The following is a 115,343-nucleotide window of genomic DNA, read 5'->3' on the forward strand; positions in this document are numbered from 1 at the left end:
CGTCGGGAGAACGGATTATGATCTGTTTACTCCCGAACTCGCCCAGTTTTTTCGGGACAAGGATAAAGAGGCCATGCAAGCCGGCCGTATTCTCATCAATGAGGAACGGATCACCGATCACGAGGATGATCGATCAGTGCTTTTGGAAACTCGTAAGGTTCCGGTATTCGCGGGGGGAAAGCTGACCGGGATTCTCGGCGTGGCCCGCGATATCACCGAACTGGACACGTCCCGTAAGAAAATCCGTCAGATGGCATTCTATGATTCTCTGACCGGCCTCCCTAACCGGACACTTTTCAATGAGCAGTTACGCGAGATGATCAGGGACGCGGCTTCGGCGGGCCAGCGAGCCGGGGTGATGCTGATCGACATGGACCATTTCAAAGCGATCAATGACACTATGGGACATCCCGTCGGTGACGATTTGCTGCGGCAGGTGGCGACACGCATGAAAGAAGGCGTCCGTGCCAGCGACACAGTCGCGAGACTCGGTGGCGATGAATTTGCAGTTTTGCTGCCGAATGTTCAGGACAATGACGATTTGGCTCAAATTGCCAGCAGAATGCTCGCCGCATTCGGCGAACGCTTCATGCTTTCCGACAGGGAGATCTTTGTATCCTGCAGCATCGGGATATCGGTATTTCCAAATGACGGCGACGCTCCCGACGATTTGGTGAAATATGCAGATTCTGCGATGTATTTAGCGAAGCGTTCGGGGCGTAGCAACTTCCGATTCTACTCAAGGGATCTCACGATTGGGGCTGAAAAGCGCCTGGCGCTAGAATCAGACCTACGCCTAGCTATGAAACATGGGCAACTTGAACTCCATTATCAGCCAAAGGTCCTATTGGACAACGGAAAGGTGATTGGTTCAGAAGCACTGCTTCGATGGCATCATCCGAAGATGGGAATGATCCCTCCGGGAGAATTCATAGGTGTCGCCGAGGAAACCGGACTGATCATCGATCTCGGACGATGGGTGCTGCATGAGGCGTGTCGCACGGCTGCCATCATGAATGCAGATGGACTGCCCCCGCACAAGATCGCAATAAATTTGTCTCCTAAGCAGTTTCAATGCCCTCATTTGTCGCAAACGGTCGCGGACGTATTGCAGGAAACCGGTTGTCTTGCGGAGTGGATCGAGGTCGAAATAACTGAGAGTCTCCTGCTCCACAACTGCGAGGGCGTTTCGACGACACTCTCTCAATTGCATGCGAGCGGAATTTCCATAGCGATCGATGATTTCGGCACCGGCTACTCATCTCTGAGCTATTTGGCTAACTTTCCCATTGATACCCTGAAGATTGATCGGTCATTCATCAATCGATCAGACAAGCGAAGTAGAGAACTGGTGAAGGCAATTCTCTCGATCGCGCGCTGCCTAGGGCAAAATGTGGTCGCTGAGGGCGTGGAGACGGTCGATCAAGAAAAATTCTTGGTTGAAAGCGGCTGCGCTGTGGCACAAGGGTTCTACTATAGTAAGCCCGTCCCGAAGTCCGAACTTCTCGTCGCAAACGCACGCCCCGAGGCATCGAAACGTTAACGGACCTTGGGATTCGCTGTGCGATGATTGAGCATGACAGACCGGGACCACCTTATCGCCGCCACCGCTTTCCTGCTGAATTGTTGCCCACGCAGTGTGGCTTTATCTCCGTTTCCCTTTTGAGCCTAGGGATGGTCGAGGACATGCCGGCCGCTCGTGGAATCATTGTCTCGCACCAGACGATCCGCCTGCGGGCAGGTAAATTTGGTCGTACCTTCGCCAACGACATTCGCCGCCGCAGTTCCGGTCGGCTCGGCCACAAGTGGCATCTGGATGAGGCCGTTTCCGTGACAAGAAGCACTGGCTCTGGCGAACCCTAAATCAGGACGGATCTGTTCTGGATGTGCTCATACAAAGCCACCGCTATACCAGGCGGCCATGCGGGCCGCGCATCAGCCTGCTGCTGATGCTTGTTTCCATTCCAATCGTGATTGTTGCCGTGGCGCTGCTGATTGTGCGCGTGAAGTATGCGCTCGAGGCCGAAGCATAAACGTCACGGAATTTGATGTTCCGATGTGAGGGACGAGGGCGGACCGTCATTTTCACGCCAATGGGGGCGCAGGAAAGTGACCTTTATACAATGATTCTAGAGGCTTAGCGAAAATCAGGTAATCAATATTATGGAACAGGATCAGTAACAGCCCAGTAGAATATGCCCAGCATCCGGGGCGAGAGTGCCCAGGCCTTTCTTCGGAACCGGATTGTTTCTATAATTCCTGCTGACGCGACCAGCGGCATCCACCATGTCGTCAACCCCGCCCCAGGCCGGGCGGGGTAGCGTTTCGCAGCCTATACAGCGTGCAAGATCAGTTTGTTGGCCGCCAAGAAAGCGGATCTGCTGGATTGTCGAAATATTTAGCGGCAGCGTCAGCAGTCCACCAAGCTGCATCCTTCGGTTCGAGCCAGTCTTCAGTATTGGGATCGCAATCGGCTGGCAAATCCGCTTTTACATCATCGATCGTGTAAGGAATTGCCGGTCGCAGAATGGACTGTATCTTCGGACCTTGGCCCTCCAGAGTGCGCATCATCACGTCCCATACGAAACGAGCCTCGGAGCGCGGCGGCCAGAAGTGAAAGCTCCTGCTTACAAATTCAGGATTCTTACGCCAGAAGCATGATGCCGAAGCCTCTCCGCCAAGCACGATCGGCACTATCTCGCGCCCGGACTGGCGGACGGCGTTGATCACACCAGACTCAGCTCCCGACTGAACAATAATACCGTCAATTCGGCCAGGGTTAGCGGCGAGAAATTTCTGCAATTCTGATTGTGCGACGCTGTCTGTCCATTTCCCGTCAACCTGTCCGACGACGTTGATCTCGGGATAGTACTCCAAGGCTTTCGTGGCGCCGACTTGGAAGCTGTCTGAGGAGGCGAAGCCAGTGATTCCGGACACAAGCAACACATTGCCGCTGCCTTCGATCTCTTCAGCCAACCACTTTGACGCCTCAAAACCGCCTTGCATGTTATTCTCTGTCGCATTGATTGCGAACGGCGACGTCACATAACCGGAGTATGAGATAACAGGCACGCCTTTCGAATAGGCGTACTCTATTGTCGGGTTGAGCGCTGTAAGGTTGGAGCAGCATATGATTATGGCGTCGACACCATCATCTACCATCTGCCGCATTTGGCTGATCTGGGCGTTATCATCGAGATTGGACTGTGTAACGACGAGCTCGGATACCAGCCCAGCTTTCTTAAAAGTCGGCAGAAGCTCATTTGTAAACTCATCAAGGACGTTCGCACGCCATGTGTTGTCAGCGTAGCTCGAGGCGTAACCAATTTTCCACGGTGGCGCTCGCTTTGCTCTGAAATTCCGAAATACAGATTCTCCCGTGGGCAACCGCGGGTCCAATAACTCGTAGGTCTTCCGCTCTTCCCGTGGCAGTTCACTAAGCCCACCAGCCTTCACCGTCAGCGGCATGGCCAGCGTTGCGGCGAGAAAAAATCCAATAATCAACTCACGTACGCACACGGATAGACACCTTTCAAAGTCTGAGCACTGGAAGATAGTTTCTTTGTCTTTAGGTTGACCCGGCTGTGCTGAATCCTGCGGGACGGAGAGCGACAAAGAGCTACCAGGAGAGAGACCGGCGCATCGAAGCAAAATCGTGCGCTCGGTTATGTGACCTTCATTCGATTGGATGGCCGCATGGCGCGCCATCGGAATGCTTCGAATCTAACTACGGCTCCCTTATGCAGCGAGACTTACCCGATGAGCCGGCCTATCATCTGTCAACTTGAACCCAGCAAGCCGTTCGCTGAGTTCGATAGTCTGATCAGAAAGCGTCTTCGTTGCAGCGTTTGTCTGCTCAGCCATGGCTGCATTCTGTTGCGTCCCCTGATCAAGAACATTGACGTTGTTATTGATCTCAGCCAGCGAACTCGCTTGTTCGCGGCTGGAACTCACAATCTGGTCGATGCGATCAGAAATCTGCACGATTGATGCCGCTATACTGTGCAGAGCCTCCCCGGTCCTGCCGACGTAATCCGAACCGACGGCCACCTCTGACGAAGATTCTGAAATCAACTGCCGGATCTCGAGCGCTGCGGCTGACGATCTTTGGGCAAGCTCGCGTACTTCTTGTGCAACGACCGCGAAGCCTTTTCCAGCATCGCCGGCACGAGCTGCTTCAACGCCGGCATTCAGCGCAAGCAAGTTCGTCTGGAATGCAATCGTATCGATCAATCCTATGATCTGACCGATCTTGTAAGATGCATCCTGAATTCGTGCCATGGCGCTTATAGCATCAGTTACAATGATGGCCGCGCCCTCTGCATGTTCCTTGACTGCAGAAACAAACGCTTGTGTCTCGCAGGCATTCTCCGAGGAGTTCCTCACCGTCGCAGTCACCTGCTCAACGGCTGCTGCGGTTTCTTCGAGGGAAGCAGCTTGTCGTTCAGTCCGGCGTGACAAATCATCAGAGGCTTTGAAAAGTTCGTCGGTTCCCCATTTGATTTGTTGGGTGTTTTCGTCGATATGGGACACGGTATCCCTGAGGACGCACAGTGAGTGGTTGAAGTCACGCCGCAGTTGCTCGAGATTGGGATGGAAGTGGCGGTCGATGGTCTGCGAGATGTCTCCTCGCGCCAATCTAGAGAGTGCCTCCCCGAGTGTTTGTACAGCGCTGGACACTTCTTTCTCAAGCTGAGCACGTTCAAACTCACGATCCGTCCGCTCCTGATCAGCCGTTTTACGGTCGTCTTGCGCGCGGGCTTCAACCTCGAGCTTCGAGACCGCATTTCCGCGAAAAACTTCAAGCGCGCGAGCCATATCGCCAATTTCGTCTTTCCGCTGGCAGCCAACGATGTCTGATTGAAGATCACCGGTTGCTAGCCCCTGCATGCGCCTTGCGATCCGTTCGATTGGAGCGCGCAATGTCACCATGAGGCCGGCTCCGGCCAAGAGGGCGACCAAAACACCGGAGACGGTAGCAGCTGCGGACAATAGTCGGGCGAAATCACTTTCCCGGTGAGCGTCATGTTCCTGAGTCGACGCGAACGACACGAGATTTTTCCATATCGACTGGACGGTTTTATCCGCCTCTGCGTATTGCGCCTGCCGCCCTTCCGCGATCTTGACCAACTTCTCGGTATTCTGTTCGATGGCATTCCCCTGTAAGTAGAGGACCTCCTCCATTTTGGGGAAGTCTGGCAATGAACCGGCTACGCCTCCAACCGCTACGGTGTCACGAGTCAGTTTCGTAAGCTGCTCAATGAGTCGCTCCTGGTTTTCAATGCTGGCCGCCCGCAACAGGTTGTTTATCTCAATCTCTATCGAATCGGCATCCTGGCCTACCGATGCCACTGCCGCAATGAGCGTCTCCGATTCCGCCAATGGCTTATCCAAGGCTCGAACTGCGTGGGTTCCCTCGATCATATGCTGTATGGCGTGATCTCGCAGTCGCGGGGCAAACGCACTAAGGTCGATCCCTAGGCTGTGACGGAAAGCGCTATCCAGCCCGGAATTGGCGACGACGCTGGAGATTGCCTGTTCCAAGTTTGCGACTGCTTGTCCACCATCGCCCGTTGCAACGACGCGCTTGACGGTTTTCATCGCCTTTTTGATCATGAGCGCCTGTTGCTGTGCCTCGGGGGTTTGCATCGCGCTGGCCGGCAGATTCACCAAATTTTCCGACAACCGCTGCATAATTGCCGCCGTGTCGATTGAGCGGGTAGCCTCTCTGAGCATCGTTTTGCCAGAGTTTTCCTGGTTGCGGACCTGCGCACGGACTTTAACCGCGGCCAGCTTCAGGTCGGCCGCGACCTGCTTGATCTCGGTCAAGCTTGCGGCAACGTCACGACGAATGGACAGCTCATCGTTGTGCAGGGACCACATGCGGTCCATGCTGTCAGAAATCGCGGACATCGCGGACTCACTGCTTTCAAGAGCACGAGTGTCACTACCAACGTCAGTGGCGACTTCCTGAAGCGACAGCATCGTGGCGCCCTGCCCCCTTAGACTTGCCAGGGCCTCATCACGGTTCTCCGTAGAACTCTGCGCCAAAAACCGGTTCATGCTCTCAGAGACGTCCCGAAATCCGCTCAAAGTCTCGAGAACTTCGCTCGATAGCCGAAGGCGAGATTGCAGCAATCCGGTCGCCTGTAGGCTCACGACACCGACGGCCGCCAGGATCATGACCAGCGGCACCAGTACTAATAAGACTTTCGCTCTGATGCTGAAAGCGGATAGCAAGCGATCGACGAACATAAAACCTCCAGATGACTAAAGCGGGCACTGCCACCCATTTCTGGAGTTTTAGTTATTCGACCTAAACGAAGAGGAAGAAAGTTCGAATGCGGAAATGCAAAGTGCTTTACATCTTGTTAGGATTTCCACGTCGAATTGACGCTCAAACTATCAACTTTAACGACAAGTTAATGTCTTCTCGAGTTATCTTCGGAAGGGACTATCGTCAGGTTTCAGGTCGATGTGCAGGACGTTCCCCGTGAGCTTTCCAGACAGTTCTGGATTTGCGAGGAATTGGACAGCTTGAACAAGTGTCCTAAGCGTCTCACTTTGAACGTAAGATGTAGAACGCGCATTTCTGGTATGAACAGCGTTTATCCTAAGCCCCGAGTCGAAATACTTCTTCGCCATCGCACTCGTCGTAGTTCGTAAGGCCGCTTGGAGCACAGCTTCGCGGTCGGCCTCTAGCAGCGACTTCTCGTCAAACCAGGCGATATTCACAACAGCGAGTTCCTCTCCCTGGAGGCGGGAGCCGAAAGCACTTGTCACCCTTATCAGGTTGGAGACGGCATCAAGCCCAAGATCCGTAGCGGAAAGCGGTTCGGCGCATTCACGGCGACGGAAGGCTATGTTCACCAGAATATCGACCCGGCTCCAGCGTAGGTAGACCTGATCGACCATTGAATTGACATACACGTCCCTATTCAAATTGACCTTAACCGGAAACAAATTCGTCCCCGAGACTGCGGTTAATGAACTGAAGTCTGAAGGGTCGAGGTCACCTACGGCGACACGGTAGCCAGTTTCGAGGAAAGACTGCGCAAGACAGAAACCGACTGGGTTTGACGCGCCCACCAACACGCATACTTTGCCTGCATGAGAGCCGGCATCGGTTTGTCCTCCTTGGATAAACCCTTCCGTCGGCGGCGTCCGGCAAGCGTTGTGAGCCTTAGATCCTGGTTTCACGCGGAAAACGGTCCATGTGTGAAACCGTGAGATCCAGCAACTCGTTCGTATCTCAACAGGGAAACCACCACACACTTATCTCCAAATCACGTTGTCTCCCGCCTCTCCGACCCCAAGCCATGAGGACATGGAAGATGATCGACGGACAATCCAGCGATCCGGTTTCACGAGGTCTTTGGCCCGCGCCGGTTTGGTCTCGCCGTGCCACAGTTGGACCTTCCATGGAACAGCCCGTGGATGTCTCTGGGGAACGGCATCTTTCCGGAAAGTCCTACGCTTTCACACGCGGCTCTCTGACGCGTATGCATTCGTTTGGCCCTCAACGCTTGCACGCGCAGCATCGTCGAGCGCGTCAACGTCTATTGCAGACTGGCCTTCAGATAGGCACTCGCATTCTCGCGTTCCACGGTCGAGGTCGGTGGAATGATAATGCTGTCTTTCAAAAACTCGCTCATGTTTCGTTCCTTCAATAGCTGCAGGTGACAAGGTCGTTCCGCGCAATGCTCACGAAAGCGTGGCGTGCTTCCGCCACGTCACTGATAAATCCCTGCTAGACCTCGTCCTTCAGCGTCTCCTTCTGGGTAATAAGGCGGGCAGAGTGGTGTCCGGAGGTAAATGCCCAAAGCCAGCTCAGCGCGACCGCCATGCGGCTCCGTGTTCCGATCAAAAAGTAGATGTGGGCAAAGCCCCAGATCCACCAGGCGATGGAGCCCTTGAGCCGAAGCCTGCCGAAATCGATCACCGCGGAGCTTGGCCCTATGGTGGCAAGATTACCAAGATGCCTGTACTTGAAGGGAGGCGGCGCTGAGCGCTGCTTAAGGCGGGCGTTGATCACCTGGGCGACGTATTTTCCCTGCTGCTTTGCGGCAGGAGCGATACCAGGAACCGGCATTCCCTCGCCGGTCTTAACGCTCGCGGTATCGCCGACAACGAAGATCTCCGGGTGTTCTGAGATCGTGAGGTCGGGCTGCACGATAGCCCGCCCTGCTCGATCTGTCTCCGCCCCGACCCATACGGCGGCCTTGGATGCCTGCACGCCCGCCGCCCATATGACCGTACGGCTCGGGACGAACTCGTCCCCGATCGATATACCTTCCTCGGTGCAGTCGGTTACCGGCCGTCCCGTGCGAACCTCGACGCCCATCGACGCAAGGGATCGCTCGGCGTATTGCGATAACGCCTCGTGGAAAACAGGCAGAACACGCGGTCCTGCCTCTACAAGAAGAATACGCGCCAAAGTCGTATCGATGTTTCTGAATTCCTCGACAAGCGTCCTTTGAGCCAGTTCGGCGATGATCCCGGCCATCTCGACGCCTGTCGGTCCGGCGCCGATTATCGAGAAGGTCAGCATTGCGGCCCGCGCTTGGGGATCGGTTTCCAGCTCCGCCTTTTCGAACGCCAGGAGAAGACGACGGCGGATGGTGGTGGCGTCTTCCAACGCCTTCAGTCCGGGCGCAAAAGGCTCCCATTCATCCCGGCCGAAATACGCGTGACGGGCCCCTGTTGCGAGAACAAGGGTATCGTAGGGAATGGCATGACCGCCCTTGAGCGAGACGAGCCGCTTCTCGACATCGACGCCCACGACCTCGCCAAGAAGCGTTGTGACATCTTTCCTTCCACGGAAGACTGCGCGAATGGGCCAGGCAATCTCGGAGGTCGCCAGGACGGTCGTTGCGACCTGATAGAGCAGCGGCTGGAACAGGTGATGATTGCGTCTGTCGACGATCGTGATCGAAAGGTTTGGACATTTGAGATCCTTGGCCAATTGGAGACCGGCGAAACCGCCTCCCACGATGACAACTCGATGCTCCATTTCGTCCTCCCGCGAGCCTTTGAAAAAAACCCACCTCGAGCGCGTCCTTCGGTGTTGCACGATCGCAAGCTCAGTCGCTGATGCGACTGCTCACAATGATGGAAGGGGGGCTTACCAGCAACGGAAGCAACGGTTCGAGAACACGCTTGACGTTCGCAGATTCTCCGTGACGCGCGGCTGCCTCCTCGTTTGCCCAACCATCGAGAATGAAGAACGTATTCGGCTCGTCGGAGCGCTGGTAGAGATTGTAGTAGAGGCAGCCCTCTTCCTCGCGGGCAGGGCCGACAAACTCCTGGAGCAGTGTTTTGACACGGTCCCGGTTACGCGTCGATGTTTTAAACTCAACGATGAGATGCTGTTCGTCGGACTTGCTCGATGGCATGTGGGAAGCTCCTAATTGAAGACGATGACGGGCTTGATCACGCGGCCAGCTTCGGCATCGGCGATGGCCTCGTTGATTTTCTCGAACGGATACTTTGTGATCAGCTTCTGGAACGGGAACAGGCCGGCCTGGTTTAGTTCGACCAGTTGGGGGATGAAGAGCTGCGGGATCTGATCCCCGAGGATGGCACCCTGAATTTTCCGGTTGAAGACCATGAGGTCCAGCGGGATTGGAATATCCTTGCCGAGCGCGTCGAGCCCGAGGAGGACGACATGACCCCCTGCCCGCGTGCATTTGATCGTGTTCAGGATGACGGGAATGATACCCACGGCGTCGATGGCAAAATCGGCACCGCCGCCCGTCAAGGCGTGGATCTGCTCCACGACGTCTGGGTCCCTGCCGTTGATAGCGTGGGTCGCGCCCAACGTCTCAGCCATGGCCAAACGCTGCTCGTTCAGGTCGATGATGATGATCTTGCTGCACCGCCGGACCTTGGCGGCCATCACCGCAGCCATGCCGACCGCTCCCGCGCCGAACACGGCAATGGTTTGACCGATCTCCGGCTTCATGGCGTTGATGACGGTACCTGCTCCCGTTGCCATGCCGCAACCGAGCGGGGCCGCATTCGTCAGGTCGAAATCCTTGGGAAGCTGCGCGGCGTTGTTTTCAGTCGCCAGGATGTGGGTCGCGAAGGATGACTGGCCGACAAAGTTGCTGCCGATGCCGACTTCATCACACAGCAAGGCCTTCTTGCCGTTCGGACGAAGCCCCGTCAGATTGTACTGGGTGTAGTTCTGGCAGTTCATCGGGTGAGAGCGCCGGCAATCGCCGCAGAAGCCACATGAACTCTGGCTGAGCGCAACGTGGTCGCCCACCCTTAAATCTTGGACGTCCGCCCCGATGGCCTCGACGATACCAACACCTTCATGTCCTGGTATGACCGGGGCGGGAGGTCCAAATATCCCATCACGGAGCAACAGGTCGGTATGGCAGATGCCCGTGGCGACCGTCCGCACGAGAATTTCATTGCCTTCTGGATCCGCCAGCTCAAGTTCACGAAACTCAAGCGGAGCTTTCGGTTTTGCGGCCACGGCCGCCGTTATCTTCACCATTCTTATCTCCTGCATTCTCCCGCGTTGACACCGGGAATGACCTGTTTGGCAGATCCTTGCGGCTAGACGCGACCGACGCGTGCTCCGTAAATGATCGCAGCAAGCGCGATGATCCCGCCCTGGACGATCAGCTTGCCGGGCTCCTGGATGCCGAACACCGTCAACATCGCGAAGAGGAAACTGAAGGCGACGACCGCCACGAAAGGCCCCGCGACGCCACCGCGGTCGACGCCGAACGTCACCCCACCGAGAATCGTCGCGGCGAGAGCGTTCATGAAGGTGTCGAAGCCGGGCTTGATCGTGCCAACGGCCAGAGCCGACACCTGAACCAGGGCGGCGATGCCTGTCAGCGTGCCCGCAAGCGTATGGGAGACAAAAATCGTGCGGGCCAGAGGTATGCCTGTTATCTCCGCCGCCCTTGGATTGTCGCCGACAGCGCGGAAGTAGCGCCCGAGGATCAAGAAGCGGAACGCTAATGCGACGAGAACGGAAATCCCGATCCAGACGATCACGGAGTAAGACAGGCCGTAGATGTTCCCGCTCGTCAGGACGCGAAGCCAGCTTGGTGTCGAACCCGGTGCACGGCCCGAACTCATGAATTGGATGATCCCGATGAGGATCGCCGATACGCTCAGCGTCGCGATGACCGCGGAGGCGCGGACATAGGCCACGAGGGCGCCGTTGATCAGACCGACGGCAAGGCCGATGACGATCGGCATCAGGACCGTGACGAAGGGCGGGTAACTGTTGAGGAGCCCGGAGCTGGCGAGATAGATCGAAAAAGCAAAAACGCCACTGACCGAGAGATCAATAGAACGCACCCGCATGACAAGAGATTGCGCCAGCACCGCGATCCCAAGCGGTGCTGACTGTTTCAGGATCACGAACCAATAGTTTGGATTGATCAGCGTCGCGCTTACAGCGGGGGCCACAGCGATCAGGATTGCGAGCACGTAATATGCCGGGGGCAAACCGAGCACCCAGGAAAGTATGCGCCTGGCGGTGAGAGTGCGCGATGGCGTCACAATTTTCGCATCCGTTGTGGTCATCGAGAGGTCCATCTCTTTCAAAGTCCGATCGTTTTGCGACGCTGTGAGACGACGAGTGCTAGCAGCAGAAGGCCCTTCACGACCGACTGGAGGAATGCCGAGACGTTGGCGAGGTTCATCACGTTGTTGACGATGCCGAGGATAGCCGCGCCGGCCACAGTGCCGAGGATGCTGCCGATACCGCCAGCTAGGTGAACACCCCCCAGCGCTGCTGCGGTAACGGATTCAATTCCGAATGTGGCGCCCCCCTTGGGATCGCCCGAGGCAAGGCGACCTGCGAGGAACATCCCGGCAGCGCAAGCAAATAGCGCCGACAGGATGTAGGCCTTGATGACTGTGCGCTCGACCGGGACGCCATTCATGCGGGCATTGAAGTCGTTACCACCTGAAGCGAACAGGTAAAGGCCAAACGGCCTGCGATAAAGCAACCAGGCAGCAACGAACGTGGCGACGATCAGCCAGAGCAGCGAGTTTGGCACGGGCCCAACGGAACCCGCGACTGACGCCGAAAGCCATTCGGGCACCTTCCCGCCGGGGATAGGAAGAATGATGAGCGCCAATCCCTGGCCGATACCCATGGTTGCCAGGGTCATGATGATCGGATGGACTTTGAGCCTGGCTACGCCGTAGCCATTCGAGAATCCGAATGCGATCGCAACCGCAATGCAAAGCATGACACGGACAACCTCGGGCATGTCGAGTGTCATGATCGTAGTCGTCACGCTGATGATCGAACCAACGGAAACGTCTAGGCCGCCCGTCAGGATCACAAAGGTCTGGCCGAGCGCAGAAATGACAAGAACAGTGGATTGGGCCAGCAGGTTCGACAGATTCTCCGGCGCCAGAAATTGTGGAAGCAGGATAACCGAGGCGACCACCAGCACGAATAGCGTCCCGATCGACAGCCGGATCGCACCCGCCCTATAGGGTGCCTTCAGGAACTTTGCGACGGTATTCATGTATCCTCCTCAATGAACAGCGGCGCGCGGATCGTGCGCGGAGTTCGAACCGAGTGCGGTTCCCAGGATGGTTTCCTCTGTGGCATCAAGCGCGGGCATCTGTCCGACGATCTTTTTGTCGTGAACGACCAGGATGTTGTCACAGAGCCCGATCAGTTCGGGGTGCTCGCGTGACGAGACGATCACTGCACCGCCACGATCGGCAAAGTCGCGAAGCAGCTTATAGATTTCCGCTTTAGCGCCGACATCGACGCCACGTGTCGGCTCCTCGATGACAAGGATATCAACCCCCGAAAGCAGCCAGCGGCCAAGAAGGACCTTTTGCTGGTTTCCGCCCGAAAGTTTGCCGACGGGCGAGGCTGGGTCGGCAGCCGCAACACGGAGCGACTTTATGACATCGTGAACCCTGGAGATGGAACGCCATGCAACGCTCGCCATGTTCCGGTTCAACTGCTTGCCAAGTGCGATGTTATCGTAGATCGGAAGCCGAAGAAATAAGCCTTCCTGCTTGCGGTCTTCAGGAATGAAACCAATGCCGGCTGAGATCGCACTCGAAAAGCCGGAGGATACGTTCACACCGATCATGCTATCGTCGCGGCGACGCCGGACGGTCACAACTGCGGCGGTTTCGACCCCGACGACCGCACGCATGATTTCGCGCTGCCCCTGGCCTTCCAGCCCGGCCAGTCCGATGATCTCGCCCGTGCGTACGGAAAAACCGACTGGCGGGCCATGGTCATTGAGACGAAGCCCTGCCACGTCGAGCATCGGCGACCCAATGGTCTGCGCCCTCGGCGGAAAGAAATTCTGAAGCTCGCGTCCAACCATGTTTGCCACAAGCGTTTGGAGATTGAAGTCTTCTGCCCTGGCTGTCTTTACCCAAGCCCCATCCTTCATGACGGTGATGGTGTCGCACAGTTCGAACACCTCGTTCATCCGATGCGAGATGTAGACGACAGCCTTCCCTTGCGCCTTCAGATCGCGGATGACCTTGAAGAGATGAGCGACGTCCGTCGAGTTTAGTGCCGCGGTCGGTTCATCGAAAATGAAGACATCGGCATTGGATGTCAGACCTTTGGCGATTTCCACTGCCTGCTGCTGGGCAACCGTCAGCGTTTCCACAATCGCCGTGGCGTACAGTTGAGGGAAAACGTCGGCAAGCAGCTTGCGGGATCGCTCGACGACCTCGGCGGTGTCTATCGACCCATCGGCACGCCGCGGTTCGTGTCCAAGAAACATGTTTTCGGCGACCGTGAGATTGGGGATCAGGGTGAACTCCTGAAACACTGTCGACACCCCGGCGAGACGCGCTTCCTTGGGGGAACGGAAGGTCACCTCTTCTCCTCGCAGACGGATGCGTCCAGCGGTCTGTTGATAGACGCCGGCCAGAATTCGCATCAGCGTGGATTTTCCCGCCCCGTTCTCGCCCATCAATGCGTGGACGGAGCCGCGTTCAAGCGAAAATTGAACATTCGACAGGACTTTGGCCGCACCAAAGGACTTGTTGATGCCGACCATCTCGACAAGCATACTCATGAACACTTCCATCTGCGAGGGTGAAGAGGGCGCGCTTTGTCCGCGCCCTCCATGCGTCAGGCCTTGAAGTACTCGAGGAGCTTCTCATTCGGCATTTCTGTCGGAGCCCAGTAAGCGTCCGTGAGATCGGAGCGGTAAAACTGTGCAAGATTGTCGTCGACGATCGGCTTGGGCCGGTTGGTCCAGTTGCGCTGGATCGGCTTGCCTTCGAGAAGCGCGAAGGCCGCACGCAGGGCTGCCGTCGAAAGAGCCGGAGGGCAAATGGGCCCAATCGAAGAGAGCTTTTCGTCATTCCAACGACGCATCCAACCGTTGAGCGCTTCTCCCGTGATCGGTGGAATGGTGGAAGCCCCGGCTTCCTGCAGCGCGTCCAAGACCCCGAGCGACATGTTCGCGCCGTCAGTCCAGACCCCGGCGACATCTGGATCAGACAGATAGAGGCTTTCGGCTATCTTCTTTGAGTCCTCGTAGGACCAGCTGCCGTGCTGGGTTGAGGTGATTTGGAGACCGGACTTGCTGAAGACTTCCATCGCCCCGGCATAACGATCAGCATCGATCGGATGTCCGGCGACGCCACGCAGCACCCACACTTTTCCCTTGTTGCCCAGCTTATCGACCAGGAACTGCGCCATCACCCGGCCGAAGTAGAAGTCGTCGCCTTGGACCTGCACCGTGAATTCGTCGGTGTCGACGCGACCGAGATAGACGACCGTCGGAATGCCGGCAGCCTTCGCCTTCCTGATGCCTTCCACGGCCGAGCCTGTCGTAAGCGGCGCAATGATGATTGCATCTACCTTTTGTGCGATCAGATCCTCGATGTCGGCGACCTGTTTTGAGGCGTTGAGGTCGGCGCTTCGGAATTGATAGTCGCCGACACGAGCCTTGTTCCTGCTGATTTCGTATTCGGCCTCGAATGCGGTTTGATAGGTGTGCGTCGAACCGGCCAGGCCATAGTGGCTGTGACCAATCTTCCAGAGACCTGACTTGGCAAACTTACCAGCGTCGACGACGGGGTTTTCCCCTTCGGACGGCCAAGTGTCGGGTAGCAGGGTGATCGTATCCTCTGCCCGCAGGATGCCCGGTATTCCGAACGCGCCAGCTGCAATCAAGGCACTGCCCGTCTGTAGGAATGTACGTCTTTTCATCGAAATTCTCCTCCTCTTGCCACCCAACGTGGCCATTTTGTCTGCGATCTGGAGCGCCGCTATCCTCCAGACATCGCCGAATTCTCCCCACAAACGGCAGATCGCATCATTATGAATAAGCAGACAATCTGTCAATAAACTATATTGAATTTCAGCTTTTCGACGTGTCTTCTGTGTTATCATACTGATTTATTTATTCTTTTATTGGTGCTTGGTTCGATATAGCAATAAGACAAAGCAGCCACCCGTTACCTCACCCCACGAGCGCGCCAACAGGAAACAGAGGAGACCGCGCCTCGCCGGCGAGGTTCATAAAAAGGACGTTTGGAGCCATAATCGCTACCATCGCCCGGAAAACGAGACCGCGAGGCAGGAAATACGGGCACCACCGTCAGCCGGCGCGTTCGATGAACGCCACGTCAGTCAATCTGTCACGCGAATTCCAGTTTTAAGACAGCCAACAATTCGGACCAAGATCTAGATCGGCCGAATGCCCTGAGGAAGCAATTGATATTACATTGATTTGGTTCTTTACATGTCCGTGTAACGCGCTGGGATGGCCTCAGCGAGCATCTTGGCTCACTGAAGATAATTGACTGATTGTCTGCGAACGCCTACAAGTGTCACCTACCGGCCGAGCGCGCACTGAAGGAGTCATTTTATGAAAGAAGCATACGCTGCAATTTCGCGCGAAAAGGCAAAGCCTCTTGTTCTGGAGTGCATCGGTATCGATCAACCTCGCCCCGACGAAATCCTCGTCCGTATCGTGGCGAGCGGTGTCTGCCACACCGACATGGTTGTTCGCGACCAAGGATATGACGTACCGCAGCCCGTGGTTCTCGGCCATGAAGGCTCCGGCGTCGTGGAAGTGGTCGGGGCCGATGTAAAAGAGCTTTCGCCCGGCGACCACGTGGCTCTAAGCTACGCATATTGCGGGAAATGCGAGAAGTGCCGGGGAGGCACGCCTTATTATTGTGAAGACTTTTTCGGCAGAAATTTCCGTGGCACCCGGCCGGATGGCAGTTGCCCGCTACATGATTCACACGGTACCCAGATCAGCGGGTGCTTCTTCGAGCAGTCTTCTTTCGCCACCTATGCCATCGCCAGCGAGCGCAACGCGGTCAAGGTTTCCAAAGATGTTCCTCTCGAACTCATGGGACCGCTGGGCTGCGGGCTGCAAACTGGCGCCGGAGCGGTTCTCAACTGCCTCAAGCCCCAACCGGGATCTTCCATTGCAGTGTTCGGCGCGGGTGCGGTCGGCATGGCAGCCGTCATGGCGGCGAAGATCGCCGGATGCTCGACCATTATCGTGATCGACCTTAACGATGAACGTCTCTCACTGGCGATTGAACTGGGTGCAACCCACATCATAAACGCCCGCAATAGGGATAGCGTCAAGGCGATCAGGGAAATCATTCCCGAAGGCGCAGACTTCAGTCTCGAATGCACGAGCTCGCCGAAGGTGTTTCGCCAGGCGGTCGATTGCCTCGGCACCCCAGGAACCTGTGGACTGGTCGGATCGTCCGCGCTCGGAACGGAAGGGATCGTCGATATCGGCAACTTTCTGTTCGGCCGTACGCTCGTCGGTGTGGTCGAAGGCCAGAGCATTCCCTCCAAATTCATACCCGAGCTCATCGAATACTGGCAGCAGGGACGGTTCCCGTTCGACAAGCTCGTCCAGTTCTACGATCTAAACCAGATCAACGAGGCAATGGCCGATTCCGAGAGCGGCAAGGTCATCAAGCCAATCCTGCGCATGAAGCACTAAGCTCTCGTCACAAACATTGTCCAGAAGTCAGCCTCCCAAGGCAACGTCCGGCGGGGCCGTGGTCGTCACGGTCTCGCCCGGACACTCTGGAACGCAGGTGTGAGGCGCAACCCCGTTTCATCATTGCAACGCGACCAGGTCGCGGTAACGGTAGTGGGCTCTTCCAGGTCAAAATATTAGTCTGCGACGGCGCAATTTCTCGGCGATCCGTGCCCCCCTCATCAAGGCCTTGCGGCAGTTGACGACCGCACGTCATTCAACTGATGCTGCCCTTGGGCCATAAGAGCACTCGGGCCGGCAGGCCGAGCGTCCCCCGACACGTGCGCCTTGCGTCGACGTGCCACCAGCAAAATGCCAGACAATCGGCGATGATTTTGCCAGCGAGTGGCCGGTGGCGCGCTTTCTCCGTCCCGTCGAAAAATACCAACGAAACTTTCGAGATGGGTCATCAGGCGTTGGGCCAACGGAAGCCTTAAGCAGACAGACCCACGACAAAGCCGAGTCTCGCCCCTGCCTCTCTCCGCACGTTCCGACGTTCCATTGCCGTTCTGCCCTCGACGTTCGCCTGGGCAGCGTGATCGGCCGGGTCCTGCTCGCGGTCGGCCGCCTCGTTTTGAAGGCTGTCGGCGCGGTCTTGACCAAGACTCTCCCCGCCTTCTGCAGAATGTGTCATCGGGCTTCCGTGACGAGCTCAAACCTTGCTGGTGGCGAGCCTTAAGACCCACCACCAGCCGTTGGACTATGACTGTATGCCGCCCATGCAGACGTATTTCATGGAAAGGAAGTCATCCATGCCGTATTTCGAGCCCTCGCGGCCGAACCCCGACTGCTTGACGCCGCCGAACGGTGCAACCTCCGTGGAGATCAGGCCCGTGTTGACGCCGACCATCCCGTACTCCAGGGCCTCCGTAACCTTCCAGACGTTTCGAAGGTCGTTGGCGTAGAAGTAGGCGGCCAGACCGAACTCTGTGTCGTTGGCCAGTTCAATGACCTCTTCCGTCGTTTTGAACCTGAAGACAGGAGCGAGCGGCGCAAAGGTCTCCTCTCGTGCGACCTTCATTTCCTTCGTGGCTTCCGAGAGAAGCGTCGGCTGGACGAAGGTGCCACCACGCTCGTCCCTTGCGCCGCCCACAACGATCTTCGCACCCTTACCGACCGCGTCATCGATGTGACTATAGAGCTTCGCCACCGCATCCTCGTTGATCAGCGGACCGATGGTGGCTCCATCCTCGAACCCGTCAAGGACCTTGAGCGCGGAAACCCGCGCCGCGAGTTTCTCTATGAAGCGGTCGTAGACCCCGCTCTGGACGTAGAGACGGTTGGCGCAAACGCAGGTCTGGCCGGCATTGCGGAACTTGGACAGCATCGCTCCTTCCACGGCCTCGTCGAGGTCGGCATCGTCGAAGACGATGAAGGGAGCGTTGCCGCCGAGTTCGAGGCTGAGCTTCATGATCTTTTGTGCGCCCTGCGCCATCAGGATTCGGCCGACCTCGGTAGACCCTGTGAAGGTCAGCTTCTTGACAACGGGGTTCGAGCAGACTTCTTCACCGAACATCCGGGCGTTGTCTGTCGGCAGGACGCTGAACAGGCCGCCAGGTATTCCCGCGCGCTCAGCGAGTATGGCAAGAGCAAGGGCCGACAATGGGGTTTCGGCGGCCGGCTTGAAGATGATGGCGCAGCCGGATGCCAGCGCCGGGGCGATCTTGCGGCAGACCATGGCGGAAGGAAAGTTCCAGGGCGCGATGGCCGCCACCACGCCGACGGGCTGTTTGATGACTATCAGGCGCTTGTCGGCCTGATGCCCCGGAATGGTGTCGCCGTAAACGCGCTTGGCTTCTTCCCCGAACCATTCAATGTAGGAAGCGCCGTAGGCGACCTCTCCGCGTGCCTCGGCCAGAGGCTTGCCCATCTCGGACGTCAGGATGATCGCGAGGTCCTCGGTGTTGGCCGTGACGAGGTCGAAGAACTTCCGCATGACGCCGGCACGTTCCTTGCCCGATCGTGCGGCCCACTTTTTCTGGGCGAGTTTGGCGACGTCGATGGCTTCGCGGACGTCCTGGAGTCCTGCGCTCGGGAGGCTCGCAATCACGTCCCCGGTCGAGGGATTGTGGACCTGGATCGTCTTGCCGCTCGCGCCCTCTTTTCGCCACTCGCCTCCTACCAGCATTTCCTCGCGTACCAGGGAGGGGTCTTTCAGGCGATCCAGTAGAGCGGTGGAGATAGCCATTGGTATTCCTTTCGATGCAACGTTCAAATCTGATTACGGATGTGTGGTGAGCGGGCGTAGATCGCGACCATGGGGACGATCAGCAACCCTACGACGGCCTGTTGTGCCGGGAAACTGAGCCCCAGGCCGACGAGAAGCGAGGTCAGGACAGTAAGGACGAGGACGCCGAGGACCGTCGCTCCATACCCGCCGGCACCGCCTAGAAGAGACGTTCCGCCGATAACGACCGCCGCCACGGTGGTGAACAGATAGGGATCACCGACCCCGACAAAACCGCCGCCGGAGAAACCGAGGAGCAGCATTCCGGTGAGTGCCGACATCGCCCCGCTGACGCTGTGGATCACTGTCCAGATCTTGAATTCCGAGATTCCGAGGCGGGCGGCGGCCGTGCGGCTCCCGCCAACAGCATAGAGGCTCCGGCCAAACCAGGTGTTGTGCATTATCCAGCCCAGAGCGACGGCGATGAAAGCCCATATGACGATAACCGGTGGAAATGGCAGACCGAAGAACCTGCCATTGAACGCCGAAAGGTTGCGAAGCCATCCGGGGACGGGCGCAAAGACGGTACCGCCGAACTGCGATCCGAGCGAGGTGTAGATCTGGACCGCCCCGACGGCGGCAAAACCAAGACCGAGCGACATGATCAGCGCCTGACCCTGCAGCCGGAAGCTGAGGGCGCCGTTGCAAGCCCCGACCAAAATGCCAAGGAGAAGCACGACGATCATGGCGACGGGGGCGGGAAGACCCGCCACCATGAGGCTTGGAAGCAGGATATTGGCGCCACCGATGATGTATGGGATGGAAAGATCCAGCGCTCCAACGAGCGCGCAGAGCGTCTGCCCAACAGACGCCAGCCCAAGGAAGGCGGCGAGAAGGAGGATCGATCGCGCGTTCTGCGGCGACACGAAGCCCGGCACGAGCAGGGCTCCAAGAATGAGCAGACACGCAAGGAGACAGAAGCCGATCGAAATACTCTTGTGCTTGCGCAAAGGGCTGGCGCCACGGGTCGCGCCGATTTCTGTGTTCAAGACAGTGGAGATCATTTCCTTACTCCTCACGCGACAGTGCGGCGGCTGATGACGAAGACGTTCACGAGAAGTGACCCAACGAGGATCAGGCCAAAGGCCAGTTGCGTGACGAAGCCGGAAACCGTCCCGAAGTTGAAAGTGGACAGAAGATACGAGATGAGGAACATGTTGATCGCGCCGAGCGTCGAGCCGAGCGCACCGCCGCGGCCCCCGGAGAGACTAGCTCCGCCAAGGACCAGCGCCGTCACCGCTTGCAGCGTGTAGGTGCTGCCCTGGGTCGGGTCGCCGGATGAGATCAGCGCGGTGTAGCTCAATGCGGCGAGCCCAGCAAAAACGCCGCCGACCGTATGGGCGATGATGCGCACTACGTCGACCTGCACACCGCTGGTATAGGCCATCCGCTCGTCAGCGCCTGTCATCCGCAGGTTGCGGTAAAACATCGTGCCCCTCAGGACGCCCCAGATTGCGAAAGCGCCGAGCAGAAGCAACAGGACAGGCGAAAATATGCTCGTTCCCGCGCCCCAGCTTAGCATCCAGTCTGGAGCGACACCGCCGGGACGCGACATGACCATCAGGTTGACGCCCGACAGAACGAGGAAACCGGAGAGCGTGACGATGATGGGCGCGACGCGCACATAGATGATCACAAGTGCTTGCACCAGCTGGAACGCTGCTCCCAATCCCACCGCCCAGGCAATGATGGCCAACGGGTGCGTGATGCCGTTGCCGACGAGCCACGTAATGAGCGTGACGTTGACGAAGCCCATGAGCGGGCCCACGGAAAGGTCCACCGCTCCGCGGCCCGCCATGACGATCGGTGTTATCGCGAGCGTGGTCAGGATCAGCGGCGTTGCAACCAGAATGGCTCCGGCCAGACCATTGTTCGTGAACAGACCCTGGCCCCGGAAGGCGACAGCGCAAAGGAGGACGAGGAAAAGCCCGGCCGGAACGAACAACGAGCGGTCCTGCGTGACTTGACGGAAAGCGGTTACGGACATCATGCGGTCCTTTCCAGATCGAAATCAACGGAAGCGTCCCGGGCTTTCCCGAACATAGCGGCGAGGATTGGTGCCTCGGCGATTTCCTCGCCGGTCAGGGATCGAAACAACGTTCCCCCGAAGAACACGTCGACGCGATCGGCAAACCCGATGAACTCCTCGATCTCACTCGAGACGTAGATGACACTGCCGCCTTTTTCAGCGAACAGACGTAACTCCCGGTAGAGGTCACGCTTAGTGCCGAGATCGACACCGCGCGCGGGGTCATTCAGGAGGATGACTTGGGGATCGTTTGCGAAGGCGCGCCCGATAAGCACCTTCTGCTGGTTGCCGCCCGACAGTGAGGTGATCCTGTTCGACGGGCTGCCGATCTTGATGCGCAGACGATCCACTTCGCGCTTAAACATGGATTTCAGCGTGGGCTTGCGGATCACGCCCAGGGGTCCGAGCGTCTTCCTGTAGACACCGATGGCGAGGTTTTCGAAGATGCTTTGTTGCGGGAAGATACCCTCGCGCTTGCGATCCCCGGAGACGTAGGAAACACCGAGCTTCGCCGCATCGTCGAGCGATTGCAGCGCGATCATCTTGTCCGTATCAACCGAGCGGACCTTCACCTCGCCACCGAACGGCTGGATGATGCCGGCCAAGACGCGGATAAAAGCGTCCTGCCCCTGCCCATCAAGCCCGGCTACGCCGACGATGCTCCCCTTGGGAAGGTCGAAATCGAATAGGCGCGCCGACCTGTGCGCGGCGAGACCCGTCGCGGTTAGTATGAGAGGGGCCGATAGCGCCTTCTTTCGGGAGGCGTATTCTGTCGCATCGCTGGCGCGCCGATCTGCCGGCGTCATCATGGACAGCAGGTTTTCCTCGGTAATCTCATCCTTTCCGAGCGTACCGACAGTTATCCCATCACGCAGGATCGTCGCACGGTCGGCGATACGCACGAGTTCCGCGATCCGGTGGGTTACGATGAGGATCGTCGCGCCCTCGGCACGAAGGCGGTCGATTTCCGCGTGGAGCCGGAGGGTCGAGTCGAGGTCGAGCGCGGCCGAAGATTCGTCGAGGATCAGCACCTGCGGCCTGCGAAGAATAGCCCGTGCGATGACGATCCACTGTTTGATGCTGAGCGGCAGGCTGCCTGCCAGTTGATCGAGGTCTACGGATTTTCCAACGAGCCGCGCCAGGATTTCAGCTGCTTCGCTCCGCCGATCGCCGGTCGACTGCGAACGAAAAACACCGTCGCGACCGACATAGAGGTTCTCGAATACGCTAGCCTCGTCAGCAACCAGGACTTCTTGGAAGATGGTGGTCAGGCCGACCCGCTTGGCGTCGACGGGCGAGGCAACCTTTTCACCCAGGATCGTGACCTTGCCTGCGTCCGGGTGCAAAACGCCCGACATGATCTTGGCCATCGTGCTCTTGCCGCTGCCGTTTTCGCCAACGATGGCGTGCACCTCCCCGGCCCGGGCCTCGAAGTCGCACTTCTTGAGTGCCTTCGTCTCCCCGAACGCCTTGGCGACATCTACCATTCTGACTGTTATCTCGCTGCCCATCGCAGACCTCCCACCCGCAACGTCCGCCAAGGCGGCTTTTACGATCTTTCAACGGTCGCCCGGCAGTTATGCCACCGGGCGGATCCGGCTTACTTGGCTACCGGCTTCCAGGGATCGGCAGGACGCTCGAAGTACTGGTCGGCAATCGCACTTGGGAACCATCCGTCCGCCTTCGGTTCGACGAAATCCGTCGAGTTCACATCGCAATCCTCGGGGATCGAAGCGCGAACGTCATCGATGGTGAACGGCAGGACAGGGCGCAGGAAGGACTGTACCTTCGGCCCCTGCCCTTCGAGCGTGCGAAGCATGATCTCCCACATCTGCTGCATCTCGCGGCGCGGCGGCCAGATATGGAAGCCAGCATCGACCCATTCTGGATGCTGGCGCCAGTAACATGCCGCCGAAGCCTCGCCGCCCAGCGTAATGGGCACCATGTCACGACCCGACTGGAGCATGGCATTCAACACGCCGTTCTCCTGCGCGCCCTGTGTCAGAATACCGTCAATCTGAATGGGGTTCGTCGCCAGAAATTTCTGCACCTCGACCTGTGCTACCTGGTCGGTCCACTTGCCAGCCACTTCGCCGACAATCTTGATGTCGGGATACTTTGCCAGCGCTTCTTTGGCGGCCTTGTCGAAGCTGTCGGATGAGGCGAAGCCAGGGATGCCCGACACGAGAAGCACGTTGCCTTTCTTGCCGATCTTGTCTGCGAGCCAGGTCGCCATCTCGCCGCCGCCCTGCGCGTGATTGGCAGCGCCGTTGATCGCGTAAGGCGACGTCACGTATCCCGAAAACGAGAAAACAGGAACGCCTGCCTTATAGGCGTACTCGATCGTCTGGTTGAGGGCGGTGACGTTCGAGCAGCAGATGATGATGGCATCGACCCCATCATCAACCATCTGGCGCATCTGCTGAATCTGGACGGCGTCCTTGAGGTCGGACTGAGTGACCACGACTTCAGATACAAGCCCCGCTTCCTTGGAGCGCGGCAAGAGTTCATTCATGACGGCATCGAGGGCGGCTGCGCGCCACGTGTTGCCGGCATAGCTACTGGCGTAGCCGATCTTCCACGGCGGTCCTTTCTTTGGCTTGAAGTCCTTATAGGCGCTCGCTCCGAGCGGAACCTGCGGGTCGACGACCTCGTAGATTTTCTTCTCGTTGGGGGGGAGCTGGTCGACGCCGTCAGCCCAAGCAGTGGTCGTCAGGGCGCTGACCGCGATCAGCGCCCCCATGGTTCCGGTTAAACTCCGTCTCATTGGATGCTCCTCCCAAGAGATTGTTTCAGGCGACCTTCGCCCTGGTTGCGGATGCCTGCTGGATTTCCTCGAGGATCGGCAGCAGGTATTTTCTGAACTCGGTGTAGTCTTCAGTGACCGGGAAATGACCGAGCTTCTCCATCGTCCAGAACTTGCTGCCCTTGACGAGATCGGCGGCGATCTTGGTGTCGGCCGGGGAGGTATTCGGATCGTATTCGCCCGTCAGGAAGTACAGCATGCACTTCGACGTATCGATCTTGCTCGCCTCTTCGGGCGAGACATTGTGGTCGTAGTAGTAGTAATAGAGGTCACCTGCGAAGACGCCCGGACCGCCGCAGCTATATTCCCACTGGATTTCGCGGACATTGGCTTCTGGTGAGTAGGGCGAGATATTGAGCATCATCGCCGCGCCTATGGAGGTGCGGTTCACGTTTGGGTTGTCGAATTCTTTCCTAATGCCTGCCATGCCGACATCGACATATTCGGCAGCCGAGCGCAGTGCCCCTTCGACGGAGATAGTAGCGCGGAAGTTGTCGGGGTAATTCGACGCCAGATCGATAGCAAGATGTCCGCCCATCGAGCTACCCATATAAACGGGGCGGTCCAGACCAAGCGCCTTAGAGAGTTCCAGTTGGAAATCCATCATGAACTTCTTGGTCATGTTGTACTCTTTCTCCCACCAGCGAACGCCGTGTGGAGGAAGAGACTTCCCGTGATAGGGCAAGTCGAACGCGATAACGCGGAAGTTCTTGGTCACGTCTTCGTCGCAGAGCGTGTGGCGGTACTGGCGGCCGTCGGAGCCCGCCGTGTGACCGACAAGCAAGGGAATGCCCTCTCCGGCTTCCTCGTAATAGACGCGATATTCGATGCCTTCGATCGTCAGGTAGACGTAACGGCCCGTGATTGGATCATGCCTGGTCATGCTGCTACTCCTTCCGGGCAGGCTTCGCGCATCAGGTTCGTCATGCGATTGAGCGCAGGGAGATACGCGAAGGTTTCGTTATTGTTGCTAAGGAACAGACCGTGTTTGATGTTTGACGACTGCAGGCACTGATAAAACGGCCGCGGCTTCTTCTGGAGAAGCGCGTCCCACTGTTCACCCGTGCCCCGGATGACGATCTTGCACTTCTCGTCGTCGTAGGCGGCTTCTTCGACCTTCACCATCTTGCCGTCTTCGAAGTGGAGTGCGACGCTGCGGGTCGGAAAATCGCATTTGATAATGCCGTTGAGATAACGGGTTTCGCGCTTGAACTCGAAGTCCTCCAGCGCCAGTTTTTTGAACTTCTCGAGATCGATGGCCAAGTTCGGCTCCTCCCTGGTTAAAACGGCGCGGCCGATCCACGCCTTTCAAAATTTTCCGCCACGCCCAGCGGCGGCGGCTTCAGATGCCCATTTCGTTGAAGACCTCCTGGGCGTTTCGGAAGCTGTCGATGCCCGCCGGTACGCCGGCGTAGATCGCGACCTGCAGGAAAATCTCCTGGATTTCCTCCTTGGTGAGGCCGTTGTTGATCGCGCCGCGCACGTGGCCCTTGAGCTCATGCGGACGATTGAGAACAGAGATCATGCCAAGGTTCAGAATGGACCGCGCGCGCCTGTCGAGGCCTGGTCGATTCCAGATCTCGTTCCAGCAATACTCAGTGACGAGCTGCTGCATAGGCCAGGTGAAGTCGGTCGCCTTACCGAGTGCTGCGTCGACATAAGCATCGCCCATGACTTCACGACGCGTCGCCAGCCCTTGAGCGAACTGTTCCGAAGGGACAGGCCGCTCCTTGCCGTGTGTTTTCACTTTCGTTTCTTTCGTGGCGGTCATTCGACAACGCTCCTAGCTTTACTGTCTACGACAAGATCAACTGATTATCAGACAATCTGTCTGTTTCGCGCGAATTCTCGAGTTTCCGAGGCTAATTGTGATCTTCGACGTATCGGATGATGCGGGTATGGTCCTCGGATGGGCCTAGCGCCTTCTGTGCAGCATCCCAGGCGTCTGCTGTGCTGGCGAGAGCATCGAGGCGAAGACCAAGCGTCTTGGCGAGATCGGCGGCGATGCGGATATCCTTGGCCATCAGGCCAATGGCAAATCCCGACCCGAACGTCTCAGAGAGGATGAACTGCTTCATCTTCACTTCGGTGGCGTTGTTCTTTCCAGACGACGAGTTGAGAATATCGACGATCGTCGCCGGCTCCAGGCCGAAGGCACGTCCAAGAAGGACACCCTCGATCGCCGCGAGCACACCTGCACCGGATACGAAGTTGTTAATCGCTTTCATCGCGTGACCCGAGCCAACTGGCCCCGTCCGGAACACCTGTTGTCCCACTGCCTTTAGCAGCGGCTCGGCCTCCTCGATATCAGCATCCTCCCCACCGGCCATGATTGTCAAGGTGCCAGAAACGGCGCGCTTGACGCCTCCGGAGACCGGGGCGTCAACCAGCCGAAGGCCACGAGAAGCAAGTTCGAGACCGAGTTCCCTTGTGTCGTTTGGAGCAGACGAACTCATGTCTATGACGACGGCATTTTGCTTCAGGCCGCCACAGGCGTTTTCGCCCAGCAGCGCCTCGCGCACGATCTTGCCGTTCGGAAGCATGGTGATCACGAAACTGGCCCCGACCATGGCGTCAGAAATCGTTTCGGCGGCTCGCCCGCCCGCATCAGCGAGCTTTATCTTGGCGTCTTTCGAGAGGTCGAAACCGGCGACATCGAAGCCCGCCGAGATGAGATGTTGAGCCATAGGTTGGCCCATCGCGCCCAGCCCTATAAAGGCCACGCGCGTTGCGTTGAGTGTCGATGACATTTTTTCCTCCGGACGCGTGCGAGCAATGAAACCCGCCTTCCTTCAGAGAGGATTAAAAAGATTATCAGACAATCTGTCAATCGAAATTTTAAGTTTCTGGCGCTGCGTTCTTCCGGAGGTATTCAAGTGCGACCTTGGCAGCCTGGTCGATATGGAATTTGCAGGCCGCCGCCGCCAACGGCCCGTTGCGATTCTGGATTGCGTTCGCAATATCCCTAATTTCGGCAATGCTATGCGCAAGCCGTCCCGGTTGCGTCATGGTTGTCATTCGAAGGAGATTTATCCGATTATGCAGAGCTGTCAGCATTTGCCTTACGAACACGTTTTTGCTGCCGTCCATCAAACAGTTGTAAAACGCGTTTTTCGCATCTATGAGGCGCGCACCGACGCCACTTTCGGCAGCGGCTTCGAATTCGACCACCGCGGCTAGAAGTGTCGCTATGTCGGCGGCAGTGCCATGCTCAGCGAACTGCTGGCCCGCGAATCCTTCAAGAAGAGCCCGAACGGTATAGAGTTGCTGCGCTTCCTCGTAGGTGATCGTACTGACGACCGGTCCCTTATGGGGATAGCTTGTGATAATGCCTTCAGCTTCGAGCTGTCGCATTGCCTCGCGAACCGAGGTCCTGCCGACGCCCAGCATTTCGCAAAGTTCTCGCTCTACCAGTCGCTGGCCGGGCTTAAATCGCCCACTGGCTATCGCCTGACGTAGAGTCTCCTCAACTTTTACGCGCAACGTCGCACTTTGTCTGGATATCTGTAGGTCCGTCTGCATCGCCCGCCAACATCTGTAATCGGCTCACGCCGCGCTAAATCATTCTCTACATATGGAGGCATTCGCTCTTAATATCAATCCAGATTGTCTGAGAGCTGCCAGCCTCAATTGATCTCTTCGCGACAGCTTTGCCTGCTCGCCGTGTCTGACAGCCATAGACTTGCGGGCTCTTAAGTCGCGGATAGCGCCGCCAGCGCGATCTGACACGGTCCTACAGCTATGGCCTTGAAGTCGTCAGCGCATAGACTGGTGAGAGGGACAGAAGACGGCGCATATCGTGCTCGGTGGCCGCTCGCCTCGCAATCGCAAAAACTTCAAAAAATCTCGAGGCATGGCTAAGAGAAGGTTGGGCATCACGCATATTGCTGTCTCGGCGTTTTAAAGAACGCCGGACGATCTTGCTGCCCGTCAGAGGTTCGATCAGCCTCGCGCCCGCATTTCAGCCGAGGCAGTGTCTTCAAGCCATACGTTTTCCAGCCATTGCCTGAACGCGTTGACCTTTTCTGATCTGAGCCGCGAGCGGACATATGTGAGCGTGTGGCAACGAAGGTTGGGGCCTGTCATCCCGAACGGAAGGACGAGGTTACCTCTTTCCACATCCCGTTCAAGAAGCCGGTAGCTCTCCAGGCACACGCCGCGTCCTTCGACAGCGGTCGCGATCGCCATAAACGCATCGCGAAATCGAGCGCCGCGATTGACGTCAATCGCCAAGCCGTGGTCCTTCGCCCATTGTTGCCAGCTGTAAAGCGTCTGCTCCGACTTGATCAAGGTGTGGCCCACCAGATCCGATGGCTTGCGTATGGGCCGCTCGCCATTCGCCACCTCGGGAGAGCAGGCTACGACGATTGTCTCAAGGGGGAACTCCTCCGCCGCGATAGAGCCCAGTCGAGGAGCGCTGCCGTAGCAGATATCGACATCGACCGAGCCATCGGACAATTTTGCAGGATCCGATGTAGACAGAAGCCTGATTTCGATCGAGGGATACAATTCTTCGAACCGAGGCAATCTTGGCATAAGCCATAGCGAAGCCAGACTTGAAGCACAGCCGACGCTCAGGACGTCGACGCTGTTGCGCCGGCACACCTCATCGGTCGCCTGCTCAATCATCGAAAGCGCTTCTGAAAGATCACGGTGGTATCGCTCGCCAATCTCGGTGAGCGACACGTTCCTTCCAATGCGGTGAAAGAGTTTTTCCCCAAGGTCGTCTTCCATCAGCCTGATTTGGTGGCTGATCGCCGAGGGAGTAAGCTGCAGCTGGGCAGCAGCCTCGAGAAATGAACCCTTTCTGCCGGCTGCGACGAACGACTGTATTGCACGAATGGATGGAAGTGACGTCATCACGTTCTCGATCCATAGACATCTGATCTAAGAGCACAGCGGGTCATAGCAATGCTACCTTGCGCGCGGCACGGTGGCCAAACTCGGACCGAATACTCTCACCTGCAGCAATCCGCTTGATGTCTCCGAGAACTTGCGAGAAGTCTGCGAGGCTCGAGGTGCCAAAGCCCATATAGACCTGCTTGAACAGCTGATAGAGGGTCTCATAACGTCCGCGCGTGCTCGGATCAGGCTCAAACTTTCTGTAGCCCACGCACATGGCTGCCTGAGCGCTCTCGATTGATCCATGATCTTTGGATGCAAGAGCGGCGAATATTCCCGAACCGAGACCGGTCGGAATACCGTCGGGGACCAATATGGGCTTGCCTATAACATTGGCGTAGATCTGGTTGAGGATGTCGTTCCTTTGCGGGATACCTCCCCCATTAATGACGCGGTTGACTGGAACGCCGTGCTGCTCCATCCGCTCCAGGACAACCCGTGTGTGGAAAGCCGTACCTTCAATCGCGGCATACAGTTCGTCCTGCGCTGTATGGCCGAGATGCCAGCCAAGCGTCATTCCACCAAGGTCGGAGCGGACGAGAACCGTCCGGTCCCCGTTGTCCCAGGGGAGACGCATCAGACCGGTCTTTCCGCCTTCGATGCTTTCCAGGCCTTCAGCGAGCCTGGACACCGTCGTGCCGGCACGTCGTGCTATTGCGTCGAACAGGTCGCCTGTCGCAGACAGGCCTGCCTCAACTCCCACAAGGTCTGGATGTGCACTCCCTGGGACGACGCCGCAAACACCGGGGATTAGCTTCACACGTTCACTAACGGCAATGATACAGGTCGACGTACCGATCACATTGACGACGTCCCCCAGACGGCAGCCAGCGCCAATTGCATCCCAATGGGCATCAAACGCACCCGTGGGAACTGGTATCCCGGCGGTCAGGCCGAGTCGTTCGCCCCAGTATGTGCTGAGCCCACCTGCGATCGAAGCAGAGGTCTGATATGTTCCGCCAATCTTCTCGCGCACGCCGTCGAAAAGCGGATCGACGCGGGACAAGAAAGCCTGCGAGGGCAAGCCACCCCATTTCGGGTTCCACATCCACTTGTGTCCCATGGCGCAGACGCTGCGCACCATGCGAGCCGTGTCGGTCACTCCGGTGAGGACCGCGGCTGCCATGTCGCAATGTTCCACGGCGGTCCCAAAGCGCTCGCGCTGGTCGGGGTTGTGGCGCATCCAGTGGAGAAGCTTGGCAAAGCCCCACTCGTGGGAATAGGTTCCGCCGCACCATTCAATTGCTTCAATGTGCATGTCGTGCGCCATCGCCGTTATCTCTTCGGCTTCCGCTTTGGCGCGGTGGTCACACCAGAGGTAGTAGTCCCCCAAAGGCTGCATATTTTTGTCGACAGGCAACACCGAGGACCCCGTCGTGTCGACCGCAATCGCGCGGATCTCCTTGGAATCTACGCCGCATTCGTCGATCACTCGATGCATCGCCAGCACAAGCGCTTCCATATGATCTACGTGGGACTGCGTTGCCAGGTCGGGATCGGAACGACGCCGCTCGAGAGGATATTCCGCGACGCAGGTTCCAAGGGAACCCTTCTCGGAATTAGCTAGCGTTACCCGCACGCTCAAGGTTCCGAAATCAACTCCTGCTACAATCGACATGATAATCCTACTTGAAACTGTCTGGCTGGCCGTAGGTCGCCGACTGGCCGTGCTTGCGTTGATAGTGGAGGTCCAGCAAAGCGTCGGAAATTTCTGGATCGTCCTGGTTCAGTTGCCGGGCGTGGAAGGCAATCTTGGCGACAGCCTCGAGCATCTCCGCGTTATGAACGGCGTCGGCTGCGTCCTTGCCCCAGCAGAAGGGACCGTGATCGTTAACCAGGGCTGCGGGGACGGAGAGCGGCGCATTGTTTCCGAGTGCCTCGACGATGACCTTGCCCGTGTTGCGGACGTAACCGTCTATGATTTCGTCGTCGCGCAGCTTGCGAGTAACGGGGATCGTTCCGTTGAAATAGTCGGCATGGGTCGTTCCCATGGCAGGGATACCCCGGCCGGATTGGGCCCACACCGTCGCGAAGAACGAGTGCGTGTGGACCACGGCACCGATAGACTTGAAGCTTTTGTAGAGTTCCAGGTGCGTATCGAGATCAGACGAAGGTCGCAGCGTGCCCTCTCGGATATTGCCATCGAGGTCGGTTACAACGATATCTGCGATCTGCATTGCCTTATAGGAAACGCCACTCGGTTTGATGGCGACAACACGCTTCTCGCGGTCGATAGCGCTGACGTTACCGAACGTCGAGATGACAAGGCCGCTATCGTAGAGCGCGGCATTTGCATCAAGAACGGACTTGCGGAGCTCGGAATATTTCATCATCGTCTCCTCAGGCCTTTTGGCGGCGACTGAAACGATCGGCTGCCACGGCGATCAGGATGATCGTGCCGATGACGACCTGGTGCCAGAAGGTGTTCACGTTGAGCAGGTTGAGCGCGTTGCGGACGACCGCCATCAAAACGGCACCTACGGCGGTTCCAAAAAGAGTGGCGCGCCCGCCGGACAAACCCGTTCCGCCGATAACCACGGCAGCTATGACATCCAGCTCGTACCCCTGGCCGGCTTCAGGCATGGCGGCTTCAAGGCGCGAGGTGAGCAGAACGCCCGCGAAGGCCGACAGGACCCCGACCAGCACGTAAACGGCGATCTTGACCTTGTCCGTGGGGATGCCGACCAGCCGGGCAGCGTCCGGATTGCTGCCGATCGAGAGAACGAAACGGCCGAAACGCGTGTAATAGAGAAGGTAGAAGGCGATCGCGAAGACGATGGCGGTCAGAATGACCGGAACTGGAACACCGCCGGCATAGCTCTGGCCGATCATTCGGAAGGCGGGGTCGGAGGCTCCGACGATCGGAATACCCTGAGTGTAGACCATCACGATACCGCGGCTGATGACCATGATGGCCATTGTGGCGATAAAGTCCGTGATCCCGACCTTGGTGATCAGGATGCCGTTCACCAGTCCGATCACCGCACCGACCGCAATCCCGCCTGCGCATGCCAGAGGAACGGGATAGCCAAGCACAATCAGGTTTGCGGTCACAAGACCGCTCAGCGCAAGTGTCGAACCGACGGAGAGGTCGATGCCCCGCATCCCGATCACAAAGGTCGCTCCAAACGCGATCACGGCAATGGGGACCGCCTGACGAAGAACGTCAGTCAAGTTGCCGAAGGTGAAAAACCGCGGAGCGGCAAAGCCGAGCGCCACCAGAAGAACGACGAAGGCCAGATAAACGCCGGCATTGCCGCCGCTGCGTGCGAGCGTAAGGGGCGAGCGCGGGCGTGTAGCTGCAATATCAGCCATGGATACCTCCCTGAAGATGATGGCCTTGCGGCGGCCTCACCGAATGAAGAGCGAGTGTTTCTTCCTTGGAGGTCGCCGCATCGACGACCGCCGAGATCCGTCCTTCGAACATGACCGCGACCCGGTGACACAGTCCAAGAAGTTCCGCGTTGTCGGCGGACACCACGATGACAGCACAGCCGTCTTTCGCAGCAGCCTGGATGAGGGTGTAGACCTCGGCCTTGGCACGCACGTCGACGCCACGCGTTGGCTCCTCAAGCATGAGCACCTTTGGCTGGGTGAGCAGCCAGCGAGCAAGCATGACTTTTTGCTGGTTACCGCCGCTCAGCGATGTGATGTCGGCACCGGGGCCGTCGCATTTCACGCCGAGCTTGGCGATGTAGCCGGAGGCAATCTCGCGCTCCTTTTTCGGCATCAACGTGATTTTGCCGAGCGTTCGAAGGTTGGCGATAGAGAGGTTCCAGCCGACATTGTGTTGTGGAAAAATCCCCTCGGTTTTACGTTCGGCGGGCAAGAAGGCGACGTGTTGACGAATAGCGTCCGTCGGGTCCGAAATCGCCGCTTGCTTTCCGTCGATCAGAATCGAGCCGGTCTCATGCGGGATCTGCCCGAAGATTGCCCGCAGGAGCGCGCTCTTGCCTGATCCTTCGAGACCCGTGACGCCGAGGATTTCACCCTGGGCTACCGAGAAGGTGATGTCTTCGAAGACACCCCTTTTCGTCAAACCGCGAACGTCCAACGAGGGTTCGGACCTTGCCGGGACGCGGGGAGGAAACTGTTTTGCGAGAGAGCCGCCGATCATCGCACTGACGACCTTGTCTACGTCGAGCTCCGATACGGGCAGGTCTGCGACCGCGCTGCCATCGCGCAAGACCATCACGCGGCTGACGATGCCGAGGAGTTCCTGGATCCGGTGAGACACATATATGAGAGCTTTACCGGCCTGCTGAAGCTTCTTGATGATGGCGAACAGCTGTTTGCGTTCGACCTCCTCGAGCGCTTCGGTCGGCTCGTCCATGATGATGATGTCGGCGTTGCTGCTAATGGCTTTGGCGATCTCGATCATCTGCCGATGCGAGAGGCTAAGCTCTCGAACTGGCCTGTCGAGAGGTACGTCGGCGCCTAACTCGCCCTTCAGGATACGCGAGGCGGCTGCCCGCATGGCCAAATGGTCAAGCGGTGATGCACTTGCACGCCCGTGGCGCAGCTCCCTGCCCGCGAATATATTTTCGGCGGCGTCAAAGTCCGGAAACAGGCTCAGCTCCTGGTAGATGATCGCGATGCCGGCCCTGGACCCGTCTTTGGGATTGTTCAGATCGACCACCTTACCTCTGACAGCAATGGTGCCTTCGTCGCGTGCATATGCACCAGAGAGGATTTTCATGAGCGTCGACTTGCCTGCGCCGTTCTCACCGACCAGGCCGAGAACCTCGCCGGGATTGAGTACGAGCTCGATGCCATCAAGCGCCTTCGTGTTGCCGAAGCGTTTGGCAATGCCTTTCATCTCGAGCAGCGGAGCGTTTGTCATTCAGGTCGCCCTTTTTGAGTGGGCGGCCCCGCGCGAGGCGGGGCCGCGTACTGTCACATCTACTTCTGCTGGACGTAGACGTAGTCGTTCTGATCGAAGGTCTTGATGTTCTTCGCATCGTAGGTTTTGGGCGCCACGAAGATCTTCTTCGGCAGGGCGGTGCCCTTCATCACGAACTCATCCACCGCTCGAATGATGTTGCGACCTTCTTCCTTGGCCCCGGTGTCGACCGTTGCTGCAAAGTCGCCGGTGAGGATCGCGTCGTTGGCTTCCTTCATATTTTCGTAGCCGACGATTGCCACCTTGCCGTTCAGCCCCTTAGCCTTGAGAGCCTGCAGACCGCCAAGGGCCATCTCGTCGTAGAGCGCGACGAGAACTTCGATATCGGGGTTGGCGGTGAACATGTTTTCAGTCACCGACAGGCCTTGGGCACGCACCCAGCCAGCCGGCTGCTGAGCGACGATTTTGAAGTTGGGGTGCTTCGAGATGACCTCGTTGAAACCCTTCATGCGCTGGCTCGTATGCGGACCGGGCAGGCCCTCCAGGATCCCGAGCTTGACTTCCTTGTCGCCATAGGTGTCAACCAGCCATTGCGCCTGCGCACGACCACCATCACTCTGGTCGTAGCCGATATCGCTGACATAATATGGGTTGTCGGCGACGGGTGAATTGAAGAGGAAGATCGGAATGCCCGCCTCGGTGGCGCGCCGGATGGAGGGCAGCAACGCGCCTTCGTTGTATAAGGCAACCGCGATCGCATCCACACCGTCGTTGATCCAGGCTTCCATGGTCCTGATCTGGTCGTCCGTGGCAGACTGGCTGCTCGGAGCTTGCACGAGAAGCTGGATAGTGCCGTCGCCACCGCGCTTATCGATTTCTTCTTTCACGCCAGCCAGAACACGCTGATAGTAGGTGTCCATCGCCGTCGGCAGGAAGCCGACCTTGAGCGGGCGGTTATCCTTCTTAGCAGGTTTGACTTCCTGGCCTGTGGGCTTGATGTCCTTGTCCATCAAGATGCCAGGAAACACCTTCGAATAATCCAACTGCTGTGCAAGCGCTGGGCTGAAGGAAAGCGAAGCGGTGAGCCCGAGAGCAGCACCGAAGATTAACGTCCGTCTGAAAATTGTCACATGATCCTCCCTGGTCGTGACAAGACAAAGTTTTCCCAACCGCGGAACGGGTCCGCGGCGAAGCTTAGCAATCTGAGATTCAAATCTTCGGCTTACAGTCCCGGTGCGATCGTGAAGACCATCCGGATCGGGTTGGAGCCGTAGTTTAGGCACTGGTAGCTGATGCCGCCGGGCAGGAAGAAAGACTCGCCGTCACGGATGTGAAAGGTTTCGTCGGTATCCGCCAAATAGAAGGTTGCGGGGCCTTGCAGAACGTAGAAGACTGCGTCCCCTCCATGGCTGTCGGGTTCGCTCGCGCGCGGTCCAACGCCACCCACAGGGATAGTCAGCTCTCCGACGTGCATGTAATCGTTGCTGACGCAGAACTGGATGAGAATGGGATGATCGCGGCCGGAGACGATGTTCAGACGATCGCTTTTTGCGACCTTCACCAGGTCGCCCCTCTTGCGCGCCTGAGCGCCGTCTACTGGATAGGCTCCGAGTTTCTCAAGGCTCATCACGCTCTCCCTTCGTGCTTATAGAGGCGCGTCGGCCCGTCATAGCCGGTCGGAGGGCCATTCTCGTCCCAGATACGCGGTGCGATGCAAAACAGGATAACTGCAGCCTTGTCGCTGAAGTTATAGCCGCGATGCGGAGCGCCCTTGGGGATAAGCACCGCGTCACCGGGTCCGAGTTCCTCTGTCTGCCCGGTTTCGGGGTTTAGGAGATGCACAACACCTTCGAGGACATAGTACACCTCGTCACCCGCGTGAATGTCGGCCGGGTCGAAGTTGCTTCCCGGCGCGAGCTGATAGATGCCAGTGGTCTGCTGGTCCGTGCTGGCGAGCAGGTAGTTGAGGTCGCTCGAGTACGGCTTCGTCCCCGTATAGATGAACATCTTGTAGCTACCGCGCGTCAGATGGACCGGCTTCTTTTCGCTGGGCGGATGTGGAAAATTGCCGAAGTAGCTTGGCAGTTTTGGCATTTTAGTACCTTAGGTCCGGAGTTCGCGGAGCAGCGACTTGAGAAGCCGCCAGGTCGGATCGACTGTCGTGTGGTTGAGGCGCTCGCGCGTGGTGTGGACGTCGAACGCTTCCGGTCCGATCGACAGCATGTCAATGTCAGGAACCTTCTTTCGAAAAAGGCCGAGCTCGAGACTGGAGTGAGAGACTTCCACATGTGGCTGCTCGCCGAACTCGCGCTCGTAAGCGGCTTTGGCGGCGTTGAGCATTCGCGAATGAGGATTGTATGGCCATTCCGGGCAATCCGCGAATGTCTCCACGCTCGTGCCGTTGCCGATGAGTTCTGACAGCTGCCGGATTTTGTCGACGATGTTGTAGCGACGGGAGCTGACGGCGCTTGGGACCGTATTGACGATTTCGATGGCCTCTTCATCGCTTGAAAGCAATGCCACGGTGTTGGAGCTCTCGACGAGGCCCTCGACCTGAAGGCTTTTGCTCTGGACGCCGTTGGGAAGTAGGTTCAGGGTATCGACCAGCGCCCGGGCGGACTGAGCCGAGAAGACTTCAGTAATCGGCCTCCCTGACTCGCTGACTGTGACCTTGAGGTTGGGATCGCTTGCTTTGTACTCAAGCGCAATCGAAGCCGCTTCCGCTTCAATTCTCTGTCTGAGATCGACAATCCGCGAGGCATCGATCGAAATGAGCGCCTCCGCCTCACCCGGGATAACGTAACGGTTCACGCCACCCTTGACTTCGGCTACGCTGGCCCCAGCATCCCGGATGGCAATCCGGAGCAGCCGTCCGAGCTGGACGATCGCGTTAGCGCGTTCAAGATGGATGTCGAATTCGGAATGACCGCTGCTCAGGCCGGAGATCCGCAGCGAAAGGGCGGCCTGCCCCGAAACGCGCGGTTCCCACTGAACCGGAATGTTGAAGCGCACTGAAATATCGCCAGCGCAGCCTGCGAAAAGCGACTTGGGATCGTGCCAGTTCATGTCGAGAAGGCGCTTACCGCTAAGCTTTGTGCCGTCGAAGTGTTGTGCGCCGCCCTTGCCGACTTCTTCTTGAACCGTCAGGACCACTTCAAGCGGCGGATGCGGGATATCGTCGGATGCCAGCAACGACATTGCGAAAGCCACACCAACGGTGTTGTCCGCCCCAAGGGTTGTCCCCGTCCCATGGATGAAATCGCCGATAACCTGAAGTTTGATGCCTTCGTTCTCAAAGTCGTGGTCAACACCCTCGTCGCTCTCGCAGACGATGTCGGTATGCCCGTGAAGAATGACGGTCGGCGAGTTTTCGTAGCCGGGTGTGCCGGGCTTCTTGATGAGGAGATTGTAGATCTCGTCTTGGTAAACCTCTAAGCCGCGTGCCCGGGCAAAATCGGCGATGTGATCGCTGACCTGCTTCTCGTTGTAAGAACCGCGCGGGATCGCACTTAGCTCTTCGAAAAAGCCAAAGAAGATCGCCGGTTCGAGACCAGCAAGAATAGAATTGTCGCGTTTATCTACAGTTTTTCCAGCGGGGAAACTCATTCGGCCCTCCTCCTAATACGGCATCTGCGCAATACTTCTTCCCTCGCCGAACATAGTCCGGCGACCTCGTAAACCGTATTGCATCTCATCTTACGCGCTAAGGCGATCCAGGTTCAGATGCCCTCCACGCATCGAACCATCTCTGCTTTCAGCTCCTATTTCAAACGCAATATTTCATAAAATAGATGAGCTTTTTTCATCCGACTTCGTTATGGTATAAGCTAACGCATCCATTGAAGCGCAGGCCGAGACCTCCACGAGTTTCGGATACCATGTAGGCATCTGCGTAATTCGGAGCTGGCTCGCGAGATCCCTTCAATCGTCCGGAAGCGGCGCCTTAAGGTGGTCGAGAAACGTCCGGAGCGCGGACGGCACCTGTCGGTGCGAAACGTAGTATGCATGAAAACCCGGCCCAGTAGACGACCAGTCCGGCAGCACCACTTCGAGCAGACCAGCCGCCAGTTTGTCCTCGACGCGTGCGCGCAGGCAGTAAAAGAGACCGCCCCCCTCCTGCGCCATGCGGATGGACAGTTCTGAATCCCCGAGCGTGAGCAGTCCAGGGACGTCTAGGGTAACCATGCGGTCTCCGTCGCCAAGCTCCCATTTGCAGACGTGGTCTGTACCGGTTCGGATCCGGATGCACTCGTGCGTCAAGAGATCTTCCGGCCGCTCCGGCCGCCCTCGTTCGTTGAGATAGGTTGGAGAGCCGACGACGATCCATTCAAGTTCGGCAGTCAGACGCGACGCGATCATCCCCTCGGGAACTGTTCCTCCATAGCGGATGCCCGCGTCGAAACCTTCGGCGACCATATCGATAAAGCGATCCTCGACGCTGACTTCGATCTCGACATCTGGGTAGTTGCTGCGAAAACTGTGCAGTCGAGGAGCGATCAACAGCTCGGCGGCGTCACGCAGCGTGGTCACTCTCACCCTGCCCGTAGGACCGCTCCTGAAACTGTCCAGGAGATCCATCGCAGCCTGGATGCCGAGGAAACGGGGCTCTAGTTCGGCAAGCAGTACTTCGCCGGCGGCGGTGAGACTGATGCTCCTGCTTGTCCGATGAAACAGACGGACGCCGAGACGGGCCTCCAAACCCCTGATCGAGTGGCTGAGAGCGGAGCCGGAAACGCCGCGAAGCGCGGCCGCCTTTCGGAACCCCCCCGCCCTCGCGATCGCGACGAAAGTTTCAAGGTCGGCCAGATCGGCCCGCGTGGATAGCATGAGTTATGGATACTCCCACTTCGACTGAATAAGATCGTCCTGGCCGATGCCGACCTTGCTTCAGACGGCTGGCGTCTTCAATCCTTATTCAACCAACCTGGCTTTGGTATGTGATGACCACGGAAGCAGTCAAAAATTTGACATTAGTTGATCCATGTCGGATCCGGGGAGCTACGACGGGAGAGGGGCCGGGTCGCTGAATAGCACCTCCGGGATTAGATCGTCATGCAATGAAGATCATCTTGTCCACAGCCACGAGAGACGGCACCGGTTGGAACGGGATACCACCTCCGCGCGGGCGGCCTGACAGTCCCGGAGGTTCAAGTTCTGAGCTTTCGAAAACGCCGGCTACCAGTCCTGCCGGGTTGGATGGACGACAATGTCGTTGATCGTGATCTCTGGGGGCTGATCTAGGGCATAGACCACGGCTTCAGCCACCGACGACGGCGGAATACCTTGCTTGTTGAGCTCTCCGGCGATCTTTCTGCCCGACTCGTCATGAACCTTGTCGGCCCAGCCGGTATCGATCACGCCAGGGCTGATCATAGACACCTGGATCCCACTTCCCACGCCCACCTCCTTTCTGAGGCTTTCGGTGATACCGCGTATGAAGAACTTCGTGGCTCCATAAACGCCTGCCGCCTCGCCGACATGAACGCCGGCGATAGAGCCCATATTCAGGATGCGGCCGGACCGGCGCTCCAACATCGACGGCAGCACGGCGGCAATCGCATGTAGATAGCCACGCAGGTTGGTATCGATCATCTTGTTCCAATCGCCGACCGCGGCATCCTTCCAATAGGAAAAGAGCATGAGGCCCGCATTGTTGACCAATATATCGACCGGGCCGTACGTCGTCGTGGCGAACGGGACGAGGGCCTTGGTACTCTCAAAATCCGTGGCATCGGCAACCTTGTAGCTGGCAATACCTCCGGAACCGGCGATGTCTTCGACAATCTGACTGAGGCGTTCCTCATTGCGGCCGGCAAGGACGACGCGCGCACCTTTTTCCGCCAATCCTTTGGCGGTCGCTGCTCCAATGCCCGAGGAAGCTCCCGTGACGATTGCGACCTTGTCTTTCAGATGTGCCATGATGTGCTCCTTCACTGCGGTTGGGTCAGTTCGGCTTGCCGGGCGGCTTTAACAGGCTCCGGGGTTGTCCGGTTTTCCAACACCTGCCGCTTGGTATTCTGGTCTCCGCCGACGACATGGTCGATGTCGTTCATGAGGGCCTCGAAGCCCTGCTTGGCGACGAGCGTCTTGTCGTTTTTCTGCTGGCCACCGAGCTTCGTATCGCCCATCCCAGCGTTCGCGTGGAAGTCGCTGTTGGTGGCGCCCGGAAGGAGTGCCGTCACCGTGACCCCGGTCGAGCGCAACTCCTCGCGCAGAGATTCCGCGAACATGTAACCGAATGCCTTCGACGGGCCGTAGACGGTTTCGTATGGCGTGGGCAGGGTCGCCGAAACCGAGGATGTGATGAGGATCCTGCCGCGGCCGTTCTTGACCATATGTTGGACGACGCGTTTGGCCATATGGACGGTCCCAGTGACATTGATTCTAAGCAGGCGAAACTCATCCTCGAGATCGTTATCGACGAAGGCGCCGCCGATACCGATACCAACGTTCAGAGCCGCGGCTTCCAGTGGGCGCCCCAGCCCCTGCGTGAAAGTCCAGAAACCCTCAACGCCATCGTATGTCGAGGCATCCGCTTTGAACGGATACGCTTCGGCGTCAAGGCTTCGTAGCGCATCGGCGGCCTCGTTTACCTTGTCGCTTGAGCCTGAAATAGCAACGTCAAATCCATTCTTGGCGAATTGTTTGGCAAGCTCGAAGCCTATTCCAGATGAGCCGCCCGTGACCATTGCGAGTGGTTTATTACCAGTCATGATTTCACTCCTTTGGTTTTATCAGCACCACGATCGCCTCGAGGCGCTGGTGACCTAATGCCCGTGGAGCCGGTTGGTTACATGAGCAAAATCGATCGGGGCGGTGAGCAAAAATCAACCACCGATCTGGCAGATACCAGGAGTGAGGGACCTTTTGGTCGCGTTCGCAGCCAAATTGACGAGGCATTCCCGACGTCACGAAGGCACCCAAGAGTGAACACCCCTCATCGGTGCGTGCGATCCAGCTCACTTCAAGTGGTCGGCGGAGTGGCCTATGTTGTTAGGAGGATGAGCTGTCGTTCGCAGCCAGCAGATATGGTCCGACCACACAAGCGCCCGCGTAGCGCTGGTGCCTTCGGCCGAGAAAATCCACCGCGACGGCGTGTCCGGCACACCTTCCAGCGGTGACGTCCAATGACGGGAAAGACAAAGATGAGCGAGAGAATGAACAGTATCGTTGCTCCTGGCCGCGTTGCGGTCATCACGGGAGCTGCGAAGGGCATCGGCTTGGCAATCGCGAGGGCTCTCGCGGCCCGCGGCATGAAGCTCGCATTGTTGGATCTCGACACCCACGCACTTGATGATGTTACCTCGACACTCGATACGGACACTCTGGTTGTGAGCGGCGACGTCTCGGATCTATCGACACTGACGAGGTTGCAGGACGAAACGCTCTCTCGGTTTGGCGACGTGGCCATCCTTGTAAACAACGCGGGCATTACGCAAGGAGCCGGCCCCTGGGATGATCCTGTAAAGTGGCGACGCCAGATCGATGTAAACTTCGGAGGTGTTCTAGCCGCACAACACGTCTTCGTGCCCTACCTGATCAAGGCAGCCCGACCATCGGCGGTCGTCAACCTCGGCTCCAAGGAAGGAATTACAACTCCTCCAGGCAATGCCGCCTATTCGGTGGCAAAGGCAGCTGTCAAGGTGCTGACCGAACAGCTGTCGCACGAGCTTTTGAAGGAGACGGGAGGTCGTGTATCGGCTCATCTCCTCGTCCCTGGCTACACGTGGACACCCATGAACATCGCACTCAAGCCGAAGGGCGCTGCCAGGCCCGATCAGGCATGGACCGCAGAGCAGCTGGTGGAATACTTCCTGGCCCGTCTGCTCGACGAGGACTTTTACATCATTTGTCCTGATAACGCGGTCACGTCTGCGATCGATGCCAGACGGATCCGCTGGGCGGCCGACGACGTGATCCTGAACCGGCCGGCGCTTTCACGCTGGCACCCCGACTGGATGGATAAATTTGCAGCCTGGATGAAGGTAGGCCACTGACGGTGGAATGTTTGTAGAGGAGCGTAGTCCAATGCCTAGACCCTATGTAATCTGTCACATGATGTCGCCGCTGGATGGCCGATTGATCGTCAATGATTGGGCCGAGGCAACCGGCCATTCGGTCGATGAGCTCGTGAAGATCTATGACGACCTGCATGAGAAGATCGGCGCCGACGCCTGGCTTTCGGGAAGAGCGACGGGAGAAGAGTTCGCGGACGCCGTCGACCATCCCTATCAAACAACCGGCACGGCCGCGCGACCGATCCGTATCGCCAACCCGGATGCCGACGAGTTCGCTGTTATCGTTGATAAGGACGGTCGGCTACGCTGGGACAAGAACGACATTGAGGGGGCTCACCTTGTCGTCCTGACAGGATCTGACGTGGATGATGCTTACCTGGCGGGCCTCACCCAGGCTGGCGTTTCCTATATCGTATCGGAGAAAGATGGCGTCGATCTGAAAAACGCGCTCGACGTTCTCGGAACCGAGTTCGGTGTGAAGCGCTTGATGCTGGAAGGCGGGGCGCAAACTAATGGCAATTTCTTGGATGCGGGTCTTGTTGACGAGGTCAGCCTAGTCATCTTCCCTGCGATCGGAGGCAAGTCGAATACACCGGCCATATTCGAGGGCGGTGAGGATGGGCTTGCCGGCGGGGCGAGGCTTACGTTTATCAGCGCCGAAGCCGCTGGCCTCGGCTCCGTCCATCTGAGATATCGCGTTGAACGTCCATAGGAGAAGCCCACAGGAGAAGATTGTGGAAGGGCTCCCCCCATCAAGGGCCGAACTTGAGATTCGGGGACAGGTGCCGCCTTGCGCGGCATCTACCCGAAGGATCGTTGGCCATATTCACTTCCTCTCCTGCGGTGCCACTCTAAGCTGCACATTGGATCCTTCCAAAGCCGCGCGGACGTCGATTGGCGGTTCCTGGTCGGTGATGATAACTTCGAACTCGTCAATGGTGGCCAGGACATGAAGAGCAGTATGATTGAAGCGCTTATGGTTTAAGAGCAAGCAGCGACGCGCGGCGCTTGCAATCATCGCTCGCTTCGAGCGGACAACGTCATCATCCATATGGTAGACGCGCAATCCAGAAACTGCCGGCGTTGAGATAAAGGCGATGTCGGCGCTGAGACGCGACAATGCCTGTTCGGCGACGACGCCGAAAAAACCATTGAACTTCATCGAATAGCGTCCACCGACCGCAATCAGGTTGATCCCTGATTCCGTCTTGAGCCGATCGATGACCGCCGCATTGTTGGTGATCACCGTCAGCGGCCTCCTCTGAGGCAGCAATTCCCCGAGCACCGACGCCATAGATCCGTCGTTGACCATCACCGTCATGCCGGGCTCGACGAGTTCAAGGGCGGCCTCTGCCATCCGGCGCTTGGCCTCGCCCTCCTGCTGCTGGCGAAACCGGAAATCGCTTTCGAAATGGCCTCCTGCCTCGATCGTTGCCCCGCCACGGACCTTGCGAAGCATCCCTGCCTGCTCAAGATCATCCAGATCCCGGTGGATGGTCATCTTGGATACAGCGAACCGATCGGATAGGTCGTCGAGATCCACCACCCTCTGCGCGACCAACAGGTCCATAATGGCCTGCCTCCGATCATCTCTCTTCATATTCTAGTCCTCCGGCGCACTAATCCGATCCTTTAACATCAAGATCCGACGCTACAAATCACATGCAAACATCATTTTTCGTTAGTTTGTGTTGCTCTATTCGACAACGCCCGTGACGCTGCTGGCATGATGGGACACGTGAAGACGCATGATGGTGCGATTGCACCACTCCATGCATGGCCGAAGGCGCTCATTTTCTAACGAAACAAGGATGGTTTGGAGGTTCAAGCGCAAATATCATCGCCATGGAGAATGGTCCCGCGCGTCAGCCGCGCACGGAAGACGGAGGCCTTGTCCTCCAGGGTGAACATCGCGGACTACCGGGCCGTCATCAAAGCGGGCGCGAATATAGGGCTTCTTCACCGGGCAGATCACCGTAGCGGGCAAGGTGTTTGGAAAAGGCCGGAGTCACTGTGAACTGACACCCGGCCTTTTCTCTGCTTATCGCCTTGGGAGGACGATTGTGAACGATGCAGCTTGGCGTTCGCGCTGCTTCAAATCGATCAAACTCTTGATACGTCTCCGTCGGCCACACAAATCTCGACGAGCATGAGCTGGCGAGCCGTCAGACGCGAGGGATAGATTTTTGACAGCTGCTCCTCGTGCATGGGAACAATTCGTCGTTCGTCCATACCAACGATTTTGAGCATCTCCTCGGCGGACTCGATCAGACGTGTCTGGCTGCCATTGGCAAGGCCCGGCGGCACAAAGCAGGGATCGGTGGCGTCCTCACCCGTGAGGTTGCTGTAGGTGTAGATGACGTCGCCGGACAGGATAAACTTGCCGTCTCCACCGCCGGTCTCCACCACCACATATTGCGATCCTGCGGTATGGGTGTCGAATGCCGGATAGACATGAACGCCTGGCACCAGGTTTTCCCGCTCTCCCTCCACCAGCTCCAGGCGGCCTTCGATATTTGCCTGGGTCAGATAGAGGATATCCGCCGGATTCAGTCCGGCCTGCAATGAACGGAAGCGCCGACCCTTTGCCAGAATCCACATCCAGGATTCCAATTCTTTTTTCTGAATGAAAATCTTAGCATTTGGGAAGAACTTTAGGCCGCCAATGTGATCGAAGTGCGCGTGCGTGAGGATGACATGCGTGACGTCATGGGGCCTGATCCCGCATTCCCCGAGAACGATTTCCGGAGGCGTCCAACCGGTAACGCCGATTGAGTTGGCGATCTGGCCTCCGAAATCGGCGGCGTCGTGACCGGCATCGACCAGAACGACTGCATCTCCTGACTTGATGAGTATGTATGCGAACGGCAGGTTCATCGTGCCCTGATTATGGGCGCCGTAAAAAACCCCGCTGACCGGGTGCACCGGGCTTCGAGAGTATTCAAGCACCCAGATCGAATGCGTTCCCATGGTCTTCCTCCCCATGTCCAAGTAGGGACCCTCCACAGCATGCTGTCGTGTCGAAGGTCGACGTGCCTAAGATGGCGGCCGATCGTTTCAGCTCGATCGCCGCATTTGAAAGCAGCCCCAGCAGGGGTGCATCTGAAACCAGGACACCGCGCTGCAGGTGCTCCTCCGCCTCGACAAGCAGGCCATCTGCCCGTCCAAGATGGGAGAGTGCGTGGCCCTGCCCCGCGAGACCGCGCAAGCCCGCAAGCGAGGAACGGACGGATCGCTTTATCTCTGTGGCGCGATTAGCGAGTTCTCCAATCAAGAGGCGCATGCTCTTCTCCCTCAATGCCATATGCATGAAGGAGTAGATCGCGAGGAGCTCGCCATATGTCCTGACGAGCGCCTCGAGGCATGCGCGCGCCTCCGGCGATGGAACCGAACCCACGAGCGCTTCACAGCGGAAGCCGCCGAAAACGGTGCCTCCGCTGGCCATCATCGTACAACCGTCGGCAGCGGAGCGTTTGACGGAAGAAGGCTCGCCTCAGTCAAAGCGTCCCAAAATGCAGCGGGTATTGTCTCGTTGATCGCCTTCACGTTCTGCTCGACTTCCAATGCGCTCTTTGCACCCATGACCAGCGTGGCCACTGCCGGATGCGCATAGACGAATTGCATCGCCGCTGCAGGCAAGCTCACCGCATATCTTAAGCAAATGCTCTCGATGGCCTTGACCTTTTCGACGACGGCCGCCGGAACCTTGCCGTAATCGTAAGTGGCCGCGGGACCGCTTACGCCGGTCGCGAGGATCCCGGAATTGAAGATCCCGCCGGCGATCACGGAGACGTTCCGCTGGAGCAACTCGTCGAACGCGGCCTCAAGCGGGGTATGATTCAAAAGGGTGTAGCGGCCGGCGATCAACGAGCAGTCGATCGGAAATTCACGGGCGACACCCACGACAGACTCGGTCTCGTTGACACCCAGACCAATGGCCGATACGGCTCCGCTGGAGCGAAGTTCGTCCAGTGCCTTGTAACCGGAGGCCCGCAACTGGTTCCAATAGAATTCGCTCTGGTCGCCGTGCCATGCCCGACCAACGTCATGCACGAGAAGAACGTCAATATAGTCTAGGCCGAGGCGCTGTTGGCTGTCTTCGAATGCACGCATCACGCCGTCATAGGTGTAATCGTAGGTATCGAGAAACGGAAGCGGGTCGATCCACTCGATGCCGTAGACGGTCTCTAACTTCTTCGTCCTGCTTGCGGGCTTCAATACGCGTCCGACTTTGGTGCTTACCACCACGTTTTCGCGCAGCTTGTTCGCCCTGAGGGCATGGCCAAGATAATGCTCCGACTTGCCGAATCCATACATCGGCGCGCAATCGAAATAGCGGATGCCGGCCGCATACCCGGCGAGGATCGTCGCTTCGAATTCGTCGTAGGAGACATCGGCGTTGAAGCCAGAGAGCGGCACTGTGCCTAGCCCAAGCGAAGTTACCTGAACTTTGCTTTTTCCGAGCGGCCTAGTTTCAAGTTCGGTCATGTGATCATCCCTAGATGTCGATAGGAGGCGTCGAAGCGATGTAGCTTCCGCCATGCCGTCATTGTTCGGGTAAAGCCCGTGTCCCAAATGCGTGTCATGTCGCCGGCGTCTGCCGCCAACCACACCAGAAATGCTTGATGGACCTCCGTGGCCTGACTCCTCCATCGGCAAAGTGTAAGGTATAAGGTCATACCTATAGAGGCAAGCGTTTTTTGCGTGCCGCCATCCGCAATTGCTTAAAAATGCCGCCTACGCGCAACGGGGCGCGGCAGCTCGTCTCAGCCGATCGTTGATTGCCCTGCCAAGGCCAATCAGAGGCACAGGGGCGAATGCAATCACGTCACTCGCGCCGGCCAAGGCGTCGGCTTCACTCATGGCGGTGTAGAGGTTGCGGGCAGCTTCCTGAAGGTCACCGGAAGAAGACAGCGTCAATTGACAGCCCTCGCACTCCGGTCCGAAACCGACCCAGACCATATTGGCGGCAGGACGGTCGACATTCATCTGAACGGCGGCTTCCGGAGCATAATGGCTCTTTAGCTGGCCTGGTGCCGAGACTTTTTGGGGCCCAGTGTCCTCGTCAATCGGGCCGAGTAAAGCTTCCAGTGCCTCCCGCGGAACTGACCCGTGGCGTAGAATGATCGGAGATCCGACCAAAGACAGAATAGTCGATTCCAGGCCGTGATCGCATATGTCTTCTTCCACGATTCCCGAAATCCGTCCGTCCAACTGGCGGACAACTTCCACGAAGCGGGTCGAGGTGACCTTCCCGGAACGATTGGCTGAAGGCGCTGCCACCGGAAATCCGACGGCCCGGATCAGCCGTTGGGCGACACTCGACGAGGGAAATCGGATTGCGACATTTTTCATGCCCGCGGTAACTGCGGTTGCGAGCCCCGCGTCTTCCCGCTTTGGCAGGAGCAATGTCAGAGGTCCCGGCCAAAAGCTGGCAGCAGCCAACTCTGCCTCCGGATTGAAATGTGCCATCCTGCGCGCCATTTCCACGTCCGAAACGTGGATAATCAGGGGATTATGCCGCGGGCGTCCTTTGGCTTCATAGATGCGCTCGATCCCGGCGGGGCTGCTGGCGTCCGCGCCGAGCCCGTAAACCGTCTCCGTCGGAAACGCGACAACTTCGCCATTTCGCATGAGCCGGGCGGCAGCTTCAATCGCGCTGTCGCTGACGTCAAAATGACGGGTGGTGGCCATCTTTTTTCCTCGCGCTGGTTCTGGAAGGGAGCAGAGATCGATACGACCAAAGCCATTGGCTCAGGAGGCCCGGTTCGGCGTGCCTCCTGACAGCCTCAACGTCGTCCCCGCTGAGCCAAACTCAGTTCAAGCCGACTACGCTATGCGGCACGTATGGCTCCTCGAGTTCGCGGACCTCGTCGTCGCTTAGCTTCACGGCCAAGGAAGCGACGGCATCCTTCAGATGCTGTAGCTTCGTTGCGCCGATTATAGGAGCCGTCACGCCCGCCTTTGTGTTAAGCCACGCCATCGCAACGAGGGATCGCGGGACGTTCTTGTCCTCTGCAATCTTTGCGACGACGTCTACGACGCGGCGATCCGCCTCGTCCGCGTGACCGTAGAACCGAGCGGTGACATTGTCGGTCTCGGACCTCAAACTGCTTTCCTCCCAAGGCCGGCTGAGGCGCCCGCGAGCCAGCGGACTGAATGCGATGATCCCCACCCCTTCAGCTTTACAGAGCGGCAACATCTCCCGCTCTTCCTCGCGATAAAGGAGGTTCATCTGAGCTTGCATCGAAACGAAACGCGACCATCCGGCAGCGTCCGACTTGTAGAGCGCGCGCGCAAATTGCCATGCGTAACAATTGCTGGCTCCGATGTAGCGAACCTTGCCGCTTCGAACGAGATCGGTCAGCGCTTCCAGCGTCTCTTCGATCGGGGTCGAATTGTCCCAGAAATGAATTTGGTAGAGGTCGATGTAGTCGGTCGCCAGCCGCTTGAGGCTGGCCTCAGCCTCCGCGATGATTGCTTTGCGGGAAAGTCCGACCGCATTCGCTCCGTTGCGCATCTTGCCGTAGACCTTGGTGGCAATGACAACCTCATCACGCTGCACCATCTCCCTGAGCAGCTTGCCGATGATCTCCTCGCTGGTGCCGTCCGAGTAGGCATTGGCCGTGTCGAAGCAGTTTATGCCCTGTTCGAGTGCCTCTTTGATAAATGGCCTACTGTCGTCTTCGGACAAGGTCCAAGCATGGTTGCCGCGATCGGCGACGCCGAAACTCATGCAACCAAGAACCAGTTGCGAAATTTTGAGACCTGACCGGCCAAGCTGACGATATTCCATCTGTCATCTTCCTTCTGATACGGTTTTAGAGCCGAACTTGGCGAGCGACTGCGCCAGCTCTGGATGAGATTTGGCATATTCATGGAGATCGATTCCGGCGACCGCGGCATCCCAGGCCGCACGAACCGCTCTGACACCCGCCGACGGCCCGCCGGGATGGCTGACGACGCCACCACCACAAAGGTAAAGGTGGTCAAGCGTCTGCTCCGTCCTTCGATAGGTCTCAGGCGCCTGTCCACCCCATTGACCCGAACAAACGACCGGTAACGGGCGGTCGGCATCACTGAAGATCGGTTTCTGGAGATCATGGAACGACTGAACGAAAGACGCGTCCGGCTCCCAGTATTTGGCGGCAATGCCGTTGATCTGGAATTGGTCGACGCCGAGAAGTCGCCAAAGCTGTTGGTAGACCGAGAAATCGAACCCAAGACCAGGATGTCGGGTGAGAAGATCCCAGCCGTTGCGATGGGCGTGCAAGACAAGGGACGACCGCCGACGCAGGAACAGAAAAGCGCCCATGCCGATCGAATTGATGTTGATGACAGCGGCGTTTCCACCCTCGCGCACGACCAAGTCGTGCTTGCGAACCATCTCGTCGGGATCGACGTCGGAAATGCCGAAGGCATACATCACCTTCTTGCCGGTGCGCTGCTCCTGATCCCGGATGATCGGCATGATCGCTTTCACCCGCGCCTCCAACGAGGAGTACGGTGGCGACATCAGTTTCTCGTCGTCCTTGATGAAGTCGACACCGGACGCGACGAGTTCAGCAACCACCTGCGCCGTTTCGTCCGGGGTGAGGCCGAGCGCGGGCTTGATGATCGTGCCGATGATTGGCCTATTGTAGACGCCGGTCAGACGCCGGGAGCCTTCGATCCCAAATTGAGGCCCCGGGTAGACGCCTTCAAACTCTGGAGGCAGCTGCAGGCCGACGACCCTCAGCCCGGTGAATTCCTTGATCGACCAGACCCCGCCCAATGCAACCGTGGTGACTGCCGCAAGGTCAGTTCCGACGGCCTCCAGGGGATAGGCGATTGTTGTCTCCGCTCGGTTGAAGACTTCGCCCGCTGCAGGGAGCGAGGGAACCTCGACAGAGTCCAGTTTCTCGAAAGCGACCACGCGCGCGGCCGCGCGCGCCTTCAGTTGCGGCGTCTCTCCCGGCAGGTCAACAAATGTACCCGTCGACTGGTCGCTTCCGATCTTGACCGCCAAGGCCTCAACGCTCCCGGCGGTCTCAATCCGATAGGTGACCAGAATGTCCGAGGGCCTGCGCTGAGCCAGATCCATCGCTATCATGCCTCCGGAACTGGCGCGGCTTCAGGGATGAGGCCCGACGACTTCAGGTCGGCCCAGAACGCAGCCGGAACCGGCGTCGAGATCGCGGCGACGTTTGCGGCGACGTGTTCGGGCGCCAGCGCTCCCTGTACCACCGCGGTCACTGCAGGATGTGCGTAGACAAATTGTGTCGCTGCAGTCGCAAGCGAGACGCCATGGCGCTCGCAGACGGCTTCGAGCGCCTCGACCTTGCGGACGATCGCTTCAGGCGCGGGCTGGCAATCGTAGGTGCGGGTGGTTGTCATCGACTTGCTACCCTCGGCGAGGATGCCGGAGTTGTAGATGCCAGCCGCAATGATACCGATGCCGCGACGCTGCATTTCTGGATAGAAATGGTCGAGAGCGCCGTGGTTGAGCAGGGTGTAGCGCCCGGCGACCATGGAGCAGTCGAGATCAAATTCCTCTGCCACCTGCAGGACCGACGCGGTTTCATTGACGCCGAGGCCGATGGCCTTCACGGAGCCTGTGCTGCGCAGCTCGTCACACGCCTTGTAACCGCTCGATCTCAGCGCCGAAAGGTGGGTGCTATACGCCTCGCGGTGCCATTCGCCGCTCACGTCGTGGAGATAGAGGATGTCAATGTGGTCCATACCCAGGCGCTGCTGGCTATCTTCGAAAGCGCGCATGATGCCGTCATAGGAATAGTCGTAGTCATCGACGAATGGCAGCGCCTTCACCCAGTCGATGCCGTAAAGGCTCTCGGCGCGCTTTGCGCGGCTTTCCGGCTTGAGTATCCGCCCCGCCTTGGTGCTGACCACGACCTTGCCGATGAGATCGTTGTTGCGAAGGACATGGCCGAGGGAATGCTCGGACTTTCCAAGGCCGTAAAGGGGCGCGGTGTCGAAATAGCGGACACCCAAGTCGTATGCCTTGAGGACGACCGCCTCGAAAGTCTGGAAGCTCACATCGACATTGCACCCACCGAGCGGCGAGGTACCCAGCCCTAGCGAGGTCAGCGTCACATCGGTCTTTCCAACTTTTCTCTTCAACATGATGGTCGATCCTATTTCCCTGGTGTAAGGCGGACGGCCGTATGGGCCGTCCGCCGTTGTCCGATTACATGTACTTCTCGACATTGGTGGAATCGAGCACGAGCCACGGCACGACGTAGTCCTTCTCGGTGCCGCCCTTCCATTCCATCAGCGAGCCCCAGATTTCGGACTGCGGCTTGTAGCTCTCGCCCTTGATCGCCCGCAGTGCGAGGTCGACCGCGCCCTGGCCTTCGGCGCGGGCGTACTTGTAGAGGCTGACCGCCATCTCGCCCTTCTTCACGGCGCGCTTTGCGTCCGGAATGCCGTCGATCGCAAGAACGGGAACGGTCTTGAGATCGATGCCGGCGCTCTTCATGGCTTCGATCGCGCCAAGCGCCATCTCGTCGTTTTCCGCAAGGACGCCGTTGATCTCACCCGGGTGTGCGAGCAACCAGTTCTCCATGAGCGCCTGACCCTCGGCGCGGCTCCAGTTGCCTGTCTTGTCTTCGATGAGCTTGAGGTTCGGGAACTTGGCGAGACCAGCGTCGATGCCTGCGCGGCGCTCGATCTGGGCCGACTGGCCGATCGGACCCTCCATGAGGACGACGTTGCCGCCGTTCGGAAGGCGCTTGGCGAGTTCCTCAGCGATGATCCGGCCGCCTTCGGTATCGTTAACGATGATGGACGCGGTGTATTTCATCGACTTGGTCTTGAGCGCCGACACGATAAGCGGGATTTTCGCTTCGGCGGCCTTTTCGATCGGCGGCGCCGAGGCCTCGAGGTCGAACGGTGACATGATGATCGCGTTGAATTGTTGGGTGATCGCTGTGTCGATCTGGTTCGCCTGTGTCAGTGGATCATACTTGCCGTCGAAAACGGTGATCTCGACCTCGCCCGATTTGACGGCGGGATGGTTCTGGATTTCCGTCGACCAAGCCTTCATGTACTCGCCGGACTCACCGAACGAGAGAGCCGCGATCCGAATTTTGTCCTGCGCGAAGGCGAAGTTCCCGCCAGCCAACGTCGCTACGGCGATTGCCATACCCACACCCGCATTGAGCAGGTTCCTCCTAGACATCTGCATTTCATATTCTCCTCTGGTTTAAGATACGTCCGGACGCGACACGCTGGGCCGGACATTGTCGCCGGCCTTCCCCGGCGGCAATTTCGGGATTGGTCTTATTTGCGGATTTGGTCGGCAATGACCGCGACCACGATGATCGTGCCCTTGAGGACCTGCTGGTAGTATGAAGACACGCCCATGAGGTCCATGCCGTTGTTGATCGTGCCGATGATGAGCGCGCCGATCAGTGTGCCGAGCAGCGATCCGCGGCCGCCCGCAAGGCTCGTCCCGCCGATCACGACGGCGGCGATCGCGTCAAGCTCATAACCGATGCCCGCTTGCGGCAGCGCAGCGGTGGTGCGAGCCGTCAGGACAAGCCCCGCAAGACCAGCCAGGAGGCCCGAGATCAAATAGGTCGCACCGACGATCACCTTGGTGGAAATGCCGCTCGTGCGAGCCGCCTTCTCGTTGCCGCCAACTGCGTACACATAACGGCCGAAAGTCGTATAGTTTAAAACGGTCCATCCAATCAGGAAGACGACGAACAGGATGACGATCGGTACCGGGATATACATGATCTGCCCGGAGCCGATCCACTTGAAGGGATCCGACAGATTCGGGATGGGGCGTCCTTCCGAAAAAATCAAGGTGAGACCGCGGGCCACGCTCAACATGCCAAGCGTCACTACGAACGGCGGGACCTTGACCGCGGCAACAAGCACGCCGTTCACCAAGCCGAGGCCGGCTCCCGCCGCGAGGCCCGCAAAGATACCGAAAAGCACGAACTGCTCGTTGGTCTCCGTTACGAGGCTGGCGGCGATCATGCCCGCGAGCGCCATTACGGAGCCGACCGATAGGTCGATGCCCTTAGTAAGGATGACGAAGGTCACTCCGATCGCCAGAATGCCGTTGATCGACGACTGGCGAACGAGATTCAGCCAATTCAACCATGTCATGAAGTACTGGTTCGCGAACGCGAAGAACGCGACGATCAGGAAAAACACGAGAACGATGCTGAACTGCCTGATCATTTCCCCGGCGCGGAAGTTTCCGGGCTTCGCCGCAGCGATGGTATTCATTACTCAAGTCCTCCCGTGAATGGGGCTATGACCGCTCATCAGCTCGCCATGTCCAGAAGCGTCTGTTGCGTTGCTTCGGCACCGTCGATGATGCTGAGGAGCTGCCCCTGTTTGAAAATCGCGATCCTGTCGCTGAGCTGCATGATCTCCGGTCCCTCCGAGGAGACCACGAGGACGCCGTTGCCCTTTGCCGCGAAGTCTCGCAGGAACGCGTAGATCTCCTGCTTGGAACCTTCGTCGATGCCACGCGTCGGTTCGTCGCAAATGAGAAGCTTTGGATTTGTCAGAAGGCACCGGGCCAGCACGACTTTTTGTTGGTTGCCCCCTGACAGAGTTTCGACGGCAACATCTGGCGACGCCGACTTGATCCTCTGTGAGACGATCATGTCTTGAACTGCGCTGCGCTCTTTGTCCCCGCGGATGAAACCGCTGATGGCCATCAAGGCCAGCGATGAAAGCGTGATGTTGTGGGCGATCGATGCCGAGAGCACGAGACCACTGTCCTTGCGATCCTCGGTCACCATCGCCATTCCACGTTGAATTGCGTCCTTAGGACTGCCTGGCTTGACCTTACCGCCGTTGAAGACAACTTCGCCTCCCGTTGGTGAGTGCAGCCCGAATATTGTCTCGAGGAACTCGGTTCGTCCGGACCCAAGCAGCCCGTAGATTCCGACCACTTCGCCGGACGCCACGTCTAGCGAGATGTCTCGGAAATGAGGCCCGCGCGCCAAGTTCGAGACCGAAAGCAGGATTGGCGCGTCTTCGAGAGGCTTGCCCTTCTCGACCAGCTTGACTTCACGGCCGACGATCTGTGTCACAAGATGACGGCGGTCGATGTCTTTGATGTTTCCAGTCTCGATGAAACGGCCGTCGCGGAAGACTGTGTACTCATCCGCGATCTCGAAGATTTCGGTGAGTTTGTGAGACACGTAGATAATTGCGGAACCGCGCGCGGTGATCTTGCGGAGCGCGTTGAACAAGACATGGACTTCGTGTTCGCCGATAGCAGATGTCGGCTCGTCCATGATGACGATATGTGCCCGATAGCTGAGAGCCTTCGCAATTTCAACGAGCTGAATCTGGGCGAGGCTCAGCTCCCCCATCTTCTTGGCAGCGTCGACTTCAAAGCCGAGTTCATCGAGGAATGCCTCGGCGTCCCTGCGCATCTGGCTAAAATCGACGAGCACGCCAAGTCGCTTCGGCTCGCGGCCAAGGTAAAGGTTCTCGGCGACGGTCATCTCGGGGACGGGGGAAAGCTCCTGCGTGATGATCGCGATGCCGTGACGCAAGGCGTCAGCGGCGCTTTTGAAGTCGACCTGCTCGCCATCGATCTCCACTATCCCTCCATCGCGGCGGAGCAGTCCCATCGTGATGTTTAGGAATGTCGACTTGCCGGCGCCATTACCGCCGCACAAGGCATGGACGGTCCCGGCCTTTAGAGTTAGTCGGCCATCAACGAGCGCTGGGACGCCGTTGAACGACTTTTCCACGCCCTCGGCCCGCAGAAGCACGCGTGCCGAAGACGACTGCGCAGTTCCCTGAACTGTTATCTTCTCAGTTGCGTTGACCATGATATGACGTCATACCTCATAAAAATCCAAATCTATGCCTCGTGTGTTCGGATCGCCTGCCTTATTGGATCTACGCGGCGTCCAGTTCGAGGATCGCGCGTGCCTCCTGGGGTGTAGCGGGCTCACGTCCGACCTTTTGGGCAATCTCAACAGCGCGCGATATGACTTCCGCGTTCGTGGGTGTGCCGAATTCGCGATAGGGATAGTCGCCTATTCCAATAGCCATGTGGCCGCCCAGACGGCAGATCGCAGGAGCAATGTTCAACAGATTGCCCCCAAGGCAATTGACCGTCCATTCGATCGGCCGGTCGTCGGGCAGAAATGCAAGATGCGCCATGAGACCCGCCTCGGTCGGCGGATGCCCGGTAATGTATCGCCCTCCCGTTAGGTGCAGGAGAAAGTAGGCGGGCCCCCTCACAAGGCCCGCGTCCATCAGAGCGATCGCGCGGCGCGTGAACCCGACAGACCAGGAAACCAGCTTCGGCTTTACGCCCTTTTCGGCCAAGGTACGCGCGTAGTGCGCGAGACTTTCGGTCGTGTTGAGATACAAACGTTCTGGATTTTCGAACCTGCGCGTCTCGGCATCCCAAAGCTCGAGATTGGCCGAACCGGTATCGATGGGCGCAATATCGGGCTTCGTAGCAGGGTCCAATGCCAGGGTTGCGACCGTGTCGATGCGCTTCATGGCGTCGGCATCATTCGAGATAAAGCCGAGCGTGGGAAGGATGAGTAGATCGGTCGCCTGCCTGACTTCGCGGATGATTTCGGCGTTTGCCTCAACGGTGTTTGTCGCACCGCCGTCGGCTGTCCTGGCATGATAGTGCAGAATCGCCGCTCCCGCCTTGCGGGCTGCAACGGCGGCCTCAACGATCTCGTCGGCGGTGTATGGGATATTAGGGTTGGATGTGCGCGGCGCGTACTCGTTGACCCTGGCTTCGAGGATGATTTTCTTTTGCATCTTTCGCTCCTTACGCCGCCAGATAACCAGAGGTGCCCGCCTTTGCCCGCAGGAAGAAGTCATCGGCACCAATCTGCCCGCCCTTCAGCATGACTTCGAGGCCATCGACTTCGGCGTCGCCCGGCGCATCCAGGCGGCAGACATGGCAATTTTGAACTTCGTCAAAAACGGCGATCTCGAGCGCTTCGGCGCCGATTGTCCGCATCGCATAGCTCGAACTGTCACCGCCCGAAAACACGATCCGCGGCAAGGAAACCGCGCGGCGCACGGCACGCGCAACGTCACAGTAGATGGCGCCCAAGCGTTCCGCGGGAACATCGCCGCCGGGCAGACGGCCGGTTTCCCCGCGAGCCGTGTAGATGATTGTAGGTCGACCGCGCACAAGGCTCTCGATCGCCTTCAAAGCAGCCTCCCGCGCAACTGCCTCAGCATCATCATCGGACCGGATTGTCGAGACATCCAAGTGGACAAGGTTCCACCCGGAAGCTTCGGCCACCGCAATCTGGCGCCCGGTTTGCAGGGCGCAACTGCCTGATAAGACGAGTAGATTTTCGACGCCGGCAATCTCCGTCTTGACGGGCTCCGCCGACGATAGCAGGCCCAAGCGGGCCCAAAGAGCGCCGAGTTGTTGTGCCAAGCCTTGAGCTGCTAGCGCGAACATCGGACGTGTCGGATACCGCGCCCAGAGCAGATCGGCGACAGCCACAAGATCCGCATTTTCGAGCCCATCGAAAATGACCCCTGCCCCCTCTTGGAAGGCCTTGAAGACACGCTCCTCCATTGCCGAGCGGTTCCGGATTGCGGGAAGCGTGACGTTGACGAATTCCTTATCTGTCTGCCCAGCCAGATGCATGCGCAGATCCGCCTCATGCATTGGCGTCCTGGGGTGGCGCGACATGCTCGGGTGCCGGTCGAGCCGCTCAATCCTGTCGGCAAAGCGCGCGAAATGATTTCCGAAACAGGTGTAGCGCCCGAAGTCCGGGGTCGCGGCGAGGACTGGAACGTCCCTCTTGCCGAAGTGAGCCGCAGCGCGCGCCAGAACAGCACCATAGCTTCCAACGGTGGGCGATGAGTCGAACGTAGAGCAGATCTTGTATTGGATAAGCGGACTGTTGAGGGTGCGCATGATCGAAAACGCACTGTCAAGCTCCTCGTCGAGCTCGACGCCGGACAACGCCCTTGCGGTACCGGCGAAGCCAAGCACATCATAAGACAGAGAATCTGTTGACGCCGTCTGTGCTGAAGGGCGTGCGAGATAGAGTTTTCCCTTCACACCACTGCGATGGAACTGCGCCAGGTTTTCGGAAGAACCCGTGAAGTCGTCGCCGTAAAACACGGCCTTGAGCTTGCCAGCTGATGTCATCGGATCCTCCCAATATCCCGGCCGAGGATATCTTCCTCCATACATCAGCCGGGCTTCACTCTTGACAATACTCATAGAAGCAGCTCATAACTCTGTCAAGGTCATACCTTATACCTTATACCTCATATCGAGAAAATTGGAGGACGACGAGATGAGACTTTCTGGACGCACTGCCGTGGTGACGGGCGCTGGCCGGGGCATCGGACTGGCAATCGCTGAAGCCTATGTTCGCGAAGGCGCGAATGTCGTTATCGTCGACCGCGATCTGGAAGTGGCGAACGAAGCCGCCGAGCGGCTTGGGGAGCGGGCTTTGGCCGTCCGCGCCGATATTTCCGTCAACGAAGACGTTGAGACGATCGTTAAGGAAACGATTGGCCGATTCGGCACGGTCGACATACTCGTGAACAACGCGGGCGTGGGCGCAACCACTCTGTTTCTCGAAAGCTCACGGGAGGAATTCGAACGCGTCGTCCGGATCAATCTGACCGGAACATTCCTCGTGGCGCAAGCCTTTGCTCGGATCATGGCCGCCAAAGGCTATGGGCGGATCATCAATATCGCTTCGCTGTCCGGTCAGAAGGGAGGTGTCGGGCGTTCGGCCTATGGAGCCTCAAAGGCCGGCGTCGAACTCCTCACGAAGGTTATGGCGGTCGAACTCGCGGAATCGGGAATCAATGTGAATAACATCGCACCGGGCCCGATATTGACCGAGGTCTCGAAAGTCATGCACACGGTCGAAACGCGTGACGCCTATCATCGGCTCGTTCCGCAACGCCGTTATGGCGAACCATCGGAAATCGCTGATGCCGCGGTGTTCCTGGCGAGCGACGATGCTGCCTATATTACGGGGCACACCCTGAACGTCGACGGCGGCTTCCTGGCCGCTGGCCTCATGTTCCCATTCGATCCAAAAGCCTCGAAGCGGCTGGGACAAATCAGCGAATAACCTGGAGAAGTGGCCAGTTCGACGTTCGGCATTTGTCGCAAGCGGGAAAACGCGGTATGACCTCGTACCTTTTCGATTTCTGATTGGAGCGTGACCAGGAATGCTGTCTGTTGACCCAAAGAAAATCCCAAGCCGGCTGGACATAGCGCTCGACTACATTACGGGCGAAATTGCCAAAGGCAACCTCGGGCCTGGTGACAAACTTCCCAATGAAAAAGAGCTGGCCCAGCTTCTCGGGATCAGTCGCACTCCAATCAGAGAGGCGATCAAAACGCTCGCGGTCTCGGGTCTTGTCGAGACGCGTCATGGCTTTGGAAATTACATCCGTAAGGACGAAGGCCTTCCGGCGATGCCGCTCGCGATGTTTCAGCTCTATCTTCAGAGTTCGACGCCTGAGATGCTGATGGAACTGCGATACATTTTCGACCGCAACTGTTCAGAACTCGCGTCGCTGCGGCGTACGGACGAAGACCTCGCCACGATGAGAGAGTGCATCGACCGACTAAAAAGGCTGTCGGAGGATGCGAACTCCGCGATCGAAGATCTCCTCAAGGCCGATCTCGATTTCCACCGAGCAATATACAAAGCCGCCGGAAACCCGTTGATCGTCGTGATCGCCGACTTCGTGCTGACGATGGTCGCGCCTTGGGTGCAAAAGTCGCTAGAGGTCAGTGGCAAATGGCGCGCAGTCGATCTCCACGAACACATGTTTCAGATGATCCGGGACAGAAAGACAGGTGACCTCAGCCGCGAGAGCGTCGAGGAAAACATGGAACACTTCCGCACATCCCTGCTGAAATGACAGCCAGGGCATCACGTCAAGGCGTGGTGCATCTTGCATTTCCCGCAGGTCGCACTGCGATCATCACCGGCGGCATCTGAAGGCAGACGCGAAGCCCGGATACCGTATGCCGCCCGGCCTATTCGCCGGGTTCTGAAAATTGCCAGAAAACGATAATGCGCCAGGCTGATTGCGCCTCGCGCGTCCACCGCGAGCAATGCTTGCCCAGCCTTCCAACTAGCGGGCGTGGTATTTCGTATCGACCTCGTCGATGGCGGCAACATTGCTGGCCGAGCGACCGTTCTCGTCGAACCTCTGGGCGAGGAATGAGTCGACGATCGTCTTCGCAAGTTCCGATCCAATGACGCGGGCGCCCATGGTAATGATCTGGGCGTTGTTCGACAACGCCGCCCGCTCGGCGGAATAAGTATCGTGTGTGAGGGCTGCCCTAATACCCGGCACCTTGTTTGCCGAAATGCAGACGCCGATCCCGGTGCCGCACACCAGGATGGCCTTGTCATAGGTGCCGTCGAGCACGCCGTTGGCGACCCTGTCGGAGAGGTTCGCATAGAAATCGTCGAGACCGGCGTCCGTCCGGGAGACCTCGAACACCTCGAAACGGTCCTTGAGATAATCGGCGAGGACCTTGGCGAGGCCCTCGCCCGCGCTGTCGCCTGCTACTGCAATTTTCATCTTCATCACTCCTCAGATTTTGGCCGCGCACTTTTCGAGGATGTCGAGGTAGCCCTCGATCTTCCAGGCCGAGCGGCCGATGAACAGCCCATCGACATGAGGGCAGGATATGAGCTCTTCGCAGTTGTCTGCGTTGACCGAACCGCCGTAGAGGCAGGGAATGCGCCGGCCGAGCACGGCTTCCGCGAACGCGACGATCTCGGCCTGGCGGGCGTCGGCGTAGTCCGCTGTCGCGGGGATCCCATCGACGCCAATGGCCCAAACAGGCTCGTAGGCAAGCAGTATCGGTTTGTGCTTCTGGTCGGTAGAAAGGCTTCCCAACGCGCCGCGAACCTGGCGCTCGAGGACGTCGCGGGCTCGCCCGGCCTCGCGTTCGGAAAGTGTCTCCCCTATGCAGATGAGCGGGATCAAGCCGTGGCGAACCGCCGCCTCTACTTTCAGTCCTACCGTCACGTCCGTCTCACCGAAATGTTCACGCCTCTCGGAGTGACCAAGCTCGACGATGTCGAGGTTGCAGTCCTTAAGCATCAAGGGCGAAATCTCGCCCGTCCAGGCGCCGTCCTCGTCCCAGTGCATGTTCTGCGCGCCGACCTTTACCGACGTGCCCGCCAATGTGGTCTTCACTTCCCGGACAACAGTGAAAGGAGGGATGACAAAGCGCTGGATGCGCGGATGGGACGTGATGTCTGCGGCCCTGAGACCGTGCGCAAACTGCGCGGCATCGGCAAGCGTCTTGTTCATCTTCCAGCTGGTGCCAATCCAGAGGGTTTTCTTCTCGGTCATGTCCCGCTTCACCACGTTTGCGTTCGAACTGCTGTGACCGACCTAGAGCGAGCCGGCTCGATACCGCTTCGCCATTTCCGCGAGTGGCACGACGTTGATAGAGCTTGCGCGCCCTGCCGTTCCGAAAGCTTCGAATCTTTCGCGACAAAGCTTCGAAAGCGCCGTCATTGCGGGCTTCAAATATTTGCGAGGGTCGAATTCTGTCGGATCTTCGGACAGCACTCGGCGCACCTGCCCGGTCATTGCCATGCGGCAATCAGTGTCGATGTTGACCTTTCGCACACCATGCCGAATGCCGCGCAGGATTTCCTCGAGCGGCACGCCCCAGGTGGGCTTCATCCGCCCGCCGAAGCAATTGAAGATTTCCTGCAACTCCTCCGGCACGCTCGACGAACCGTGCATGACGAGATGCGTGTTCGGAAGTTTCCGGTGGATCGCCTCGATAACATCCATTGCCAGCACGACTCCGTCCGGCCGGCGTGAGAACTTGTAGGCGCCATGGCTGGTGCCCATTGCGACGGCAAGCGCATCCACCTTGGTCTCCGCGACAAATTTCGCCGCCTCCTCCGGATCGGTCAAAAGCTGATGCGGATCGAGCTTGCCTTCGACGCCGTGACCGTCTTCCGCCTCGCCCGTACCGGTCTCAAGCGAGCCCAGAACGCCAAGCTCCCCTTCCACCGAAACCCCTGCCCAATGGGCCGTGTCGCTGACGCTTCTCGTGACCTTGACGTTGTAGTCCCAATCCGCCGCGGTTTTCCCGTCAGCAAGTATCGATCCGTCCATCATGACGGACGTAAAACCATGCTGGATCGCGGTGACGCAGGTGCTCGGTTCGTTTCCGTGGTCAAGATGGACGCAAACGGGGATATGCGGAAAGATTTCCGTCACAGCCTCCATCATGTGCTTGAGCATGATGTCGTTGACGTAGGCTCGGGCCCCACGGCTCGCCTGGAGAATCACAGGCGAATCCGTTCCGTCGGCCGCTTCCATGATGGCAAGCGCCTGTTCCATGTTGTTAATGTTGAACGCCGGGACGCCGTAGCCGTGTTCGGCGGCATCATCCAGCAGCTGGCGGAGAGTAATCCTGGCCATGACGTGTTACTCGCTGGTTGGATTGGAATTGAGATAGCTTGCGATCACGTCGACCTCCGTCGCCGAACCGAAAACCAGCGGCGTGCGGCAATGGTGAGAGGTCGGGATCTTGTCCAGGATGGCGGTCGTGCCGTCGGTGGCCCGCCCCCCGGCCTGCTCCATCAGGAACGCGATCGGATTCGCTTCATACACCAGGCGAAGGCGCCCATTTTCAAAGCCGGGCCGCTTGTCGCCGGCGTAGAAGAACACACCGCCCCTGATCAGGATCCGGTGGAGCTCTCCGACTGCCGATCCGAGCCAACGCATGTTGAAATCGCGGCCGCGCGTTCCCTCCTTGCCGGTCAGACAATCCTGAAGATACAGGCTCATGGCAGGGTGAAGGTGACGGTGGTTGGAAGCGTTATATGCAAGCTCGGACGTGTCGCGAGGTATCTGAACCTGCCTTTTGACGATCAGGAACTCGCCGGTTTGGGGATGCATCGTCGCCAGCAGCACACCCTCACCGACCGAAAATCCCAAATCGACCGTGTTGCCGAATGAGACATAACCGGCCGCGGCCTGGCGCTTTCCAGGGGTTAAAAAGGGATCTTCAGCTTCGCAGAAAGGCATGATCGAGAAGATCGTGCCGACGGGAGTGCCCAGCCCGACATTGCCTGAACCGTCGATCGGATCGATTGCGACCGCAAAATGCTGGCCATTGAGCATAAGTGGCGCGTCGGCCTCCTCGGACAGGACCCTGGCAGCGCCTGCGCGTGCGAGTATTTCGATGAACAACTCGTGCGACGCGATGTCGATTGCCTTTTGCGCATCACCGTCGGTATTTGATCCGACAAGGTGGGCCAGATCGCCCTCCAGGGAACCGGCTGCGATGCGTGCGGATAAAAGACAGGCGGCATCCAACACACCGTTTATTAGAGCCGCCACCCCCTGACGGGACAAATCTTCACCAGCCCAGGTCGAGAGGTACTCATCGACAGAACCATACTGGACGCCCGCTTCGTCATTTCCGGGTGTCGCCGGCGCGCTCATTGCTTGCCCCTTATCCTTGCTAGGGCGCGCGTGACGATTGCGTCACGCGTGATCCCAAATTGCTCGTACAGCGTCTCGGCCGGCGCAGACGCTCCGAAGCCGGACATCCCGATCACGTCGTCTTCGCTGTCGACATACCTAGTCCAGCCGAACTTCGAGAGCGCTTCCACGGCAATGCGCGGCGCGTTGCCGAGGACCGAGCTGCGGTAATCCTTGGGCTGCTGTTCGAAGAGATCCCAGCCCGGCATCGAGACGACAGCGGCGGGAACGTTTCTCGCCTCAAGCTCGTCGGCAGCCTGGATCGCAAGCGCGACTTCCGTTCCAGTGGCGATGATTGTGACGGCACGTTCGCTGCTCGCTTCCCGCAGCACATAGGCTCCCCGTGCGCAGCGATTGATGCCGTCACGCTGGGCGCGCAGTTGCGGGACATTCTGCCGCGAGAGCGCCAAAACCGACGGCGTGTTCTTGCTGGTTATTGCAAGATCCCAGCATTCCAGCGTCTCGATGGTGTCGGCGGGCCGGAATACATGCAAGTTCGGCATTGCCCTGAGGCTGGCAAGATGCTCGACCGGCTGGTGCGTCGGACCGTCTTCGCCAAGACCGATCGAGTCATGCGTCATCACGAAGATAGAGCGGACGCCCATCAGAGCCGCCACACGAATGGCATTGCGGCAATAATCCGAGAAGACGAGGAACGTGCCACCATAGGGTATGACGCCGCCGTGAGCCGCCATACCATTCATCGCGGCGGCCATGGCAAACTCTCTAACGCCATAGCTGACATACCGCCCGCTTGCAGCGGCGGTGAAATCGCTGTCGACGGCCGGAACCCGGGTCAAGTTTGAGTGGGTGAGGTCAGCGGACCCGCCGATCATTTCCGGAAGCAGTTCCGTCAGCGCTTCCAGTGCGATCTGGCTTGCCTTACGCGTTGCCACTGATTGCGGCTTGTCGAGCAGCTTTGCCTTGGCGGCGTTGACCGCTTCCTCATATCGCGCTGGCAATGAGCCGGCGGTGCGGCGTTCAAACTCACTTCTGACATCTGCGCCCGCTGCTTCGAGCCGCGCTTGCCAGTCCTTGCGCGCCTTGGCGCCCTTCGCGCCGACTTCGCGCCAAGTTTTGAGGATTGGAGCAGGAATCTCAAAAGTGTCCGCCGTCCAGCCATAGACTGCCTTCGTCGCGGCGGCTTCGCTGGCGCCGAGCGGTGCACCATGTACGGAGCTTGTTCCTGCCCTCGACGGAGAGCCGTATCCAATGATGGTTTTCAGGGCTATGAGGGATGGTCTGGATGCTTCCGCCTTTGCCTGCGAGATCGCCGCGTCGATCGTATCCGGATCATGACCGTCAACGCGCTGCGTGTGCCATCCGTACGCGTCGAACCTCGCGAGCACATCTTCCGAAAACGCGATTGCGGTCGAGCCGTCGATGGTGATGGAGTTGTCGTCGTAAAGGACGATCAACTTGCCGAGCTGCAGGTGGCCGGCCAGCGAAGCAGCTTCCTGACCAACACCTTCCATGAGACACCCATCTCCACAGAAAACGTAGGTCCGGTGATCGACAAGCGCTGCGCCAAATTCGGTTGATAGGCGCCGCTCCGCGATAGCCATTCCGACAGCCGACGCAATCCCCTGTCCGAGCGGCCCGGTGGTCGTCTCGACGCCAGCGGTGTGCCCGTATTCGGGATGACCTGGCGTTTTGGAGCCCCATTGGCGGAAGTTGCGAACCTGCTCAATCGTCATGTCTTCGTACCCGGTGAGGTGCAGAAGGCTGTAGAGCAGCATCGAGCCATGGCCGTTCGACAGGACGAAACGATCGCGGTCCGGCCATCCAGGTTCGCTTGAATCGAACTTGAGGTGCCGGCCGAACAGCACCGCCGCCGCATCAGCCATGCCCATGGGCATTCCGGGGTGCCCGGACTTTGCGGCCTCAACCGCGTCGATTGACAGGACACGGATAGCGTTCGCTAGATCGCGGATCGAAACTGCTGCTGTCAATTCTTCCTCCCTCATAAACCGCGACCAATGTGGCGCACTTTTCTAGATATCACAGTATCAAAACACAAAATAACGCATTATATACGACAAACATAACAATATCACATTCCGCTGCAAAAAGTCTGCCCATCGACATCATACCTCATACCTTATACCTCCCTATTTGCGCAATAGCTTTTATTTGGCTACCCCGTCGATCGGGAGCCGTAAGGATCGTCCCGGTCGCTTTCACGGGGCGGTCTGCCTCGATCCGTTTGGTGGCAAACGGACAAGACGACCACCGTGATGCCTACCGCGTTGGGCACTCACCCATATGCGGGATGCTCAATTCGGCTCGCCGATTTTTCCCGACATTTCTTCAATTGACAGCTTCTACAAATGCATTAACGTATACGTTATTGGATTCGAGGAACTCAATAGGCCTTAAAGGGAGGAACCGAAATGCCTATGACGATGCGCAAGTCCCTACAGATGATCGCCCTTGCCACTGCCCTCGGCGGCAGCGCTGCCTATGCGCCTAGCGCCTTCGCGGTGGATGTCGATAAACAGATCAAGGATATTGAAAGTCACCCGGCAAGCGGGCCCAACGGCGAAAAAGCGACCCTCGCGAGCGACCTGAAGCTATCCGCCGAAGAGATCGAAAAGATCAAGGCGAAGCATGCCAAAGCGGCCATTGTGATGCACTACACGGCGTCTGACTGGGCCAAGGCCCAGATGGCCGGGCAAAAGAAGGCCCTGGAAGAGCTCGGCGTCGAAATTGTTGCGACGACTGACGCTGGATATCGCGCGGAGCAGCAAGTTTCAGACATCGAAAGCGTCATGGCGCTCAAACCTGACGTCATGATCACCGTTCCCGCCGAGCAGTCGGCCACGGCCGCAGCATACAAGAAAGCTGCTGCCGCTGGCATTAAGATCATCTTCCTTGACCAGACCGGCGCCGGGATGAAGGCTGGCAAAGACTATGTGAGCCTCGTCTCTTCCGACAACCGCGGGATGGGAAAGGTCGCCGCACTGCTCATGGCCAAGGCGCTCGACGGCAAGGGCGAAATCGGTCTCATCCCGCATGCGTCCGACCTTTTTGCCACCAAAGAACGCGTGGTCGGCTTCAAGGAAGCGATCAAGGATTATCCGGATATCAAGGTCGTCCAGGAGACCGGTGTCGGAGGCCCTGATTTCTCAAGCGAATCCGAGCGCGTCGCCTCCGCAATGCTGACGGCCCACCCCAACCTCAATGGCATCTGGGCCGTGTGGGACGTTCCAACAGAAGGCGTCCTGTCAGCGGCGCGCGCAGCGGGCGCGTCCAAGAGCCTCGTCATCACCACTTGCGACCTTGGCGTCAACATCTCGATCGACATGGCTAAGAAGGGTTACGTCAAGGGAACCGGATCCCAGCGTCCGTACGGCGCCGGTTATGCCGAGGGCATCCTTGCCGGATACGCCCTACTCGGAAAGGACGCACCTCCCTACGTCGTGCTCCCGGCCCTTGCGGTGACCCGCGATAACCTGATCGAGGCGTGGCCGCAGTCGAACGGCGACCAGGCACCGAAGATTCTCACCGACGCAATGAACTAACGGTGCGCGGGAGCGGCTCCGGCCGCTCCCCGTCCCCAGCGGCGGACAACGACCATGAACACTCAAGCAGTCACCGAAACCCTCGCCGCCGTCAGGATGCGCGACGTGAGGAAATCGTTTGGCGGCGTGCACGCATTGCGCGGTGTCAGCCTGACGATCCAGCCCGGGACAATCCATGCGCTGGTCGGCGAAAATGGCGCCGGCAAGTCTACGCTGTTGAAGATCCTGCAGGGCGTGGTCACACCCACGGAGGGATCCATCGAGGTTTTTGGCGAACACATGTCGTCAAGCTCTCCGGAGAATTCCCGCAGGCTCGGCATTGAGATGATCTTCCAGGACCTCAGCCTGATCCCCACCCTCACGGTCGCCCAGAACATTTTCCTCAACCGGGAGCCCCGCCGCCTGTCGATCTTGGTCGACGAGCGCAGGGAAATCGCCCAGGCAGCCGAGATCATCGGCCAACTCAACCTCAGGGTTGATCCGAGGACGCCTGTTTTTGAACTCAGCCCCGGCCAGGCCCAGCTGACCGAGATCGCCAAGGCCATCCACCAGGACGCCAGGATCCTTATCCTTGATGAACCAACCTCGTCGCTGAGCGCACAGGAAGCCGACACTCTGTTCGGCATGTTGAAGAAGCTCACTGCGGCGGGAACAGCCGTGATCTACGTTTCCCATCGCATGACCGAGATCATGACGATCGCTGACGAGATTACAATTCTGCGTGACGGTCAGAACGTGACCTCCGGGAAGACATCCGAATTCACGCTCGACTCGATCGTGCAGCACATGGTCGGCAAGCGTGTCACCGGTTTCCAATACCAGGCGCGCGCCATTGATCGCAGCGGCAAACCCGCGCTGAGCGTACGTGGCCTTTCGGGCCCTTCGGGAAAACCCAGCGATGTCAGCTTCGACGTCCACAGGGGCGAGATTGTGGGAATAGCAGGCCTCATGGGCGCTGGCCGGAGCGAGCTTGCCCGCCTTCTTTTCGGCGTCGATAAGAAAACTGCGGGAACCGTAGAACTCGGCGACACTGCCGTTGAGTTCAAGTCACCTTCGGATGCGATCAAGGCTGGCATTGTGCTTGTTCCGGAGAGCCGCCACGAGGAAGGTCTGGTTGTCGAGCACAGCGTCGGCGACAATCTTGGACTGCCGCAGATCGGTCAGCTCGTCCGCGGTCCCTTCATCGACCGTCGACGCGAGGGAACACTGACCTCCGATCTCATCAAGCAACTGAGGATCAAGACGCCGTCCGCTGACAACAAGGTCAGGAACCTTTCTGGCGGCAACCAGCAGAAGATCGTTATTGCCAAATGGCTAGCGATTGATCCTTCGGTTGTCATTCTCGACGAACCGACGGCAGGCGTAGACATCGGTTCAAAGGCCGAGATCGTAGAGCTCATTCGGAGCGTCGCCTCCTCCGGAAAGTCCGTCATCGTCATCTCGTCGGAACCAGCCGAGCTTCTGGCAACGAGCGACCGCATCCTGGTCATGAACAACGGACGTCTCGCGCGCGAAATCGAGCGCGACGAAATCGAAAGCTGGGCCACGATTGCCGGCGACGAAACTCAATCTCCGCTGATCCGCACCGAACTCGGTCTGCAGGTCGCGATTCAGAAGGCAACCCAAAATGTCCACTGAAGCCAAGACATTGAACACAGAGACGGATGCAACCCACATGCGGCCGTGGCACAGCAACTGGCGCGACTACGTCGTCTACATCGGCTTCGTCGTCATCTTCATCGTCTTCGCGATCTTGCTGCAGGATCGCGGATTCCTATCTTCAAACAACCTGCTCAACATCCTGCGACAGACTGCGATCGTCGCCATCGTTTCCATGGCAATGTCGTTCGTACTCTCGGCGGGCGAGATCGACCTCTCGGTCGGAGCCATTGCCGGACTGTCGTCGGTGGTCGCTGGCCTGGTGCTGAGCAAGTACGGTCTATTCCCCGGCATTCTCGCGGGCTTGATCCTCGGGCTGCTGGTAGGCGCCATAAACGGCGGCCTGACTGCCTATCTCAACATCCCGTCGTTCTTGGTGACGCTCGGCATGATGGGGATCGCGCGAGGGGTCGGAATGTGGGTAAGCGGCACTTCGCCTGTTCCAATTATCAACGATACGTTCATTTTCGTCTTTGGTTCCGGTAACATCGGCCCTGTTCCTGTCCTCGTTGTCTGGGTCGCCGTTCTGGGCACGATCGCCCATATCGCGCTTCGAAAGACACCGTTCGGCCGCAAGGTCATGTCGTCAGGCGGAAACTCGGTCGCAGCTCGCTACAGCGGCGTCGATGTCCGGAAAATCAAGTTCCAGGTGCTGCTACTGACGGGGATGGCCGCTGCGATCGCTGGCATGCTCTATGCTGGACGCCTGCAGTCTGGACGCTTCCAGCTTGGCGAAGGCGATGAGCTGTCTGTCATTGCAGCCGTGGTTCTCGGCGGTACCAGCCTATTCGGCGGACGCGGCACCGTGATCGGTTCCATCGTCGGTGCCCTGCTCATCGGTGTCATCAACAACGGTCTTATTCTTGGCGGCCTCGACTACAGCCAGCAGCTCATCGCGCGCGGAATGCTCATCATCCTAGCTGTGGCGGTCGGCCGAAGCCGCTAACCTGGAAGGTTCTACGGAGGTATTACGATATGAGAGTTTTAGTAACAGGCGGCAGCGGCAAACTGGGTAGAGCCACGATCAAGCATCTGGTTGAGAGCGGCCACGACGTCATCAACGCGGATGCGATCGCTCCGCCAGAAAACCTCTGCCCCTTCGTCAAGGTCGATTTCGAGGATATGCGCGCCACGATCGAGGCGATCAGTGGCTTTGATTGGGACCACAATCGCAACACTGAAGCCGTCGTCCATCTGGCCGCTGTGCCTATGCCGGGGCGCGTTGCTCCTGCGGATGTTTTCCGGGTCAACACCATCTCGACGTTCAATGTTTTCGAGTCATGCCGCTTGCTTGGCATCAAGAACATCGTGTGGGCGTCCAGCGAGACCCTGCTCGGCATTCCTTACGAGATCAAGCCTGACTACCTGCCGGCGGACGAGAATTATCAGTCGCGCCCGGAAACCTCCTATTCCCTCTCGAAGCATCTCGGCGAGGAGATGGCAAAGCAGTATTGCCGCTGGGACAGCGAGCTCAAGATCGTTTGCCTACGCTTCTCCAACGTTATGGACGAGAGCGAGTATGCGGACTTCCCGGCCTTCGAGCAGAACCCGGGCAGCAGACGCTTCAACCTTTGGACCTATATCGACGCCCGCGACGGGGCACAGGCGATCCGTCGCTCGCTCGAGTGGAGCGGCAAAGGTGCCGAGGTGTTCATCATCGCAAACGACGATGGGGTCATGACCACCTCCAACGAGGAACTCGTCAGGAGGTGGTATCCGGGGGTCCCGTTCAAAAAGCAGATCGGGAAGAACGAAACCTTGCTGTCCATCGACAAAGCAAAGAGCGTTCTCGGATACCAGCCTGAACATAGCTGGCGAAAATATGTAGGCTCCTGAGAAGTCAGCCAGCTTGAAGGGAAAGAAAATGCCGACCAGGAAACAGACAGCACCGGTCTCAGAGATCAAAGAGGACGCCTTCGCGAAAACAATGACCGCGACAGCGCACCTTCGGTTGCGCCAGCTCATCCTGGATAACAAGTGGGCGCCCGGTTACCAGGCGACCGAACAGGAAGTCGCGTCCCAGTTGGGGATGAGCCGGACGCCCGTAAGGGAGGCGCTCATGCGCCTCCAGCAGGACGGACTTGTCTCGGTGATCCCGAGGCACGGAATGCGGGTGCTGCCGATTTCTATTTCTGACATGAAGGAAATTTACGAAATCCTGACGTCGCTGGAGAGTACGGCTGCAGAGCTTGCCGCCAGCCGCCAGCTTTCCGAGGATCAACTCCGGGGTCTCGAGAAGGCGACAGCCGATATGGACCATGCGCTTTCGCAAGATAATTTGGAGCGCTGGGCGCAGGCGGACGCGAGATTTCATGAGCAACTGCTCGAACTTGGCGGCAACCAGATGCTCAAGTCGGTCGTCCTCAATTTCATCGACCGCGCACATCGCGTCAGGATGGTGACGCTGAAGATGCGTCCCAAGCCGGTTAACTCAACCCGCGAACATGCGGAACTCGTGCAAGCAATCCGCGAAGGCGACCGCGAAAAAGCAAGAAACATTCACAAGGCGCACCGCGAGCGGGCAGGCAAGGAACTGCTCGACCTTCTCGAGCGCCTCGGCCTCAACCACCTCTAGGACAGGTTTCAAATGTTATCGTTGAACAACACTCTCAAGATCGCAGTCCTTCCCGGCGACGGGATCGGCAGGGAAGTCATGCCTGCCTGCCTGGAATTGATCGACGCCGCCGTCAGCCAGGCGGGCGCGCCACCGCTCGTGTTCGAGACGCATCAGGCCGGTGCCCAGCACTACGCGGAGACCGGCGAGGCCCTGCCCGCCGCCGCGCTCGAGGCCTGCCAGACATCCGACGCAATCCTCTTCGGCGCGATGGGCTGGCCCGACATCCGCTTCCCGGACGGGACGGAAATCATTCCGCAGCTCGACCTGCGCATGGAGTTCGGCCTGTTTGCAGGTGTCCGTCCGATCCGGTGGTTTCCCGGCCTTCCGAAAGTGCTGTCCGATCCTCGCGCCGAAGGAATCGACTTCGTGTTGGTCCGCGAGCAGACAGAAGGACTGTTTTATGCGCGTGGCCGTGGCGAAGTGCTAAACGACCAAGAGGCCTACGACACGATGCAGATCACGCGGGCCGGCACCGAGCGCGTTACCGAATTCGCTTTCCAGCTGGCCGCCCAGCGCAAACGTCGCGGCAAGGCCGGCACGGTGACCTGCGTCGACAAGGCGAATGTCTTCAGTTCGATGGCTTTCTTCCGGAAGGTTTTCGATGAGATCGCCGCCAAGCACCCCGAGTTGCAGAAGGACTATGCCTATGTCGACGCGCTGGCGCTCAACATGGTGAAGAAGCCTTGGACGCTTGACGTGCTGGTGACCGAGAACATGTTTGGCGACATCCTTTCCGACCTTGCGGCCGGTCTGATCGGCGGCATGGGTATGGCCCCTTCGGCGGACATCGGCGATACGCACGGCCTCTTCCAGCCGGCACACGGGACCGCTCCCGATATCGCGGGCAAGGGCGTCGCCAATCCGGGCGCAATGTTCCTGTCGGGAGCGATGATGCTCGACTGGCTGGCGGTGAAGCACGGGGATCAGCGGCTTGCTGACGCCGCCGGGCTGATCGAGGCCGCGGTCGAGCACACCTTGTCGACCAAGATCGCGGTTCCAATGGAGTATGGCGGAAGCGCCAATTGCGCGGAGATGACGCGCAGCGTGATCGGCGCTCTGGGTGCCGTCCGCAAGGAGGTCGCATGAGTTCGGCATCCACAGGCTTTGTCGTGGTCGTAGAGTTCGTCGTGCGAAACCAGTTCGCCGATAATTTCGATGCGGCGATAATTGAGAATGCGGCGACGTCGCTGCGCGACGAACCGAACTGCGAAGTGTTCGATGTCTGCCGCGATCCTGAGCGGCCCGAGCGAATCTACCTCTATGAAGTCTATGGCTCAAGAGCCGATTTCGACTTCCACCTGAAGACGCCGCACTTCACGAGCTTTGATGCGATGGTTCGAGATTGGGTGGCCGAAAAGCGAGTGGAAACGTTCGAGCGTATTTCGTCCCACAAGCAGGAGGGCGCGAGATGACCAGCAGCGTCAAGGCGATTGTCTTCGACACGTTCGGCACTGTCGTCGACTGGCGGGGTTCGATCATCCGCGATCTCACCGCCTGGGGCGCGGCGGAGGGCCTGCAGATCGACTGGACCGGTCTCGTCGACCGCTGGCGAGACCATTACAATCCCCAGAAAGCGCGGGTGCGCAGCGGCGAGTTGCCGTGGACGAACCTGGACGAACTTCACTTCGATGCCTTGAAGGCAGTGTTCGCAGAGATGGGGCTGGCCGAACTAGACCACGACCGGATGATGCACGTCAACAAGGTCTGGCATCGCCTGGACGGCTGGCCCGACACATCGCGCGGGCTACACCGGCTGAAGTCGAAGTTTATCATCGGCCCTCTGTCCAACGCCAATGTCGCGATTCTCGTCAATATGGCAAAGCATGCCGACTTGCCGTGGGACAACGTGTTCTCCTGCGAGCTTTTCCAGCACTACAAGCCCGATCCTGAGACCTACCTCGGGGTCTGCAAACTCCTTTATCTGGAGCCCGGGGCCGTCATGATGTGCGCTGCCCACAACTACGATCTTGCCGCCGCGCGCAGCCTTGGCCTTAAAACCGCATTCATCGCACGACCCACCGAATACGGCGAGGGCCAGACGACCGACCTCACAGCCGAGCAGCGCTGGGATTACGTCGCCGACGATCTCGAAGACCTCGCCCGACAACTCGGATGCTAGAAGAGAGAAAGACAATGCAGACATACATGATGTTCATCGACGGCAAGTGGGAAGACGCTGCCAACGGAGATACGTTCGAGACGAAGAACCCTTTCAACGGGCAGACCTGGGCTGCTATTCCGAAGGGCGGCAGGGAAGATGCGGAACGAGCAGTCGAGGCTGCGCACCGCGCCTTCACGAGCGGTCCGTGGCCGAAGCTCACCGCGAGCGCCCGCGGACACCTTCTTCGGCGTCTTGGTGACCTGATCGCCGAGAATGCGGAGCATCTCGCGACGATCGAGGTTACGGACAACGGCAAGCTCATCAACGAGATGCTGTTTCAGCTCAAATACATCCCGCAGTGGTACTACTACTTCGGCGGGCTGGCGGACAAGATCGAAGGAGCGGTCATCCCGATCGATAAGGCGGACACCTTCAACTTCACTCGTAATGAGCCGCTCGGCGTCTGCGTCGGGATTACGCCGTGGAACTCCCCTCTCCTGCTGCTCGCCTACAAGCTGGCACCGGCACTCGCCGCAGGGAACACATTCGTGGCAAAGCCCTCGGAGTTCACGTCTGCTTCGACCCTTGAGTTCGCAAAGCTCGTCGAGCAGGCTGGCTTTCCCGCGGGCGTCTTCAACGTCGTCACGGGGTTCGGCGCAGATGTCGGCGAGACGCTGACGACCCACAGGTACGTCGCCAAGATCGCTTTCACGGGAAGTGAAGGCACCGGGCGCAAGATCGGCGAGCTTGCAGCGCGCAACTTCAAGAAGGTTACGCTTGAACTCGGCGGCAAGAGCCCGCACATCGTCTTCGACGATGCGGAGATCGACAATGCCGTCAACGGGGTGATCTCCGGCATCTTCGCTGCCACCGGACAGACATGTATTGCGGGCTCACGATTGCTCGTGCAGCGAAAGATCCACGACCAGTTTCTCGAGAAGATCGTCAACCTCGCAAAAACGGCGAGAATGGGCGATCCGCTCTTGACGTCGACGCAGGTTGGCCCCGTGACGACGCCGCCGCAACTCGAGAAGATCCTCGGCTATATCAACATCGCAAAAGGCGAAGGCGCCGAATGCGTTCTCGGTGGGGGGCGGCCGGACAATGCCGAGCTCTCCAGGGGCTGGTTCGTCGAACCTACGATTTTCTCCGGGGTCCGAAACGACATGCGCATCGCGCAGGAGGAGGTCTTCGGCCCGGTTCTGGCGGTCATCCCCTTCGACAGCGATGAGGAAGCCGTGCATATTGCCAATGACACCAATTACGGGCTGGCCGCGGGCTTCTGGACCCAGGACATGCGTCGTATCCTGAAGGTTTCGGCCGCCATCCAGGCTGGCACCATCTGGGTCAATACCTACCGCGTCATCAGCTATATGTCGCCGCTTGGAGGCTACAAGCACTCCGGCATCGGTCGCGAGAATGGCATCGCCTCGATCCAGAACTACATGCAGACGAAGAGCGTGATGATCTCGACCGCTGAAGACGTCGCCAACCCCTTCATCATGAGGTGATCCATGGTGGCCGCCGGAAAGTTGCTGGTCGGCTGCGCGGCCGACGATTTCACGGGAGCGACTGACGTCGCGAACATCTTCGCGCGCGCCGGCCTCAAAACGACGGTGCTGATCGGCGTTCCTGAAGACGACAGAGACATTGACGCCGACGTAATCGTTGTCGCCCTCAAGACTCGAACGGCACCTCCGCAAATGGCGGTCGAGGAGTCCTTGGCCGCACTGCGATGGCTGCGTGGCCGTGGCGCGCAGAAGTACTACTTCAAGTACTGCTCGACGTTCGATTCCACGGCGAAGGGCAACATCGGCCCGGTCGCCGACGCGATGCTTGCGGAGCTCGGCCAATCCATAACGATCGCCTGCCCCGCCTTCCCTGCCAACGGCCGGACGGTTTACAAGGGCAACCTGTTCGTCGGCGACGTGCCGCTGGACGAGTCCGGCATGCGCAATCATCCGTTGACGCCGATGACAGACGCGAACCTGCTGCGGGTGCTCGGGGCGCAGTCGCGGGCCGAAATCACCGGATGCTATTACGAGACGGTGAAGCAAGGGGCGTCCGCCATCGCCGAATGGGCCGCCCCCATCCACGGCGACGGCACGCGTATTGTCGTCATCGACGCCCTGGCTGACGAGGACCTTGTCGAGATTGCCCAGGCATTCAAGGATTTCGTGCTGTTCACCGGTGCGTCGGGCCTGGCATATGGGCTGGCTCGTGTTCTTCTTGCCGGCGGGAACAGCCGCGACGCTGCCGTTACGACTGACTTGGACGAAGGCTACAGAGCCGTCGTCTCCGGTAGCTGCTCGGTCGCAACCAACGGACAGGTAGAGGCGATGCTCGCAGACCACGAGGGTTTCCGCGTCGACCTCTCGAAGCTGGCGGACGGCGGCGATGTCGTCGGCGAGGCCGTCGAGTGGGCCTCGTCCCGTCTGAGCCGCAAGCCTGTTCTCATCTATGCGACGGCTCTGCCCGACGAGGTGAAGGAAAACCAACGCAAGCTGGGCGCCGCGCAGTCCGGCGAGATGGTCGAGGCCGCCCTCTCCTCAATCGCGCGAAGGCTCGTCGAGAAGGGTGTGAGCGATCTCATCGTCGCTGGCGGCGAGACGTCGGGAGCGGTGGTGAAGTCGCTAGGCGTCGACCAGCTCTCGATTGGCAACGAAATCGCCCCCGGAGTGCCGTGGGTACACGCAACGAGCCAGGGGCGATCTCTGTCGCTCGCGTTGAAGTCCGGCAACTTCGGCGAACGAGACTTCTTCATGAACGCTTGGGACCGGCTCCGATGATATGCTCCATATCCGAAGAGACGAAGGTCCGCGACGAGATGGTCGAGGTCGGCCGCTCGCTCTTCGACCGCGGGCTGACCGCAGGATCGACCGGCAACATCAGCGTCCGTCTGTCGGACGGTCGCATTCTGATGACGCCCACCAACGCTTCGCTGGGCGTGCTCGATCCAGCACGGCTGTCCTGCTTTTCGGCGGAAGGCGTGCATGTCGGAGGTGACAAGCCCACCAAGGAGGCGTTCCTCCACAAGTGCATGTATTGCGGTAAGGACAATCGCCGAGCCGTCGTCCACCTGCATTCAACCTATTCGGTTGCCGTCAGCTTGCTGAAGCAGGTCAACGAGCGCGACGTTCTGCCGCCCCTGACCGCCTACTATGTCATGCGTATCGGTTTCCTGCCGCTCGTGCCGTATTTTCCTCCCGGAGACGAAGCGCTGGCGGCGGCGGTGGGAGCCGCCGCCGCGAACCATCATGCGGTGTTGATGGCAAACCATGGACCTGTCGTCGCGGGCAAGTCCCTAAAGGACGCCCAGTACGCGACAGAGGAGTTGGAGGAAACGGCGAAGCTCTTCTTGCTCTTGCAGAACCACGAGGTCCGGCCGCTCACCGCCGAGGAAAGGGCCACCTTGATCAATCTCTCGAGGTGACAAGAGCGCGTTACGAACCAGGAGGAACCCAGCGGGTCTGGGTGCCGTAACCTGCACTCTCGTTCGTGCCATTGAGCGGCCCGTCAAAGGAGAAATGCCATGAAACTTCTGGTCACTGGAAGCAGCGGACGAATCGAGCGCGCGGCGATTGAACGCCTTCTCGAAGAGGGGCACGAGGTCATCGGAATCGACGAGGTGCCGTCATCCGACATGAGGTGCCCGTTCGCGCGCGTCGATATGCGGGACTATGGCCAGGTCCTTGATGCGGTCGCCGATATCGAATCCGGGATTGATGGCATCGTCCATCTTGCTGCGATAGTAGGCGCGAAAGTCGCTGCGAGCACGCACATATTTCACACCAATACCGCCATCAGCTACAATGTTTTCCAAGCGGCAAAGATCGCGGGCATAAAGAACATTGTTTTTGCGAGCAGTGAGACCTTGCTGGGCGTCCCGTTTGACGATCCACCTGCCTATTTTCCGGCCGATGACAAGCTGACCTCGAAGCCTGAGAGTAGCTACGCGCTTTCCAAACTTGTAGACGAATCCGTCGCAGCCGAGTTCTGCCGCTGGGATCCTGCGCTCAAAATGATCGGCCTGCGGTTTTCTTGGGTAAAAGAGCCCCACCAATATGATGCAATGAAAGCTTGCGAAGATAATCCCGGCTTTCAAAAATGGAACCTGTGGTCCTATGTTGACAGCCGGACTGTGCCCAGGCCATTTCGCTTGCGCTCAACGCAAGCCTCAATGGTTTTCATCACCTCGCGATAGCAGCAGATGATACCGTGTTGGCGCGGCCCACACGTGCCCTTATGGCTGCTTATTATCCCAATGTACCGCTACAAGGACAACTTGCTGAACATGGCAGTCTTGTCTCAAGCCAAATGGCCCGAGACGTTCTAGGTTATCGCCCGAAGTACAGCTGGCGTGACATACCAGCGGGGGTCTCCTAGCTTCTTAAGCTGCTGTGACCTTTCAAAAGAAGGTCGAACGCGGATCAGCAAATTTATCATATCCGGGCGGGCTTCCAAGTTGCTTGCATTCGCTTCATAAGGTTCGCCGCGGTTTGCACTTCTGAAAATGGGGAACATAGACGTGATTTCGAAGGGTGCGGAAGAAGCAGCGTCGGCAACGGCGTCTCCTTGTGTACAGATCTCTCGTCCAACTGCTTTCAAACAGCAGACGGCAGACTTCAACTCCGAGCTTCACGCTCGACCGTCGATCTATTTCAACGGTCCGGCAATTGTTGAGCACGTTGCTTTCATGCCCAGAGACGGTGTGATCAAGGAGTTCCACGACAGTCTCAAAGCTGATGGCACGATTTCGGTTAGAGTCGAAAGGCACACTGAATTCGTGACGGTTACGCGCGTCCGGAAACTTGACAGCGAGCCAGGGGGCTGGCCGGAATCTGACCTCCTTGAAAGTGACTTTGCCGAGCTCGCAGATTGAACTCACCGCTGCTCGTTTGTCACGTCAGTATCCTTGTCCTCGGGAACCCTCCTGACAAGCTGGGACCGGTGCTGGAAACCTTCGACTTCGGTGATACCGCCGCCTCATTGATCGGTGGGGGCGCGGCGCAGGTTTGCTCCGATTTTCGTGTTCGAGGGGACAATTCAAGTAGAATTATCCTGTTCAACAAGGATCTAAACGCACACCGCCTGGGGCGCATGGTACGCCGCATCTTCGAGATCGAAACCTACAGATCCATGGCGCTTCTCGGATTGCCGGAAGCGCGTCGTCTCGCCCCGCTTCTCGGCGGATATGACACGGAGCTGGTTCAGCTGACCAATCGCAATCTTCGTACGCCCGCACATCAGCACAAGCAATTGCTCGAGGAGATTACCGCTCTCTCATCCCATGTCATCTCGGCCACCGCCGAGACCAGAAACAGGTTCGGCGCAACCGCAGCCTACGCCAAGATCGTTGAGGAGAGGATCGCGCTTTTACGGGAAACGCACGTCGTCGGCTTTCAACGCTTCGGTACCTTCGTGGAGCGGCGGTTCAAGCCAGCGGTGCGTACCTGCGAAGCGACCGCCTTGAGGCTTGAGCAACTATCGAGGGCTGCGATGCACTTGCTCGACTTGTTGCAAACCCGAATTCAGGTCGAGATCGAATTCCAGAACGCGACACAGATCCAGGCCATGGCTGATCGCGCCGCGACGCAGGTCAAGATCCAGCGCGCGGTCGAAGGCTTTTCGATCATTGCAATCAGCTACTATTTGTTGAGCTTGCTGAAGTTCGTGTATGAAACGGCAGACCACGCTGGGTTCCATTTCGATCCAATGATCATGCTCGTCGCTGTTCCGGTCGTTGTGGGATCTGTTGTGATCACCATTCTGCGCGTCAAGCATGCGCTGAAAGCAGAGAGCTAGCGGCGGCGCAACCTCGCCTCAACAAGCTCGATCAATCAAGCAGCTCTTGAGTATCTCCACGAGGCGGTTCAGCGGAGGCGGTCATCTCTTCTTCAGGTAATGGCTCGCTGGGGGACTGCGTTTTGAATCTAAGATTGGCAGACATTCTCGCCGCCACGACGTCTGCGACAATCGACAATGCCAGAGAAGACGCACTTTTAGCTTTGCCGAAAATTCCGATCGGAGCTTTGATCCGGTCGACATCGGCCTCGCTATAGCCGTCGTCGGCCAGAGCCTTGATCCGCCTACCGTGTGTGCGCAAACTTCCCAAAGCTCCGATATAAAAGGCCCGGCTGTCGAGCACGAGCCGCAAGTGCGGTATCTCCCGGTCAAGGTCGTGATAGAGCAATGCGACCGCGGTAAATGGATCGATCAACGACTCTAAAGAACTGGCCGTCATCTGTCCGTCGACGAGATGAATGTCGATGTGGGCGGCGCGCGCGACGTCTGCCGTTGCCGTCGCTTCGATCGAACGGCCAAAAACGAGCAATCTGGTGGTCGGTTGGTAGGCGATGACGAAATCTTCCCCATTCCACTGCGACACACCACGGAACCGACGGTCGACGGATAGTCTCTCGGAGGCGGGACTATATCTGAGAGCTATTCCACGCCTTAGCTCGAGTTCGCCGATCACCTCCTCCAATTCTTTGCCGCTCTGCAGCCGGTGGATAGCGAGATTGATCCCTCCTCCGCACGAAAGAACAATATCAAAAAACCGCGACCCTTCGCCGAGCCGCAGGAAGCGATCATGCCCGTTTTGCAAGGCCTCCAATGCTTCTGCTGCAACGGCGTTCTCTGTACAACCGCCAGAAACGAAGCCGCAATAGAGTCCATCTGCCCTGACGACCATTTGAGAGCCGAGCGGGCGTGCCGAGCCGCCGTGGATCTCGACCAAGGTTACCAGGGCGGTCGCTATGCCCGCGTCGACCGAGGCGCGAGCATAACGCAAAATTTCAAGAGGCTCGTCTGTCGAGAGGCCTATCGCGGGGACGACAGGGTCCGTCATCTGGTCCCGCGCCGCCATGGCTTCCTCCAGCGATAGGTCACATTTCTCTCCTAACGAGACGCTCACCCGCCTATGGTCGAAGCGATGGCGGCAGCGACCGTCTCGACGTCCTGCCTTGCGTCGATCCGGCGCAGAAGTCCGCGTTGCTCGTAAAATGGTGACAACTGCGCCGTTGCGCTGATAAACTCCTCTACCCTTCGCTTTAACACTTCCGGATTGTCATCCGAGCGGCTGCTTCCTCCAGCCTCCCGTGACTGCTCCGCCCGCGTCCTGATGCGAGCTTCAAGCAGCTCGAGAGGAATATCAAAGAGCATCACGTGATCCAGTGGCAGATTTTTCTCGGCAAGATGTGCCTCTAGTGCGCCTGCTTGTGCGACCGTGCGCGGAAAACCATCGAGGATGTAGCCAGCCCGGCCGGCGGCATTTTCAAGGCCTTCTTCCACGAGACTTATGACGACCTCGTCCGGCACCAGCCTGCCCGAATCGACGGCGGCTTTCGCCTGAACGCCGAGTGCGCTTTGTGCCTTGATCGCGTCGCGAAGCAGATCACCGGTCGAGATATGCAACAAGCCTCGCTCCCGTATAAGCCGTTCCGCCTGCGTCCCTTTCCCAGCGCCGGGCGGGCCAATGAAAACAAGTCTCGTCATTCCTCAGACTCCCATGCACAGATATTTGATCTCAAGATAGTCATCCATTCCGTACTTGGACCCCTCGCGACCATTTCCGCTTTCCTTCACGCCACCGAACGGCGCGACCTCGGTCGAGATCAGTCCTTCGTTGATGCCGATGATGCCGGCCTCAAGCGCCTCGGCGACTCGCCAAATCCTGGAAATGTCACGGCCGTAAAAATAGGCGGCAAGTCCGAATTGCGTTTTGTTGGCAAGCTCAATTGCTTCGCTTTCTGTTTCAAACCGGAAAATCGGCGCGACCGGCCCGAAAATCTCCTCGCCGAAGATCTGGGATTTCGACGAGACGTCGGCGATCACTGTCGGCTGATAGAAGCTGTGGCCGAGCGCATGCCGGCCGCCGCCCGCCACCACTCTGCCGCCGTGGCTGATGGCGTCCGAAACAAGCTCCTCGACCTTTGCGACCGCCTTCTCGTCGATCAGCGGGCCGATCTGTACACCGGACGCAAATCCATCCCCGACGCTCAATTGGGATACGGCGTCCGATAATCGGGCTACGAAAGTGTCGTATATGCCGCTCTGGACGAGAAAACGGTTGGCGCAGACACAAGTCTGGCCGGCATTGCGGTATTTCGAGGCGATCGCGCCTTTGACGGCGGCCCCCACGTCGGCGTCGTCGAAGACGATGAAGGGCGCGTTTCCACCAAGCTCCATCGAGGTCCTCTTCACGGTTGCCGCGCACTGGACCATCAGGACCTTGCCGATTTCCGTCGAACCGGTGAAGCTGAGCTTGCGAACGGCTGGATTGGACGTCAGTTCGGCGCCGATGTCACCGGCCGACCCCGTCACGCAGGAAAGCACGCCCTTCGGCACGCCTGCACGCTCCGCCAGAACGCAGAGAGCAAGCGCCGAAAGCGGCGTCTGGCTGGCCGGCTTGATGATCATGGTGCAGCCTGCAGCCAGACCTGGCCCGACTTTCCGGGTGATCATCGCTGCCGGGAAATTCCAGGGTGTGATCGCTGCGCAAACTCCGATCGGCTGCTTGATGACGACAATGCGCTTGTCGGGCGTCGGAGCCGGAATGGTGTCGCCGTAGACACGCTTGGCCTCTTCGCCGAACCATTCAATGTAGGACGCCGCATAGGCGATCTCGCCCCTGGCCTCAAAAAGCGGCTTGCCCTGCTCGGCCGTCATGATGGCGGCAAGGTCGTCCTGGTTCTCGATCAGAAGATCGAACCATTTCCGCAGGATGGCAGCACGTTGCTTTCCGGAAAGCTCCCTCCAACCGGACTGTGCTTGTTCGGCGCTCTCGATGGCCCGCCGCGTTTCACCGGCCCCCATTCGGGGAACGCTTGCAACGACGGAACCGTCAGCAGGATTGGTGACATCAATCACCCGGCCGTCGTCGGCGTCGCGCCATTCTCCGCCGATGAAGCACTGCCTGCGCAGCAGCAATGGATCCTTGAGGGTGGGAACTGCCATGGGGTTATCCTTGTTTGAACTTAATCATGCTTCGACCAGAAGCGGCTCAAGCAGCGCTCTGGCCTTGTCGCCGAACGGCACCGGTCGGCGCGACAGGCGATCAACGTTGACATGGATGAAAAAACCTTCGGCTGCGGCCCCGCCTTCATCGTTACGGAACAGGCCGATCTCGTAGCGAACCGACGAACTGCCTAGCCTCGCCACCCGAATGCCTGCCGTCACCTGATCGGGAAAGGTCATTTCGGCATGGTAGCGGCAGCCCGTCTCCACGACGAGAAACACCTCGGTGCCAGCCTTGATGTCGAGCACGCCGTTTTCGATGAGAAAGGCATTCACCGCGGTATCGAAGAGCGTGTAATGCACCACGTTGTTCATGTGCCCGTAGGTGTCGTTGTCCGACCAGCGTAGGCCGGTCGTGCGGAACACCTTGTAGGCAGAGCGTCGTGAGGGAGTTTCGCGCTTCGCCATTACCAGGCCGCCCTGTATATCGAGAGCGCATCCCTTTCGCTCACCTCGCGGGGGTTGTTGACGAGGAGGCGCGTCTGCTTCATGGCGTCGCGCGCCATGACCGCAAGATGCTCCTCGCCGATGCCGACGTCGCGAAGCCGTGACTGAAGCCCGAGCTTTTCCGACAGTCCGGCAAGCCGCTCGATGAAGGCGGCGCAGCGCCCCTCATCCTCCCGTTCTGACACAAGATCCGGAAATGCATCGGCGGCGATTTCCGCGTAAACCGATGCGGCATCAGGTGCGTTGAACCGCAGAACATGCGGAAGAACCAGCGCGTTGGATAGGCCATGGGGGATATGGAAGGTCCCACCGATCGGATAAGCCAGCGCATGTACGGCGGCGACGGGGGAGTTCGCGAAGGCCTGCCCGGCAAGCATCGAGCCAAGCAGCATCGCACCGCGCGCGGCGCGGTCTTGACCGTCGGACACGGCCTTCTCGATATTCGCGCCCAGCAGCTGAAGCGCCTGGCGCGCCAGCATCTTGGACAGCGGATTGTTGTTGGCGCTTTTCGAGGCATAGGATTCGATCGCATGCACCATGGCGTCGATGCCGGTAGCCGCCGTGATATCGGCGGGAAGGCCGATCGTCAGATCAGCATCGAGGATCGCGATATCGGGCAGGATGATCGGCGACGATACGCCGCGCTTCTCGTCCCCGCCGACGGTGATGATCGAAACCGACGTGACCTCGGATCCGGTCCCGGCAGTGGTCGGCACAAGCACCAGCGGCAGGCGAGGCCCCTTGGCGTTGCCGACACCCCAGGCCTCGTCGATATCCTCGCCCGATCCGCAGAGAAGAGCCACGATCTTGGCAACGTCGAGCGAAGACCCGCCGCCGAAACCGATGATGCCGGTAACACCCGCTGGCCTCGCCATGTCCGATGCCGCCATCACGGTCGCAAGAGACGGATCGGCTTCGACGCTGTCGAACACGGTCACCTCGATACCCGACCCTGAAAGCGAGGCCAGAGCCGGATCGCAAAGCCCTAGCCTGCGCAGACCAGCGTCGGTCACGAACAGGATGCGCTCGCCCAGCTTCTTCTTGACGATGTCGCCGATCCCGGCGGCCGCACCCGGCCGGAAAACGATCTGCGGGGTCGTGGTGAATATGAAAGGGTTCATGCAATTCTCCTCTGTCACTTCCCTCACGCGGCAGGCAGGCTGTCGCGCAGCTTCACGCGCAGGATCTTGCCGGATCCTGTTCGCGGTATTTCGTCGACGATGTAGATGCGATCAGGAACCTTGTAGGCAGACAGGCGCTTCTTGCAGTGGGTAAGGAGGGCTGCCTGATCGAAAGCCTCGGCATCCTTAAGAACGACACAGGCCACCGGAACCTCGCCCAGCATCGTATGCGGCATGCCGATGACGGCGCAGTCTATGACGGCTTGATCAAGCAGGATCGTCTCCTCGACCTCGGTTGGCGCGATGTTCTGCCCGCCGCGAATGATTAACTCCTTCAGGCGGCCGGTGATCGTCAGGAAACCGTTCGCATCGGCCTTGGCGAGATCGCCTGTGCGATACCAGCCATCGACGACGGCTTTCTGGGTCTCCTGTGGTTTGTTGTGATAGCCCTGCATCAGGTTCGGCCCCTTGCAGATCAGCTCGCCTTCGCTGCCGACCGGAACGTCGAGGCCGGTTTTAGGATCTACCAGCCGGACTGTGACGCCGGGAAGCGGCAGGCCGCAGGAACCTGACACGCGCCAGCGGCCGGGCCAGTTCATTGTCACCATCGTGGAAGTCTCGGTAATGCCGTAACCGTCGAGCAGCGCGACCCCGAAGAATTCCTCGAAGTCGTTGTTCAGCGTGCCGGGAAGGATGGCACCCGCCGACACGCAAAGCCTCACCGACGACAGCAGTTTCTCGCCGTTTGTTTGGCATGCGGAGAGGAAATAGTGAAAGACGGTCGGCACGCCGGGCATGAACGTGAAGCGTCCCGACCGTAGCAGTTCGGTTGCCTGCGTAGTCGAGAATTTCTCCATGATGTATTCGCTGGCGCCAAGCGCGATGATGGAGAGGACCGCGATGTTGAGCGCATAGGAATGATAGAGCGGGAGCGTGTTGAGGACGACGTCGTTCTCGTCCATCCCCGCGATCGGCGCCCAGCAGGCGGCCGTCACCCACAACATGGATCGTGTCGAGAGAAGCACGCCCTTGGGCTGCCCGGTCGTTCCCGACGTGTAGACGATATAGGCCGGCCGATCGACATCGCGGTCGTCCTCGAAACCGGACGACTGCGGCCGCTCCACCCCTAAAAATCCGGAGGCCGGGTCCGCATCGATCACGAGGACAGGCCTGTCTAGCCGCGACAAGACCGCGTCTGCCATCGTCCGTTTCTCCGGCAGGGCAACCAGCACCGCGCATCCGGCGTCGGTGATACGGTATGCGAGCTCGGCTTCGGTGGAATCAATGCTTATCGGGACGCAGATGCCGCCTGCGCGCACGACGGCGAGGCAGGCGACCACCCAGTTGACGGAATTCGGCAGGAATATTGCGACGGCCTGCCCCTGCCGAAGTCCACGAGCGACGAGGTGGGAAGCCAGGGCTTCAGTCTCCGCATCGAGCTGCGGATAGGAAACCGAACGCATCCTGTCCTCGAACGCCATTTTTTCAGGATAAAGGCGCGCATTTCGCCGAAGGATTTCGCCGACGGGCGCGATCAAATCGTAACGTATCATCTTGGCTCCTCCCAATCCTCCCGTTAGACCATGCAAAAGCCGCCGTTGACACTGATCACCTGGCCCGTCACCCAGGACGATGTCTCCGAAGCGAGGAAGGTGACCATTGGGGCGATATCGTCGGGCCTGCCGATACGGCGCAACGGGTAGGCCTTGACGATCTTCTCCCGGTTCTTCTCGAGGAATTCCGGGTCCGAATGGGAGGTCTCGATCAGGCCGAGCGAGACCGTGTTGACGGTGACGTTGTTGCGGCCAAATTCCCGGGCAAGCGACTTGCCGAGCGCGATTGTACCGCCGCGCGCCGCGGCGGCAAGTGCAAGGTTGGCTTCGCCGATGCGTGAGCTGTCGCCTACGAGATTGATGATGCGGCCGGAGTTCTGCGCGATCATCAGCGGCGCCACCTCATGGCAACAATTGATCGCGCCGTAGAGACACACGTCGATCTGCTGCTTCCAGTCTTGCGGGGTCGAGTCAACGAACCGCTGGTACTTCACGTAACCGGCATTGTTGACGAGAATGTCGACCGTGCCAAAGTCCGCCGTGACGGCGGCGATCATCGCCTTGACCTGGGCATTGTCGCTGACGTCAGCCTGGTAGGCTTTCGCCTTTCCGCCGCCCGCCTCGATGGATGTGACAACGGCCTCAGCTTCATCCCTGGAACGGCTGTAGTTCACCGCGACGACGGCGCCTTCGGCAGCGAGAGCGCGTGCGATATCGCCTCCGACATCCCGGCCACCGCCCGTGACCAACGCCACCTTGCCCTTGAGATTGGTCTCCATTGCATTGTCTCCTTGATACTTGAATTGCTGCCTTCGCAGCGAATTGGTGAATGAGGCCGAAAACCGTTATCGGCCCAGAAACCGCGGCGAGCGCTTCTCGCCGAACGCCTTGCGTCCTTCGGCGTAGTCGTGACTTGAACTCGCCTTGTCGATCAGTGTTTCCGCCTCGACAAGGTCGAGATCCCCCCGGGCACAGCCGTTGAGGATGAACTTGGCACCCCTGATCGTCAGGGGAGCGTTGGATGCCATGGCATTGGCGCGTTCCAGAGCAGCCGCGTGCGCATCCGATGCAAGCTCGTCGATGAAACCGGTGGCAAGCGCGTCGCGCGCAGTGAATCGACTTGCCGAGTAAAGAATTCGTTTTGCCTCGCTGACGCCGACGAGCGAAAACAGTTTGCGGGTCGCGGAGACGCCATAGACGATCGACAGGCGGGCGGCGGGAATGCCGAAGGTGGCACTCTCTTCCGCGATCCGAAAATCGCAGGACATGGCAAGATGAGCAGCACCACCCAGGCAATAACCGCGCACAACCGCAACCGTGGGCTTGGAGACCTCGTAGATGGCGTCACCCGCCGCATCGACGGCGACCTCGTAGCGTGTGCTTTCCTCCACTCCCCCCCGGACCGTCTCGAATTCGCTGATATCAGCGCCGGCAGAAAAATCGCTTCCCGCACCCATCAACAGAATAGCGCGAATATCCGTATCACCGTCGAACTGACGAAATAGCTCCGCAAGCTCGCACCACATCGAATAGGTCACAGCGTTGCGCTGCATGGGCCGATTCAGTGTGACGGTGGCTATACCGTCGGATTTCTCCACCAGAATATCACTCATTTCTGCTCTTCTCTTCCCTGCTGACCCCGGACTAGTGGCCCATGCGATCGCGGTGGGAGTGCCCGGCGCAAGAAAGCCGGGTACTCCATTTCGTTCACTTCTTGACCAGAGGGCATTGGCTCTCGGAAAGCGGGCGGAACGCCTTGTCGCCGGGAATGGTCGTGACAAGCTTCAACAGGTCCCATTCGCTCTTGGATTCGGCCGGCGTCTTTACCTGGTAAACGTACATGTCATGCACCATCCGGCCGTCCTCGCGGATCTTGCCGCCCTTTGCGAAGAAGTCGTTGATCGGCGTCTCCTTCATACTAGCCATAACCTTCTTGGTGTCCGTCGTGCCGGCGGCCTTGACGGCCTGCAGGTAGTGCATGGTCGAGGAGTAGTCTCCTGCGTCGCCCATATGCGGCGGACGACCGACGCGCGCCTCGAACTTCTTGGCGAAAGCCCGGGTCTCGTCGTCGCGATCCCAGTAGAAGGCATTCGTCAGGATCATGCCCTGCGCCGTTTCGAGCCCGAGGGAATGGACGTCCGTATCCCAGACAAGCAGGCCGGCAACCGTCTTGCCCGACGAGGCAAGCCCGAATTCGGCGGCGGATTTGACCGCATTCACGAAGGTCGTACCGGAACCGGCCATAGCGACGACATCGGCAGGCGATGCCTGCGCCTGCAGCATGAAGGCACTGTGGTCGGCAGTCTCGATCGGATAGCGGACGGCGCCGGAAACGGTTCCCCCGTTTGCCTTGACGATCTGGGTTGCATCCGCCTCGAGCGCATGGCCGAAGGCGTAGTCGGCAGTCAGGAAGTACCAGTTCTTCTTGCCTTCCCGGATCAGTTCGTTGGCGGTGCCGTTGGCGAGCGCATAAGTATCATATGAGTAGTGGATGCTGTTCGGCGTGCAGCCGTCGTTCGTCAGGCGTGACGAACCGGAGCCGTTGACGATGGCGATCTTGTCCTCGTCCTTGGCAACCTGCGTGACAGCCAGAGCTATGCCCGAATTGATCAGGTTGTTGATCATCGTCACGCCCTGCGAGCCATACCATTCGCGGGCCGTGGCCACCGCCACCTCCGGCTTATTCTGATGGTCCGCGACGACGACTTCCAGCGGACGGTCGAGGACCTTGCCACCAAAATCCTCGACCGCCATCTTGACGGCGGCAATCGCCCCCTCGCCGGCCTCGTGCGAGAACTGGCCGCTAACGTCGGTCAGGACGCCGATCCGGATCGGCCCTGAATCCTGGGCCTGGACCTGTACGCACATAGCGCCGATAGCCCCGGCGCAAGACAGCAAAATTCGTAGACGTTTCAACATTCCATCCTCCCAGATCCGGCGCTGCAGCTCCTCCGCGAGCGCCAACAATAAACTTGCTCTATCATACTTACTGTAAGCCAGACGCCGATATATGATGCGCCATTGTGGGCTTCGAGGAGTAAGATAGACAGAATTTTCACAGTTGTGCAAGCTTGCATTATTAGACTTTGTGTGTTTTTCTAAAACTGCCTTTCGCGAGGAGAGGTGCGTGGCAGTCATCGTCTGACGCCACTGGAGGAAATCGAGCAGATAGGGAGGATCCGTGCCGGAGAACGCACCCATAATCGAGGCGCGCAATTTGACGCGCTCGTTCGGCGGCTTCGTCGCCGTGAACAACGTCGATATCCGGATCTGGCCGGGACAGATCCACGCGCTGATCGGCCCCAACGGCGCCGGGAAGAGCACGCTGTTCAACTTGTTGACCAAGTTTCTTTCCCCGAGTTCGGGGCAAATTTTCTTCAAGGGCCGCGACATTACTGACATGGCGCCTGCCGACATCGCGCGGCTTGGCCTCGTTCGCTCGTTCCAGATCTCGTCGGTGTTTCCGCACCTGAGCGCGCACGAAAATGTGCGGGTGGCGCTTCAGGCCCGCGAGCGTGAGACTTTCTCATTCTGGAAGTCCAACCGGTGTCTGAAGCGCTTCGACGAGGAGGCGCTCTCCCTTCTCGAAAGCGTCGGTCTTGCCGAGAAGGCGCGAACGAAGGCGAGCGAATTGTCCTACGGACGCAAGCGCGCCCTTGAACTGGCAACCACACTCGCGCTGGAACCGGAAGTTTTGCTGCTCGACGAACCGATGGCCGGCATGGGCACGGAAGACATTGGCAAAACGGCATCGCTGATCCGACGCGTCGGCAAAAGCCGTACCGTACTGATGGTCGAGCACAACCTCGGCGTCGTCGCGGATCTATCCGACACGATCACGGTGCTCCGCCGTGGTGAGGTGATTGCGGAGGGAACCTATTCAGAGGTTTCGACCAACGCCGAAGTTCGCAAAGCCTATATGGGAGGCGCCCATGGCTGATCCTGCACTCTTGAACGTCAGCAATCTCGAAGCCTGGTATGGCGAGAGTCATGTTCTGCACGGCGTTAACTTCAATGTCAGAAGAGGCGAAGTCGTCACTCTGATCGGCCGCAATGGTGCCGGCAAGACGACTACGCTGCGAAGCCTGATCGGCGTTGTCGGCAAACGGACCGGCGCGAGCACCTATAAGGGCACCGACCTCCTGAAGGTAGCGGCCCACAAAGTCGCTCGTCTTGGCATCGGCTACGTGCCGGAGGAACGCGGAATCTTCTCGAGATTAAACGTCATCGAAAACCTCATGTTTCCGCCCGCCTGGCAATCGGGCGGTATGAGCGTGGAGGAGATCTACACCCTCTTTCCGAATCTGAAGGGGCGCGACAACACGCCCGGAACGCGTCTTTCAGGCGGCGAGCAGCAGATGCTGGCGATCGGCCGAATTTTGCGCACCGGAGCCGATTTCATCCTTCTCGACGAACCGACGGAAGGCATTGCCCCCGTGATCATCGAGGAGATCGGCGCCGCGTTGCGCATTCTCAAGGACCGCGGCATGACGATCATTCTGGTCGAACAGAATCTGCGCTTCGCAGCATCGGTTGCCGATCGCCACTTCGTGCTCGATCAGGGCAAGGTCGTCGACGAAATCTCCAATAGCGCGCTTGACGCCAACATGGACCGGCTCAACCGGTATCTCGGGGTTTGACGGTGACACGCTTCATTCAACAGGTAAAATCCGATGACTGATTTTCTCGGGGTGCCGCTGCCCGTCCTTCTCGGCCAATTGCTGCTTGGCTTGATCAACGGCTCGTTCTACGCGCTATTGAGCCTCGGTCTCGCGATCATTTTCGGCATGCTCAACGTGATCAACTTTGCACACGGTGCGTTCTATATGCTTGGCGGCTTCGCTGCCTGGTATCTTTTTTCCCGCCTGGGGCTTGGATATTGGGGGACTCTGATTGCCGCTCCGATCGTGGTCGGGATTTTCGGCGTCGGCGTCGAACGACTGTTGCTGAAGCGGCTCTATCGGATGGATCACCTCTACAGCCTTCTCCTCACCTTCGGCATCGCGCTGATGCTGGAAGGGCTGTTCCGCCATGTTTTCGGCGCGGCGGGCAAGCCCTATCCCGTCCCTGCGGCGTTGACCGGCGGCATCAATCTCGGCTTCATGTTTCTCCCGATGTATCGCGCATGGGTCATCGTGGTTTCGCTTGTCATCTGCATCCTGACATGGCTTGCCATCGAGCGCACGAAGCTCGGCGCCTACCTGCGGGCTGCCACCGAGAACCCGGCCCTGGTTCAAGCTTTCGGGATCAACGTGCCCCTGATGCTCACCCTGACCTACGCCTTCTGCGTCGGCCTTGCCGGCTTTGCGGGCGCCCTTGCAGCGCCGCTTTATCAGGTAAGCCCCGGTATGGGTTCAAGCATCATCATCGTTGTCTTCGCCGTGGTCGTCATAGGTGGCATGGGATCGATCGGTGGCGCTATCGTGACGGCCCTCGGCCTCGGCATCATCGAGGGCCTCACCAAGACCTTCTATCCCGCAGCATCCTCGATCGCGGTCTTCGTGGTCATGGTGCTGGTAATTCTCATCCGGCCGGCAGGCCTGTTTAGTCGCGAGGCGTGACGATGAACGGCACCACTATGTCCAGTCCCGCTGCCGCACGCGGATTTGCTAGACCAACATGTTTTCTCGTCTTGGTCGCGGTCGCTGCGATCCTGCTTATCGCCCCGCTGGTGACGTATCCGCTATTCCTGATCAAGATTCTGTGCTTCGTGCTTTTCGCAGCGGCATTCAATCTGGCGCTCGGCTACGCAGGTTTACTCTCCTTTGGCCACGCGGCATTTTTCGGCGGCGGCGCCTATATCGCGGCTCACGCCGCAAAAGTCTGGCACTTGCCCTTCGAACTGGCCGTGCTTTCCGGAACCGCATTTGCGGCCGTGCTTGGCCTCGTGTTCGGCGCGCTGTCCATCCGGCGGCACGGGATCTATTTTGCAATGATTACGCTGGCCCTTGCACAACTCGTCTATTTCATGGCCGTGCAGATGCCGTTTACCGGCGGAGAGGACGGCATTCAGGCTGTGCCACGCGGCAACCTGCTCGGCATGATCGACTTGCGAAACATCACGGCCATGTACTACACCGTGCTCGGCGGTACGGTCATCGGCCTCGTGATCATCTGGCGGGCGGTCAATTCGCCCTTCGGCCACACCCTTTCAGCAATCCGCGAAAACGAAACCCGCGTGACTTCGCTCGGCCTCAAGCCAGATCGTTACAAGCTCATCGCGTTTACCTTGTCTGCTGCGCTGTCGGGCCTTGCCGGGTCGATGAAGGCGATCGCTTTCCAGCTTGCCTCTTTGGTTGATGTCACCTGGCACATGTCTGGCGAAGTCATTCTGATGACGCTGCTTGGGGGCATGGGAACGCTGATCGGTCCGATCGTGGGTTCGACCCTGGTCGTGGGCCTGGAGCACTTCTTGTCGACCAGCGGCCTGCCTATCACCTTCATCATCGGCCTGTTTTTCGTGATCTGCGTAATGATGTTCAGGCGTGGCGTTTTTGGCGAGCTCAAGCTCTTCCTCGAGCGCCGGAGCCAGTGATACATGAAGTCTTCTTGTGCAAGTTAAATGAAAAAGCCGGAACGATAGTTCCGGCTTTTTGTGCCAGACGTCCGGTTCTTGTTATCGAGCTCGGACGCCAAAGAGGTAGCCAATCGCCGCAGCCATTATCAACTGCACGGCGCTTGCCAGATCGGGAGACATTCGACCGCGGTCATCACCTGCCGGCAGAAGGCTGGGAAGCAGGCCGCCATAGACCGCCCACAACGCAGCCAACACGGACACGAACACCACAAACGCTAGGATTGGCATCGAAGGACCCGCGCGCGCGACTGCAACCGCAGGCGACGGCCCGGGACTAAATGCTGCCTCTATCCGCGCGCGATCTCTGGTAATGGACCTTTCGTCCTTCTGGGAGACACCTTCGGATTTCGGCGGGGTCAACCTGCCTGGGTCAACAGCCGCGTCCTGCCGCGCCTGGATCTCTTCCGCGAACCGTTTGAAGAATTGGCCCGCCATTTGTTTTGCAGTAACATCAATCAGCCTGCCACCAAGCTGCGACAGCTTGCCACCGATCTGTGCATCAACGGTGTAGATGAGCACGGTTCCGCTGTCAGCCGGTTCCAGTTTCACGGTCGCGACGCCCTTCGCAAAACCCGCAACGCCGCCCTGCCCCTCACCCGTAATCTTATACCCGTTAGGCGGATCAAGGTCCGAGAGCGTTACCGCCCCTTGGAAGCGCGCTTTTACCGGACCGACTTTCATAACCGCAATGGCGGTCATTTCCGTGTCCGAAGACTTTGTCAGTTCCTGACATCCTGGAATGCAACCTCTGAGCACCTCCGCATCGTTGAGCGCGGCCCATACGTCTTCCCTCGTCGCCGGAATTAACTGCTGGCCTGACATTTCCATGCGTACATCTCCTCACCTGATAATTGGATGTAGCCGCCTTGGACGGCGAAATCACATTGCTTGACATTCCTACCTTAAGTCTAATAATGCAAGTGATAATTCGAGCTTCGCATTGAACCGCCATGCGGGAGGACAATACGTGTCGAGGAAGTTAGTTTCGCAGGTGAGGTCGCAGCCGAGATGAAGCCCGCGCCGTTTGACTACATCGCGCCCACCACGATCGATGAGGTCGCCGCGGCACTTGCGGCGGCCGAGGGAGACGGTAAGATCATCGCGGGGGGCCAGAGCCTCATGCCGATGATTAATTTTCGGCTGGTAAAACCGACCATCCTCATCGACATCAACCGGGTGGCGGGCCTCGATCGGATCGAACTGCACGGAGATCGGGTGAGGATCGGCGCGACAGTACGCCATCACACGACCGCGACAGACGCGATCATCCGCCAACACTTGCCAATCGTGCATGAGGCGATGCATCACGTCGCGCATATGACAGTGCGCAACCGCGGTACCTTCTGCGGCAGCGTCGCGCATGCGGATCCAGCGACCGAGATGCCGATGATGACACGGTTTCTCGATGGGACGGTTATCGCCTACTCTCAGCGCGGTAGACGCGAAATACCTGCAGCCGAATTTTTTGTCGGATCGCTGGTCAACTCGCTGGAACCGGACGAGTTTGTAATTCGCGTCGAGCTCGACGCGATGAGACCGGATGCCGGATGGGGATTTGAGGAGTTTGCAAAACGCCACGGGGACTTCGCACTCGCCTGCTTTGCGACGACGCTGCATCGTGTAGATGGCATGGCGTCTGACGTTCGCGTTGGCATGATGGGCGTTGGTGAAACCCCGCTGCGGCTTGAAGAGATCGAGGGCATCATCGAGGGGACGGATGTTTCCGAGCCGGTTCTCGATATGGTGGCGGATCGCCTGGCTGGGATCCTCACGCCCAACACGGATATCCATGCCTCTGCGGATTTCCGTAGACATCTCTCCGGTGTCCTCGCCAAACGAGCCCTTCGCGCCGCCTGGAGCCGCGCGAACCACGAAAGGCTTCAAGCAAGATGAGTGAGAAGACGATCACCGTCGGCGTCAACGGCGTGTGTATGACGCGCACGATCGAAGCACGAATGCTGCTGAGCGACTTCCTGCGCCAGGACCTTTGCCTGACCGGAACCCATGTCGGGTGCGAACATGGCGTTTGCGGTGCCTGCACCGTCATTCTCGATGGAAGGAGCGCACGCTCCTGTCTGACGCTTGCAGTGCAGGCGGACGGGAGCGAAATCGAAACCATCGAAGGCCAGGGAAGCGTCGATAAACTCGGGCGAATCCAAGAAGCGTTCCGCCAGCATCATGGCCTGCAATGCGGATTCTGTACGCCCGGCTTCATCATGGCGATCACCGACCTTCTTCGCCACCATCCGCTGGAAACCGATGAGGAGATCAGGGAAGCGCTGTCGGGGAACATCTGTCGCTGTACGGGCTATGAAAACATCGTCAACGCCGTCCGCGAACTGGCTAAGGAGAGAGGACCTCTGAGATGAAGATGCATTTTCTTGACGGCGGCCGGCTTCGTATGCGCCGGTCCATCTACGTCCCCGGGGCGCTGAAGGAAGAAGCGATCGAGTTGCCGGTTCACGCCACCCTGTTGCGCCATCCTCAAGGCAACGTGCTGTTCGATAGCGGATGCAATCCGGAGGCCGCCATCGATCCGGGCGCGCGATGGGGCGGTTTGAGCAAGGTTATGACCCCGATCTTTTCACCTGAGCAGACGGTCGTTCATCAGTTGAAGACTCTTGCTCTCGATCCGGAGGACATAGATGTTGTGATCTGTTCACATCTGCATCCCGATCATTGCGGCTGCAACGCGTACTTTCGGCGCGCAACGATCCTCTGCCACGAGGCGGAGACGCAGGCTGCAACGGCAAGCGGTGCAGAGAATCTAGGCTATCTTCGAGGAGAATGGGACCAGCCCCAGGGTTTCCAGACTTTCAATGCGGAGCATGACGTCTTTGGCGACGGGCGCATCATCTTACTGCCCATGCCGGGTCATACCCCAGGAATGACCGTCGCCCGTGTCGAGCTAGAAAAAGACGGTTCATTTATACTCGCTTCAGATGCTGCGCCGCTCCAGTCGAATATCGATACCGGTATCGCTCCGAAAAATACGTGGAACATTGAGCTGGCCGCAGAGGCACTCGCTCGCCTGAAAGCTCTTCGGGAGCGGGGAGCTAAAATCATTTCCGGCCACGACGACGCGCAATGGCAAGAGTTGCGAAAGGGTGTGGAGTTCTACGAATGAGCCATCGGGACCATTCCGTCGAGCTGAGGCCCAAACTTGTCGGCAAGCGGGTCAAGCGCACCGAAGATCCACGTCTGCTGACGGGTGTTGGTCAGTATGTCGATGACCTGGCGCCAGCTGGTATGTTGCATGTCGCATTGCGACGCTCCGACCAGCCATATGCCCGAATCCTGAACATCGATGTCGGCGATGCGTTCTCGGTTCCCGGCGTCGTCGCGATCTATGACGCGAGCGACCTGGAAGGAGAGATCAAACCGGCCATCCCGACCTCGCGCATGCCTGGTTATTACGCCACCCCCATATGGCCGCTCGCACGCGGAAAAGTTCGATATGTAGGCGAGCCGGTCGTCGCGATTGTGGCCGAAAGCCGGTACGCGGCGGAAGACGCGCTTGAACACATCACTATCGAGTACGAGCCACTGCCCTTCGCTATCAGACAGGTCGATGCGGTGAAGGACGATGCCCCCCTCCTGCATGAGGAGGCCGGCACCAACACGATCATTCGCCGCGAGTTCAAACGTGGCGACGTCGACGCGGCATTCCAGGATGCAGCGGTCACCGTGAAAGGCAAGTTTCGGATGACGCGGAAGACAGCCGCTGCCATGGAGAACCGGTCCTATCTCGCCGAATGGGACAGCCGGAAACAATCGCTCACGCTTTACACATCCTCCAATATTCCAGGCGTGATCCGCGATGTGCTTTCGGGCTGCCTCGACCTCCCAGGAACACGCATGCGCGTAGTTGCCCCCGATGTGGGAGGCAGCTTCGGCGGCAAGGGGTCGCTCTACGGCGAAGAAATTCTTGTTTGCGCGCTGGCAAGGAAGCTGAAGCGGCCAATCAAGTTCATCAGCGATCGGCTGGAAGATCTTTCCGCGACCAGTCAGGCCTTCGACGAACTGATCGAGGCCGAGCTGGCGGTAACCAAAGACGGCATGCTGATCGGCCTGCGCGCAGACGTGATCGGCGATGTCGGAGCCTACTCGATCTACCCGTGGACCGCCGCACTTGAGACGGTGCAGGTCGTCAGCTTCCTGCCCGGGCCTTATCGGATGGAGCATTACCGGGGCCGGATCCAGGGTGTCCTCACACCAAAACCCCCAACCGGTCCTTATCGTGGTGTTGGCCGCCCTTCCTCGACCTTCGCGATGGAAAGGCTTATCGAGATGGCGAGCCGCAAGCTCGGCATGGACCCGGTCGAGTTCCGCCGCAAGAACCTCGTTCGGCCCGAAGAATTCCCCTATCGCACTGCTTCCGGCATTATCTGGGACAAGTCAGCCTTCCATGAATGCCTCCAAGGAGCGTGCGATCATGTGGATTACCCCGCTCTCAAGCGCGAAAGAGACAAAGCCAGAAAGGAGGGCCGATGGATCGGAATCGGTCTGGCGAGCTATGCCGAGTTGACCGGCATTGGCTCGCGTATCTCGGTGGCGCCGGGGATGCCGATCAACACCGGAACGGAAACCTCGAAGATCGAAATCGACGCCACCGGCGCGATTACCGCGGCATTCGGGATCTCCTCGCACGGTCAGGGGCTCGAGACGACACTGGCGCAAGTCATTGTTGACGAGCTCGGCTGCAAGCTCGAGGATATCGAGATCAAGCATGGAGATAGTTCGCTGGTTCCCATGTCCAGTGGGACCTATGCCAGCCGTTCGGCGGTTCTGGGCGGCGGCGCAGCCACGCTTGCAGCTCGCAATGTGAAAGCTAAGGTCTTGCGCGCTGCCGCCTACCTGATGGAGCAAAGTGCCGAGGATCTCGACATACATGATGGCATTGTTACCAGCAGAAACTCGAACCTGACCACGACACTTAAGGAAATCGCTTCTGCGGTCTATACGCAGATGGGGCGCATTCCAAGAGACCAGCGTGAGGATCTTACGGCTTCTGAAACCTACGATCCCTATCTCGGAACCGCCTGCTCCTCGACGCATCTTGCGATGGTCGAGGTCGATCCTGAAACCTACAGCGTGAAAATCCTGCGTTATGTCGTGGCGGAGGATTGCGGCAGGATCATCAATCCGATGATCGTGGACGGGCAGATCCACGGCGCAGTGGCCCAAGGTATCGGTGCTGCGTTGCTTGAGGAAATCGTCCATGACGACCAGGGACAGGCAGTTGCCGCAAGCTTTGCCGACTATCTCGTCCCGGTCGCCAGTAGCGTTCCCGATATCGGTATCGTCCATATCGAAGCAGATCTGCCGAATAATATCGGCGGCTTTCGCGGCATGGGCGAAGGTGGCACGATCGGCGCGCCGGCGGCGATCGCAAACGCCGTCTCGGACGCGCTTTCTCACCTCGGCGTGTCCGTGGACACGCTGCCAGTTACTCCAGAGCGCATTTTCCAGATGCTTCGCCACACCAGACTGTCCCCCGATGCGCCGGATTGACACTTTCGCGTTTTTGCCTTGTGGGATAAAAGACCCTTCAAAGGTCGAAAGGGTACCTCAGGACATAGTCGGTGTCCTTGGAGGAGATGGGTTTCTTGCACTCGGAGCAGACCACGATGGCGGAAAAATCCTGTCCGCAGGCCTTATGCCGAAGCCGCATTGGTGGCTTGCCGTCTGCGAGCCACCTGTCTCCCCAAGCCATCATGACGAGCATGGGCCTGTACAGATCGAGACCCATTTCCGTAAAGCGATACTCGAAGCGTTCGCCCGCATTATAGGGAACTTTACGCAATACCCCTGCCTGTACGAGCCGGGCGAGACGGTCCGCAAGAATGTTGGTGGCAATTCCGAGATTCTCCCGCATTTCCTCGAAGCGGCGAACACCGAACCAGCCTTCTCTCAGAATGAGGAAGCTCCAACGATCGCCGATGATCGCCAGCGTCCGCGCGACGGAGCACGGCCGCACTCTTTCCAAAAGTGTCGAATCTGAGCTTCTGCGAGATGTTGGGCGCGTCTCGACCGGAGCATATCCCGCGCCCGGTCCGTCGCGCGGCGCAACTTCTTTAGCCGTAAAAGGTTCGAGACACTCGCAGCAGACAGTAATCGGATGGCATTCACACCCACAACTTTTATGAATCAGCTGTAGCGGGGCTTCGTTGCCCCCCGTCAACCACTTGTCGCCGAACTCCATGAGCGAAAGCATCGTCGGAAAAAGATCTTTACCTCGGAGCGTCAGAAAATACTGTTGCCCCGGCTCGTTGGGCCGCTTTCCGGTGCTGAGGATCTCATTTGCCACAAGGCTCGAGAGTCGGGATGAAAGCGTTTGCCGTGGAATTCCCAGACGCTGCTGAAATTTGTCAAACCGGCGCACGCCGAAATAAGCTTCTCGAAGTATCAGGAAGTTCCAGGTCTCGAATACAATCTCCATCGTTCGCCGAACTGATGACTGTCGCTGCATCAGCAAGGGTTTTTCAACATCGGGCGGGGAGGCAATATTCATGGGCATCTTTATAATCTTGTTCATCGGATAGCGACTGACCACGAGCGCGAATGAGTTGACTGTTCACACCATACATATAGGGTATCAGGTCTAATAATGAAAGCTTTCTGCGTCATAAGGAGGTTGCATGTTCAATCGGAAACGGACCCATTGCTAGTCTCAAGTGATATAGTTGGGGGCGAGGTAAATGCGCCGTGACCCTAGGAGGCAATATGGAAAGGATTGCTGACCCTTCAGAGGTGGCTGTTGTACTGCTCGCCGCAGGACAGGCACGTCGCTATGGGGCCGCCACAGACAGCAAGCTCCTGGCATTGTTCGATGGTATTCCACTTGTCAGGCGAAGTGCCGTGCGCGCCTGTGAAAGCAGGGCTCGTTCCGTTACCGCGGTCGTCGGTTTTCGAGCTCCGGAGTTGATTTCAGCTCTCTCCGGCCTTCCAATCAGCATTGCGCACAACCCCGATTTCGCCAGCGGGATGTCGAGTTCTTTGATAACCGGGATCATGACGCCCCAAGTTCGATCGGCGCAGGGAACACTGGTCATGCTGGCCGACATGCCGTCGGTTTCAACGGCTGATTTAAACTCGCTTATTGAGGCTTTCGTTGCTCATGGTGGTCGATCAATTATCGGAGCGACCTGCGGGAACATTCGCGGTAATCCCGTGATCTTTCCCAGATCCCTCCTGGGCGAGGTCGCGAGGCTTAAGGGCGATCTGGGCGCAAGAAATATTATCCGAGCTTCCGATGTGCCCGTCGTCGATTTCGATATCGGCACTTCAGCGTTGCACGATGTCGACACGGTGGAAGCATTGATCGCAGCTGGCGGTATAATATCTTGATCTTCAGAGTAAGCGAACTATTGCTCGTCGTCGCCCCTGAGTGGCAGCCTGAGGCCATTCAGCCGCCCGAGCTTACGGAAGGCGCCAGATCCGCCAGCCTTTTGTGAGGTTTCTTTCGATCATATCCTGCATTCTAGAGCGGATCGTTCTCCGCGGCCTTTGCGCCCTTCAATTTCGATTAAGGTATTACGTATAAGGTTATACCTCAATTGCAGTGCAAAAGGTTTGCTCAGGCGGAGGGGAAATAATGTGGAGGATACGGAAATTTGGCGTGGCGATACGTTTGTCTATCGCATTCGGGTTGCTGTTGTGCGCAACGGGAGTTCTCTCTCTTTCGTCAATCAGCCAGGTCGACGAGATCAATGGTAAGCTCAGCCTCATAAATGGCAGTAACAGCCAAAAATACCGGAATGGCATCGAAATGCTGGGATCGGTCCGCGATCGAGCAGTGGCATTGCGCGACATCGTTTTGACCGACTCGAATACGGATCAAGCGACGACAATCGTGATGATGAAAAAGCTGCAGGCCTCCTATGCTTCCAACTTCGCGGAGTTGCAAAAGGCCGTTAGTTCTGATGTCGCCAGCACTGCCGCTGAGCGTCGGCTCGCCGAGGGTCTGACGGCTTTTCAGAATGAAGCGGAGCCGCTCATTGCCGAACTCACCAAGCTTACGCTCGAGGGAAAAAAAGACGAGGCAAAGCCCCTGCTCTTAAATGAACTTCGACCCAAGTTGACGGCATGGATTGGTGCTCTGAATAAGTTGATCGATTATGAGCAAGCGTTAAACCAAGGCGTGGGGGGCAAAGTCAAAGCGGCTTCTGATGAATTTAAATCTCTGACCCTCACTGCGCTCGGCATAGCTGCCTTGTTCGGAGTAACCGCCGCATCGCTGACTACCCGCTCAATCATCGCACCCCTGGCGAAGCTACAGCAGTCAGTCCGTCAAATGATAGCCGGCGACATGGAGATTGACCGAAGGCTCGAGCGACGGAAGGATGAAATCGGTCAGCTCGCGAGACAGATATCCGACCTTAAGACCCATCTGTCAGAAACGGCTGAGCGCGACGCGATTGCCGAACATAATCGACAGGATGCCGAGCGGCAGCGTTTGGAGCACGAAGCGGAAGAGCGCCAGCGGACTGCCGAACAGACCAGTTCTGCCGTCGAACAAGTTGCCGATGCTTTGAAACAATTGTCGAAGGGTAACCTGCACGTTGAGCTCAATCGGCCTTTCACGGGGGCTCTTGAGCCGCTCAGATTGGACTTCAATTCAGCGATCAGCCAGCTTCGCGATGCGATGTCCGAAGTGAACGATAATGCGCAGGCGATTGCTGCGGGGGCCGAAGAAATCCGTACGTCCTCGAACGAACTCGCGATGAGAACGGAGCAGCAAGCTATAGTCGTCGAGGAAACGGCGTCTGTCCTCGCAGACATGACAAGGCAGGTGGTGGACGCAAGCCATAAAGCACACGAAGCAGGGATCCTCGTCGGCGCGACGAAGGAGAATGCCGAGAGGTCCGGCACCATAATGCGCGAGGCTGTTGAGGCTATGACGAACATTCGGTCCTCTTCGGTTGAAATAGGCAATATCATCGGCGTCATCGATGAAATCGCGTCTCAGACAAACCTCTTGGCCTTGAACGCGGGCATTGAGGCGGCTCGCGCTGGGGAGACCGGCCGTGGGTTCGCGGTAGTAGCGCAGGAGGTCAGAGACCTGGCGCAAAGGGCTGCGGCAGCTGCGAAGGAAATCAAGTCCTTGGTCGAAATATCCAACGTGCACATAAATGATGGGGTCCAGCGCGTACACCAGGCCGGCAACGCTTTGGGCGAAATCGTCGTCCAGGTGCAGAGTGTTAATCAAAACGTCGATGCCATTGCGCAAGTTTCCCGCGTTCAGGCGGACGGGCTCAAGGACATCAATTCCTCAGTAGGAAAAATTGAATCAGCGACACAACAAAACGCAGCGATGGTGGAAGAATCGACCGCTGCCGTTAACAGTCTCGCCAAGGAGGCAGCCTCGCTTTTCGAGATGTTATCCAGGTTCCAGATGGACGCCGGGCCGGCAGATACCAAAGGCGTGGAGGAGCCAGTCTTCTCTGTGGCCACTGCATCACCGGCGTGGGTCCCGCAACGAGAGATTTCCAAGCTTTCGGCGTGAGCCGCTGCCGAGCATCCCTCAGATCGACTGGATCCGGCCCTGGGGCGGATACATGGAGAAGCGGCGGCGGTATCCATCGGCAAGCGGATTTAATGACGGCGCGAGGTCGGGAAACAGGTTCGGCCTCGCGATAGGGTCATTAAACGGGACCTTGTCGGCACCAGGCATTCCCCCTGACGTAAAGGCGGGTTGTACCACCTACCGGGAAAATATTAGGCGATCGGTCGAAGTCTACTCTCTACCCACAGACATTCAATCCCGAGCAGTGCCGACGTGCTCGAGATGGCCGGTTGAGGCTGCGCCGTGGGGCCGTCAGTCAGGTCTGAACCTCAGCCGGTAAAAAAGAACTTGCTATGTTGGGTATGACATCATACCTTATACCTACGCGCAGAGGAGCACAGTGCGCGGAATTCGTGGGAACGCACTTTAGAGAACACTCCGGAACCTTGACCGGCTTTCCCGGCAGGAGCAGTGCGCCCGCGCGAGCGTGGGAGGACAGGTTTTGAGAAATACCCGACAGCGTTGCACCCGCACGCAAACGATCAGGCCTTACCGAGTGGGGAGGCCACTATGACTATTCACGGAGTCATCGAAGATGTTGCAAGGACCTCGAGCCTGGCAGCAATGGCACGCAAGATTGAACATGCCTTGGTAAGGTGCCTGGAGATACCGGTAGCACTTCTGGTGCTTTGCGAAATTCTTCTGCTGTTTTCGGCCGTCGTCGCTCGGTACGTATTCCACATCCCGCTGGTTTGGTCGGACGAACTGGCGTCAATCTTGTTCCTCTGGCTTGCTATGCTTGGCTCGGCCGTCGCTTTTCAGCGGCAGGAACACATGCGCATGACGGCGGTGGTCACCGCATTGAAGGGCGATACACGCCGCTTCGTTGAACTGGTTTCAGTCGCCGCGGCACTTGCCTTTCTCGTACTGATCCTGCCCGCATCTCTGGAATATGCCACCGAAGAGTCCTACGTCTGGACGCCCGCGATGAATATTCAGAACTCATGGCGCGCCTCGGCGTTGCCGACGAGCTTCGCTTTGATGCTTGTTTTCGCGGTGTTGCGGCTTCTGCAGAGCTCGAATCTCCGTCTCGCGCTCGGTGCGATTGCTGCCGTGGCAGCGGTCTTCTGCTTGTTTTGGGCGCTGAAGCCGGTCTTCGTTGGTCTCGGAAACCTCAATCTTCTCGTCTTCTTCGTCGGCGGCGTTGCGGCGTGTGTTTTTGGCGGCGTGCCGATCGCCTTTTCATTCGCGATCGCTACATTCGGCTACCTTATATTGACCACCAGAACGCCGCCTCTGATCATTGTCGGCAGGATCGACGAAGGTGTCAGCCATCTGATCCTTCTTGCGATCCCTCTGTTTGTGTTTCTCGGCCAACTTATCCAGATGACGGGTATGGCGCGGGCGATGGTTGCGTTCCTCGCTAGCCTTCTTGGCCATGTGCGCGGCGGGCTTCACTACGTGCTGGTGGCTGCGATGTATCTTGTATCTGGGATATCCGGATCGAAGGCCGCCGACATGGCCGCCGTCGCGCCCGTGTTGTTTCCGGAGATGAAGGAGCGCGGCGCAGACGAAGGCGATCTTGTTGCACTTCTCTCGGCGACGGGCGCCCAGACTGAGACAATCCCGCCTAGCATCGTCTTGATTACAGTGGGATCCGCAACCGGGGTATCGATCGCCGCGCTGTTCACCGGCGGCCTTCTCCCCGGCCTTATTCTTGCGGTAACCCTTTGCTTCTTGGTCCGCTGGCGCTGCCGCAACGATGACCCGAGCCACGTCAAGAGGGCAAGTCGAAGGCAGATCGGCAAGCTGCTTCTCGCTGCACTGCCTGCCCTTGCACTTCCGTTCGTTATCCGCTCAGCCGTAATCGAAGGTGTCGCCACGGCGACAGAAGTTTCGACGATCGGCATTGCTTACTCGGTTGTCGCGGGTCTGGTGTTCTATCGCCAGTTTGACTGGCGCCGGCTCAAGCCGATGCTTGTCGAGACGGCGAGCCTGTCCGGGTCTATCCTTCTGATTATCGGCGCGGCCACAGCGATGGCTTGGGGCCTGACGCAATCGGGCTTCTCGACGGCCCTGGCTCAAAATCTCTCAACGCTTCCGGGCGGTGCGGTCACCTTCATGATCGTCTCGATCATCATATTCATCATCCTCGGCAGTGTGCTCGAGGGGATACCCGCAATCGTGCTGTTCGCACCGCTGCTGTTCCCGGTTGCTCAGCAGTTGGGCATCCATCAGGTGCACTACGCCATGGTTGTCGTGTTGGCGATGGGTATCGGCCTCTTCGCCCCACCCTTCGGTGTCGGCTACTACGCTGCCTGTGCAATCAGCCGGGTCAGCCCCGACGCCGGCATGAAACCGATCGTCGGCTACATCGTCGCCATGGCCATAGGCCTTGCTGTGGTAGCCGCGGTTCCGTGGCTCTCGATTGGCTTCCTGTAGTCCGACCTCGACCAACCAAAATCCACAGAGCTTATTTGGAGGAGAACGAAATGGTAAATCTGACAAGACGCGCATTCACGATGACGACGACGCTCGGTCTCAGTGCCACGGCGCTCGGATTTTCGATGAAGCGAGCGGCCGCAGCCGAGTATTCCCTGAAGTTCGCGTTCAATCTGGCCGAAACTCATCCGATCACCACGCGCGCAAGGGAGGCGGCAGCCCGCATCCAACACGAGACAAACGGGCGGGTGGAACTGCAGGTCTACCCGAACAACCAGCTTGGTAGCGACACTGATATGCTGTCGCAGGTGAGAGCAGGCGGCATCGATCTGTTCCTGAACTCTGGTATCAATGTACTGTCCACGATGGTTCCGGCGGCCTCGATATATGGTCTCGGTTTCATTTTCCCGGACTATGACACGATTTGGAAAACGATGGACGGCGAGCTCGGTGTCGCTCTGCACAAGCTCATCGAAAAGGTGAATCTTCTGCCTATGGAAAAGATGTGGGACAACGGGTTCCGACACATCACCACCAGCACGCATCCAGTCAACTCGCCCGCCGATCTTGCCGGCATGAAGATCCGCGTCCCAGTCGGAGCGTTATGGACCTCCATGTTCCAGACGTTCGGGGCAGCTCCGGCGTCGATTAATTTCAACGAACTCTATTCGGCGCTTCAGACTAAGGTCGTCGATGGACAGGAAAATTCGCTGGCCAACATCAAGACTGCAAATATCGTCGAGGTTCAAAAATACTGCGCATTGACCCGGCACATGTGGGACGCCTTCTTCTGCGTTGCCAACAAGCGCAACTGGGAAAGCCTGCCAGCGGATGTCCAGGAGGTCGTGAGCCGCAACATCAACCAAGCCGCGCTCGATGAGCGTCAAGATATGGCCAAGTTGTCGGAGTCCCTGAAAGATGTCCTGGCCAAACAGGGTCTGGTATTCAATCAACCCGATACCGAGCCGTTCAGGCAGAAGCTTCGCGACGGTGGCTTCTACACAAGCTGGCGCGAAAAATATGGTGAGGAATTGTGGGCGATCCTCGAAAAGACGGTCGGCAAGCTCACCTAACGCCTAAAGCATACCTCCCAGCGGCCGGTTGTCCGGCTGACTCCCGGGTCTCGTGAGGAACATCACGGGGCCCGGCCTTTTTGTGACTGGGTGCCAGCGAGTCCGCCGCGTTCATGGTGCAGCGCCGCTACACTGGGAGCGCTCGGCCCGTCTTTCGTCATCAAGCGAACCCACCAGCACCCGTCGATCGGCGCGCGCGAGGTCTCGACAAATGAAAGACACTCCGCCTTGAACCAATACGGACCTACGACCCGTTGTTCCCTCCCATGTATCAATGAAAATTCCGGCTCTTAATCTTCAGCGTATCGATATGAAGATCCGGCGTGAACATGTCCCTCGCCCGAACCGCCGGAGGCGCCTTTTCGCGTGAATCGGGACTGCCGGGAGAGCCATGGGCGAATTCGTCACCGCGCCCGGTTGGTGGATGAAACGTGCCGTCGCGCCCCGCAAGCCCTGATAGATCACCCGACAGGTCGAAGAGCTGCTGGGCGACTAGGTGAACCACCTCGCCTTCGCGCTGGATCCTGCCGTTGATCGCCATCATGCTGGCGCCGAGCACCACCCGGCGCGCCCGTTCGAACAGCTTCGGCCAGACGACGACATTGGCAATGCCGGTCTCGTCCTCGATGGTGATGAACATCACGCCCTTTGCCGAACCCGGCCGCTGCCGCACCAGCACCAGGCCGGCCGCCATCAGCCACTGGCCGTCGCGCGCCCTCATCGCCTCTGCACAGGTGACGACCCGTCGCCGGGTGAGATCGGCGCGCAGGAATCGCAAGGGGTGGTCCCGCAGTGTCAACCCGACGTGGCTGTAGTCTTCGACGACGTTGTGGCCGTCGGTCATCTGCCTGAGCTCGACGTCCGGCTCCTGCTGCTCGGCGATCGCCCGCGCCTCGCGTTCGGCTGCAGCCGTGAACAGAGGAAGGGGCTCGTCGCGAAGCGCCTTGATCGCCCAGAGCGCATCGCGCCGTTCGAGCCGCAATGATGGCAGGAACGCGTCGGCTTGCGCCAGCTCGACAAGCGACGCAACCGGCACGCCCGACCGTCGCCACATGTCATCCACCGATGCGAAAGGCTCGTCGGCCCGCGCGGCGACAATGCGCGCGGCGTCCGCCGTCGCCAAGCCGCGCACCAGCCGCATGCCGAGCCGCACCGCATGCCGGTCAGTGCCCTCCATCTCCTCGAGCGTGCAGTCCCAACGCGACCGGTTGATGCAGACCGGTCGCACCTCGACGCCGTGTTTCCTCGCATCGCTTACGATCTGGGCGGGAGCATAAAACCCCATCGGCTGCGAGTTCAGGAGAGCCGCGCAGAAGACATCGGGGAAATGGCATTTGATGTAGCTGCTGGCATAGGCGATCAGCGCGAAACTGGCAGCATGACTTTCGGGGAAACCATAGGAACCGAAGCCTTCCAATTGGCCGAAGGTGCGTTTGGCAAACTCCGGTGAATAGCCGTTGCGGATCATGCCGGAAACGAGCTTGTCCTCGAACCTGCTGACGCCGCCGGTGAACTTAAACGTCGCCATGGATTTCCGGAGTTGGTCGGCTTCGCCGCCCGTGAAACCGGCACAGACCATCGCGATCTTCATCGCCGACTCCTGAAACAGAGGAACGCCCAGTGTCCTGTGCAAGACCGCCTCCAGTTCGGGCGTCGGATACTCGACCTTTTCCTTGCCCTCGCGGCGGCGCAGATACGGATGGACCATGTCACCCTGGATCGGTCCGGGCCGGACGATCGCCACCTGGATGACGAGGTCATAGAAGGTCTCCGGCTTCATCCGTGGGAGCATAGACATCTGTGCCCGGCTCTCGATCTGGAAAGTGCCGAGCGTGTCGGCCTTGCAGATCATCGCATAGGTCGCCGCGTCTTCCTGCGGGATGGTGGCGAGGTCGAGATCCTGATGCTTGTGCGCGCCAATGAGGGCAAAGGCTTTGGCCATGCAGGTCAGCATGCCCAATGCTAAGACATCGACCTTCATCATTTTCAGCGCCTCGACGTCATCCTTGTCCCATTCAATCACCTGGCGATCGGCCATCGCCGCCGGTTCGATCGGCACAAGATGATCCAGCCTGTCATGGGTGAGGACAAAGCCACCCGGGTGCTGGCCGAGATGCCGCGGTGCTCCCATCAACTGCGAGGCAAGCCGCAGCGTCAAGGCGAGACGCCGATCCTCCGGATTTAGGCCAAGAGCACGCACTTGGCTCTCGCCGACAGTTTCCGACCAGGACCAGATGCCGGAGGAAAGCGCCTTGATGAGATCCTCGGGCAGGCCGAGCGCTTTGCCGACATCGCGAATGGCGCCCTTGGCACGATAGCGGGTCACTGTCGAGCAGAGTGCGGCCTTGTCATGGCCGTAGGTCCTGTAGATCCATTGGATCACCTCCTCTCGCCTCTCATGTTCGAAGTCGACATCGATGTCGGGCGGCTCGTCGCGCTCCTGGCTGACGAAGCGCTCAAAGAGGAGATCATTGGTATCAGGATCGATCGAGGTGATGCCGAGCACATAGCAGACGGCGGAATTCGCGGCCGATCCCCTGCCCTGGCAGAGAATGCCCTGCGATCGGGCATAGCGGACGATCGAGAAGACCGTCAAAAAATAGGGGGCATATTTCATCGTCTCGATCAGAGCGAGTTCATGGCGGATCGTCTTCTCGACATGCGCTGGCAGCCCTTCCGGATAACGCGTCTTCACGCCTTCCCAGGTATAGTGCTCCAGCGACTGCTGCGCCGTCGTGCCCGGGATCAAAGCCTCCTCGGGATATTGGTAGACGAGCTCTTCCAGACTGAACCTGCAGCGCTCGACGATCTCCACCGTGCGTGCCAGCGCTTCCGGGTAGCGTGGAAACAGACGCGCCATCTCTTCCGGCGGCTTCAGGTAGCGATCGGCATGTCGCTCTCGCTCGAAGCCGACATCGTCGATAGTCGTGCCGGTGCGAATGCAGGTGACGACGTCCTGCAGCTGCCGCCGGCCGGGTTCATGAAACAGCACGTCATTGGTGACGACCGTCTTCACCCGGTGCTGCGCCGCCAGGTTCGATATTTCGTGCAGCCGCAGCTGATCGTTCGGCCGCCGGCGCAGACAGAGCGAGACGTAGGCGCGGTCGCCGAAAATCTCGGCCATCTTCCTCAGCTGCACGGCGCAGCCATCGTCCGGCATATCCGGGACAAGGACGCCAATCAGGCCTTCGCAGTAGTGCGCCACATCCTCGAGATGCAGGATGCAGTTGGCTTTGCCGCCGCGGCCCTTGCCCAGCGTCAAGAGCCGCGTCAGCCGCGAATAGGCAGTGCGGTCGGTGGGATAGACGAGGATCGACATGCCGTCAGCCAGATCGAGCCGGCAACCGACGACGAGCCGCAGGCCGGTGGCGCGCGAGGCTTCGAGCGCCCGGACGATGCCGGCCAGGCTGTTGCGGTCGACGATGCCGAGCGCCTCGATGCCCATGAGCTTGGCGGTCGCAAAGAGTTCTTCGGCCGAACTTGCGCCGCGAAGGAACGAGAAATGCGTGGTGACCTGCAGTTCGGCATAGCGCATCAGGCAAACACCCCATGCACGAACCATTGGTGCGATCCGGTGTCGGCGTCGACGCCATCGCCGGAGCGGAAAATCCAAAAACGCTCGCCGGCATCATCCTCGAGGACGAAATAGTCTCGAACCGCGACCCATTCGGAGCTGCGCTGCCACCATTCCCCGAAAATCCGCTCCGGGCCGTCGGCGCGCTGCACCCGGCGCCGCTTGCCACGCCAGGTAAAGGAAACCGGCGGATGATCGGGCAACAGCGCAATCACCTCGATCGCTTCCGGGTGTGGCAAGAGCCGCGACGGCCGCGGCCAATGGAGTGGCCAGGTGGCGCCGACCTCGTCCGCCGTCGGTGCGATCCGCCGGACACTGCGCTCCGGCACGTCGCTTGCCACCGGCGCGACACGGAAAATCCGCTGACCGCCGCGGTTTCCCAGCACGTCGATCAGCGGCGTTACATCGGTGATCTGCTCTTCGATCAGCGAGGAGGCCGACTGCGCCTCAACGAGCGGTTCGGCGGCGATTGCGGCGAGGCTCAGCTTCTCGATCCCGAAGCCCGGCTCGATCTTCTCGATCCGGTCGCGGAAGAGTTTCGTCAGCCAGGCGATATCTCGGACAGGCTTGGCCGTGCCGGCCCGGAGCGACTGAATTGTGTTGTCGACGCGGTGGACGATCAGATCGGCGCGCCGCACGCCAAGTCCTTTCTTCTCGAGCTCCAGACAGAGCTGCCGCACCAGGCGGCTCACATATTTCTCGATGGTCTCCGGGGCGCCGATCGGTTCGGCAAAGGATTTTTGCACCTCGACGAGATCAGCTGGCCGGATCGGGTCGATGGGCTCGGCGAGCCGGCCGAACATCTGATCGAGGCGGCGTCCGACTTCCGGGCCGAAACGCAGCGTCAGCGGCGCCCGCGGCGTCACTGCCAGATCACCGACGGTAGCGAAGCCGAGGGTTCGGAGGCTCCCGACGATCTCGGCCGGCAGCCGCAGTGAGGATAGTGGCAGACGGTTGACCGCCTTGGAGGTGTCGCCGCGCGGGATGATGACTGTCTCGCGATCCGTAAACCGGGCGAGCGCATGCGCCGCACCCCAGGTGTCTGCGATCGCTGCGCGCGCCGCGAGACCCCGGACACGGAAGCGGTTGACGAGACCGGAGAGCATCAGGTCCTCGCCGCCCTGCAGGTGATCGGCACCTTCGGTATCCATGACAATGCCATCAGGGGGATCCATGCCGACAACGGGAGAATATTGCGACAAGGCCCACAGCGTCAGCCGTTCCAGTGTCGTCAGATCCGCCGCCGGATCGGCATCCACCATCGTCAATCCCTGAACCAGCGCCTGTGCCTTAGCGGCCGGCATGCCGACGCGAAGCCCGAGTTTCGCAGCTGCCCGGTCGGCCGCCGCCACCCATCGCTTCGACCCGCTCCTGGCAATCACCACCAGCGGCGTGTCAGGATTGAGCGAAGGATCGGCGCGCCTGATCCGGTCGGTCGGCAGTGTCGGAAGAAAGACAGATACGACCCTGGCCATCACATGCTCCGATAATGAATTGTCCTCCCTCGCCTGCCCTGACCCGCATCAGCTCCGCCAGCCACCGCGCGCGGCCGACGCCCGGCACGGGCAGCGGCTCGGACGGCAGCACCGAGATCCGCCAGCGGGTCACAGCTGCCGTCGGCATGCCGAAATCGGAGGCTTCCGTCTGGCGCCGCCATCGGCGGATCACCAGCCCCAATGTGCCGGACTTTTCCGCCGCCAGCTGCAGCCGGCGCGATGCCGTCATCGGCAGGCGCACCAGCTCGGCGACGACGGCGCCGAGGCCGCCATAGCGCAACGCCTCTTCGAAGCTTGCGAGCACCGTCTCTTCCTTGTCGCATTCGACGAAAATGACACGATCGGGGTGAAGGCCGACCTGGGCGAGTGCGGGAAAGAACAGATCGAAGCGGGTGAGGCACCAGACCACCTTGCCGGTGGCCCGCGCCGCGATACCGCCGATGAAGAGCGCCGCGGCCGCGCCGTCGATCGCACCGTTGCCGCCGCCGGCGACTTCATGCAGCGCGCCGTAGGCCAGGCCACCTCCCGGCAGCTGCGCATCGATCTCGGCCAGCCCGAACGGAAGGACGGATGTTCGTCGCGCTGCAGCCCCTTCGAGATGCTGAATGCGATCTCGAAGTTCGGAGATGATCGGGTTCGCGCTGATCTGCGCCATTCGGAAGCCTTCGTCAAAATAGGTTTTCATCTCGCTCGAAAGCGAGTATGTTCCCTATTTGTTCCGACGCGGCATGTGAGTCAATGTGCATATACAGGCGAGTGGTCGCCAGGCTACAACCCGCCCATTTCCTGCGCCACCGGAAGAACCAGTGAATTCAATCGCCTACCGGAGGTCGGGCGACAGGCTCTGAAATGTCATCGATAAGAAAAAATACCTATGAAGATCCGACAACGCTCCGCGACTTCCGTGGATCGGTCGTCTCAGTCGAGTGCATTGCCTGTGATCGGAACACGGAGCTCGACCGAAAGACTCTGGTCAAGCAGTACGGCGCGAGTTTCACGTTCCAGCAGCTTCGCCGGCGGCTGAGCCTCGGCTGCCCTCGCCTGATTTCGGAAGATGGCGTCGACCGCTGCCAGACCCGCTTCCCCTGTCTCACCGAAAATGGCCTTTCATTCAGCAAGGAGGATACCCCATGACGGAAAACGTCGTATCGTTCGAGGAAAAGCGCCTTGAGGCGCTGTCTGGGACGATCTTCGGAACGACGGCCGAAGAACGGAATCTGGCAGCAATCCGCTCGAACATCGAGTTTGCCAGAAATGAACTGGCGCTTGTTCAAAGCTATATCGATCTCGCCTATGGCGGAGAAATCGTCTACACGCCGAATGACGGCACGAAACCGCAGGCGGAGGCCCTTGCGCATCTTGGCAGCGTTCTTTCCAATTACGAACAGGCGCTGTTCGATAAGATCGGCAGCCTCGAATACGAGCTGGAAATGCTGGAATTTCCGCCCGATCAGGATGAAGAATGAGACCAACGACCCACCGCCTCGAAAAAGTGGATACCGATCCGCACAAGCCAGTCGCGATGCCTGCGATCAAACAGCCAGAATCGCCTTTGCCCTGAGATCGGTAGTTGATAATCGCGGCAAATGCGCGGATGTTTATCGAGGGGACCGATCATCGTGACAAGCCTACGCCTGAGAGGTGAGATTCTTGTCGCCCTCATGATCGCCTGCGTTGCCACGTGCTATGGTTTTGGCCTTAGCCTCTTCCCGCAGATCATCCCCGACATGCGTCGTGACCTTGGCTTCGACTATGGATTCGTGGGCGTCGTCACCGGCATGGTCCAACTTTCGACTGTCGCTTTCGCGTTGCTCGGCACCTGGCTCGTCCATCGGATCGGGGCCGCGCGGACAGTCGTGGCCTCCGTGTCTCTTTGCGGGCTTTGCCTCGTGTGCATTGCCGCCACCGGCAATATCTATATCACCGCCTGCCTTCTCATGATCGCCGGCGGGACCGGCGCATCGACGTTCGTTCCGATGATCGATCTTGCCTCGCGCGTCGTGACCACCGAGCAACGCGGTCTTGCCATGAGTCTGATCTCCAGTGCACCAGCCTATGGAGTTCTGATCAACAGCGGGCTTGCATCAGCGTTCGCCGGCAGCGGTCACTGGCGGATAGCCTGGTACGTCACGGCCGGACTCACCATCACGCTGGCTATCGCCATTGCCATCCTCTTTGGTCGAGCGGGCCTCCTTCAGGAGACAACAGGACAAACAACAACCGCAGTTGGAGATGGGTCGCCAAGCCTGCGTCCGATCATGCCGTGGGGGGCGCTGATTTTCGTGCTCGGCTTTATCAACGGCATGATGCCCTATCCCTATCTCACCTATCTCTCTCCGTTCTTGCGGGAGGAGCTGGGCTATTCGGTCGGTTTCGCCTCCTGGCTCTGGGCAACCGTCGGAGCAGTGGGGATCGGCGCGGGTTTCATCGTGGGGGCGATCTCGTCACGCCTCGGATCACGCCATGCCATGCTGGCCTGCTACTCGAGCTTCCTCATTGCCGGCGCTCTTATCGCCATCGACCCCTCGATGGAACTGGCTTTGGCGTCGGCGATCTTCTTTTCGCTTGGCTTCTACCCGATTTATGGCCTGCTGCCGGTCTATGTCTCGCATCGCGCCGGGCCCGGCCTTGCAGTGACCGTCCTGGGTATCTGCACGGTGCTGCAGGGCATCGGCGGTACCACGGGCAACTTCTTCGGCGGGATGATCAAGACATCGACCCAAAGCTTCGACGGCATCTATCTCGCCGTGGCGGTCATGGCTTTGATTGCGGCGTGCATAACGATGGCGTTGCCGAAGGATTGACAAGTTCAGCCATAAGCCTTTGAGGGCGTTGGGCTGCGTTATCGGTCTATAGCCGGACCGATCGTCAGGTGAGCGACGTCAATGGAGAGCCGCAAGAGCTTTCAGTGCTTGAGGTCGCCCTTTTCGCCTCGGCCGAGCTTAGCCCGTGCTTCGCGTCGCGGCGGCTATCGGGTGAAAGCGACCGGCTGAAACGACAGGCGGAGCCGCCCGGTTTGCGCGCAATCATCAGCCAGACAATTCGCAGGACCGCAGCAAACGCTGGCAAGCCGAGATAAAGTCAGGTTCAAAACAGCCGATGGTATCGCATCGGCAGCGGCTCATTTCTCGCCGCTGCCTGCGTCGCAAGCTTGCGCATTTGCGAGCGACCAGCAGCAAAATGCGCTCGTGACCAGGCGGCTCGAGGTGCTGTCATAACCGGCTGTATCTCAGTATGGCCGAGGATCCCTGTCCCGCGACATCTGAGAGACAGCAATGACTTGGTCTTCGGGTGCCAGCAGATCGTGTTTTTCGGCGAAGGCAACATACAGACCGCGCGCCGTCTCCGGCTCGATCTCGCCGCGGAGCGCGGCACCGCACGCCTTGAGCGCGATGGAATGCGCGCTATCCCGCAACGACGTCGGCCACTCGGTGAGATGCCGATAGGCGTCCATCACGCTGCGGACCTCAAATGGAAACCCAAGACCAACAAGAACGGAGACAGGCTGTCTGAACATATCGGGCTTCATCATATTCTCCTTCCCAACCCCAAGTCTTGACCGGCGGAGCCGCGACGGGGCCTCCTGCCATGTGAGAGGGCCGATGGGCCTGGCCCGCCGGATTGCCGATCCCCTTTGTCCAACACCTTGAGGGCCTCAAGGATCTCATCATAGGAAACGGCTCTTTCCGCCCCGGGATAGAGTCGCAGTGCAGGTACCGATTCGATCGCAAAGCAATCGGATGCCCAGGCGGCGAGAATGGCCCGCTTTTCCTCAACGCTGATGTCGGTGGCGGTCAGCACATCACGGGGATGACTGAAATGTTTTGCCGGATGCAGCAGGTGCGCCGCGCTGATCGCCGCGGCGGCTTGCGGCTGGGAGAAGTTGCTTGTGTTTTCCTTTCTCATGGCTTGGCTCCATTGTGTCGACTGATGGAACTGGTTCATATGAGGGTATGTGGGGTGGCCCGCCCCGAAGGCGGGGCGGGCCGAGCAATCGTTTAGAAGTCCATGCCGGCGCCGGCCGGCATTGCCGGAGCGGCTTCCTTCTTCGGCTTCTCGGCGATCATCGCTTCCGTCGTCACCAGCAGGCCCGCAACGGAGGCGGCATCCTGCAGCGCGGTGCGGACGACCTTGGCCGGATCGATCACGCCCTGCGTATAGAGGTCGCCATATTCACCCGTTTGGGCGTTCCAGCCGTAGGAGAACTCGCTCTTTTCGCGCAGCTTGCCGACGATGATGGAGCCTTCGGCTCCGGCATTTTCGGCGATCTGGCGAACCGGTGCCTCGATGGCGCGGCGAACGATGTCGACGCCGACGCGCTGGTCGTCATTGGCGGTCTTGATCGCGTCGAGCGCCTTGACCGCGCGCAGCAGCGCCACGCCGCCGCCCGGCAGAATGCCTTCCTCGACCGCCGCCCGCGTCGCATGCAGCGCGTCGTCGACGCGATCCTTCTTCTCCTTCACTTCGACCTCGGTCGAGCCGCCGACGCGAATGACGGCAACGCCGCCGGCGAGCTTGGCAAGGCGTTCCTGCAGCTTCTCCCGGTCGTAGTCGGAGGTGGTTTCCTCGATCTGGGCGCGGATCTGAGCGGTGCGACCGTCGAGTTCCGCCTTCGAACCGGCGCCGTCGATGATGGTGGTGTTTTCCTTTTCGATCGCCACCTTCTTGGCGCGACCGAGCATGTTGAGCGTCACGTTCTCGAGCTTGATGCCGAGATCTTCCGAGATGACGGTGCCGCCCGTCAGGATGGCGATGTCTTCGAGCATGGCTTTGCGGCGGTCGCCGAAGCCAGGAGCCTTGACGGCAGCGATCTTCAGGCCGCCGCGCAGCTTGTTGACGACGAGCGTTGCAAGGGCTTCGCCTTCGACGTCTTCAGCAATGATCAGGAGCGGCTTGCCGGACTGGACGACGGCTTCGAGCACCGGCAGTATCGACTGCAGGTTCGAGAGCTTCTTCTCGTGAATGAGGATATAAGGATCCTCGAGCTCGACCCGCATCTTGTCCTGGTTGGTGACGAAGTAGGGGCTCAAATAACCGCGGTCGAACTGCATGCCTTCGACGACTTCGAGCTCGGTTTCGGCGGTCTTGGCTTCTTCAACCGTGATGACGCCTTCGTTGCCGACTTTCTCCATCGCTTCGGCCAGGTAGCGGCCGATTTCGGAATCGCCATTGGCCGAGATCGTGCCGACCTGGGCGATTTCCGAATTGTTGGAGATCTTGCGGGCATTGGTCTTCAGCTCGGCGACGATGGCTTCAACGGCCAGATCGATGCCCCGCTTCAGGTCCATCGGGTTCATGCCGGATGCAACCGCCTTGGCGCCTTCCTTGACGATCGCCTGGGCGAGCACCGTCGCAGTGGTGGTACCGTCACCAGCGAGGTCGTTGGTCTTGGATGCCACTTCGCGCAGCATCTGGGCGCCCATGTTCTCGAACTTGTCTTCGAGCTCGATTTCTTTGGCGACCGAGACACCGTCCTTGGTGATGCGCGGGGCGCCGAAGGACTTGTCGATCACCACGTTGCGGCCCTTCGGACCCAGCGTCACCTTCACCGCATTGGCCAGCACATCGACCCCACGCAGCATGCGTTCACGGGCATCGCTATGAAACTTGACTTCTTTCGCAGCCATTCTGTCACTCCTTCAATAGGCAGCTTTTTTGACTAATGCGCGGAAATCGCCTCAGGCGGCGATCTTTTCGGCGGCCCGGGCCTCGATGATGCCCATGACATCGCTTTCCTTCATGATCAGCAGATCTTCGCCATTGACCTTGATCTCGGTGCCCGACCACTTGCCGAACAGGATGCGATCGCCGACCTTGACGTCGAGCGCCTGGATCTGGCCGGCTTCGCTGCGCGCGCCGGGGCCGACGGCGATGACCTCGCCTTCCTGCGGCTTCTCCTTGGCAGTATCGGGAATGATGATGCCGCCCTTGGTCTTTTCCTCCGAATCGACCCGGCGGACGAGAATGCGATCATGAAGCGGTCGGAACGACATGTTTTCCTCCAATGGACAAACAATAACGATGTTGTTCCCCTGGCCGGACCGGATGACCAGTCCGGGCGGGTGCAAAACCTCTCGTCGAGCGTTCTGCGCGCAAAGATCTGGTTCTGCGCTTTTTCGATTTCAAGAGGGCCACGTAAAAAAATCAGCACTCGGCCGATATGGCTGCTAACACCCTGTAAAGGAACATTAAAATGGTGGACGCGTTCGGGATTATGTTGATCGTCGCAGAATTTTGCGCGACCTTCGATCGACATGAAACGGAGATGAAACATGCAATTTTTATCAGATCTCGACCGGCAGCTGA

Annotated in this window: 101 protein-coding genes and 2 pseudogenes (2 of these 103 only partly in view); 35 read left to right on the forward strand and 68 right to left on the reverse strand. The window is 58.9% G+C overall.

Features of this window, described 5'->3' with window-relative positions; translation table 11 throughout:
* Both ATY77_RS19870 and ATY77_RS19875 read left to right on the forward strand, forming a co-directional pair.
* A protein-coding gene (locus ATY77_RS19870) for an EAL domain-containing protein (RefSeq protein WP_088688497.1) crosses the window boundary here: on the forward strand, window positions 1-1,543 show its 3' portion. 1,172 nt of this gene lie to the left of the window's left edge; the window shows 1,543 of its 2,715 coding nt (coding positions 1,173-2,715); its start codon lies beyond the left edge, outside the window; the stop codon is at window positions 1,541-1,543.
* A 23-nt stretch (window positions 1,544-1,566) separates the two neighbouring features.
* Window positions 1,567-1,907: pseudogene (locus ATY77_RS19875) on the forward strand (IS6 family transposase); the annotation flags it as partial.
* Between the two features lie 442 nt (window positions 1,908-2,349).
* Here the strand turns inward: ATY77_RS19875 and ATY77_RS19880 are convergent.
* The 10 genes from ATY77_RS19880 to ATY77_RS19925 form a co-directional block, all read right to left on the reverse strand.
* The gene (locus ATY77_RS19880) at window positions 2,350-3,468 is read right to left on the reverse strand and encodes an ABC transporter substrate-binding protein (RefSeq protein ID WP_088688604.1); all 1,119 of its coding nucleotides are present in this window, start codon (window positions 3,466-3,468) and stop codon (window positions 2,350-2,352) included.
* 270 nt (window positions 3,469-3,738) lie between these two features.
* On the reverse strand, window positions 3,739-6,255 hold the full coding sequence (locus ATY77_RS19885; protein WP_088688498.1) for a HAMP domain-containing methyl-accepting chemotaxis protein: 2,517 nt from the start codon (window positions 6,253-6,255) through the stop codon (window positions 3,739-3,741).
* A gap of 183 nt (window positions 6,256-6,438) precedes the next feature.
* On the reverse strand, window positions 6,439-7,095 hold the full coding sequence (locus ATY77_RS19890) for an SDR family oxidoreductase (protein WP_183621733.1): 657 nt from the start codon (window positions 7,093-7,095) through the stop codon (window positions 6,439-6,441).
* Between the two features lie 655 nt (window positions 7,096-7,750).
* Window positions 7,751-9,013, reverse strand: coding sequence for an NAD(P)/FAD-dependent oxidoreductase (locus tag ATY77_RS19895; RefSeq protein ID WP_088688499.1), 1,263 nt, complete (start codon window positions 9,011-9,013; stop codon window positions 7,751-7,753).
* Between the two features lie 70 nt (window positions 9,014-9,083).
* Window positions 9,084-9,395 (reverse strand): putative quinol monooxygenase, encoded by a 312-nt coding sequence (locus tag ATY77_RS19900; RefSeq protein ID WP_088688500.1) that lies wholly within the window; start codon window positions 9,393-9,395, stop codon window positions 9,084-9,086.
* Between the two features lie 11 nt (window positions 9,396-9,406).
* On the reverse strand, window positions 9,407-10,507 hold the full coding sequence (locus ATY77_RS19905) for an NAD(P)-dependent alcohol dehydrogenase (RefSeq protein WP_088688501.1): 1,101 nt from the start codon (window positions 10,505-10,507) through the stop codon (window positions 9,407-9,409).
* A 62-nt stretch (window positions 10,508-10,569) separates the two neighbouring features.
* Window positions 10,570-11,568: an ABC transporter permease gene (locus ATY77_RS19910; RefSeq protein ID WP_088688502.1), complete on the reverse strand. Its 999-nt coding sequence runs from the start codon at window positions 11,566-11,568 to the stop codon at window positions 10,570-10,572.
* 5 nt (window positions 11,569-11,573) lie between these two features.
* A complete protein-coding gene (locus ATY77_RS19915; protein WP_088688503.1) occupies window positions 11,574-12,515 on the reverse strand; it encodes an ABC transporter permease in 942 nt (313 codons plus the stop codon).
* A 9-nt stretch (window positions 12,516-12,524) separates the two neighbouring features.
* Complete coding sequence (locus ATY77_RS19920; RefSeq protein WP_190237667.1) at window positions 12,525-14,051, reverse strand: sugar ABC transporter ATP-binding protein; 1,527 nt, start codon at window positions 14,049-14,051, stop codon at window positions 12,525-12,527.
* 56 nt (window positions 14,052-14,107) lie between these two features.
* Entirely contained in the window at window positions 14,108-15,196 is a 1,089-nt protein-coding gene (locus tag ATY77_RS19925; protein ID WP_088688505.1) for a substrate-binding domain-containing protein, read from the reverse strand.
* Between the two features lie 661 nt (window positions 15,197-15,857).
* Between ATY77_RS19925 and ATY77_RS19930 the strand changes: the two genes are divergently transcribed.
* On the forward strand, window positions 15,858-16,964 hold the full coding sequence (locus tag ATY77_RS19930; protein ID WP_088688506.1) for an NAD(P)-dependent alcohol dehydrogenase: 1,107 nt from the start codon (window positions 15,858-15,860) through the stop codon (window positions 16,962-16,964).
* A 739-nt stretch (window positions 16,965-17,703) separates the two neighbouring features.
* Here the strand turns inward: ATY77_RS19930 and ATY77_RS19940 are convergent.
* The 22 genes from ATY77_RS19940 to ATY77_RS20045 all read right to left on the reverse strand — a co-directional run bounded on the left by ATY77_RS19940 (window position 17,704) and on the right by ATY77_RS20045 (window position 40,523).
* Window positions 17,704-19,191 carry an NAD-dependent succinate-semialdehyde dehydrogenase gene (locus ATY77_RS19940; protein ID WP_088688508.1) on the reverse strand — a complete coding sequence of 496 codons (1,488 nt, stop codon included), beginning with the start codon at window positions 19,189-19,191 and terminating at the stop codon, window positions 17,704-17,706.
* Between the two features lie 23 nt (window positions 19,192-19,214).
* The gene (locus ATY77_RS19945) at window positions 19,215-20,234 is read right to left on the reverse strand and encodes an ABC transporter permease (RefSeq protein ID WP_013984697.1); all 1,020 of its coding nucleotides are present in this window, start codon (window positions 20,232-20,234) and stop codon (window positions 19,215-19,217) included.
* A gap of 11 nt (window positions 20,235-20,245) precedes the next feature.
* Window positions 20,246-21,220, reverse strand: a complete 975-nt coding sequence (locus ATY77_RS19950) for an ABC transporter permease (protein ID WP_088688509.1) — start codon at window positions 21,218-21,220, stop codon at window positions 20,246-20,248.
* Complete coding sequence (locus ATY77_RS19955; RefSeq protein ID WP_013984695.1) at window positions 21,217-22,770, reverse strand: sugar ABC transporter ATP-binding protein; 1,554 nt, start codon at window positions 22,768-22,770, stop codon at window positions 21,217-21,219. Before ATY77_RS19955 ends, ATY77_RS19950 begins: the two co-directional genes overlap by 4 nt.
* Window positions 22,771-22,859: 89 nt before the next feature.
* Entirely contained in the window at window positions 22,860-24,002 is a 1,143-nt protein-coding gene (locus ATY77_RS19960) for an ABC transporter substrate-binding protein (protein WP_245314365.1), read from the reverse strand.
* A gap of 49 nt (window positions 24,003-24,051) precedes the next feature.
* A complete protein-coding gene (locus ATY77_RS19965; protein ID WP_064843734.1) occupies window positions 24,052-24,948 on the reverse strand; it encodes an alpha/beta hydrolase in 897 nt (298 codons plus the stop codon).
* Window positions 24,945-25,328, reverse strand: coding sequence for a hypothetical protein (locus tag ATY77_RS19970; RefSeq protein ID WP_088688511.1), 384 nt, complete (start codon window positions 25,326-25,328; stop codon window positions 24,945-24,947). Before ATY77_RS19970 ends, ATY77_RS19965 begins: the two co-directional genes overlap by 4 nt.
* Window positions 25,329-25,407: 79 nt before the next feature.
* Window positions 25,408-25,836: a carboxymuconolactone decarboxylase family protein gene (locus ATY77_RS19975; RefSeq protein ID WP_176439447.1), complete on the reverse strand. Its 429-nt coding sequence runs from the start codon at window positions 25,834-25,836 to the stop codon at window positions 25,408-25,410.
* A gap of 91 nt (window positions 25,837-25,927) precedes the next feature.
* On the reverse strand, window positions 25,928-26,815 hold the full coding sequence (locus ATY77_RS19980) for an NAD(P)-dependent oxidoreductase (protein WP_088688512.1): 888 nt from the start codon (window positions 26,813-26,815) through the stop codon (window positions 25,928-25,930).
* A gap of 88 nt (window positions 26,816-26,903) precedes the next feature.
* Complete coding sequence (locus ATY77_RS19985) at window positions 26,904-27,587, reverse strand: GntR family transcriptional regulator (RefSeq protein ID WP_015341888.1); 684 nt, start codon at window positions 27,585-27,587, stop codon at window positions 26,904-26,906.
* Window positions 27,588-28,007: 420 nt separating this feature from the next.
* Window positions 28,008-28,925, reverse strand: coding sequence for a LysR substrate-binding domain-containing protein (locus ATY77_RS19990; protein WP_088688513.1), 918 nt, complete (start codon window positions 28,923-28,925; stop codon window positions 28,008-28,010).
* A 43-nt stretch (window positions 28,926-28,968) separates the two neighbouring features.
* Window positions 28,969-30,585 (reverse strand): ribulokinase, encoded by a 1,617-nt coding sequence (locus ATY77_RS19995; protein ID WP_088688514.1) that lies wholly within the window; start codon window positions 30,583-30,585, stop codon window positions 28,969-28,971.
* A gap of 7 nt (window positions 30,586-30,592) precedes the next feature.
* Window positions 30,593-31,297 carry an L-ribulose-5-phosphate 4-epimerase AraD gene (araD, locus tag ATY77_RS20000; protein WP_088688606.1) on the reverse strand — a complete coding sequence of 235 codons (705 nt, stop codon included), beginning with the start codon at window positions 31,295-31,297 and terminating at the stop codon, window positions 30,593-30,595.
* Between the two features lie 10 nt (window positions 31,298-31,307).
* A complete protein-coding gene (rbsC, locus tag ATY77_RS20005; RefSeq protein ID WP_040140044.1) occupies window positions 31,308-32,282 on the reverse strand; it encodes a ribose ABC transporter permease in 975 nt (324 codons plus the stop codon).
* Window positions 32,275-33,810 (reverse strand): sugar ABC transporter ATP-binding protein, encoded by a 1,536-nt coding sequence (locus ATY77_RS20010; protein WP_088688515.1) that lies wholly within the window; start codon window positions 33,808-33,810, stop codon window positions 32,275-32,277. Before ATY77_RS20010 ends, rbsC begins: the two co-directional genes overlap by 8 nt.
* A gap of 59 nt (window positions 33,811-33,869) precedes the next feature.
* Entirely contained in the window at window positions 33,870-34,940 is a 1,071-nt protein-coding gene (locus tag ATY77_RS20015; RefSeq protein WP_004129729.1) for a sugar ABC transporter substrate-binding protein, read from the reverse strand.
* Between the two features lie 92 nt (window positions 34,941-35,032).
* Entirely contained in the window at window positions 35,033-35,437 is a 405-nt protein-coding gene (locus tag ATY77_RS20020) for a cupin domain-containing protein (RefSeq protein ID WP_088688516.1), read from the reverse strand.
* Window positions 35,437-35,904 carry a cupin domain-containing protein gene (locus ATY77_RS20025; RefSeq protein ID WP_088688517.1) on the reverse strand — a complete coding sequence of 156 codons (468 nt, stop codon included), beginning with the start codon at window positions 35,902-35,904 and terminating at the stop codon, window positions 35,437-35,439. Before ATY77_RS20025 ends, ATY77_RS20020 begins: the two co-directional genes overlap by 1 nt.
* A 9-nt stretch (window positions 35,905-35,913) precedes the next feature.
* Complete coding sequence (locus ATY77_RS20030) at window positions 35,914-37,416, reverse strand: aminoacyl-histidine dipeptidase (protein WP_088688518.1); 1,503 nt, start codon at window positions 37,414-37,416, stop codon at window positions 35,914-35,916.
* Window positions 37,417-37,731: 315 nt separating this feature from the next.
* The gene (locus ATY77_RS20035; RefSeq protein WP_088688519.1) at window positions 37,732-38,637 is read right to left on the reverse strand and encodes a LysR family transcriptional regulator; all 906 of its coding nucleotides are present in this window, start codon (window positions 38,635-38,637) and stop codon (window positions 37,732-37,734) included.
* A 348-nt stretch (window positions 38,638-38,985) separates the two neighbouring features.
* Window positions 38,986-39,729, reverse strand: coding sequence for an SDR family oxidoreductase (locus ATY77_RS20040; RefSeq protein ID WP_088688520.1), 744 nt, complete (start codon window positions 39,727-39,729; stop codon window positions 38,986-38,988).
* 11 nt (window positions 39,730-39,740) lie between these two features.
* Window positions 39,741-40,523 carry an SDR family NAD(P)-dependent oxidoreductase gene (locus ATY77_RS20045; RefSeq protein WP_190237661.1) on the reverse strand — a complete coding sequence of 261 codons (783 nt, stop codon included), beginning with the start codon at window positions 40,521-40,523 and terminating at the stop codon, window positions 39,741-39,743.
* Window positions 40,524-40,955: 432 nt separating this feature from the next.
* Here ATY77_RS20045 and ATY77_RS20050 point away from each other — a divergent pair, with 432 nt between their 5' ends.
* Together ATY77_RS20050 and ATY77_RS20055 are read left to right on the forward strand one after the other, a co-directional pair.
* Window positions 40,956-41,807: an SDR family NAD(P)-dependent oxidoreductase gene (locus ATY77_RS20050; RefSeq protein WP_088688522.1), complete on the forward strand. Its 852-nt coding sequence runs from the start codon at window positions 40,956-40,958 to the stop codon at window positions 41,805-41,807.
* 31 nt (window positions 41,808-41,838) lie between these two features.
* Complete coding sequence (locus ATY77_RS20055; RefSeq protein ID WP_088688523.1) at window positions 41,839-42,540, forward strand: RibD family protein; 702 nt, start codon at window positions 41,839-41,841, stop codon at window positions 42,538-42,540.
* Window positions 42,541-42,654: 114 nt separating this feature from the next.
* Here the strand turns inward: ATY77_RS20055 and ATY77_RS20060 are convergent, their stop codons facing one another.
* The 13 genes from ATY77_RS20060 to ATY77_RS20120 form a co-directional block, all read right to left on the reverse strand.
* Window positions 42,655-43,428, reverse strand: coding sequence for a DeoR/GlpR family DNA-binding transcription regulator (locus ATY77_RS20060; protein WP_088688524.1), 774 nt, complete (start codon window positions 43,426-43,428; stop codon window positions 42,655-42,657).
* 503 nt (window positions 43,429-43,931) lie between these two features.
* The gene (locus ATY77_RS20065) at window positions 43,932-44,798 is read right to left on the reverse strand and encodes an N-acyl homoserine lactonase family protein (protein ID WP_088688525.1); all 867 of its coding nucleotides are present in this window, start codon (window positions 44,796-44,798) and stop codon (window positions 43,932-43,934) included.
* Window positions 44,770-45,111, reverse strand: a complete 342-nt coding sequence (locus ATY77_RS20070; RefSeq protein WP_245314367.1) for a hypothetical protein — start codon at window positions 45,109-45,111, stop codon at window positions 44,770-44,772. Before ATY77_RS20070 ends, ATY77_RS20065 begins: the two co-directional genes overlap by 29 nt.
* A 161-nt stretch (window positions 45,112-45,272) precedes the next feature.
* Window positions 45,273-46,316, reverse strand: a complete 1,044-nt coding sequence (locus ATY77_RS20075; RefSeq protein ID WP_088688526.1) for an aldo/keto reductase — start codon at window positions 46,314-46,316, stop codon at window positions 45,273-45,275.
* 249 nt (window positions 46,317-46,565) lie between these two features.
* Window positions 46,566-47,522, reverse strand: coding sequence for an L-threonylcarbamoyladenylate synthase (locus ATY77_RS20080; protein WP_013984677.1), 957 nt, complete (start codon window positions 47,520-47,522; stop codon window positions 46,566-46,568).
* A gap of 121 nt (window positions 47,523-47,643) precedes the next feature.
* Window positions 47,644-48,624 carry an aldo/keto reductase gene (locus ATY77_RS20085; protein ID WP_013984676.1) on the reverse strand — a complete coding sequence of 327 codons (981 nt, stop codon included), beginning with the start codon at window positions 48,622-48,624 and terminating at the stop codon, window positions 47,644-47,646.
* Window positions 48,625-48,627: 3 nt separating this feature from the next.
* Window positions 48,628-49,911 carry a 3-oxo-isoapionate-4-phosphate decarboxylase OiaX gene (oiaX, locus tag ATY77_RS20090; protein ID WP_088688527.1) on the reverse strand — a complete coding sequence of 428 codons (1,284 nt, stop codon included), beginning with the start codon at window positions 49,909-49,911 and terminating at the stop codon, window positions 48,628-48,630.
* A 5-nt stretch (window positions 49,912-49,916) separates the two neighbouring features.
* Window positions 49,917-50,951, reverse strand: a complete 1,035-nt coding sequence (locus ATY77_RS20095; RefSeq protein ID WP_013984674.1) for an aldo/keto reductase — start codon at window positions 50,949-50,951, stop codon at window positions 49,917-49,919.
* A 64-nt stretch (window positions 50,952-51,015) separates the two neighbouring features.
* Window positions 51,016-52,014 carry a substrate-binding domain-containing protein gene (locus ATY77_RS20100; RefSeq protein ID WP_245314368.1) on the reverse strand — a complete coding sequence of 333 codons (999 nt, stop codon included), beginning with the start codon at window positions 52,012-52,014 and terminating at the stop codon, window positions 51,016-51,018.
* Window positions 52,015-52,109: 95 nt separating this feature from the next.
* Window positions 52,110-53,072 carry a sugar ABC transporter permease gene (locus tag ATY77_RS20105; RefSeq protein ID WP_088688529.1) on the reverse strand — a complete coding sequence of 321 codons (963 nt, stop codon included), beginning with the start codon at window positions 53,070-53,072 and terminating at the stop codon, window positions 52,110-52,112.
* A 38-nt stretch (window positions 53,073-53,110) separates the two neighbouring features.
* Window positions 53,111-54,643 carry a sugar ABC transporter ATP-binding protein gene (locus ATY77_RS20110; RefSeq protein WP_088688530.1) on the reverse strand — a complete coding sequence of 511 codons (1,533 nt, stop codon included), beginning with the start codon at window positions 54,641-54,643 and terminating at the stop codon, window positions 53,111-53,113.
* A 70-nt stretch (window positions 54,644-54,713) separates the two neighbouring features.
* Window positions 54,714-55,601, reverse strand: a complete 888-nt coding sequence (locus ATY77_RS20115) for a 3-keto-5-aminohexanoate cleavage protein (RefSeq protein ID WP_028753509.1) — start codon at window positions 55,599-55,601, stop codon at window positions 54,714-54,716.
* Window positions 55,602-55,611: 10 nt separating this feature from the next.
* Window positions 55,612-56,964, reverse strand: a complete 1,353-nt coding sequence (locus ATY77_RS20120; RefSeq protein ID WP_088688531.1) for a four-carbon acid sugar kinase family protein — start codon at window positions 56,962-56,964, stop codon at window positions 55,612-55,614.
* 151 nt (window positions 56,965-57,115) lie between these two features.
* Between ATY77_RS20120 and ATY77_RS20125 the strand changes: the two genes are divergently transcribed.
* Both ATY77_RS20125 and ATY77_RS20130 read left to right on the forward strand, forming a co-directional pair.
* Entirely contained in the window at window positions 57,116-57,910 is a 795-nt protein-coding gene (locus ATY77_RS20125; protein ID WP_004129782.1) for a 3-oxoacyl-ACP reductase family protein, read from the forward strand.
* 100 nt (window positions 57,911-58,010) lie between these two features.
* Window positions 58,011-58,712, forward strand: a complete 702-nt coding sequence (locus ATY77_RS20130) for a GntR family transcriptional regulator (RefSeq protein ID WP_004129783.1) — start codon at window positions 58,011-58,013, stop codon at window positions 58,710-58,712.
* A 216-nt stretch (window positions 58,713-58,928) separates the two neighbouring features.
* Here the strand turns inward: ATY77_RS20130 and ATY77_RS20135 are convergent, their stop codons facing one another.
* Genes ATY77_RS20135 through tkt form a run of 5 tightly spaced genes read right to left on the reverse strand, consistent with a single transcriptional unit; the run spans window position 58,929 to window position 64,294 of the window.
* Window positions 58,929-59,384 (reverse strand): RpiB/LacA/LacB family sugar-phosphate isomerase, encoded by a 456-nt coding sequence (locus ATY77_RS20135; RefSeq protein ID WP_040140203.1) that lies wholly within the window; start codon window positions 59,382-59,384, stop codon window positions 58,929-58,931.
* Window positions 59,385-59,396: 12 nt separating this feature from the next.
* Window positions 59,397-60,167 (reverse strand): triose-phosphate isomerase, encoded by a 771-nt coding sequence (locus ATY77_RS20140; protein ID WP_088688532.1) that lies wholly within the window; start codon window positions 60,165-60,167, stop codon window positions 59,397-59,399.
* Between the two features lie 42 nt (window positions 60,168-60,209).
* Window positions 60,210-61,259, reverse strand: coding sequence for a class II fructose-bisphosphate aldolase (gene fba, locus ATY77_RS20145; protein ID WP_088688533.1), 1,050 nt, complete (start codon window positions 61,257-61,259; stop codon window positions 60,210-60,212).
* 6 nt (window positions 61,260-61,265) lie between these two features.
* Complete coding sequence (locus ATY77_RS20150; protein WP_088688534.1) at window positions 61,266-62,288, reverse strand: class 1 fructose-bisphosphatase; 1,023 nt, start codon at window positions 62,286-62,288, stop codon at window positions 61,266-61,268.
* On the reverse strand, window positions 62,285-64,294 hold the full coding sequence (tkt, locus tag ATY77_RS20155) for a transketolase (RefSeq protein WP_088688535.1): 2,010 nt from the start codon (window positions 64,292-64,294) through the stop codon (window positions 62,285-62,287). Before tkt ends, ATY77_RS20150 begins: the two co-directional genes overlap by 4 nt.
* A gap of 456 nt (window positions 64,295-64,750) precedes the next feature.
* Here tkt and ATY77_RS20160 point away from each other — a divergent pair, with 456 nt between their 5' ends.
* The 13 genes and pseudogenes from ATY77_RS20160 (at window position 64,751) to ATY77_RS20220 (ending at window position 78,033) form a co-directional block, all read left to right on the forward strand.
* On the forward strand, window positions 64,751-65,851 hold the full coding sequence (locus ATY77_RS20160; RefSeq protein ID WP_245314369.1) for a substrate-binding domain-containing protein: 1,101 nt from the start codon (window positions 64,751-64,753) through the stop codon (window positions 65,849-65,851).
* Between the two features lie 54 nt (window positions 65,852-65,905).
* On the forward strand, window positions 65,906-67,489 hold the full coding sequence (locus ATY77_RS20165; protein ID WP_013984663.1) for a sugar ABC transporter ATP-binding protein: 1,584 nt from the start codon (window positions 65,906-65,908) through the stop codon (window positions 67,487-67,489).
* Window positions 67,479-68,456, forward strand: a complete 978-nt coding sequence (locus ATY77_RS20170; RefSeq protein WP_088688536.1) for an ABC transporter permease — start codon at window positions 67,479-67,481, stop codon at window positions 68,454-68,456. Before ATY77_RS20165 ends, ATY77_RS20170 begins: the two co-directional genes overlap by 11 nt.
* Window positions 68,457-68,485: 29 nt before the next feature.
* Window positions 68,486-69,346 (forward strand): NAD(P)-dependent oxidoreductase, encoded by an 861-nt coding sequence (locus ATY77_RS20175; protein ID WP_088688537.1) that lies wholly within the window; start codon window positions 68,486-68,488, stop codon window positions 69,344-69,346.
* A 13-nt stretch (window positions 69,347-69,359) separates the two neighbouring features.
* On the forward strand, window positions 69,360-70,085 hold the full coding sequence (locus tag ATY77_RS20180; protein WP_245314370.1) for a GntR family transcriptional regulator: 726 nt from the start codon (window positions 69,360-69,362) through the stop codon (window positions 70,083-70,085).
* A 12-nt stretch (window positions 70,086-70,097) separates the two neighbouring features.
* Window positions 70,098-71,213 carry an isocitrate/isopropylmalate dehydrogenase family protein gene (locus tag ATY77_RS20185; protein WP_088688538.1) on the forward strand — a complete coding sequence of 372 codons (1,116 nt, stop codon included), beginning with the start codon at window positions 70,098-70,100 and terminating at the stop codon, window positions 71,211-71,213.
* Entirely contained in the window at window positions 71,210-71,539 is a 330-nt protein-coding gene (locus ATY77_RS20190) for an antibiotic biosynthesis monooxygenase (RefSeq protein WP_088688539.1), read from the forward strand. Before ATY77_RS20185 ends, ATY77_RS20190 begins: the two co-directional genes overlap by 4 nt.
* The gene (locus tag ATY77_RS20195; RefSeq protein ID WP_004129810.1) at window positions 71,536-72,246 is read left to right on the forward strand and encodes a haloacid dehalogenase type II; all 711 of its coding nucleotides are present in this window, start codon (window positions 71,536-71,538) and stop codon (window positions 72,244-72,246) included. Before ATY77_RS20190 ends, ATY77_RS20195 begins: the two co-directional genes overlap by 4 nt.
* A 14-nt stretch (window positions 72,247-72,260) precedes the next feature.
* A complete protein-coding gene (locus ATY77_RS20200; RefSeq protein WP_088688540.1) occupies window positions 72,261-73,739 on the forward strand; it encodes an aldehyde dehydrogenase in 1,479 nt (492 codons plus the stop codon).
* A gap of 3 nt (window positions 73,740-73,742) precedes the next feature.
* Window positions 73,743-75,017 carry a 3-oxo-tetronate kinase gene (gene otnK / locus ATY77_RS20205; RefSeq protein WP_088688541.1) on the forward strand — a complete coding sequence of 425 codons (1,275 nt, stop codon included), beginning with the start codon at window positions 73,743-73,745 and terminating at the stop codon, window positions 75,015-75,017.
* Entirely contained in the window at window positions 75,014-75,661 is a 648-nt protein-coding gene (gene otnC / locus ATY77_RS20210; RefSeq protein WP_088688542.1) for a 3-oxo-tetronate 4-phosphate decarboxylase, read from the forward strand. Before otnK ends, otnC begins: the two co-directional genes overlap by 4 nt.
* Before the next feature lie 99 nt (window positions 75,662-75,760).
* Window positions 75,761-76,432, forward strand: coding sequence for an NAD(P)-dependent oxidoreductase (locus ATY77_RS20215; protein WP_088688543.1), 672 nt, complete (start codon window positions 75,761-75,763; stop codon window positions 76,430-76,432).
* Between the two features lie 324 nt (window positions 76,433-76,756).
* Window positions 76,757-78,033, forward strand: a pseudogene (locus tag ATY77_RS20220) (DUF3422 domain-containing protein).
* A 31-nt stretch (window positions 78,034-78,064) separates the two neighbouring features.
* Here the strand turns inward: ATY77_RS20220 and ATY77_RS20225 are convergent.
* From ATY77_RS20225 to ATY77_RS20265, 9 genes are all read right to left on the reverse strand, one after another.
* Window positions 78,065-79,096, reverse strand: a complete 1,032-nt coding sequence (locus tag ATY77_RS20225; protein WP_245314371.1) for an XdhC family protein — start codon at window positions 79,094-79,096, stop codon at window positions 78,065-78,067.
* 44 nt (window positions 79,097-79,140) lie between these two features.
* Window positions 79,141-79,725: an adenylate kinase gene (locus ATY77_RS20230; protein ID WP_088688544.1), complete on the reverse strand. Its 585-nt coding sequence runs from the start codon at window positions 79,723-79,725 to the stop codon at window positions 79,141-79,143.
* A gap of 3 nt (window positions 79,726-79,728) precedes the next feature.
* Window positions 79,729-81,186: an NAD-dependent succinate-semialdehyde dehydrogenase gene (locus ATY77_RS20235; RefSeq protein WP_088688545.1), complete on the reverse strand. Its 1,458-nt coding sequence runs from the start codon at window positions 81,184-81,186 to the stop codon at window positions 79,729-79,731.
* 24 nt (window positions 81,187-81,210) lie between these two features.
* Window positions 81,211-81,654 carry a thioesterase family protein gene (locus tag ATY77_RS20240; RefSeq protein ID WP_088688546.1) on the reverse strand — a complete coding sequence of 148 codons (444 nt, stop codon included), beginning with the start codon at window positions 81,652-81,654 and terminating at the stop codon, window positions 81,211-81,213.
* Window positions 81,654-82,814, reverse strand: coding sequence for an iron-containing alcohol dehydrogenase (locus ATY77_RS20245; RefSeq protein ID WP_088688547.1), 1,161 nt, complete (start codon window positions 82,812-82,814; stop codon window positions 81,654-81,656). The genes ATY77_RS20240 and ATY77_RS20245 overlap by 1 nt, the downstream gene beginning before the upstream one ends.
* A 23-nt stretch (window positions 82,815-82,837) precedes the next feature.
* Window positions 82,838-84,367, reverse strand: a complete 1,530-nt coding sequence (locus ATY77_RS20250) for a class I adenylate-forming enzyme family protein (protein WP_088688548.1) — start codon at window positions 84,365-84,367, stop codon at window positions 82,838-82,840.
* A gap of 23 nt (window positions 84,368-84,390) precedes the next feature.
* Window positions 84,391-85,146: an SDR family oxidoreductase gene (locus ATY77_RS20255; RefSeq protein WP_088688549.1), complete on the reverse strand. Its 756-nt coding sequence runs from the start codon at window positions 85,144-85,146 to the stop codon at window positions 84,391-84,393.
* 66 nt (window positions 85,147-85,212) lie between these two features.
* Entirely contained in the window at window positions 85,213-85,980 is a 768-nt protein-coding gene (locus ATY77_RS20260; RefSeq protein ID WP_088688550.1) for an enoyl-CoA hydratase-related protein, read from the reverse strand.
* A 94-nt stretch (window positions 85,981-86,074) separates the two neighbouring features.
* The gene (locus ATY77_RS20265; protein ID WP_088688607.1) at window positions 86,075-87,283 is read right to left on the reverse strand and encodes an ABC transporter substrate-binding protein; all 1,209 of its coding nucleotides are present in this window, start codon (window positions 87,281-87,283) and stop codon (window positions 86,075-86,077) included.
* A gap of 265 nt (window positions 87,284-87,548) precedes the next feature.
* On the opposite strand from ATY77_RS20265, the gene ATY77_RS20270 reads away from it, so the two are divergent.
* Genes ATY77_RS20270 through ATY77_RS20285 form a run of 4 tightly spaced genes read left to right on the forward strand, consistent with a single transcriptional unit; the run spans window position 87,549 to window position 90,902 of the window.
* Window positions 87,549-88,307 (forward strand): ABC transporter ATP-binding protein, encoded by a 759-nt coding sequence (locus ATY77_RS20270; protein WP_088688551.1) that lies wholly within the window; start codon window positions 87,549-87,551, stop codon window positions 88,305-88,307.
* Window positions 88,300-89,007, forward strand: a complete 708-nt coding sequence (locus ATY77_RS20275) for an ABC transporter ATP-binding protein (RefSeq protein WP_190237662.1) — start codon at window positions 88,300-88,302, stop codon at window positions 89,005-89,007. The genes ATY77_RS20270 and ATY77_RS20275 overlap by 8 nt, the downstream gene beginning before the upstream one ends.
* Window positions 89,008-89,040: 33 nt before the next feature.
* Window positions 89,041-89,928, forward strand: coding sequence for a branched-chain amino acid ABC transporter permease (locus ATY77_RS20280; protein WP_088688552.1), 888 nt, complete (start codon window positions 89,041-89,043; stop codon window positions 89,926-89,928).
* A gap of 17 nt (window positions 89,929-89,945) precedes the next feature.
* Window positions 89,946-90,902, forward strand: a complete 957-nt coding sequence (locus tag ATY77_RS20285; protein ID WP_088688609.1) for a branched-chain amino acid ABC transporter permease — start codon at window positions 89,946-89,948, stop codon at window positions 90,900-90,902.
* Between the two features lie 81 nt (window positions 90,903-90,983).
* Here the strand turns inward: ATY77_RS20285 and ATY77_RS20290 are convergent, their stop codons facing one another.
* Window positions 90,984-91,772, reverse strand: a complete 789-nt coding sequence (locus ATY77_RS20290; RefSeq protein WP_088688553.1) for a carbon monoxide dehydrogenase subunit G — start codon at window positions 91,770-91,772, stop codon at window positions 90,984-90,986.
* A gap of 180 nt (window positions 91,773-91,952) precedes the next feature.
* Here ATY77_RS20290 and ATY77_RS20295 point away from each other — a divergent pair, with 180 nt between their 5' ends.
* The 4 genes from ATY77_RS20295 to ATY77_RS20310 are packed head-to-tail and all read left to right on the forward strand — an operon-like array spanning window position 91,953 to window position 96,458.
* A complete protein-coding gene (locus tag ATY77_RS20295; protein WP_088688554.1) occupies window positions 91,953-92,837 on the forward strand; it encodes an FAD binding domain-containing protein in 885 nt (294 codons plus the stop codon).
* Window positions 92,834-93,313, forward strand: a complete 480-nt coding sequence (locus ATY77_RS20300; RefSeq protein ID WP_088688555.1) for a (2Fe-2S)-binding protein — start codon at window positions 92,834-92,836, stop codon at window positions 93,311-93,313. The genes ATY77_RS20295 and ATY77_RS20300 overlap by 4 nt, the downstream gene beginning before the upstream one ends.
* Entirely contained in the window at window positions 93,310-94,071 is a 762-nt protein-coding gene (locus ATY77_RS20305) for an N-acyl homoserine lactonase family protein (RefSeq protein WP_088688556.1), read from the forward strand. The genes ATY77_RS20300 and ATY77_RS20305 overlap by 4 nt, the downstream gene beginning before the upstream one ends.
* Window positions 94,068-96,458, forward strand: a complete 2,391-nt coding sequence (locus ATY77_RS20310; protein ID WP_088688557.1) for a xanthine dehydrogenase family protein molybdopterin-binding subunit — start codon at window positions 94,068-94,070, stop codon at window positions 96,456-96,458. The genes ATY77_RS20305 and ATY77_RS20310 overlap by 4 nt, the downstream gene beginning before the upstream one ends.
* A gap of 37 nt (window positions 96,459-96,495) precedes the next feature.
* On the opposite strand, the gene ATY77_RS20315 is transcribed toward ATY77_RS20310, so the two are convergent.
* A complete protein-coding gene (locus ATY77_RS20315) occupies window positions 96,496-97,458 on the reverse strand; it encodes a helix-turn-helix domain-containing protein (RefSeq protein WP_245314372.1) in 963 nt (320 codons plus the stop codon).
* Between the two features lie 212 nt (window positions 97,459-97,670).
* Here ATY77_RS20315 and ATY77_RS20320 point away from each other — a divergent pair, with 212 nt between their 5' ends.
* The 4 genes from ATY77_RS20320 to ATY77_RS20335 all read left to right on the forward strand — a co-directional run bounded on the left by ATY77_RS20320 (window position 97,671) and on the right by ATY77_RS20335 (window position 103,967).
* Window positions 97,671-98,294: a nucleotidyltransferase family protein gene (locus tag ATY77_RS20320; RefSeq protein ID WP_088688558.1), complete on the forward strand. Its 624-nt coding sequence runs from the start codon at window positions 97,671-97,673 to the stop codon at window positions 98,292-98,294.
* Between the two features lie 271 nt (window positions 98,295-98,565).
* Entirely contained in the window at window positions 98,566-100,452 is a 1,887-nt protein-coding gene (locus ATY77_RS20325; protein WP_245314373.1) for a methyl-accepting chemotaxis protein, read from the forward strand.
* A gap of 624 nt (window positions 100,453-101,076) precedes the next feature.
* On the forward strand, window positions 101,077-102,894 hold the full coding sequence (locus tag ATY77_RS20330; RefSeq protein ID WP_210199546.1) for a TRAP transporter large permease subunit: 1,818 nt from the start codon (window positions 101,077-101,079) through the stop codon (window positions 102,892-102,894).
* Between the two features lie 80 nt (window positions 102,895-102,974).
* Window positions 102,975-103,967 carry a TRAP transporter substrate-binding protein gene (locus tag ATY77_RS20335; RefSeq protein WP_190237670.1) on the forward strand — a complete coding sequence of 331 codons (993 nt, stop codon included), beginning with the start codon at window positions 102,975-102,977 and terminating at the stop codon, window positions 103,965-103,967.
* A 271-nt stretch (window positions 103,968-104,238) separates the two neighbouring features.
* Here the strand turns inward: ATY77_RS20335 and ATY77_RS20340 are convergent, their stop codons facing one another.
* Genes ATY77_RS20340 through ATY77_RS20350 form a run of 3 tightly spaced genes read right to left on the reverse strand, consistent with a single transcriptional unit; the run spans window position 104,239 to window position 109,692 of the window.
* Window positions 104,239-107,502 (reverse strand): error-prone DNA polymerase, encoded by a 3,264-nt coding sequence (locus ATY77_RS20340; protein ID WP_088688562.1) that lies wholly within the window; start codon window positions 107,500-107,502, stop codon window positions 104,239-104,241.
* Window positions 107,502-109,016 carry a DNA polymerase Y family protein gene (locus ATY77_RS20345; protein WP_190237663.1) on the reverse strand — a complete coding sequence of 505 codons (1,515 nt, stop codon included), beginning with the start codon at window positions 109,014-109,016 and terminating at the stop codon, window positions 107,502-107,504. The genes ATY77_RS20340 and ATY77_RS20345 overlap by 1 nt, the downstream gene beginning before the upstream one ends.
* Window positions 108,937-109,692, reverse strand: a complete 756-nt coding sequence (locus ATY77_RS20350; RefSeq protein ID WP_088688612.1) for an ImuA family protein — start codon at window positions 109,690-109,692, stop codon at window positions 108,937-108,939. Before ATY77_RS20350 ends, ATY77_RS20345 begins: the two co-directional genes overlap by 80 nt.
* Window positions 109,693-110,167: 475 nt before the next feature.
* Here ATY77_RS20350 and ATY77_RS20360 point away from each other — a divergent pair, with 475 nt between their 5' ends.
* Window positions 110,168-110,503 (forward strand): hypothetical protein, encoded by a 336-nt coding sequence (locus ATY77_RS20360; RefSeq protein WP_088688564.1) that lies wholly within the window; start codon window positions 110,168-110,170, stop codon window positions 110,501-110,503.
* Between the two features lie 153 nt (window positions 110,504-110,656).
* On the forward strand, window positions 110,657-111,841 hold the full coding sequence (locus ATY77_RS20365; RefSeq protein ID WP_245314374.1) for an MFS transporter: 1,185 nt from the start codon (window positions 110,657-110,659) through the stop codon (window positions 111,839-111,841).
* Between the two features lie 425 nt (window positions 111,842-112,266).
* On the opposite strand, the gene ATY77_RS20370 is transcribed toward ATY77_RS20365, so the two are convergent.
* The 4 genes from ATY77_RS20370 to groES form a co-directional block, all read right to left on the reverse strand.
* Window positions 112,267-112,566, reverse strand: coding sequence for a DUF982 domain-containing protein (locus ATY77_RS20370; protein ID WP_088688566.1), 300 nt, complete (start codon window positions 112,564-112,566; stop codon window positions 112,267-112,269).
* On the reverse strand, window positions 112,566-112,943 hold the full coding sequence (locus tag ATY77_RS20375) for a hypothetical protein (protein ID WP_088688567.1): 378 nt from the start codon (window positions 112,941-112,943) through the stop codon (window positions 112,566-112,568). Before ATY77_RS20375 ends, ATY77_RS20370 begins: the two co-directional genes overlap by 1 nt.
* A 92-nt stretch (window positions 112,944-113,035) precedes the next feature.
* Window positions 113,036-114,664 (reverse strand): chaperonin GroEL, encoded by a 1,629-nt coding sequence (groL, locus tag ATY77_RS20380; RefSeq protein WP_088688568.1) that lies wholly within the window; start codon window positions 114,662-114,664, stop codon window positions 113,036-113,038.
* 51 nt (window positions 114,665-114,715) lie between these two features.
* A complete protein-coding gene (groES, locus tag ATY77_RS20385) occupies window positions 114,716-115,030 on the reverse strand; it encodes a co-chaperone GroES (protein WP_088688569.1) in 315 nt (104 codons plus the stop codon).
* Between the two features lie 279 nt (window positions 115,031-115,309).
* Here groES and ATY77_RS20390 point away from each other — a divergent pair, with 279 nt between their 5' ends.
* Window positions 115,310-115,343, forward strand: partial view of an usg protein gene (locus ATY77_RS20390; RefSeq protein WP_088688570.1) — the 5' end (the start) only. It continues 239 nt past the right edge of the window; 34 of the gene's 273 nt are visible here — the first part of the coding sequence; its start codon is at window positions 115,310-115,312; the stop codon falls past the right edge of the window.

The sequence above is a fragment of the Rhizobium sp. R634 genome, assembly GCF_002211305.1.
GTDB lineage: Bacteria > Pseudomonadota > Alphaproteobacteria > Rhizobiales > Rhizobiaceae > Rhizobium.

What these genes read in the sequence shown, in the direction of transcription:
- ATY77_RS19880 (WP_088688604.1), bottom strand. Translation starts at nt 3,468, where the DNA reads ATGCCGCTGACGGTGAAGGCTGGTGGGCTTAGTGAACTGCCACGGGAA.
- ATY77_RS19885 (WP_088688498.1), bottom strand. Translation starts at nt 6,255, where the DNA reads ATGTTCGTCGATCGCTTGCTATCCGCTTTCAGCATCAGAGCGAAAGTC.
- ATY77_RS19895 (WP_088688499.1), bottom strand. Translation starts at nt 9,013, where the DNA reads ATGGAGCATCGAGTTGTCATCGTGGGAGGCGGTTTCGCCGGTCTCCAA.
- ATY77_RS19900 (WP_088688500.1), bottom strand. Translation starts at nt 9,395, where the DNA reads ATGCCATCGAGCAAGTCCGACGAACAGCATCTCATCGTTGAGTTTAAA.
- ATY77_RS19905 (WP_088688501.1), bottom strand. Translation starts at nt 10,507, where the DNA reads ATGGTGAAGATAACGGCGGCCGTGGCCGCAAAACCGAAAGCTCCGCTT.
- ATY77_RS19910 (WP_088688502.1), bottom strand. Translation starts at nt 11,568, where the DNA reads ATGGACCTCTCGATGACCACAACGGATGCGAAAATTGTGACGCCATCG.
- ATY77_RS19915 (WP_088688503.1), bottom strand. Translation starts at nt 12,515, where the DNA reads ATGAATACCGTCGCAAAGTTCCTGAAGGCACCCTATAGGGCGGGTGCG.
- ATY77_RS19920 (WP_190237667.1), bottom strand. Translation starts at nt 14,051, where the DNA reads ATGAGTATGCTTGTCGAGATGGTCGGCATCAACAAGTCCTTTGGTGCG.
- ATY77_RS19925 (WP_088688505.1), bottom strand. Translation starts at nt 15,196, where the DNA reads ATGAAAAGACGTACATTCCTACAGACGGGCAGTGCCTTGATTGCAGCT.
- ATY77_RS19930 (WP_088688506.1), top strand. Translation starts at nt 15,858, where the DNA reads ATGAAAGAAGCATACGCTGCAATTTCGCGCGAAAAGGCAAAGCCTCTT.
- ATY77_RS19940 (WP_088688508.1), bottom strand. Translation starts at nt 19,191, where the DNA reads ATGGCTATCTCCACCGCTCTACTGGATCGCCTGAAAGACCCCTCCCTG.
- ATY77_RS19945 (WP_013984697.1), bottom strand. Translation starts at nt 20,234, where the DNA reads ATGATCTCCACTGTCTTGAACACAGAAATCGGCGCGACCCGTGGCGCC.
- ATY77_RS19950 (WP_088688509.1), bottom strand. Translation starts at nt 21,220, where the DNA reads ATGATGTCCGTAACCGCTTTCCGTCAAGTCACGCAGGACCGCTCGTTG.
- ATY77_RS19955 (WP_013984695.1), bottom strand. Translation starts at nt 22,770, where the DNA reads ATGGGCAGCGAGATAACAGTCAGAATGGTAGATGTCGCCAAGGCGTTC.
- ATY77_RS19960 (WP_245314365.1), bottom strand. Translation starts at nt 24,002, where the DNA reads ATGGGGGCGCTGATCGCGGTCAGCGCCCTGACGACCACTGCTTGGGCT.
- ATY77_RS19965 (WP_064843734.1), bottom strand. Translation starts at nt 24,948, where the DNA reads ATGACCAGGCATGATCCAATCACGGGCCGTTACGTCTACCTGACGATC.
- ATY77_RS19975 (WP_176439447.1), bottom strand. Translation starts at nt 25,836, where the DNA reads ATGACCGCCACGAAAGAAACGAAAGTGAAAACACACGGCAAGGAGCGG.
- ATY77_RS19980 (WP_088688512.1), bottom strand. Translation starts at nt 26,815, where the DNA reads ATGTCATCGACACTCAACGCAACGCGCGTGGCCTTTATAGGGCTGGGC.
- ATY77_RS19985 (WP_015341888.1), bottom strand. Translation starts at nt 27,587, where the DNA reads ATGCAGACGGACCTACAGATATCCAGACAAAGTGCGACGTTGCGCGTA.
- ATY77_RS19990 (WP_088688513.1), bottom strand. Translation starts at nt 28,925, where the DNA reads ATGACGTCACTTCCATCCATTCGTGCAATACAGTCGTTCGTCGCAGCC.
- ATY77_RS19995 (WP_088688514.1), bottom strand. Translation starts at nt 30,585, where the DNA reads ATGTCGATTGTAGCAGGAGTTGATTTCGGAACCTTGAGCGTGCGGGTA.
- araD (WP_088688606.1), bottom strand. Translation starts at nt 31,297, where the DNA reads ATGAAATATTCCGAGCTCCGCAAGTCCGTTCTTGATGCAAATGCCGCG.
- rbsC (WP_040140044.1), bottom strand. Translation starts at nt 32,282, where the DNA reads ATGGCTGATATTGCAGCTACACGCCCGCGCTCGCCCCTTACGCTCGCA.
- ATY77_RS20010 (WP_088688515.1), bottom strand. Translation starts at nt 33,810, where the DNA reads ATGACAAACGCTCCGCTGCTCGAGATGAAAGGCATTGCCAAACGCTTC.
- ATY77_RS20020 (WP_088688516.1), bottom strand. Translation starts at nt 35,437, where the DNA reads ATGAGCCTTGAGAAACTCGGAGCCTATCCAGTAGACGGCGCTCAGGCG.
- ATY77_RS20025 (WP_088688517.1), bottom strand. Translation starts at nt 35,904, where the DNA reads ATGCCAAAACTGCCAAGCTACTTCGGCAATTTTCCACATCCGCCCAGC.
- ATY77_RS20030 (WP_088688518.1), bottom strand. Translation starts at nt 37,416, where the DNA reads ATGAGTTTCCCCGCTGGAAAAACTGTAGATAAACGCGACAATTCTATT.
- ATY77_RS20035 (WP_088688519.1), bottom strand. Translation starts at nt 38,637, where the DNA reads ATGCTATCCACGCGGGCCGATCTGGCCGACCTTGAAACTTTCGTCGCG.
- ATY77_RS20040 (WP_088688520.1), bottom strand. Translation starts at nt 39,729, where the DNA reads ATGGCACATCTGAAAGACAAGGTCGCAATCGTCACGGGAGCTTCCTCG.
- ATY77_RS20045 (WP_190237661.1), bottom strand. Translation starts at nt 40,523, where the DNA reads ATGACTGGTAATAAACCACTCGCAATGGTCACGGGCGGCTCATCTGGA.
- ATY77_RS20050 (WP_088688522.1), top strand. Translation starts at nt 40,956, where the DNA reads ATGAGCGAGAGAATGAACAGTATCGTTGCTCCTGGCCGCGTTGCGGTC.
- ATY77_RS20055 (WP_088688523.1), top strand. Translation starts at nt 41,839, where the DNA reads ATGCCTAGACCCTATGTAATCTGTCACATGATGTCGCCGCTGGATGGC.
- ATY77_RS20060 (WP_088688524.1), bottom strand. Translation starts at nt 43,428, where the DNA reads ATGAAGAGAGATGATCGGAGGCAGGCCATTATGGACCTGTTGGTCGCG.
- ATY77_RS20065 (WP_088688525.1), bottom strand. Translation starts at nt 44,798, where the DNA reads ATGGGAACGCATTCGATCTGGGTGCTTGAATACTCTCGAAGCCCGGTG.
- ATY77_RS20070 (WP_245314367.1), bottom strand. Translation starts at nt 45,111, where the DNA reads ATGCGCCTCTTGATTGGAGAACTCGCTAATCGCGCCACAGAGATAAAG.
- ATY77_RS20075 (WP_088688526.1), bottom strand. Translation starts at nt 46,316, where the DNA reads ATGACCGAACTTGAAACTAGGCCGCTCGGAAAAAGCAAAGTTCAGGTA.
- ATY77_RS20080 (WP_013984677.1), bottom strand. Translation starts at nt 47,522, where the DNA reads ATGGCCACCACCCGTCATTTTGACGTCAGCGACAGCGCGATTGAAGCT.
- ATY77_RS20085 (WP_013984676.1), bottom strand. Translation starts at nt 48,624, where the DNA reads ATGGAATATCGTCAGCTTGGCCGGTCAGGTCTCAAAATTTCGCAACTG.
- oiaX (WP_088688527.1), bottom strand. Translation starts at nt 49,911, where the DNA reads ATGGATCTGGCTCAGCGCAGGCCCTCGGACATTCTGGTCACCTATCGG.
- ATY77_RS20095 (WP_013984674.1), bottom strand. Translation starts at nt 50,951, where the DNA reads ATGTTGAAGAGAAAAGTTGGAAAGACCGATGTGACGCTGACCTCGCTA.
- ATY77_RS20100 (WP_245314368.1), bottom strand. Translation starts at nt 52,014, where the DNA reads ATGCAGATGTCTAGGAGGAACCTGCTCAATGCGGGTGTGGGTATGGCA.
- ATY77_RS20105 (WP_088688529.1), bottom strand. Translation starts at nt 53,072, where the DNA reads ATGAATACCATCGCTGCGGCGAAGCCCGGAAACTTCCGCGCCGGGGAA.
- ATY77_RS20110 (WP_088688530.1), bottom strand. Translation starts at nt 54,643, where the DNA reads ATGGTCAACGCAACTGAGAAGATAACAGTTCAGGGAACTGCGCAGTCG.
- ATY77_RS20115 (WP_028753509.1), bottom strand. Translation starts at nt 55,601, where the DNA reads ATGCAAAAGAAAATCATCCTCGAAGCCAGGGTCAACGAGTACGCGCCG.
- ATY77_RS20120 (WP_088688531.1), bottom strand. Translation starts at nt 56,964, where the DNA reads ATGACATCAGCTGGCAAGCTCAAGGCCGTGTTTTACGGCGACGACTTC.
- ATY77_RS20125 (WP_004129782.1), top strand. Translation starts at nt 57,116, where the DNA reads ATGAGACTTTCTGGACGCACTGCCGTGGTGACGGGCGCTGGCCGGGGC.
- ATY77_RS20130 (WP_004129783.1), top strand. Translation starts at nt 58,011, where the DNA reads ATGCTGTCTGTTGACCCAAAGAAAATCCCAAGCCGGCTGGACATAGCG.
- ATY77_RS20135 (WP_040140203.1), bottom strand. Translation starts at nt 59,384, where the DNA reads ATGAAAATTGCAGTAGCAGGCGACAGCGCGGGCGAGGGCCTCGCCAAG.
- ATY77_RS20140 (WP_088688532.1), bottom strand. Translation starts at nt 60,167, where the DNA reads ATGACCGAGAAGAAAACCCTCTGGATTGGCACCAGCTGGAAGATGAAC.
- fba (WP_088688533.1), bottom strand. Translation starts at nt 61,259, where the DNA reads ATGGCCAGGATTACTCTCCGCCAGCTGCTGGATGATGCCGCCGAACAC.
- ATY77_RS20150 (WP_088688534.1), bottom strand. Translation starts at nt 62,288, where the DNA reads ATGAGCGCGCCGGCGACACCCGGAAATGACGAAGCGGGCGTCCAGTAT.
- tkt (WP_088688535.1), bottom strand. Translation starts at nt 64,294, where the DNA reads ATGAGGGAGGAAGAATTGACAGCAGCAGTTTCGATCCGCGATCTAGCG.
- ATY77_RS20160 (WP_245314369.1), top strand. Translation starts at nt 64,751, where the DNA reads ATGATCGCCCTTGCCACTGCCCTCGGCGGCAGCGCTGCCTATGCGCCT.
- ATY77_RS20165 (WP_013984663.1), top strand. Translation starts at nt 65,906, where the DNA reads ATGAACACTCAAGCAGTCACCGAAACCCTCGCCGCCGTCAGGATGCGC.
- ATY77_RS20170 (WP_088688536.1), top strand. Translation starts at nt 67,479, where the DNA reads ATGTCCACTGAAGCCAAGACATTGAACACAGAGACGGATGCAACCCAC.
- ATY77_RS20175 (WP_088688537.1), top strand. Translation starts at nt 68,486, where the DNA reads ATGAGAGTTTTAGTAACAGGCGGCAGCGGCAAACTGGGTAGAGCCACG.
- ATY77_RS20185 (WP_088688538.1), top strand. Translation starts at nt 70,098, where the DNA reads ATGTTATCGTTGAACAACACTCTCAAGATCGCAGTCCTTCCCGGCGAC.
- ATY77_RS20190 (WP_088688539.1), top strand. Translation starts at nt 71,210, where the DNA reads ATGAGTTCGGCATCCACAGGCTTTGTCGTGGTCGTAGAGTTCGTCGTG.
- ATY77_RS20195 (WP_004129810.1), top strand. Translation starts at nt 71,536, where the DNA reads ATGACCAGCAGCGTCAAGGCGATTGTCTTCGACACGTTCGGCACTGTC.
- ATY77_RS20200 (WP_088688540.1), top strand. Translation starts at nt 72,261, where the DNA reads ATGCAGACATACATGATGTTCATCGACGGCAAGTGGGAAGACGCTGCC.
- otnK (WP_088688541.1), top strand. Translation starts at nt 73,743, where the DNA reads ATGGTGGCCGCCGGAAAGTTGCTGGTCGGCTGCGCGGCCGACGATTTC.
- otnC (WP_088688542.1), top strand. Translation starts at nt 75,014, where the DNA reads ATGATATGCTCCATATCCGAAGAGACGAAGGTCCGCGACGAGATGGTC.
- ATY77_RS20215 (WP_088688543.1), top strand. Translation starts at nt 75,761, where the DNA reads ATGAAACTTCTGGTCACTGGAAGCAGCGGACGAATCGAGCGCGCGGCG.
- ATY77_RS20225 (WP_245314371.1), bottom strand. Translation starts at nt 79,096, where the DNA reads ATGGCGGCGCGGGACCAGATGACGGACCCTGTCGTCCCCGCGATAGGC.
- ATY77_RS20230 (WP_088688544.1), bottom strand. Translation starts at nt 79,725, where the DNA reads ATGACGAGACTTGTTTTCATTGGCCCGCCCGGCGCTGGGAAAGGGACG.
- ATY77_RS20235 (WP_088688545.1), bottom strand. Translation starts at nt 81,186, where the DNA reads ATGGCAGTTCCCACCCTCAAGGATCCATTGCTGCTGCGCAGGCAGTGC.
- ATY77_RS20240 (WP_088688546.1), bottom strand. Translation starts at nt 81,654, where the DNA reads ATGGCGAAGCGCGAAACTCCCTCACGACGCTCTGCCTACAAGGTGTTC.
- ATY77_RS20245 (WP_088688547.1), bottom strand. Translation starts at nt 82,814, where the DNA reads ATGAACCCTTTCATATTCACCACGACCCCGCAGATCGTTTTCCGGCCG.
- ATY77_RS20250 (WP_088688548.1), bottom strand. Translation starts at nt 84,367, where the DNA reads ATGATACGTTACGATTTGATCGCGCCCGTCGGCGAAATCCTTCGGCGA.
- ATY77_RS20255 (WP_088688549.1), bottom strand. Translation starts at nt 85,146, where the DNA reads ATGGAGACCAATCTCAAGGGCAAGGTGGCGTTGGTCACGGGCGGTGGC.
- ATY77_RS20260 (WP_088688550.1), bottom strand. Translation starts at nt 85,980, where the DNA reads ATGAGTGATATTCTGGTGGAGAAATCCGACGGTATAGCCACCGTCACA.
- ATY77_RS20275 (WP_190237662.1), top strand. Translation starts at nt 88,300, where the DNA reads ATGGCTGATCCTGCACTCTTGAACGTCAGCAATCTCGAAGCCTGGTAT.
- ATY77_RS20280 (WP_088688552.1), top strand. Translation starts at nt 89,041, where the DNA reads ATGACTGATTTTCTCGGGGTGCCGCTGCCCGTCCTTCTCGGCCAATTG.
- ATY77_RS20285 (WP_088688609.1), top strand. Translation starts at nt 89,946, where the DNA reads ATGTCCAGTCCCGCTGCCGCACGCGGATTTGCTAGACCAACATGTTTT.
- ATY77_RS20290 (WP_088688553.1), bottom strand. Translation starts at nt 91,772, where the DNA reads ATGGAAATGTCAGGCCAGCAGTTAATTCCGGCGACGAGGGAAGACGTA.
- ATY77_RS20295 (WP_088688554.1), top strand. Translation starts at nt 91,953, where the DNA reads ATGAAGCCCGCGCCGTTTGACTACATCGCGCCCACCACGATCGATGAG.
- ATY77_RS20300 (WP_088688555.1), top strand. Translation starts at nt 92,834, where the DNA reads ATGAGTGAGAAGACGATCACCGTCGGCGTCAACGGCGTGTGTATGACG.
- ATY77_RS20305 (WP_088688556.1), top strand. Translation starts at nt 93,310, where the DNA reads ATGAAGATGCATTTTCTTGACGGCGGCCGGCTTCGTATGCGCCGGTCC.
- ATY77_RS20310 (WP_088688557.1), top strand. Translation starts at nt 94,068, where the DNA reads ATGAGCCATCGGGACCATTCCGTCGAGCTGAGGCCCAAACTTGTCGGC.
- ATY77_RS20315 (WP_245314372.1), bottom strand. Translation starts at nt 97,458, where the DNA reads ATGAATATTGCCTCCCCGCCCGATGTTGAAAAACCCTTGCTGATGCAG.
- ATY77_RS20320 (WP_088688558.1), top strand. Translation starts at nt 97,671, where the DNA reads ATGGAAAGGATTGCTGACCCTTCAGAGGTGGCTGTTGTACTGCTCGCC.
- ATY77_RS20330 (WP_210199546.1), top strand. Translation starts at nt 101,077, where the DNA reads ATGGCACGCAAGATTGAACATGCCTTGGTAAGGTGCCTGGAGATACCG.
- ATY77_RS20335 (WP_190237670.1), top strand. Translation starts at nt 102,975, where the DNA reads ATGACGACGACGCTCGGTCTCAGTGCCACGGCGCTCGGATTTTCGATG.
- ATY77_RS20340 (WP_088688562.1), bottom strand. Translation starts at nt 107,502, where the DNA reads ATGCGCTATGCCGAACTGCAGGTCACCACGCATTTCTCGTTCCTTCGC.
- ATY77_RS20345 (WP_190237663.1), bottom strand. Translation starts at nt 109,016, where the DNA reads ATGGCCAGGGTCGTATCTGTCTTTCTTCCGACACTGCCGACCGACCGG.
- ATY77_RS20350 (WP_088688612.1), bottom strand. Translation starts at nt 109,692, where the DNA reads ATGGCGCAGATCAGCGCGAACCCGATCATCTCCGAACTTCGAGATCGC.
- ATY77_RS20360 (WP_088688564.1), top strand. Translation starts at nt 110,168, where the DNA reads ATGACGGAAAACGTCGTATCGTTCGAGGAAAAGCGCCTTGAGGCGCTG.
- ATY77_RS20370 (WP_088688566.1), bottom strand. Translation starts at nt 112,566, where the DNA reads ATGAAGCCCGATATGTTCAGACAGCCTGTCTCCGTTCTTGTTGGTCTT.
- ATY77_RS20375 (WP_088688567.1), bottom strand. Translation starts at nt 112,943, where the DNA reads ATGAGAAAGGAAAACACAAGCAACTTCTCCCAGCCGCAAGCCGCCGCG.
- groL (WP_088688568.1), bottom strand. Translation starts at nt 114,664, where the DNA reads ATGGCTGCGAAAGAAGTCAAGTTTCATAGCGATGCCCGTGAACGCATG.
- groES (WP_088688569.1), bottom strand. Translation starts at nt 115,030, where the DNA reads ATGTCGTTCCGACCGCTTCATGATCGCATTCTCGTCCGCCGGGTCGAT.